This is a genomic window from Roseicyclus marinus (assembly GCF_030163795.1).
Classification (GTDB): domain Bacteria; phylum Pseudomonadota; class Alphaproteobacteria; order Rhodobacterales; family Rhodobacteraceae; genus Roseicyclus; species Roseicyclus marinus.
Map to the genome: position 1 here is coordinate 1 of NZ_JASJOF010000005.1, position 111,882 is coordinate 111,882.

The window sequence follows — 111,882 nt, forward strand, 5'->3', positions numbered from 1 at the left end:
GCCCCCGCAGCCGCCGCCCCCCGCGCGCCCAGCCCGGCCGAGGATGCCGCGCGCGAGGAACGGGTCAAGATGACCCGCCTGCGCCAGACCATCGCCAAGCGCCTCAAGGACGCGCAGAATACGGCGGCGATGCTCACCACCTACAACGAGGTGGACATGACCGGCGTCAGCGAGCTGCGCAACGAATACAAGGACCTTTTCGAGAAGAAGCACGGTGTGCGCTTGGGCTTCATGTCTTTCTTCACCAAGGCCTGCTGCCACGCGCTGCGCGAAGTGCCCGAGGTGAATGCCGAGATTGACGGCACCGACATCGTCTACAAGAACTTCGTCCACATGGGGATCGCGGCGGGCACGCCGCAGGGCCTCGTCGTGCCCGTGATCCGCGATGCCGACCAGAAAAGCTTTGCCGAACTGGAAAAGGAAATCGCCGAGAAAGGCCGCCGCGCGCGGGACGGCAAGCTCTCGATGGCCGAGATGCAGGGCGGTACTTTCACGATCTCCAATGGCGGGGTCTACGGCTCGCTCATGTCCTCCCCCATCCTGAACCCGCCGCAATCGGGTATCCTCGGCATGCACAAGATCCAGGACCGGCCCATGGTCGTCGGCGGCCAGATCGTGATCCGCCCGATGATGTATCTGGCGCTCAGCTACGATCACCGCATCGTCGACGGCAAGGGCGCGGTGACCTTCCTCGTCCGCGTCAAGGAAGCGCTGGAAGATCCGCGGCGGCTCTTGATGGATCTGTGATCGTGGCGTGGCGGGCTCAAGCCCGCCACCCCCCACCCGGAGGCACACCATGACCACCGAACTCTACGTCCTGACGCTCGCCGCGCTCCTGCAGATGGTGCAGATCGTCCTCTATGCCATCGCGGGTAACCTGCAACTCGGCTCCAAGGCCGCGATGGGTCCGCGTGACGAGAAGAAGGAACTCACCGGCACAGCCGGCCGCCTCCAGCGCGCGATGAACAACCACTTCGAGGGGCTGATCCTGTTTGGTATCGCGGTCGTGGTCGTCACGCTTTCGGGCCGCTCCTCGCCGCTCACCGAAATCTGCGCCCACGCCTATCTCGTCGCGCGCATCCTCTACATTCCCGCCTATGCGCAGGGCCTAGTCCCGTGGCGCAGCCTGATCTGGGCCGTGGGCTGGATCGCCACCCTCGTCATGCTGCTCGCAGCCCTCTTCGGGGCGGCTGGATGACGCCTTTTTCCCGGTGTCCGGTGTAACTACGGACGCACTACAGATACACTACGGCTTCACGACAGGATCACGACAGGATCACGACAGCCGTTTCCCGACAGGAGGACCCCATGTCCAGCTATGACGTCATCATCATCGGCTCCGGCCCCGGCGGCTACGTCTGCGCCATCCGCTGCGCGCAACTCGGCCTGAAAACCGCCGTCGTCGAAGGCCGCGAGACGCTCGGCGGCACCTGCCTCAACATCGGCTGCATCCCCTCCAAGGCGCTTCTGCATGCCTCCCACCAACTCCATGAAGCGGAACACAATTTCGCGAAAATGGGGCTCAAGGGCAAGGCGCCCACGGTCGACTGGAAACAGATGCTCGCCTACAAGGACGACGTGATCGGTCAGAACACCAAGGGCATCGAATTCCTGTTCAAGAAGAACAAGATAGACTGGCTCAAGGGCTGGGGCTCCATCCCCGAACCGGGCAAAGTCAAGGTGGGTGATGATGTCCATGAGGCGAAAAACATAATCATCGCAACGGGTTCCACGCCCTCGACCCTTCCGGGCATCGAGGTGGACGAGAAAATCGTCGTCACCTCCGAAGGCGCACTCTCCCTGCCCAAGATCCCCAAGACCATGGTGGTGATCGGCGCGGGCGTCATCGGGCTGGAGCTCGGCTCCGTCTATGCCCGCCTCGGCACCGAGGTTCAGGTGATCGAATTCCTCGACCACATCACCCCCGGCATGGATGCCGAAGTGTCCAAAACCTTCCAGAGATTGCTTGCAAAACAAGGGCTTGGCTTTACCCTCGGCGCCGCCGTCCAGACGGTGGAAACCGCCAAAGGCAAGGCGAAAGTCACCTACAAACTGCGCAAGGACGACAGCACCCATACGGTCGAGGCCGACACCGTGCTGGTCGCCACCGGCCGCAAACCCTACGTCGACGGGCTGGGGCTCGAGGCGCTTGGCGTCAAGATGACCGACCGCGGCCAGATCGCCACGGACGGCCATTATGCCACCAATATCAAGGGCATCTACGCCATCGGCGACGCCATCACCGGCCCGATGCTCGCCCACAAGGCCGAGGATGAGGGCATGGCCGCCGCCGAAGTCGTCGCAGGCAAGCATGGCCATGTGAACTACGGCGTGATCCCCGGCGTGATCTACACCCACCCCGAGGTCGCCAGCGTCGGAGAAACTGAAGAAAGCCTTAAGAAATCGGGCCGTTCCTTTAAGGTCGGTAAATTTTCCTTCATGGGCAACGGTCGGGCCAAGGCCAATTTCGCGGGCGACGGCTTCGTCAAGATCCTCGCCGACAAGGACACCGACCGCATCCTCGGTGCGCATATCATCGGGCCGATGGCAGGCGATCTGATCCACGAGATCTGCGTGGCGATGGAGTTCGGCGCAAGCGCGCAGGATCTCGCCATGACCTGCCACGCGCATCCCACCTATTCCGAAGCGGTGCGCGAGGCGGCACTGGCCTGCGGCGATGGGCCGATCCATTCTTGAACGGGGCTAACCCCCGTCTCTGTTTCAAAAATATCCCGGGGGTCCGGGGGCGTCGTCCATTGTTCTCGAACCAATAGCCCACAATGAACGACCCCCGGTCCTACCCTGCCAAAAGCCGCAACCCTTGCGTCACATCGGCCCGCACGGCCAGCCGCAGCCCCGGCTCGTCCCCCGCCTTAAGTGCTGCCACGATCAACCGGTGATGCTGCGGCAGTTCCGTCCGGTTCAGTCGCCCGTAAAGCGCCCGCATGGTGGGCCCAAGTTGCAGCCAGACCGTTTCGGTCAGCGCCAGCATCGCGGGGGCCTGTGCACGCAGGTAGAGGGTGCGGTGAAATTCAAGGTTACGCTTGATATAGGCCACGGCGTCGCGCCGCGCGATCGCCTGTCCGATGGTGGCGTTGATCGCCTCCATACGTTCGATCAGCGCGGGATGGGCACGGGGCAACGCCCGGGCCGCCAGTTCAGGCTCAAGAAGTGCGCGGATGGCGGCCAGTTCCTCGATCCGTTCATTGGAAAGTTCCGGGGTCGAGGCGCGGCCCGAAGCGGACAGGAACAGCGCGCCCTCGCTCACCAGCCGCCGCACGGCTTCGCGCGCGGGTGTCATCGAGACCCCGAATTCAGCGCCCAAGCCGCGCAATGTCATCGCCTCGCCCGGTCCGACTTCGCCATGCATGATCCGGGTCCGGAGCGCGCGATAGACGCGGTCATGCGCGACGGCGGCTCCGGTCTCGGTCGGGCGCGGGTTCATCAGCATGGATCGGCCTCCGCCAGATCGAATCGGAGCGCCTGCAACTCTGCGCCGTGGCGGCGCAGCCAGTCACGATGTTCGCGGAAATCGGGACGCAGGCGCGCGCAGACCCGCCAGAAGGCGTCGGAATGGTTCATCTCGACCAGATGCGCGACCTCGTGGGCGGCGACGTAATCGAGGACGGCGGGCGGGGCCATGATCAGCCGCCACGAGAACATCAGATCGCCCCTAGAGGAACAGCTGCCCCAGCGGCTTTTGGGATCGCGGAGGGTGATCTGGCCATGGCCGCGGCCAAGGGCTGCGGCATGGGCGGCCACCGACCGCGTCAGGCGTTCGCGCGCAAGCGCGGTCAAAAGCGCCTTGATCCGCGGCCCTTCGCGCGGCCCCGGCGGTACGGATATGACCCCGTCGGCAAAGCGCGCGGCGCGGCCTGCGCCAGCCACGACAGGGCGCGGCACACCGCAGACGGGCACCTCGGCCCCGATGCGGACCTGCGCCGGCACGGGAGCCGTGGCGAGGTGGTGGCGCACCCAATCCTCGCGCGCACGCAAGAATTGCAGCGCTTCCGCCTCGGATGCCCAGAGCGGCAGGGACAGGCTGACCCGGCCATCGGCACGCGACACGCGCAGGCTGTAGCGCGTCGCCCGGGCCGAGCGGCGCAGCGCCACCTCGACCGGCGGATCGCCGGGAAGGACATGGGTGAGACTGCGTGATTTCGACACCGGATCGCCCGTCATGTTCGTCCCGCGACATGGCCCGCGCGGACGGGGTTTGACACCATCCCTGCACTATGGCAGACGACCGCATCCAGCGATACCGCAGAGTTATTTTGAGGGGATGCAATGCCCAAAGAGGAATGGGGCGTCAAGCGCGTCTGTCCCACCACCGGCAAGCGGTTCTATGACCTTGGCCGCACGCCGATCATCAGCCCCTACACCGGGGAGGTCGTGACGCTCGACACCGGCAAGGGTGGGCGCAGCCTCGTGGCCGACAAGGCCGAAAAGAAGGTCGCCAAGGATCTCGTCACGGATGACGAGGATCTGGTTCTCGACGACGACATCGAAATCGATGACGACGATGCAGATGTCGACATCGACGATGATGACGTTCTGGACGATGACGATGACGGCGATACCGTCGCGTTGGACGACCTGGCCGACGTGCCCGGAAACGACGACGACTGACCGCGGCAAAGCCGGGTTACGGGGGAGGGAAACCATGCGTTTTCCGCTTGCACGCCCCCCCGCCCTCGCTTAAACCGCCGACCACTCGACGGGGCGTCCGCGCCCCCTCGACCCAAGAACGGGGCCTTAGCTCAGCTGGGAGAGCGCTTGCATGGCATGCAAGAGGTCAGGGGTTCGATCCCCCTAGGCTCCACCAAATCCCCCTGTAAAATCTAAGTGGCGTGAGCTGCTCTTGGGGCTGGCATCTGCGCCGTCAGGCTGCGCGGGGACCGAGCAGGATGACGAGGCAGCCCGCAAGGCACAGCGCGCCGCCCAGCGCGTCCCAGCGGTCGGGGCGCAGCCCTTCGACCAGCCAGAGCCAGCCCAAAGCGGCAAGGATATAGACGCCGCCATATGCGGCAAAGGCGCGGCCCGCCGCCTCGCTCTGCGCGAAGGTCAGCGCCACCGCGAAGGCGATCAGCGCGGCGAGGCCCGGCACGAGCCACCAAGCCGAATATCCAAGCCGGAGCCACGCCCAGAACGCGAAACAGCCTGCGATCTCGGCAAGGGCGGCGATGACGAAGGCGATGGCGGTCTGCATGTCCTGTCCCAAGGCCCCCTGCCCCTGGTCCGATCCCGTCACTGTCCCGGTCCGCCATGGGGCATGTCGTGGGTCCGGACGCGGGATCGGGCCAGCGTGACGCGGCGCGCCGCGCCGTGCAAGGCGGAGAATGGCGAAAGCCCCGGCGTGGGCCGGGGCTTTCTGTGGTTCGGGTCTCGGGCGAAGTGTCAGCCGATGATCGCGTTCAGCGTGGCCGAGGGGCGCATGATCGCCGCGGTCTTGACCGGATCGGGGTGGTAATAGCCGCCCTGATCCACAGCTTTGCCGCGCGCGGCGTGCAGTTCGGCGAGGATCGCCGCCTCGCCATCGGCCAAGGCCTTGGCCACCGGGGCGAAATGGGCGGCGAGGTCCGCATCCTCGGTCTGGGTGGCCAGCGCCTCGGCCCAGTAGCGGGCGAACCAGTAGTGGCTGTCGCGGTTGTCGGGTTCGCCCGCCTTGCGGCCCGGGCTGCGGTCATGGTCGAGGATGCCTTGCGTGGCGGCATCGACCGCGTCACCCAGCACCTTGGCCTTGGCGTTGCCCTTGGTCTGCGCGAGAAAACGGAAGCTTTCGCCCAGCGCGCAGAATTCGCCCAAGCTGTCCCACCGCAGGTGGTTTTCGCCCTGCAGTTGCTGGACGTGCTTGGGGGCCGAGCCGCCCGCGCCGGTTTCGAACAGGCCACCGCCCTGCATCAGCTTGACGATCGAGAGCATCTTGGCCGAGGTCGCAAGCTCGAGGATCGGGAAGAGGTCGGTCAGGTAGTCGCGCAGCACGTTGCCGGTGATGGCGATGCAATTCTCGCCCTTGGTGATGGTTTCGAGGCTGGCGCGGGTGGCTTCGCGCGGCGCCATGATCTCGAACCGGTCGGCGACGCCCTTGGCTTCGAGGATCGGCTTGACCATGGCGATGAGCTGCGCGTCATGGGCGCGGGTCTCGTCGAGCCAGAAGATCGAGCGATAGCCGGTCAGGGCCTGCCGTTCGATGGCGAGGTTGACCCAATCCTCGATGGGCGCCTTGCGCGCGCTGGCCGAGCGCCAGATGTCGCCCTTGGCCACCTTGTGCTCGTGCAGGATCGTGCCGTCCTCCAGCACCATGCGGACCACGCCGTCGGCGGGGATTTCGAAGGTGGTGGGGTGGGAGCCGTATTCCTCGGCCTTCTGCGCCATCAGCCCGAGGTTCTGGACCGTGCCGGCCGTCGCCGGGTTCAGCTTGCCGTTCTGTTTGAAGAATTCGACCGTCTCGTCGTAGACCGGCGCATAGCAGGTGTCGGGGATGACGCAGACGGCATCGTGTTCCTTGCCATCGGGGCCCCAGCCCTTGCCGCCCGCCCGGATCAGCGCGGGCATGGAGGCGTCGACGATCACGTCCGAGGGGACGTGCAGGTTGGTGATGCCGCGGTCGCTGTCGACCATGTAGAGCGGCGGGCGGTCGGCCATGCAGGCCTCGATCGCGGCCATGATGTCGGCCTCGCCCTTCACGCGGTCCAGGAGATCGCCGAGGCCCGAGTTCGGGTTGACGCCCAAGGCCGCCATGCGGTCGCCGAACGCGTCGAAGACGGGGGCGAGGAAGACGCGCACGGCATGGCCGAAGATGATCGGGTCGGAGACCTTCATCATCGTCGCCTTGAGGTGCAGGGAGAACAGCGTCCCCTCGGCCTTGGTGCGGGCGATTTCCTGCGCGAAGAAGTCGGAGAGCGCGGCGGCGCTCATGTAGGTCGCATCGACCACGGTGCCTGCCGGAAAGCTGACGCCGTCCTTGAGCACATGTTCGCTGCCGTCGGCGGCGGTCAGGACGATCCGCGCCTTGGCGGCGGCGGCGAGCGTGGCGGAGGTTTCATTGGCGCGGAAATCGCCGCCCGCCATGGAGGCGACGCGGGTCTTGCTGTCGCGGGCCCAGTCGCCCATGCGGTGCGGGTTGGCTTGTGCGTATTTCTTGACCGCCGTTGCGGCGCGGCGGTCGGAATTGCCCTCGCGCAGGACGGGGTTCACGGCCGAACCCTTGATCGCGTCATAGCGGGCGCGGGCGGTTTTCTCGGCATCGGTCGCGGGGGTTTCGGGGTAATCGGGGATGGCGTAGCCCTGCCCCTGCAATTCGCGGATCGCGGCGACCAGCTGCGGCACGGAGGCCGAGATGTTGGGCAGCTTGATGACATTGGCCTCGGGCGTCTTGACCAGATCGCCGAGGATGGCGAGGTCGTCGCTGATGCGCTGCTCGGGCGTCAGGTTCTCGGGGAAGGCGGCGAGGATGCGGCCGGCAAGCGAGATGTCGCGGGTGCCGACGCTGACGCCTGCGGCGGAGGCGAAGCTTTGGATGATCGGCAGGAGCGAGGCCGAGGCGAGCTCGGGCGCTTCGTCGACCTTGGTGTAGATGATGTCGGGCGTGTTCTGGTCGGTCATGGGTGTCCCTCGGGAGGCTCAGGAATTTTGGTATGCAATAGTACACCGAAATCGCCGCGTCCAGCGTGGACAGGGTCCGAGGGGGCGAGACCAGATGCCGCGCCACCGGGCAACGCGCGCCGCGGCGGATTTGGCGCGCCTTAGGCGAAGACGTCCTGCGGATAGCCCACGCCGGTGAGATAGAGCCCCTCGGGCGGGGCGACGGGGCCGCAAGCCGCGCGGTCGGCGGCGGCAAGGGCGGTGGCGACATCCGATGGCGTCCAAGATCCCGCACCGACCCGTTCCAGCGTGCCGACGATGGAGCGGACCTGGTTGTGGAGAAAGGAGCGCGCGCGCAGGTGGAAGCGGATTTCCTGTGCATCGGGGCGGGCGACCTGTTCGACCGTCACCTCGTCCAGCGTCTTGACCGGGCTTTGCGCCTGACACTGGACGGCGCGGAAGGTGGTGAAATCATGCAGCCCCACGAGATGGCGGGCCGCCACCTGCATCGCGGCCACGTCGAGCGGATGCTTGACCAGCCACGCCTGCCCCCGGTCATGCACCAAGGGCGCGCGGCGGCAGATCACGCGATAGGTGTAGCGCCGTTCAATGGCCGAAAAGCGCGCGTGCCAGTCGCCGGGCACGGCGGCGCAGGCCAGAACCGCGACGGGGGCGGGTTTCAGGTGCCAGTTCAGCGCCTCGGACAGGCGGAACGGATCCCAGTCGCGGGACATGTCGCATTGCGCCACCTGCCCCGTGGCATGGACCCCGGCATCGGTCCGGCCCGCCGCCGCGATGGAGGGCACGTCCGGTTCGAGCGCGGCAAGCGCCGCCTCGACCGCGCCCTGTACGCTGGGCTGGCCTGTCTGTCGCTGCCACCCGGCAAAGGGCGCGCCATCATATTCGAGTTTCAGAGCATAGCGGGGCATGGCCGGCACATAGGCGCAAAGCGCGCTCCGCGCCAAGGGGGAAGCGCAGGGACAATCGCCCCCTCGCATTGACCCGCCCCGATGCTTACTGTCAGGGAGCACGTGCAGGAAAAGTACAGGACAGGGACCGCAGCCTTGGTCATCGGAACCATCGCCGACGCCGTGGGACGGCAGATCGAGGGCGCGGCACGCGGGGTGTCGGGCCTGTTGTTCGAGCCGGTGATCCGGCTGGGCGTCACCGGCCTGAGCCGGGCCGGCAAGACGGTTTTCATCACCTCGCTGGTGGCCAACCTGTTGGACCGGGGGCGGATGCCCGGGCTGGAAGCCGCGCGGTCGGGACGGATCGAGGCGGCCTATCTGCAACCTCAACCTGACGACACCGTGCCGAGGTTCGACTTCGAAAGCCATCTGGCAGCCCTGACCGGCCCCGCGCCGCATTGGCCCGACAGCACACGGTCGGTGTCGGAATTGCGGCTGTCGCTGAAGGTGCGGCCCAAGGGGATGCTGGGCGGGTTGTCGGGCCTGAGGACCGTGCATCTGGATATCGTCGATTATCCGGGCGAATGGCTGTTGGACCTCGGGCTTCTGGAACAGGATTTCTCGGGCTGGTCGGCCGAGGCGCTGGCGCGGGCGGAAAAGCGACCCGAGGCGGAGGCGTTTCGCGCGCGGCTGGAGACCATTGACCCTGACGCACCCCTGTCCGAACCGGCGGCGGCGGCATTGGCGCGTGACTGGACCGCCTATCTTCTGGCGGCGCGGGACGCGGGCTATGCCGATTGCACGCCGGGTCGGTTCCTGTTGCCCGGCGATCTGGAGGGATCGCCCGTTTTGACCTTCGCGCCGCTGCCGCCGTCGCGGGCCCCGCGCGGATCACTGGCGCGGGAATGCGCGCGCCGGTTCGAGGCCTACAAGGCGCAGGTCGTGAAGCCGTTTTTCCGCGCGCATTTCGCCCGGATCGACCGTCAGGTGGTGCTCGTGGACGTGCTGGGCGCGATCCATGCCGGGCCCGCCGCGCTGGAGGATCTGCGGCAGGCGATGGCGGGCATCCTTGGGGCGTTTCGGCCGGGACGGTCGGCGTTTCTGTCGGCACTTTTGGGGACGCGGCGGGTGGACCGGATCCTGTTCGCCGCGACCAAGGCCGATCATCTGCATCACGAACAGCACGACAGGTTGGCCGCGATCATGGCCGCGCTGGTCGCGGACGCACGTCGCCGCGCGGATTTCGCGGGCGCCCAGACGCAGGCCATGGCGATTGCCGCGCTGCGTGCCACCGTGGAGGAGCGGCGGAGCATCGACGGCACCGAGATGGGCCTTGTGCGCGGCATCCTGATGGACAGCGGACGGCAGGCGGCGCTTCATCCGGGCGATCTGCCCAAGGATCCCGCCGTCCTGTTGCACCCGGCGCGCGAAGGTGCGGACCAGTGGCTGGGCGGCGATTACGGCGTGATGCGGTTCGCTCCCGCGCCCCTGACGCTGCGCCCCGGCGAGGGGCCGCCGCATATCCGCCTTGACCGGGCGGCGCAGTTTTTGTTGGGGGATCGGCTGGGATGAGCGGATGCTATGACAGCGAAGCTTGGGGGGCGCTGCCCCCCGGCGCCTGCGGCGCCTCCCCCCGGAGTATTTCGGAAGCAAAGAGGGCAAGAGGATGATCGACCGCAAGGGCCCCGTGCTGATCGAACTGGAGGAGGTGCAGGCGGGCGGGCCGCAGGATGCGCCCCCGGTGCCCGACGCGGCAGAGCTGCCGCAGGGACAGGCGATGCAGATGGTCGCGACGCTGGGCGCGCGGCGGCCGAACCGGCTGATGCGGCTGTTCTGGAGTGCGGTCCTCGGGCTGGCGGGGCTGGTTTTGTCGCTCTCGGCTTGGGATTTCGTCACCGGGCTTCTGGCGACGCGGCCTGTGCTGGGCTGGGTCGCGGCGGGCCTTGTCGGGCTTGTCCTGATATGCCTCCTCGGGATCGCGCTGCGAGAGGCCGCGGCCTTTGCCCGGCTCGGGCGGCTCGACGGGCTGCGGCGGGAGGCGGAGGCGGCGCTGTCTTCGGGCGATCTGGCGGCAGCACGACGGGTGGTGGGGCGGCTTGAGGCGCTTTACCGCGGACGGGCGCGGCTGGAGCTGGGCCGGGCAGAGCTTGCGCGGCAGGACGGAGAGGTGTTCGAGGCGGAGACGCTGCTCGCGCTGGCCGAGGCGCATTTGTTGGCGCCGCTCGACGCCATGGCGCGGGCCGAGGTGGAGGCGGCGGCGCGGCAGGTCGCGACGGTGACGGCGCTGGTGCCCATCGCCTTGGCCGATGTGGTGGCGGCGCTCACCGCGAATATCCGGATGATCCGGCGCATCGCCGAGATCTACGGCGGGCGGTCCGGGACGCTGGGCTCGGTCCGATTGCTCCGGGCGGTCCTGACGCATCTGGTGGCGACGGGAGCGGTCGCGATCGGCGATGACCTGATCGGGTCAGTGGCGGGCGGCTCGATCCTGTCCAAGGTCAGCCGCCGCTTTGGCGAGGGGGTGGTGAACGGGGCCCTGACGGCGCGCGTGGGTGTGGCCGCGATGGAGGTCTGCCGCCCGCTGCCCTTTGGCGAGGGGCGGCGGCCGGGCGTGGGATCCCTGGTCAAGCGGGCTTTGACCGGGCTTTTCGGGCAGGCAGGGGCATGAGCGATCCGTTTCGGCATCATCCGGGGCTGAAGGGGCGGATCAAACCCTTCGCGGAGTCCTATTTCCGGACCATCACCACCGAACAGGTGCGCGCGACGCTGGCCGAGAGGGGCCTGCCCGACAGTTTTCCCTTTCACCCCGATGCGGTGCGGGAAGGGTTGCGGCGGGAGGCCTTGGCCGGCCATGCGGGCGATCTGTGGGTTTTTGCCTATGGCTCGCTGATCTGGGACCCGGCGCTGGATTTCGCGGAGGTACGCCGCGCCCATGCGCCGGGACATGCGCGGCGGTTCATCTTGGTCGACCGGCATGGCGGGCGCGGCACGGCGGAGGCGCCGGGGCTGATGGCGGCGCTGGACCACGGGGCGGGCTGCGAGGGGGTCGCGTTTCGCATCGCAGCCGACAAGGTGGACCGGGAGACCGAGATCCTGTTCCGGCGCGAGATGATCGGGCCGGGCTATCACGCGCGCTTCATCCCCGTGGAGATCGCGGGGCGGGCGGCGCGCGCGCTGAGTTTCCTGGCCGATCACGACGACCCGTCCATGGAAGGCGATATCGCGCGGGCGGTGCAGGTGCGTTACGCCGCGACGGGGGTGGGGTTTCTCGGCACGAGTTACGATTACCTTGCCAGCACCGTCGCGCATCTGGCCGAAGTGGGGATCGAGGACGAGGACGCCAGCGCGCTTTTGGAGGACGTGCGGACCTATCGCGACGGGCGGGCCGGGGCGTGACAATCGCGCGGGCGCGCGGCAGGAAGGGCGCATGAGCCAGAGCCAGACCGACCGACCGCTTTTGGGCATCGTCTTGATGCTGGGCTTTTGCGTGCTGATCCCGTTTTCGGATGCCTTGGCCAAGCTGTTGGGCGGGATATTCCCGCTGGTGCAGCTGATCGTGATCCGGTTCGCGGCGCAGGCGGGATTGCTGCTGCCCGTGGCGCTGGCGCGGGGGGCGGTGATCTTTCCCTCGGTCCGGGTGGTGCGGCTGGCGGCCTTGCGGGCGCTGTTGCAGATCGGGGGGATCGGGATGATGTTCTCGGCCCTGCGGTTCCTGCCCTTGGCGGATGCGGTGGCCATTGCCTTTGTGATGCCCTTCATCATGCTGGTCCTTGGGCATTACGTCTTGAAGGAAGAGGTGGGGCCACGGCGGATGGCGGCCTGCGCGGTGGGCTTTGTCGGCACGCTGATGGTGGTGCAGCCCAGTTTCGCCGCCGTGGGCTGGCCCGCGCTGTTGCCGCTGGGAGTGGCGGTGATCTTTGCGCTGTTCATGCTGGTGACGCGCCAGATCGCCAAGGACATCGATCCCATCGCCTTGCAGGGATTGGGCGGGATTTTGGGATTGCCGCTGCTCTTGCCGCTGTTGTTCCTGCCCGAGTTCGGGGGAACCCCGCCGCTGATCGGGTGGGTCGCGCCGCCCGATGCGGGGGCGTTGTGGCTGTTGGTGGCCTTGGGGCTGACGGGAACCTTCGGGCATCTGTTGATGACATGGTCGCTCCGCTTTGCGCCGGCGGCGACGCTTGCGCCGATGCAATACCTTGAAATCCCGGTGGCGGCGCTGGTCGGGTTGGCGATTTTCGGGGAATTCCCGAACGGGCTGGCGCTGGCTGGGATCGGGGTCACGATCGCCTCTGGCCTCTATATCGTCTTCCGGGAACGCAACCTGAGCCGGGCCGCGCGGGTCACGACGCCCGCACCCCCCGCCGGGTGATGCGGGTCACCCCCTTGGGGCAGGATCGTCTTTGCGGATTGAGCTTGGTGCGGTGGCGTCCTATACTGCCGTGCATGGAACAGCGTTCGATCATCATCATTCGAATTAGCCGCCCGGCGCTCTGACCCCCTGAGCCGCCGGGACATAGGTGCTTGAGCTATCGCACCGCCCCTTCTATTCCCCGAACCGATCCGACAGATGAGGAGCGCCCGCGATGTGCGCCGATACGACGACAGACGTCGACTACAAGGACACGCTGAACCTGCCCAAGACCGAGTTCCCGATGCGCGCGGGCCTGCCCCAGCGCGAACCGGGCTGGCTGGCCCGCTGGGAGGAGATCGGCGTCTACGACCGCCTCCGCGACAAGGCCAAGGATGGCACGCGCAAGCCCTTTACCCTGCATGACGGCCCTCCCTACGCCAACGGGAACCTGCATATCGGCCACGCGCTGAACAAGATCCTGAAGGACATGGTGGTGCGAAGCCAGCAGATGATGGGCCGCGATGCCCGCTACATCCCCGGCTGGGACTGCCACGGCCTGCCCATCGAATGGAAGATCGAGGAAGCCTACCGCGCCAAGGGGCAGGACAAGGACAAGATCGACGTCGTCGACTTCCGGCAGGAATGCCGCCGCTTTGCCGAGGGCTGGATCGACGTGCAGCGCGAGGAGTTCAAGCGGCTGGGCGTGACCGGGACATGGGACAAGCCCTACCTGACCATGGATTTCCACGCCGAGCGCGTGATCGCCGAGGAATTCCAGAAATTCCTGATGAACGGGTCGCTCTATCAAGGGTCCAAGCCCGTGATGTGGTCGCCCGTGGAAAAGACCGCGCTGGCCGAAGCGGAGGTGGAATACCACGACCGCCAGACGGATGCGGTTTGGGTGCCTTTTGATGTGGTAGGCAGCAGCTACCTCGGGATCGCCGAGACCAACGAAGCGTCCCACGCCGATATGTTGCGGCATCAGGACTTGAAGACATCGAAGGTCGTCATCTGGACAACCACGCCGTGGACGCTCCCCCAGAACCGCGCGATCTGTTTCGGCCCGGATATCTCATATGGCCTTTACGAGATCACCGGCACGCCTGCGGAAAGCTGGGCCAAGACCGGCGACCGTTACCTGATCGCGGACAAGCTTGCGCCCGAGGCGCTGGCGGCCATGCGGCTGGAGCCCACGATGCACCGCCGCCTGCGCGATGTGACGGCCGGGGAACTGGCCGCGCTGACCTGTGCCCATCCCTTGCGCGGGGCGGAAGGTGCGGCCGGCGAATGGGATTACGATGTCCCGCTTTTCCCCGGCGATCACGTGACCGACGATGCGGGCACGGGGTTTGTGCATACCGCGCCCAGCCACGGCGACGACGATTTCGAGATCGGGCGCAAGCATGGCTTGGCCATGACCTACAACATCCTCGACGATTCGTCCTTCCGGCCGGACCTGCCGTTCTTTGCGGGCGAGCAGATCATCAAGCCAAACGGCAAGCCGGGCGATGCCAACAAGGTGGTGATCGACAAGCTGGTGAGCCTTGGCAAGCTGCTCGCGCGCAAGCGGATCACGATCAGCGATGCGCATTCGTGGCGGTCGAAAGCGCCCGTTATCCGTCTGAACCGCCCACAGTGGTTTGCCGCCATCGACAAGCCGCTGGGCGACGGGATGGACCAATACGGCGAGACGATCCGGACGCGCGCCCTGACCTCTATCGACAAGCTGGTGGAATGGACGCCCAAGACGGGGCGCAACCGGCTTTATTCCATGATCGAGGCGCGGCCCGATTGGGTTCTGTCGCGCCAGCGCGCCTGGGGCGTGCCGCTGACCTGTTTCATCAAGAAGGGTGCGCAGCCGACCGACCCCGATTTCCTGCTGCGCGACCCGGCCGTGAATGCCCGCATCCTCGAGGCTTTCGAGGCCGAGGGCGCGGATGCCTGGTACAAGCCCGGCGCGAAAGCCCGCTTCTTGGGGAACGAATACGACCCCGAGGCATGGGATCAGGTCTTCGACATTCTCGACGTGTGGTTCGATTCCGGGTCCACCCATGCTTTCGTGCTGCGCGACCGGGAAGACGGGTCCGAGGACGGGATCGCGGACCTGTATCTGGAGGGCACCGACCAGCACCGGGGGTGGTTCCATTCCTCGATGTTGCAGGCCTGCGGCACGATCGGGCGCGCGCCCTATCGGGGGGTTCTGACCCACGGTTTCACGCTGGACGAGAAGGGCATGAAGATGTCCAAGTCCATCGGCAACACCGTCGCCCCGCAAGAGGTCATCGACCAATACGGCGCCGATATCCTGCGGCTTTGGGTGGCGCAGTCGGACTATACCGTCGATCTGCGGATCGGGCCCGAGATCCTGAAAGGCGTGGCCGACAGCTATCGCCGGTTGCGCAACACGATGCGGTTCCTGCTGGGGTCGCTGGGCGATGTGACGGCGGCGGATCGGGTGGAGCCGGCCGATATGCCGGAACTGGAGCGCTGGGTGCTGCACCGGTTGTCGGAACTGGATGAGACCGTCCGCAAGGGCTATGCCGCCTATGATTTCCAGGGCGTGTTCCAGGCGCTGTTCAACTTTGCCACCACGGATCTGTCGGCTTTCTACTTCGATATCCGCAAGGATGCGCTCTATTGCGACGGGGATACGCCGCGCCGCAGGGCTGCGCGGACGGTGCTGGAAATGCTCTTCGAGCGGCTGACCACGTGGCTGGCCCCGGTTCTGGTCTTTACCATGGAAGAGGTCTGGCTGGACCGGCATCCGGGCGATGCGTCGAGCGTGCATTTGCAGGATTTCCCGGAGACCCCGGCAAGCTGGCGCGACGAGGCGCTGGCGGCGAAATGGGCCGATATCCGGCGGGTACGCCGGGTCGTCACCGCCGCACTGGAGGTACAGCGCCGGGACAAGGTGATCGGTGCATCGCTGGAAGCGGCGCCGCTGGTGCAGATCGCCGATCCGGCGCTGGCCGCGACCATCAAAGGCGTGGGGATGGATGACCTGTGCATCACATCGGCGCTGAGCGTGATGGAGGGCGAGCCGCAAGACGACGCCTTCCGGCTCGACGATCCGGGCATCGGCGTGGTCTTTCACAAGGCGGATGGCGAGAAATGCCAGCGCTGCTGGAAGATCCTGCCCGACGTGGGCAGCCATGCGCATGCGGGCGTCTGTGGACGCTGTGACGAGGCGCTGGGTTAAAGGGACGGCCTAACCCAACCAAACGGGGGGCGCGGCATCCGCGCGCCCCGTCACCGCCGCCTCGGCACAGGCCGTGATACTGCCGAAGCGAACGGCCCGCGCGCTGAGGCCCGGCGCGTAATGGGCGTATTTGCCGGAATTCGTCATAAGCGTTCGGGCGCTTGGCGGGAAGACCGGCTCGGTGATCGAACACCAGCAGAGGTCGGGGATGATTTGCGCGCCTGCGGCCTGCAACCGTTCAAGGAGACCCCCGGCCCGCGCTGCCTCCAGCACGTCGCGGCCCACGGTCAGGATCGCGGCGACACCCTCTGCGCAGGACCGTCCCGCAAGCGCGGCGTCGAAGGCGCGGACCTCGGAAAGCGAGGCATGGGGGCTGCCGATGGCGATGAGTTCCACCGCGTCTGGCCCCTGGTTGAATTCGGCCCATGCGGCGGCGATGTCGGATTTGGTGATGCGCAGGATTGGCGCGCCGGGGCGGGGTGGTAGATCGCCCTCGGGCGTCACGCCCGCGACATGCAAAAGCGCCGAGGCCGAGGTGGTGCCGAAGGCCGCGCAGAGCGCGCGCAGATCATCGGGGGTAGGGGAAAGCCCATCCAGCCCCCGCAAAAGCGGCACGCGGTCAGGCGCGCGCAGACCCGCGAGCCAGCCCAGAAGCGGCCAGAGCGCATCATCCGCGCCTGCGGGCGCGTCTATGTCGATCACCACCTCCGCCACCCGGTTGGCATCCAGATAGACGCCCGTTTCCGGCGCGCGGCCCGTCATGGCGATGAACAGGTCGAGGTAATCGGGATGCTTGGCCGTGCGCGCACCAAGGACGGAATTGGCGTAGATGACGGCATTGGATTCCGACCAGCCGATGACCTCGCCTTTCGCGGGGACGGAAACGCCCTGATAGGGGGCGCAGGTGAAGGTGGGGGCGACGCCCATGGTGACATAGGCCTCGGCCAAGCGGCTGGCCTTGGACCCGAAAACGGGCGGCACGCCTTGATCGCGCCAGCCCTGCCGGTCGACCGAAATGGCGTTGATCGTGGTGGGGATGGCGACCTGTGCGCCCATGTCGGCCATGGCTTCGGCAAAGATCAGGTTCGCGTCATGGGCGAGGATGCAGCCGTCGATATGGCCGCGCGTCACGTCGATGAGGCGCGAGGCCCCTTGGGCGGCGGCCATGGTGCCCAAGATCTCTTGGGCCAGTTGCACGGCCCGGCCCGAGGCCCCGGAGAGGCGGGCTTGGTCGTTTGCATCAAGGGCCAGATCGTCCGGCGTGACCGGAGACAGCGGCAGATCGAGCGCCCCCGCGATCAACCGGTTGCCGGTGATCGTGGCGCGGGGTTCGCGGGCAAGGGCGGCGTAGCTGTTGGGCGTCAGGCGCAGGACGGCCAAGGGCTTGTCGAACATGCGCGCGGCGATGAGCGCGCCGAGCGTCAGAACCTCCTCCGCCTCGCGGAAGACGAAGGCGGCGGGCGCATGGCCCGAGAGTGCCAGTTGCAACAGGACGCCGCTGCCCGAACAGGAGCCACGGCTGGTGGGCATCAGGACGATCCGGCCGGCAAGATCCTGACGATGGGCTTCGTGATGGGCGTCGATCACCCGGCCGGTGCCTGGATCGACACCGCCCCAGAAACTAAGCCCTTCCGAGCAGGCGACGATCGCGCCTTCGGCCTCTGCGGCAAGGATGATCTTGTCGGTTCCCGGCATCTTGGCCCCCGTCGTTTCAGGCCACGCTGACCTGCGCAGGGACGTTGTGCAAGTACGCGTGTTGGGGAATCGCGCCGGCGCGCCTATGTCGTGGGTCGACATGCAGTTCAAGCGACAGGGACCAACACGATGACCGAGACCTATACCCCCCCGAAAGTCTGGACCTGGGACAAGGAAAACGGCGGCAAATGGGCGGGCCTGAACCGCCCCATCGCAGGCCCGACCCATGACAAGGACCTGCCGGTGGGCAAACACCCGTTCCAGCTTTACTCGCTGGCCACGCCCAATGGCGTGAAGGTCACGGTGATGTTCGAGGAATTGCTGGCCGCAGGTCACGCGGCCGAATACGACGCTTGGCTGATCAAGATCGGGGATGGCGACCAGTTCGGGAGCGGCTTTGTCGACGTGAACCCCAATTCCAAGATCCCCGCCCTGATGGACCGCAGTGGCGAGACGCCGGTGCGGGTGTTCGAGTCGGGCGCGATCCTGATGCATCTGGCCGAGAAATTCGGCGATTTCCTGGGTCGGCCCGAGGAACGGCCGGAGCTGTTGTCGTGGCTCATGTGGCAGATGGGTAGCGCGCCTTACCTTGGCGGCGGGTTCGGCCATTTCTACGCCTATGCGCCCTATCCGATGGAATATCCGATCAACCGGTTCGCCATGGAGGCCAAGCGCCAGATGGACGTGTTGAACCGGCATCTCGAAGGGCGGGAATGGATGCTGGGCGACAGCTACACGATCGCGGATATCGCTATTTGCCCGTGGTACGGGCGGCTGGCGCTGGGCGAGGCCTATGACGCGGGCGAATTCCTGTCAGTGCAGGATTATCCCCACGTCATCGCTTGGGCCGAGCGGTTCTTTGCCCGTCCCGCGGTGCAACGCGGGCGGATGGTGAACCGGACCTATGGCCCGCCGGAGACGCAGCTGTGGGAACGCCACGACGCGTCGGATTTCGACACCAAGACGCAAGACAAGGTGAAGGCGGCGGAGTGATCCCGGACGCGGAAATCGCTGCGGCGCTGATGGAACTGGCGCATCGGCGGGGGCCGCGCGCCAGTTTCTGCCCGTCGGAGGCGGCGCGGCTTTTGTCGCCCGATTGGCAGCCCCTGATGGCAGAGGTGCGGCGCGTGGCGGCGGGCCTTCCGCTTGTGGCCACACAGGGCGGCGTGTCAGTGGATTTGCGCAGCGCAAGGGGGCCGATCCGGCTGCGGCTGGCGGAATAGGGCTAAAACCTGAACGTATGCGTGCGGGAAAACGGCAGTTTTCCAATGCGCTTCACCGGGACGCGCAGGGATTTCAGAAACCGGATCGCTGCACAGGCTTGCCCACAGGGTCAGGCCGGGTTCCATGTCACTTTCGCATCGCCCGCCGTCATCGGCTCCCCCGCGCGGTCAAAGCGCAGATAGGCGATGCCCTGCCCGCCCGCCTGCGTGTAGAGGACGCCCGCCTCACGGTCGCCGGCCATGATGGGCGTGCCGACCGGGGCCGCGCCTGTGACCGCGACCGTCACCAGACCTTTGCGCAGTTCGGTCTTGTGTTTCATCCGGGCCGTCACCTCTTGGCCGACATAGCAGCCCTTGCGGTGATCGACGCCCGACAGCCGGTCGAACCCGGCCTCGAGGATATAGGTGTCGTCGGGGACCAGCTCGATCCCGGTTTCGGGGATGCAGGCGGCGACGCGGATCGCGTCCCAGTCGATGGCCGGATCGCCGCCTTCCATCCCGTAGCCGCGCCAGCCGAGGCTGGGGTCGCGCGGATCGGCAAAGGCGCCATCGGGGGCATTCCCGAGACCGCGCACGACGGAAAGCCCGCTGTCCTCGATCGTGGCATCGGCGCGCAGGCGATACATGGCGAGACGCTGCGCGAGCTTGGGGCCGAAATCGGCCTTGACGTCGAGCAAGATGTCATCGCCCCGGTCGAGCAAGAAAAAATCGACCAGATACTTGCCCTGCGGCGTCAGGATCGCGGAATAGGCCAGCCCCGCGCCCGGCGCGGGGACATCGCGCGTTACGAGACCATGCAGGAATTTGACGCGATCCGCGCCGCCGATCCTGAGAACCATCCGGTCCGTCGCCTGTTCGCCCGGCATCATCACCTCCGTTGAATGCGCATCGCACAGCTAATCATGGCGCGCGGCCCTGCCAAGCCGCCGGGGCCGATTGACCCTGACCCGGCCGCGAATTACCCCTGATCCGTCCGTGACCGAGGGAGCCCCGACATGAGCCTTGCCAATGGCCGCCATTACCTAGCGATTCCGGGACCTTCGGTCATGCCCGACCGGGTTCTTCAGGCGATGCACCGGCCCGCGCCGAACATCTACACCGGCGAGATGGTGGAACTGACGCATAGCCTTGTCCCCGATCTGAGGGCGGTGGCACGCACCAAGCATCATGTCGCGATGTATATCGCCAATGGTCACGGGGCGTGGGAGGCGGCACTGGTCAACACGCTGTCGCGGGGCGATCGCATCCTGATCCTTGGCACCGGGCGGTTCTGTCTGGGTTGGGGCGAAATGGCGAGCGCCATGGGCGTCGACGCGCAGGTGATCGATTTCGGCCAACGCTCCGACATCGACATGGCCCGCGTGGCCGAGGTTCTGGCGGCCGACACGAACCATGGGATCAAGGCGGTTCTGGCGGTGCAGGTCGATACCTCGACCAGCGTCAGGAACGACATTCCCGCGCTGCGCCGCACGCTGGACGAGGCGGGGCATCCCGCGCTTTTGTTCTCGGACAATATCGCCTGCCTTGCCTGCGACGAGTTCCACATGGACGATTGGGGCGTCGACGTGATGGTCACGGGCAGTCAGAAGGGCCTGATGACGCCACCCGGCATGGCCTTTGTCTTTTTCAACGACAAGGCGGATGCGGCGCGCGGGCGCGCGAACCTCGTGACCCCCTATTGGGATTGGCGGCCGCGCGTCGAACCCGACGAATACTACAAGTATTTCAACGGCACCGCGCCCACCCATCATCTGTACGGGCTGCGGACCGCGCTCGACATGATCAAGGAAGAGGGGCTTGAGAATGTCTGGGCCCGGCATGCGACGCTGGCGCGCGCCGTTTGGGCCGCGGTCGAGGTCTGGGGACAGGCAGGCCCGGCCCGGCCCAACATCGCCGCCGAGACCAAGCGCAGCCATGCCGTGACCACGGTGAATTTTGGCGCGGGCAACGGCCAGCGCCTGCGCGACTGGATGACGGCGAATGCGGGCGTCACGCTGGGCATACCGCTGGGAGGGGTTGAAGGTGCCGATGGCCGGAAAGAGGATTTCCTGCGCATCGGGCATATGGGCCATGTGAATGCGCATATGGTTCTGGGCCTTTTGGCGGGGCTTCAGGCGGGGATGGCCGCGTTGCAGATCCCGCATGGGCCCACGGGGCTGGAAGCCGCGATCAACGTCATCGCCGAGGGCTAAGGCCCTAGCGCCGGAAGGCGTGCAGCCTGTCGTCTCGCGCCGCTTTGCGGACGGCGGCCAGTTGGCCGTCGCGCTGTCTTTCGGCAACGCGCAGGAGCGAGCGCGTCAGCATGGCGGCGAGGATCACGCCCAAGGGGCCGGTCAGAACCCCCAGAACAAAGAGCGCAAAGACCGTCAGGGCCAGCGCCAAGGTCTAGTGCAGGCGAAAGGCGGTCATGGCGTAGCCCCGAGGGTTCACATCCCCGGGGCGGATAGTGCCATTTGTTGCAGGCTAAGGCCGCTCAGTATCCGTTTCGCGCCAGCCAGTCGCGCATCCACGCGATCTCGGCCTCCTGTGCGGCGATGATCTGTTCTGCCAATTCGCGGGTTTCCGGATCGTCGCCATGCTCCAGCACGATGCGTGCCATGGCAACCGCACCTTCGTGATGAGGGATCATCCCGCGGATGAAATCGGCATCGGCGTCGCCCGTGTAGGTGATGTTCATATCCCCATGCATCGCGTCATTGGCGGCGCGAAATGCATCCTCGGCAGGGCCGGTCGAGGCCGTGGTGTCATGCATACCGTGGCCGCCATGGCCCCCGTGACCGCCGTGGGACATCTGCGCCGCTGCTGGTCCGATGGCCAGCAGGGTTGCGGCAAGGGCTGCAAAAGAAAGACGGCGGGCGCGTTGCGTCATGATGAACCTCTCCTGATCAACAATTGTGCTATCGAGGCTTCCAGTTCCCGGAACGCAACTCACGACAGCGTGACCTGCGCCTCGGCCAATGCACGGGGCAGAGCCTTGGCAATCAGGGCGAGATCGGCCTGGGTTCCGGCGGAAATTCGGATGCAGCGGTCCTGCGGCGGGGTGAAGGGCATGCGCACGAAAATGCCCTGCGCGACCAGCGCCGCCAGAACGGCACGGGCAAAGGCCCCGTCACGGCCACAATCGACGGTGACGAAATTCGTGGCCGAAGGTAGCGGCGTCAGGCCGTTGTCGCGGGCGATGGCGGCAATCCCGTCCCGGGCGGCGGCAATGCGGGCGACGGTCGCGCGCAGGTGATCCTGATCGGCCAGCGCGGCCAGCGCGCCCGCCTGTGCCACCCGGCCCAAACCGAAGTGATTGCGGATGCGGTTGAAGGCGGCGATGAATTCGGATTCGGCCAGCGCATAGCCCACGCGCAACCCGGCCAGGCCATAGGCCTTGGAAAAGGTGCGCAACCGGATGACGCGCGGGTGGGTCATGTCGAGCGGGGGGATGGCGTCGGCGGGGGCGGTATCGGCATAGGCCTCGTCCAGCGCCAGAGCCGCGCCCTCAGGCAGGGCGTCGATCATCGTCTGGATCGTGGCGGCGTCATGCCAGCTGCCCATCGGATTGTCGGGATTGGCGACATAGATCAGTTTTGCGTCAACCTCCCGCGCCTTTGCCAAAAGCGCCTCGGGGTCTTCGAGATCACCGCGATAGGGAACCTTGTGCAGTGCGCCGCCAAAGCCCGCGACATGGTAGTTGAAGGTGGGATAGGCCCCGTCGGAGGTCACGACCGCATCGCCCGGCCCGATCAGGAGCCGGACCAGATAGCCCAAAAGCCCGTCGATCCCTTCGCCCACCACGACATTGGCCGCCGTGACGCCATGATGCGTAGCGATCGCTTCACGCAGCTCGAACACCTCGGGATCGCCATACATCCACGCCTCGGAGGCGGCCTTGGCGATGGCATCGACTGCCTGCGGGCTGGGCCCGAAAACGCTTTCGTTTGCGCCGAGCCGCGCGGCAAATCCCGCGCCGCGCGCGCGTTCCTGGGCTTCCGGACCGACGAAAGGCACCGTCGCGGGCAAGGATCGGACAAGGTCGGTATAGCGGGGCTGTGTCATGGGCGATGTCCTCGGGCGTCATATTCGCGCGTCATCTGCCCAGATCACGCGGCCGGGTGCAACTGACGCATTGCACCATGCCCCCCTGCATTGGTATCAAAATTTGACCAATTTCCGGTCGCCTTGGGGGAGGAATACCGAACATGCCCGTCATCACCGAGATCGAAGACCTCAAGCGGATCTACAAGCGTCGCGTCCCCAAGATGTTCTACGATTATGCCGAGACGGGCAGCTGGACGGAGCAGACCTTCCGCGACAATTGCTCGGACTTCGACGAGATCCGGTTGCGCCAGCGCATCGCGGTGGACATGGCCGGGCGGACGACGGCCGCCAAGATGGTCGGACAGGATTACGCGATGCCGGTGGCGCTGGCCCCGGTCGGCCTGTGCGGGATGCAATCGGCCGATGGCGAGATAAAGGCCGCCCGCGCGGCGGAAAAATTCGGTGTGCCCTTCACGCTGTCCACGATGTCGATCTGTTCCATCGAGGATGTGGCCAGCCACACGACCAAACCGTTCTGGTTTCAGGTCTACACGCTGAAGGACGACGATTTCATGAAGCGGCTTTTCGCCCGCGCGAAGGACGCGAAGTGTTCGGCGCTGGTCATCACCGTGGACCTGCAGATTCTGGGCCAGCGCCACAAGGACCTGAAGAACGGCCTGTCCGCCCCGCCGAAACTGACGCCATCCTCGATCCTGAACCTCGCGACGAAGGTTCCATGGGGGCTCGAGATGTTGCAGACCAAGCGGCGGTTTTTCGGCAATATCGTGGGACACGCCAATGGGGTGACCGACCCCACCTCGCTGGCAAGCTGGACCGCCGAGGCCTTCGACCCCTCGCTCGATTGGGAACGGATCCGCGAATTCCGCAGCTGGTGGGACGGCCCCGTGATCCTCAAGGGCATTCTGGACCCCGAGGATGCGAAACGCGCGCTCGACGTGGGGGCGGATGCCATCATCGTGTCGAACCATGGCGGGCGGCAACTTGACGGCGCACTCTCCTCCATCCGGATGCTGCCGCAGATCATGGATGCGGTGGGCGACAAGATCGAGGTGCATCTCGACAGCGGCATCCGTTCCGGTCAGGACGTCCTCAAGGCGCTGGCGCTCGGGGCCAAGGGCACGATGATCGGCCGCGCCTTCGTCTATGGCCTCGGCGCGATGGGCGAGGCGGGCGTGACCAAGGCGCTGCAAGTGATCCACAAGGAACTGGACACGACCATGGCGCTCTGCGGGGAACGGGATGTGGCGAACCTTGGCCGTCACAACGTGCTGTTGCCCGAGAATTTCGCTACACGGTGGAGCTGAGGTTTAGCAACGGCATTTTTGCGCAGCATTTTAACCTTATGTTTCGCAAGGATTGTTTCCACCCGCCCCTGTTGAGCACAGGGGGCAGCCTTTCTATTCCGTCTTGCATGGAAACCGACGGCGCGAAGCGCCCGACGCGGGAAGAACCCCGGTCTCGCAGTCAGGAATCATGCATGACCTACGACGAAACGACAGAGGCCCTTCTGGAACGGATCCTTGGGGCGCTGACCCGCGCCGACGGGGATGATATCGTCTTTCTCGACAGCCTGTCCGACCTTGATCGTGACACGCGAGCGCTGGCCCTGATCAGGGCGCTTCTGGCTGCTGATGCCTCGATTGCAGAGGTCTTTTCGGGATCGGACAGCGCGCGGGAGCTTGCCCGCACCGCCGCCCTGGCCCTGACGGGCCGGGCAGACCGGATGGAGGCAGAAGCCCCCGATCTTGCCCCGGTGCGCTTGTCGCGGCTTCTTGAGGATATCGGGCGCGGCTGACGCGCACAGGCATCGGCGCACGGCGCGGTTTGCCTCTCGCCCTCCTCCCATACGCGGGCTAGGGTCCGCGCCATGACGACCCCCGTAATCGCCTATTCCGACGATCAGGCTCAGGCCCATGACCGCATCGCCGAAGCGCTGCGCGAGATGGGCGTGGATCTCGAGAACGAGACCCTGACCCCCATGGCCGAGGGGCGCGGCCGCGTGATGGCCGTGGTGGGCAAGGCCGGATCGGGCAAAACGCTGCTGCTGGCGCAGATCGTGCGCGCGCTGCAGGCGGCGGGCGTCGACATCATCTCGGGCGATTGGGAAGGACGGCGGCGCAAGGATCGGCGCACCGCTGCCGTTCTGGCCCCGACGAACAAGGCCGCAAGCGTTTTGCGCGGGCGCGGCGTGCCCGCCACGACGATCCACCGCATCCTCTATACGCCGGTCTACGACCCGCAATTCGAGAAGGTCGCGGAATGGCTCGCCGGGCAGGGTGAACGCCCGGTGATCGAGGCGCTGACCGATGCCGCCCTCGATCGCGCGCGAGAGGTCTACGAGGCGACGAAATCGGTGCCCGCAGCCCTCGCCTCGGCAGGCCTCAGGGGGTCGGATTTCATCACCGGCTGGAAACGGCGCGAAGATCCGCTCGACATCGGGCTGATCGACGAAAGCTCGATGCTCGACGACCGCCAATTCGACGATCTGACCGAGATCTTTCCCACCCTGATCCTTTTTGGCGACCCGGCGCAGCTCGCGCCGGTGAACCAATCGGGCCAAATGGTCTTTGAAAAGATCAAGGGCGCAAACCGGCTCGATCTGGCGCGCATCCACCGGCAGGATGCCGACAACCCGATCCTCGATCTGGCCCATGCGCTGGCCGATCCCGACCTGAGCTTCGAGCGGTTCGAACGCATGGTCGAGGAGGCCGCGCGCCGCGACCCGCGCGTGGAAATCGCGCCTCGCGCCGACAGCGACCTGATGGCGCGGTCCCCCGTGCTGGTCTGGCGCAATGCAACGCGCATCCGGCTGATCACCGCCTTTCGCGGGGCGCATGGCGCGCCCGAAGATCAACTGATCCCCGGTGAGCCGCTGATCTGCGACGGCATCGAATTGCCCCTCAAGCACCGCAAGCGCCGCATCGATCTGGAGGCGCGCGGGCTGATCAAGGGGGCGCCCGTCATCTACCTAGGCTCCGGGTCGAAGCCCGGCTTTTCCCGACTGCATGTGATCGGGGCGGAAGCGCCGCGGTTCTCCGCCGCTTCCATCGTCAAGATCGAGAAACCGGACGAGGAAGAACCCTTCATCCCCTATGCCGCAAGGATGGGTGCGGCGTTTCTCCATGGCGCGGCGGTGACGATCCACAAGGCGCAGGGCTCGCAATGGCCCGCCGTACAGGTCTTTGCCCCCGACCTTTACGCCGCCGCCCGCGCTGGCCGTATCGAGGCGGGACAAGCCCTGTGGAAGCGCCTTGCCTATGTCGCCATCACCCGGGCCGAAGAGAAACTGATCTGGGTGACGCGCTACGCGCTGTCGCGCCCCAGCCGCCCGCTTGGCATCGCCGACCTGCCCGATCCCGCCAGCCCCCTGTCCCTCGAAGCGGAGGAGAGCGCATGACGACCATGCCCCCGAAAACCATGATCGTGACCGGCGCCAGTTCCGGCATCGGTTTGGCCGTGGCCGAACACATGCTCGCGGCGGGATGGACGATCGGCCTTGTCGCACGCCGCGCCGACAGGCTGGAGGCGCTCGCCCGCGCGCATGGTGCGCGTGCCGTCCCCCTGCCCTTGGACGTGCGCGATGCGGCGGCGGTCGAGGCCGGGTTCCGGCACTTCGTGGACCAGACGGACAGGCTGGATGTTCTGTTCAACAATGCCGGCGTTTTCACCTCCATCGCGCCACTTGACGAGATCGCGGTGGAGGATTGGCGCCGCGCGGTCGACGTGAACCTGACGGGCATGTTCCTGTGCGCGCGCGCAGCCTTCGGCCTGATGCGCCACCAGTCGCCACAGGGCGGGCGGATCATCAACAACGGCTCGGTTTCGGCCCATGCGCCCCGCGCGGGCGCCGCACCTTATACGGCGACGAAACACGCGATCACCGGGCTGACCAAGCAGATCGCGCTGGATGGCCGCCCCTATGATATCGCGGGCAGTCAGATCGACATCGGCAATGCCGACACGGAGCTTTTGCGCGATGCGGCGAAGCAAGCGATGGACCGGGGCGACCCGCCCCCCCATGTGATGGATGTTGGCGATGTCGCGCGCGCCGTTCACCTCATGGCCGACCTGCCGCTGACGTCCAACATCTTGTTCCAGACCATCATGGCGACCAAGATGCCCTATGTCGGGCGCGGCTGATCACCCCCTTCATCTTGGCCCGAAAACTCCGGGGGAGGCGCGCAGCGCGCGCGGGGGGCAGAGCCCCCTGCCGCCCCCGGCCTGCTCTCAGCCCCGGATGTAGCGGAAGACTGCAGAGGCCATCCAGCCCGCACCCACCGCGATCAGAAGCGACAGGATCCCGTAAACCAGCGGCCTGTCATGGGCGAGCCCGTAGATCAGCCGCTCGAGTCCGACTTTGCGCACGGGAATCATCTGCTCATAGACATCCACCACCTCGCCCGCCCGCGTCAGAAAGATACGCGCCCGGTAATCCCCTTCGGTCAGGTTGGCGGGCAGCCGCACGGAGGTGTCGAACAGCACCTCTTCCCGGAACCGCACCGCACCCTCGTTGAGCTGGTAGGCGTCATCCTCAAGATTCAACCGGATCAGGGCCTCTGTGAATTGACCCTGATCAATCCGTCCGGTGCCGACCGCCCGGATGGCCATCGGGATCGTGATGCTGTGGCGCAGATCCTCGGTATGGCTGAGCGCTTCGGCCAGCGGAGCCGAACTTTGGACGGCGTAAAAGGTGGGCGCGGCATCGATCTCGGAGGCATCGGTATTGATCCAGATCCCGAAGCGGCGATCCTTTCGCCGGACGGTGACAGATCGGTCGGGCCCCTCCACGGTGATGATCACCTGCATCGGTTCCGTGCCGGGCGGGGGCGCGTCACGCCGCACCGCGCCATAGACCAGAATCTCGGACCCGTCGAAATCCGTGGTGATGGAAATCGCCTCTTGGCTCAGGCCCGCCACGACGGTTTCGGCGCGCAGCGGCCCGGCGATCAGGGCCAGCGCCAAAGCCAGAAGCGTCAGGAAACGCATGGCCATCAGCCCCCCCTCCGATCGGCGAGCGAATACAGCTCCCCCGGCATCAACAGGAGGTCGAGCGCCAGCTTGCCGCAGACCGAGAGCACCAGAAGCGCCAACAGGATACGCAATTGCTCGGCCTTCATCCGGACACCGATCACGGTGCCGACCTGCGCCCCCACCACCCCGCCAAGGATCAGGAGAACGGCAAGGATCATGTCCACGGTGTAATTGGTCGTGGCGTGCAGCAGTGTGGCGAAACCGGTGACGAAGATGATCTGGAACAGCGATGTCCCCACCACCACCTTGGTCGGCATCCCCAGCAGGTAGATCATCGCGGGCACCATGAAAAACCCGCCGCCAACCCCCATGATCGCAGCCAAAAGGCCCACGAAAAGCCCGACCAAGACCGGCGGAATGACCGAGATGTAAAGCCCCGAGGTCCGGAACCGCATCTTGAACGGCAGGGCATGGATCCATGTCCGTTGCTTGCGGACCGGCAGCGCGCCCCCGGCCCTGCGCGCCCGACCGAGCGCGCGCAGGCTTTCGATCAGCATCATCGCGCCGATCGTCCCGAGGAAGACGACGTAGCACAGCTGAACCAGCAGATCGACCTGACCCATCCGGGTCAACCAGGCAAAGACCTGCACGCCGATGGCCGCCCCGATAAGGCCACCCACCAGCAAGACGACGCCCATCTTGATGTCGACGGTCTTGCGCTTGAGATGGGCAAGCAGCGCGGAAAAGGAGGCGGCGACGATCTGGTTCGTGGAGGTCGCGACCGCCACCGCGGGCGGGATGCCGACGAAGAACAGGAGCGGCGTGATCAGGAACCCGCCACCGACGCCGAACATGCCCGACAGCACACCCACCAACCCGCCAAGCCCGAGCAGCATGAAGGCATTCACGCTGACCTCGGCAATGGGCAGGTAGATTTGCATGGCTTTTGCGCGCCACTTCCTAGGGGTTCACCCCACCCTTAGCGCGCGTCAGACCGCATGGCCAGATGCGACAGGGGCCGGCGATGCCGGCCCCTGCTGCTGTCAGACTGTCGGCCTGTCAGATGACGACCACGTCCAGCGGGGGGAAGCCGTTGAAACCCACCGAGGAATAGGACGAGGTATAGGCACCGCAATTGCGGATCATCACGCGATCGCCCGATTTCAGCGACACGGGCAGCGCCACCGGGCGCTTTTCGTAGAGCACATCTGCGCTGTCGCAAGACGGGCCTGCCAGGATGCAGGGCGCGGTGGCCTCGCCGTCATGGGGCGTGACGAACTGGTAGCGTATCGCCTCGTCGATGGTTTCGGCCAAGCCCGAGAACTTGCCGATGTCGAGATACACCCAGCGGTGCAGGTCATCCTCGGACTTCTTGGCGACCAAGAGCACTTCGGCGGCGATCATGCCGGCCTCGGCCACCAGGCCACGGCCCGGCTCCGCCATGATGCGGATGCCGGCGGGGAAGCGGGCGGTCACCTGCTCCATCACGCGGGCGGCATAGACGGTCGGATGCGGGATCGCATCGCCGTAGAAGGCCGGGAAGCCGCCACCGATGTTCAGCAGGTCGAGGGCAAAGCCCGCATCCGTGGCGGCCTTCCAGACTGCGGCGACCTGATCGAGCGTGTCGGCCCACATCGCCGGATCACGCGTCTGGCTGCCGACATGGAAGCTGAGGCCGGCAGGACGCAGACCAAGCTCACGCGCCTGCGCCATCAGCGTCAGCGCGGTGTCGCGGGTGGTCCCGAACTTGCGGGTCAGCGGCCAATCGGCGCCCGAGGCTTCGACCAGCAGGCGGATGTAGACTTCGGCGCCCGGCGCATGCTCCGCGATCTTGGCGATCTCCTCTGCCGCGTCAGCCGCGAACAGCGTGATACCCGCACGATGCGCAAAGGCGATGTCGGAGGCGCGCTTGACCGTGTTGCCGAAGGAAATCGCCTCGGGATGCGCGCCATGCGACAGGCACAGCTCGATCTCACCGCGGGACGCGGCATCGAAATGGCTGCCCAGATCGACGAGACGGTCGATGATGGCATCGGCCGGGTTCGCCTTGACGGCGTAATGGATCGACGCGCCGCCAAGGCCCGCGTTCAGCGCGTGATACTGCGCCTCGACGCGCTCGATATCGAGCACGAGCGTCGGACGATCGAACGTGTGCGCCGCGATGAAATCTTCGATGCGGGACGAGGCAACGGGAAAGGAGGCCGAGAAATCGGCAATCGTAGCGTTCATGGTCATCTCCGACAGACCGGGGGCAAATGCCCCGCGAAATTCCAAGGGAGACGTTACCGTCGCTACGTAACTGCGATGGTTAGGCCGGTGACCCGGATTACCACCCGTGACAGAGGCGCGTGCGTTGGCGTCTTGCGGGGGGCATATGAGGCCGTTCGCCTATTCGCGCAAGACATTATTTTGCACGGACCGATTATTTTTTCCTTGGGGCCTCAAGCTGTCTCCAAAGGATCGCGATCATGGGCGGGACGACGAGTTTGCCACCCGTGGACCATGCAGTTCGGGTGGGATCAAACAGCCTCGCCCGCCACCTTTCCGGAGAAGATGCAGCCGCCCAGAAACGTGCCTTCGAGCGCGTTGTACCCGTGATAGCCACCGCCGCCGAAACCTGCCGCCTCGCCCACGGCAAACAGCCCGTCGAAGGTGGAGCCGTCGGGCCGGAGCACCCGCGCGCGAAGGTCGGTGTGCAGCCCGCCCAGTGATTTGCGCGTCACGATGTTGAGGCGCACCGCGATCAGCGGCCCGTGGGCGGGGTCGAGGGTCCGGTGCGGTTTGGCCGTGCGGATCAGCCTGTCGCCAAGGTAGTGCCGCGCGGCCAGAATGGCGTCGACCTGCGCATCCGGCCTTCCCCCGTCGATCGCTGCATCGCGCGCCGCGATCTGGTCGCGGATCCGGGTCGCCTCCAGCGGCGCGTCCGGCGTGATCCGGTTCATGCCCGCGACCAGCATGTCGAGATCGGGGGCCACGACGAAATCCTCGCCCTTTTCCTTGAAGGCCTCGACGGCCCGCGTCGCCCCCTTGCCCAGCCGCTCACGCAGAACGGCAAGCCAGCCACCGTTCGTCAGATCGGGGTTCTGTTCACTGCCCGAAAGCGCGAATTCCTTTTCGATCACGGATTGCGTCAGGATGAACCAGCTGTGGCTGTGCCCGGTCGACAAGATCCGCCTCAGCGTGCCCAACGTGTCGAAACCCGGAAAGAACGGGGCTTCCATTCGCTGGCCCAGCGCGTCGAGCCAGATCGACGATGGTCCGGGCAGGATGCGGATGCCGTGATTGGTCCAGATCGGATCCCAGTTCCGCAACCCTTCGCAATAATGCCACATGCGGTCGCGGTTGATGATCGCGGCCCCGGCGTCTTCGGCCGCGCCCAGCATCGCGCCTTCGACGTAATCGGGTACGCCCGCCACCATCCGCGCGGGCGCGGGCCCCAACCTGTCCACCGGCCAGACGGCGCGGACAAGGTCATGGTTCGCCCCGATCCCGCCGGTGGCAAGAATGACGGCCTCGGCCCGCATCTCGAACCGGCCGGTGATCGTGCGGGTCGTCGGAACACCGATCGGGGCGGAATCATCGGCCAGAATATCGCCCGCCACCCCTGTGACCCGCCCCGCCGCGACGATCAGGTCGGTCACGCGATGGCGGAAGGCCAGCCTGATGCGTGGATGCGCGATGACGCGGGCGGCATAGGGCTTCACCACCCCCGTGCCGGTCCCCCAAGTGATGTGAAAGCGCGGCACGCTGTTGCCATGTCCCTGCCCCGCCCGGTAGCGCCGTTCGGCCCAGCCGACGACCGGGAACCAACGCATCCCGAGGCCGTGCAGATAGGCGCGCATCGGCCCGGATGCGAAATCGAGATACGCCTCGGCCCAAGCTTTGGGGTTGGCATCCTCGGGTCGGTCGAACGCGGCTGACATCGCCCAATCCGCCCCGGCCAGATCGCGGCTGTCACGGATCCGCAGGCGGCGTTGTTCGGGCGTGTCGATCATGAACAGACCACCAAGGCTCCACCAGGCCTGACCGCCAATGGATTGCGGCCCCTCTTGGTCGATCAACACAACGTTCCGCCCGCGTTGCGCGGCATGCCAAGCCGCCACCAGCCCCGACAGGCCGCTTCCGATGACGATGACATCCGCAGGGTCCATCCGCGACCTCCCCTCTGCCTCGGCTTGCAGCCTAGCAGCGCCGCCGCGCGCCTGTCGCGGCAGACCTCGCGTCACGCCATGCGCGCACAGATTTGGTGCGGCGGCGCGAGAGGACAAAAGCCGCCCGATCTGCGATACCCGCAGGAACGACGGAGACCTACGATGACCCAGACCTACACCGCCCCCGCGGGCACCCGCATCGGACATGTCCACCTGAAAGTATCCGACCTGGAACGATCCATCGCCTTTTACCGCGATGTCATCGGGCTGGAGGTGATGCAGCGGTACGGGCCTCAGGCGGCCTTTCTGTCGGCGGGTGGCTACCACCATCACTTGGGCCTCAACACATGGGAAAGCCTTGGCGGCCCGCGCCCGCCGCGTCACGCCGTGGGGCTGTATCACACGGCCTTTCTGTATCCCGACCGTCCGGCTTTGGCCCGCGCGCTCAAGCGCGTGCTCGACGCAGGCGTGGAACTGGATGGGGCCGCCGATCACGGCGTGTCCGAGGCGGTCTACTTCAGCGATCCGGACGGAAACGGAATCGAACTTTACGTCGATCGACCCGAGGCCGAATGGCCGCGCGATGCCGAGGGCACGCTGCGCATGGTCAACGAAAGGCTTGATCTGCGGGCGCTTCTTGCTCTCGCCGATAGCATTTAGCAAAATTGCACAGAGTTAGCGCCAACATCGCGTTTGACTTGCAATGGCGCATAGGGCTATGGTCCGGTTCGCGACCCGAGATCGCGGATCAAAGGAGCGTCCCATGAAGACCAAACACACCGAACGGGCCATCGGCCCGAACGACCGCGCCACAGCGGCGAAAGCCCCCCGGCCCGAAGGCCGCATCCGTCCCGACCATGCCGCCCAGCACGGGCGGAGCACGCCGCGCGACGCGGCGACACGGCGCGGTGCAGGCCAGACAGCGGGCCAGACTTCGGGCGGTATCTCCATGGACTACCAACAGGGCTTTTTCTCAAGCTCGTCCAGCTGACCGCCGGCGGCGGCACCCCGTCGTGTCGCCCCGGACCCTCCCCCTCCGAACTTGGACAGGCATGGACACGCGCGGGCGCGCGGGGCAGGATGCGGATCTGGAGAAGGTGACCAGATGCGCAAATTCCTTGTCGTGCTTGACGACACCCGCGAATGCCTAAACGCGATGCGCTTTGCCGCAATGCGTGCCGCCCATACGGAAGGCGGGGTCGAGATCCTGTCCGTCATCCCGCCCGATGAGTTCAACCACTGGATCGGCGTGTCCGAGGTGATGCGCGCGGAGGCCCGCGAGCGCATCGAAGCGCATTTCAACGTCTTCGCCAAATGGATGCGGGACCGGCAGGGCGTGGACCCGACCCTCGTGATCCGCGAGGGGGAACCGGTGACCGAGATCCTCGCCCATATCCGGGACGCGCCCGAAATCGGGGTGCTGGTGCTGGGGGCCGGATCGGGCAAATCCGGTCCGGGGCCGCTCGTGACGGCAATGGTGAAACAGGCGGGCAGCCTGCCTGTCCCCATCACCATCGTGCCGGTGGAACTGAGCAAGGAACAGCTCGAACAGATCACCTGAGGCGGAACACGCCGATTTGAATGCCGCTGTTGGCACAGCGCAAGTTTAGAACCATTCCAAAACTTGACACCACCGCTCCTCATGCGCATATCTGAGCGGAGCGATAAGGAATACGCCCCATGTTCATCCAGACCGAATCCACTCCGAACCCGGCCACGCTGAAATTCCTGCCCGGCCAGACCGTGCTGGACATGGGGACGGCCGATTTCCCCAGCGCGGAGGCAGCGCAGAAATCGCCGCTTGCCGCCCGCATCTTTGCGGTCGATGGCGTCACGGGCGTTTTCTTCGGCAGCGATTTCGTCACCGTCACCAAGGCGGAGGCGATGGCGTGGGAACACGTGAAGCCCGCCATTCTCGGCGCGATCATGGAGCATTTCCAGTCGGGCGCCCCGGTGATGGAGGGTGAAGGCGGCGGCACAGGCGGCCATGCCGAGCATTCGGGCGAAGACGCGGAAATCGTGGGCCAGATCAAGACGCTGCTCGACACCCGCGTGCGGCCTGCGGTGGCGCAGGACGGCGGCGACATCACCTTCCACGGTTTCGACCGGGGCGTGGTCTACCTGCACATGCAAGGTGCCTGCGCGGGTTGCCCCTCCTCCACCCTGACGCTGAAGATGGGGATCGAGAACCTGCTGCGCCATTACATCCCCGAAGTGGTCGAGGTGCGTCCTGTCAACGTCTGAGCCGCTGATCCTGGCCTTCGACACATCGGCCGCGCATTGCGCGGCCGCTTTGCTGTCGGGTGACCGGGTTCTGGCCGAGGCGCTGGAACCGATGGGCAAGGGACAGGCCGAACGCCTGATGCCGCTCATCGCGGAGGTCATCGCCGATGGGGGCAGGACGCTCGAAGATCTGGATGCCATCGGGGTGGGCATCGGGCCTGGCAATTTTACCGGCATCCGGATTTCCGTATCCGCCGCGCGCGGTCTGGCCCTCGCCTTGGGCATTCCCGCGGTCGGTGTCTCGATGCTGGAGGCGCGGGCCCTCGATACACCCCATCCCAGCCTTGTCTCCGTGGATGCACGACGCGACCATCTCTACCTGCAGCGGTTCGGACCGGGCGCGGATCTTGGCCCCGATCTGGTCGCTATGAACGCGGTCGCGGCTTGGGCCTGCCCCGGACTGAGCGTGACCGGCGACCGGGCCGAAGAGATTGCCGCCGTCCTCGGCGCAACCCCCATGCCCTGCCCTGACAACCCCACCCCCGCCATCGCGCGCCTTGCCGCTGCGCGCTTTCGCGACCCTGCCCTGCCGCGCCCCGCGCCGCTCTACCTGCGGGCGGCCGACGCCGCGCCTGCGCGCGATGGCGGGCCGATGATTCTCCCCCGATGACACCCGCGCGGATGGCTAGGGTCCATGCTGCGGCCTTTGCCGACCATGGGCAAATCTGGTCCGAGACCGATCTCGCCGCGCTCTGCGCCGCACCCACCACCCATTCCGTGGCGATGGATGACATGGGCTTTGCCCTGATCCGGGTCATTGCACCCGAGGCCGAAGTTCTGACGATTGCCGTGGATCCGACGGCACAGGGCAAAGGTCTTGGAAAGGGCCTGCTCCGCGCCGCCATGGCGCTGGCCGAACAGCACGGGGCCGAGACCCTGTTTCTGGAGGTCGCCGAGGACAATGTCGCGGCCCGCGCGCTTTATGCGGGGGCGGGTTTCACGCAAACCGCGCGGCGTCGCGGATATTACAGCCGCCCCGGCGCACCAGCCGTGGACGCCATCGTGATGACCTGTTCCCTCAGCGCCGAAAAATCCGGCAAACCCTGCAAAAATTGACGTCGCGGCACCCGTCGCACCCATCGCACCCGGCAGAATCCGGTTGACCCTGCCCGCCCGCTTCGCCCTTAATCGGGGCGGAGGATCTTGACCGATCTTTGTCCAAGACGGGACCGCAGCCAACCCAATGCGCCGCGGCCCGATCCAACCGGGAGAATTGCACATGACCATGATGAAGACGCTGATGGGCGCCGCAGCCACGCTGGCCTTGACGGCCACGGGCGCGCTGGCCGAACCGGCGATCATTTTCGACCTCGGCGGCAAGTTCGACCGCTCGTTCAACGAGGCGGCGTTCAACGGGGCGGAGCTTTGGGCGTCGGAAACCGGCGGCACCTACCGCGAGATCGAACTGCAGTCCGATGCCCAGCGTGAACAGGCGATGCGTCGTCTGGCGGAATCGGGTGCGAACCCGATCGTCATGGCGGGCTTCAGCCAGGCGACCGCCCTGTCGGTCGTGGCGCCCGATTACCCCGACACGACCTTCGTGATCATCGACGGCGTGGTCGATGCGCCCAACGTCCGCTCGGTCATTTTCTCCGAGCATGAGGGGTCCTACCTCGTGGGGATGATGGCGGCGATGGCCTCGGAAACCGGAACGGTCGGTTTCGTCGGCGGCATGGACATTCCGCTGATCTCGCGCTTTGCCTGCGGCTACGCGCAAGGCGTCGTCGCGGTGAACCCCGATGCGACCGTGATCGCGAACATGACGGGCACCACGCCTGCGGCCTGGAACGACCCGGTGCGCGGCGGGGAACTGACGCGCGGCCAGATCGCGCAGGGTGCCGATGTGGTCTATGCCGCGGCGGGCGGCACCGGCCTTGGCGTTCTGCAGGTCGCGGCGGACGAGGGCATCTTCTCGATCGGCGTGGACAGCAACCAGAACTACCTGCACCCCGGCTCGGTCCTGACCTCGATGCTCAAGCGCGTCGATGTCGCCGTGCATGACGCTTTCACCACCGGCCCCGAGGTCGAGACCGGCATCCATGTCTTCGGCCTTGCCGAGGAAGGCGTGGGCTACGCGCTCGACGAATTCAACGCCGAGCTGATCAGCGCCGACATGCAGGCCGCCGTCGATTCCGCCCGCGCGCAGATTATCGCAGGCGAGATCATGGTCCACAATTTCACCGAGGACGGCAGCTGCCCCGTGCAGATGCAGTGACCCTTTGAGATCGTGACACCGGCGCGGGCCGCGGTGCGCAAGACGCCGCGGCCCGTTCCGCATCGGCCAGACGACCCGAGGTTGCCATGACCACATCCGCGCCCGCCATCGAGCTCAAAGGCATTTCCAAGTCCTTTGGCCCCGTTCAGGCCAACAAGGACATTTCCATGTCCGTCGCCCGTGGCACGATCCACGGCATCGTGGGCGAAAACGGCGCGGGGAAATCCACGCTGATGTCCATCCTTTACGGCTTCTACAAAGCCGACAGGGGCGAGATCTGGATCAACGGCAAGCTCACCCCCATCCCCGACAGCCAGTCCGCGATCCGCGCGGGCATCGGGATGGTTCACCAGCATTTCAAGCTGGTCGAGAATTTCACCGTGGTGGAAAACGTGATCCTCGGGGCCGAGGACGGGGCGATGCTGCGGCCCTCCATCGCCAAGGCGCGCAAGCTTCTGACCGAATTATCCGAGGAATACGGCCTCAAGGTCGATCCCGACGCGGTGATCGAGGATCTGTCCGTCGGCCATCAGCAGCGCGTCGAGATCCTCAAGCAGCTTTACCGCCACGCCGATATCCTGATCCTCGACGAACCGACCGGTGTTCTGACGCCCGCCGAGGCCGATCAATTGTTCCGCATCCTCGAACGGCTCAAGGCCGAGGGGAAGACGATCATCCTGATCACCCACAAGCTGCGCGAGATCATGGAGATCACCGATACCGTCAGCGTGATGCGCCGGGGCGAGATGACGAATACGGTCAAGACTGCCGAGACTTCGCCGCCTGAACTGGCCGAGATGATGGTGGGCCGCAAGGTCCTGCTACAGGTCGACAAAACGCCCGCGACGCCGAGTGACGTGGTCCTGTCCGTCGAAGATTTGCGCGTCTCGCGTGGCGGGGTGGAACGGGTGAAGGGCATTTCCTTCCAGATCCGGCGGGGCGAGATTCTGGGCATCGCGGGCGTTGCGGGCAACGGGCAGACCGAGCTGCTGGAGGTTCTGGGCGGCATGATCGCAGCCTCCGGCGGGCGGGTGACACTATTCGGGGATCCCATCGACATCACCGGCAAGCACGCGAACGGCCAGACCCGGCGCGCGCGCGGCATCGGCCATGTCCCCGAGGATCGGCAGACCGAAGGTCTGATCATGCCCTTCGAGGCTTGGGAAAACGTCGCCTTCGGCTATCACAAGGACGCACGGTTCAATTCGGGCCCCCTCATGGACCATGCCGCGATGAAGGCTGATTGCGTGGACAAGATGGCCCGCTACGACGTGCGCCCGCCCAACCCGCGCCTGCCCGCGCGCAATTTCTCGGGCGGCAACCAGCAAAAGATCGTGGTCGCGCGCGAGATGGATCGCGCGCCCGAGCTGCTCTTGATCGGCCAGCCCACGCGGGGCGTGGACATCGGGGCCATAGAATTCATCCACAAGCAGATCATCGCGCTCCGCGATCAGGGCAAGGCGATCTTGCTCGTGTCCGTGGAACTGGACGAGATCATGGGCCTGTCGGACCGGATCGCCGTGATGTTCGACGGGCACATCATGGGCGAACGCCTGCCCGATCAAACCGACCAGAACGAACTGGGCCTCATGATGGCCGGCGTCACCGAAACCGAGGGGGCCGCCTGAGATGGACAAGATGCCGAAATGGGCCGATGTCATCCTGATCCCGCTCATCAGCGTTCTTCTGGCGCTGGTCGTGTCGGGGCTTGTGGTGGCCATCATCGGCGAAAGCCCGTGGCAGGCGATGCAGGTCATGGTGCGCGGCGCCTTCGGCTCCGCCTATGGCTGGGGCTACACGCTTTATTACGCCACCAATTTCATCTTCACCGGGCTGGCCGTCGCCGTGGCCTTTCACGCGCGCCTTTTCAACATCGGGGGCGAAGGGCAGGCCGCCATCGGGGGCCTTGGCGTCGCCATCATCCTCTTGAACGTGGCTTGGCCGCATTGGACCGTCGCGCTTGTGGCGGCAATCGTCTTTTCGGCGGCCTTCGGCGCGGCATGGGCGGCGGTGCCCGCCTATCTTCAAGCCAAACGCGGCAGCCACATCGTGATCACCACGATCATGTTCAATTACATCGCCTCTGCGCTGCTGGTGTACCTGCTGGTCAATGTCTTGCGCGTCGAAGGGTCGATGGCCCCTGAAAGCGCCCGGTTCAGCGAGGCGGTGCATCTGCCCGCCGCTGCCGATTTCGCAGGCTTTCTGGGCTTTGGCGGCTCCGCGCCCCTGAACTTCACCTTCTTCATCGCGCTCCTCGCCTGCGTGGGTGTCTGGCTCCTGATCTGGCGCACGCGGCTGGGCTATGAAATCCGGTCCTTCGGCCATTCCGAAACGGCGGCCGTCTATGCCGGGATCAACCCGGTCAAGATCACCATGATCACCATGCTCATCTCGGGCGGGCTTGCCGGGATGATGGCCATCAACGTCGTGATGGGCGAGGCCGAGCGACTGGTCCTCGATTTCGTCGAAGGCGCGGGTTTCGTCGGCATCGCTGTCGCGCTCATGGGCCGGTCGCACCCGGTGGGGGTCGTGCTGGCCGCGCTCCTCTTCGGGGCGCTCTATCAGGGCGGGGCCGAATTGCAGTTCGAAATGCCCGCCATCAGCCGCGAGATGGTCGTGGTGATCCAGGCCCTCGTGATCCTGTTCACAGGCGCGCTCGACAACATGGTGCGGATGCCGATGCAGGCCTTTTTCCTGTCGCTGCGTCGCCGCCGCGAGGCGCAGGCCCAGAACAGCCCGGCGGAGTGAGCGACATGGATTTCCTGACCATCCTCCAGATCCTCGACTCGAGCCTCCGGCTGGCCACCCCGCTGCTTCTGGCCTGCCTTGCCGGGCTCTATTCCGAGCGCGCGGGCGTCTTCGACATCGGGCTCGAAGGCAAGATCCTCGCCGCTGCCTTCTTCTCGGCCGCCGTCGCCTTCACCTCGGGGTCGGTCTGGATCGGCCTTCTGGCGGGCATCGTCGCCTCGATGGCGCTGTCGGGGCTGCATGGGCTGGCCTCGATCACCTTCCGGGGCAACCAGCTCATTTCGGGCGTGGCGATCAATTTCCTTGCCGCGGGGCTGACCGTGGTCATCGCCCAGACATGGTTCCAGCAGGGCGGACGTACCCCGCAACTGGCGGGCGCGGCCCGGTTCGACAACATCGTCCTGCCCGGCGCCGAAAGCCGCATCCGCGACATCGCGCAGCAGGGGCCGCTTGGGCAGATCTATTCCGAGCTGATCTCGGGCCATTCGATCATCGTCTATCTGGCGCTTTTGATCGTGCCGCTGACATGGTGGGTGCTCTACCGCACACGCTTCGGCCTGCGGCTCAGGGCCGTGGGCGAGAACCCCGCCGCCGTCGATACGGCCGGCGTGTCGGTCGTCGGGCTGCGCTTTGCCGCCGTGCTGATCGCGGGCGTCCTGTGTGGTCTGGCGGGGGCCTATCTTGCCACCGCGCTCAACGCGGGCTTCGTCAAGGACATGAGCGCCGGCCGCGGGTTCATCGCGCTGGCCGCCCTCATCTTTGCCAAGTGGCGGCCATGGTACGCGCTGTCGGCCTGCCTTCTGTTCGGCTTCTTCGATGCGGTAGGCAACCGTTATCAAAACATCCAGCTGGGCGATTTCGTCGTACCCGTCCAATTCATGCAGGCCCTGCCCTACATCCTCGTCGTCATCGTACTGGCGGGTCTTGTGGGCAAGGCCATCCCGCCGCGCGCGGGGGGGGAGCCCTATGTCAAGGAACGCTGAAGATCTCGCCACCTTCATCCGCGCGCGTGCGGGCGCGGAACCGCCCGCATATGGCATGGTGCTGGGCTCGGGCCTCGGCCATATCGCCGAGACGGTCGATGGCGTGGCCATCGACTATGCCGACCTGCCGGGATTTCCCCATGCGGGCGTGTCCGGCCACAACCCGAAGCTCGTGATCGGCGATCTGGAAGGGACCCGCGTCGCGATCTTCGGGGGCCGCGCGCATTACTACGAAAGCGGGCGGGGCGATGCGATGCGCCTGCCGCTCGAGGTGCTGAAGGCGCTGGGAGGCGAGCAGCTGATCCTGACCAATGCCGCCGGATCGATGCACCCGGACCTGAACCCCGGCGACCTGATGCTTCTGTCCGACCACATCAATTTCTCCGGGCTGAACCCGCTGATCGGGGAAGCCACCGATGCCCGCTTCGTTCCCATGACCGAAGCGCATGACCCCGCCCTGCGCGCCGCGATCAAGGCCGCGGCAGAGGCCGAGGGCATCCCCCTCATCGAAGGGGTCTACGCGTGGTATTCCGGGCCGTCCTTCGAAACGCCGGCCGAGATCCGCGCGATCCGCACGCTGGGCGCGGATGCGGTGGGCATGTCGACCGTGCCCGAGGTGATCCTTGCGCGGTTCCTTGGCCTCAGGGTGGCCGCGATCTCGACCATCACGAACAAGGCGGCGGGCCTGTCGGACGAGCAGATCAGCCACGAACATACCAAGGCCATGGCACCCTTGGGCGCGGCCAAGCTCGAACGCATCCTGCGCCGGATGCTACGGGGCTGAGAGGGCGGAAAACTGCAGTTTTCCGCATGGGAAATCTCGAGATTTCCCTGCCGAAAAACTCGAGTTTTTCGGTGCCTTCAGGCGAAGGCGGCTTCCAGCGCGATCTCGACCATGTCGCGGAAGCTCGATTGCCGGTCCGAGGCGGGCAGCGCCTCATGCGTCAGCAGGTGATCGGAAATCGTGAGCACCGCCAACGCCCGCACCCCGTAACGGGCCGCAAGGATATAGAGTTCCGCGGCCTCCATCTCGACCGCCAGAACCCCGTGCCGGGTCATCTGTTCGTTCAGGTCAGGGCGTTCGTCGTAAAACACGTCCGACGAATAGATGCCGCCCACATGGGTCGGAATACCCTTGGTCTGTGCCGCCGCATGGGCCGCCGTCAACAGCCCGTAATCGGCGCAAGGCGCAAAATTCAAATCCCGAAATACTCCCCGCGACGGGGTCGACAATGTCGAGGCCGTCATCGCCAGAACGATGTCGCGCAAAGCAACCGAGGCCTGCATCGCCCCCGCCGATCCGATCCGGATCAACGTCTTGGCCCCATAATCGCGGATCAATTCATTGGCGTAGATCGACAGGCTGGGCATTCCCATGCCCGAGCCGTGGATCGTCACACGATGCCCACGCCATGTCCCGGTAAAGCCGAACATCCCCCGCACCTCGTTCACGCAAACGGGGTTTTCAAGGAATGTCTCGGCCGCCCATTTCGCGCGGAGCGGATCGCCCGGCATCAGGACCGTTTCGGCGATTTCCCCCGGCGCGGCCCCGATGTGAACCGTCATTTAGTCAGATGGCCATCGTATCGAGCGATTTGCCCGCGGCCAGCGCCTCTTTCACCCATGCAGGTTGGCGGCCACGGCCGGTCCATGTCTGCGAGGGATCCGCGGGATTGGCATATTTCGCAACGCCTTTCGCGGTGGTTTTCCCGGTCGCCTTGCCGCCGATCAACTCTTCGAGCGTGAAACCATGCGCACGGGCGGTTTCACGGACAGCCGCCAAAGCATCAGCCTTGCGCTTCTTTTCATAGCCCTTGATCGCGGCTTCCACTTCTTTTTGATAAACCTGCAACTCGTCAAGCGTCATGTTTTCGATGGCTTTAGCCATTACACAAGTCCCTTTTTAATGCAAAAAATGCCACCTAGAAATGCACGAGGTCCATTTCAAAGGCAAGAGATTATATCTTGACCGACAAACACGCCAAAAAGCGATTACGATCACGGCCTATTCAGCGGCGATCGCATCGGGATCGGCAAGCGCGACGATATCCATCATGATCCGGTTCAATTCGAAATCCTTGGGCGTATAGACACGCGCGACGCCAAAGGATTTCAATTTGACAGCATCCTCGTCGGGAATGATCCCACCGACCATCACCGGGACGTGGTCCATTCCCGCCTCGCGCAGGCGGCGCATCACATCCTCGATCAGGGGCACATGGCTTCCCGACAGGATCGACAGGCCAATGACATGGGCCTCTTCGGCCTTGGCGGCAGCGACGATTTCCTCGGGCGTCAGGCGAATGCCCTCGTAGGAAATGTCCATCCCGCAATCGCGTGCGCGAAATGCGATCTGTTCGGCCCCATTGGAATGGCCATCAAGCCCCGGCTTTCCGACCAGAAATTTCAGCCGCCGCCCAAGGTTGTCGCTCACGGCATCGACGGCAGCGCGGATATCGTCCAGTCCCTCGGTCTTGTTCGACACCGATTTCGACACGCCCGTCGGCCCCCGGTATTCGCCGTGCACGGCCCGCATCACGCCCGCCCATTCACCGGTCGTGATGCCCGCCTTTGCCGCTGCGATCGAGGCGGGCATGATGTTTTTCCCCGCCTCCGCCGCCGCGCGCAAATCAGCCAAGGCCGCGCGCACCGCGCCGGCGTCCCGTTCCTCGCGCCACGCTTGCAGGCGCGCGATCTGGTCCTGTTCGACCGCCGGATCGACAACCATGATCCCGCCATCCTGGCCCATCAGGGGCGAAGGTTCGCTGGCCGTATACTTGTTCACGCCGACCACAACGGTTTCGCCCCGCTCGATCCGGTTGACCCTGTCGGCATTGCTCTCGACCAATCGCGCCTTCATGTAATCGATGGCGGCAATCGCCCCGCCCATCGAGTCGAGATTGGCCAATTCCGCGCGCGCGCCCGCCTTCAATTCCGCGACTTTGGCATCCACCGCCGGGTTTCCGTCAAAGAGATCGTCGTATTCCAGCAGATCGGTTTCAAAGGCCATGATCTGCTGCATCCGCATCGACCATTGCTGGTCCCAAGGGCGCGGCAGGCCCAAAGCCTCGTTCCACGCGGGCAATTGCACCGCCCGTGCCCGGGCCTTTTTCGACAGGGTCACGGCCAGCATCTCGATCAGGATGCGGTAGACGTTGTTTTCCGGCTGCTGTTCCGTCAGGCCCAGCGAATTGACCTGCACGCCATACCGGAACCGCCGATACTTCGCATCGGTCACGCCATAGCGTTCCTCGCAGATCTCGTCCCAAAGATCGACGAACGCGCGCATCTTGCACATTTCCGTAACGAAACGGATGCCCGCATTCACGAAAAAGGAAATGCGCCCGACCAGAACCGGGAAATCCTCGGCCGGAACGCGCGGGCGCAATTCGTCCAGAACCGCGATCGCGGTCGCCAAGGCAAAAGCAAGTTCCTGTTCCGGCGTCGCGCCTGCCTCTTGCAGGTGATAGGAACACACGTTCATCGGGTTCCATTTCGGCACATTGGTATAGCAGTATTCCGCCACATCCGCGATCATCCGCAGGCTCGGCTTGGGCGGGCTGATATAGGTACCCCGGCTCAGGTATTCCTTGATCAGGTCGTTTTGGACCGTGCCCTGCAATTGCCGTGCATCGGCACCCTGTTCTTCGGCGACCGCGATATAAAGCGCCAAAAGCCACGGCGCCGTCGCGTTGATCGTCATCGACGTGTTCATCTGCTCCAGCGGGATCTGGTCGAACAGCGTCCGCATGTCGCCCAGATGGCAAACCGGCACGCCCACCTTGCCGACCTCGCCCCGCGCCAGAACATGATCGCTGTCATAGCCCGTCTGCGTCGGCAGATCGAAAGCCACCGAAAGCCCCGTCTGCCCCTTGGCCAGATTCCCCCGATAGAGCGCGTTCGACGCCTTGGCCGTCGAATGACCGGCATAGGTACGGATGAGCCAAGGATTGTCGCGCGTCGCGGCGGTCATGGGCAGGCTCCTATCGAGAATGCGGCAATAACATTTCGTCACAGGCTGTATATTGAGAATATTGTGACCCTGTCAATTCGCTGCGTTGCGGCAGAACCAGTCCGCAACTGCCCTCTGGCCCAAGACCGCGCCGCACAGTAGCGTGCCGCCATGGCTCGATACCTCCTCACCCGCGCCCTGTCCCTCGGGCTCAGCCTGATCGTGGCGAGCGTGGTGATCTTTGCCCTGATCGAGGTGATTCCCGGCGACCCCGCCTCCTACATGATGGGCCTGAACGCGACGCCCGAAAACCTCGCCGCGCTGCGCGCCGAACTTGGCCTTACGGGGTCACCCGTCACCCGCTACATCGACTGGGTGGGCGGGATGCTGACGGGGGATTTCGGCACCTCCTACACCTATCGCGTGCCGGTGGCCGATCTGGTGGCGGACCGGATCGGGGTCTCCCTGCCGCTGGCCATCTACGCGCTGACGCTCTCCACGCTTATCGCCTTTCCGGTCGGCATCATCGCCGCCTCCCGGCGCGGAACATGGGCCGATCACGGGATCATGGGGGCCACGCAACTGGGCATAGCCATCCCGAATTTCTGGTTCGCCATGCTGCTTGTCCTTCTTTTCGCGGTCACGCTGCGTTGGTTCTCGGCGGGTGGCTTTCCCGGCTGGTCCGACCCCACCGCCGCGATCAAGGCGCTGACCCTGCCCGCCATCGCGCTCGCGCTGCCGCAGGCTTCGATCCTTGCGCGGGTGATGCGCTCCGCGCTCCTCGATACGCTGGATCACGATTACATCCGCACCGCCCGCGCCAAGGGGCTGACGCGCGGCCAGGCCATCCGCCGCCATGCTCTGCGCAACGCGCTGATCCCGGTCCTGACCATCATCGGGCTGCAATTCTCCTTCCTCATCGCCGGCGCCATCATCATCGAGAACGTGTTCTTCCTGCCCGGCCTCGGGCGGCTGATCTTTCAGGGCATCACCCAGCGCGACCTGATCGTGGTGGAATCGGTCACGATGCTTCTGGTCTTCGCCGTGATCCTCGTGACCTTCCTTGTCGATCTGGCCTATGCGCTGGTCGATCCGCGCCTGCGCCGGGGGTGATCGGATGACCCGTCTGCCCCCTGCCCTGATCCTTGGCGCCGCCCTTTCGGGCCTGTTCCTCGCGGCGGCGCTCGTCTCGCTTCTCTGGGTGCCCCATGCCATCGACGGCGTGGCGATCGCCAACCGGCTGCAACCGCCCTCGGCCACGCACCTGTTGGGCACCGACCAGCTTGGCCGCGATATCCTGTCGATGCTGATGGTCGGCGCGCAAACTTCCATCGCGGTTGCGATCCTTGCCGTGGGGATCGGCGTGGCCCTTGGCGTGCCGCTAGGCCTGGCCGCCGCCGCCAACCGGGGCAGCTGGCTGGACGAGATCATCATGCGCGGCAATGACCTGATCTTCGCCTTTCCCAGCCTCGTCATCGCCATCCTGATCACCGCGCGCTACGGGCCATCTGCCACCAACGCGATCCTTGCCATCGGCATCTTCAACATCCCCGTCTTTGCCCGCGTCGCGCGTGGCGCGGCCCTGCCGATCTGGACCCGCGATTTCATCCGCGCGGCCCAAACGGCGGGCAAGGGGCGCATCCGCATCAGCGCCGAACATGTCTTGCCCAATATCGCGAACCTCCTGATCGTTCAGGCCACGATCCAGTTCTCCCTCGGCATCCTCGCCGAGGCAGCGCTCAGCTACGTCGGCCTTGGCGCGCAGCCGCCCACACCCAGCTGGGGCCGGATGCTGTCGGAAGCGCAGACGATGATCTACACCCATCCGATGCTGGCCGTGCTGCCGGGACTGGCCATCGTGATGACGGTCCTGGGCCTGAACCTGATGGGCGACGGGTTGCGCGACGCGCTCGACCCGCGCCTGCGCCGGGGCCGCGCATGATCGCCATCCGCGACCTCTCGCTCTCTATCCATGGCACGCCGATCCTGCGGGGTGTCTCGCTCGACATCGCGCCGGGCGAAATTCTCGGCCTTGTCGGGGAAAGTGGCTCGGGCAAATCCATGACGGCGCTGGCGCTGATGGGTCTTCTGCCGCAGGGCGCGCGCACGACCGGCACGGCCCTGCTCGATGAGACCGATCTCCTGACCCTGCCCGAAGCCGCGCTGTGCAAGCTGCGTGGCAACGACATCGGCATGATCTTCCAAGAGCCGATGACCGCGCTCAACCCGCTGCAGACCATCGGCGCACAGGTGGCCGAAACGCTGGTGATCCATGGCCGCGCCACCCGGGCCGAGGCGCAACGCATCGCGCGCGACCGGCTCGACCGCGTCGGCCTCTCCGCCATCCCCCTCGACCGCTATCCGCATGAACTGTCCGGCGGCCAGCGGCAACGCGTCTGCATCGCGGCTGCCATCGCGCTCAACCCACGCCTCCTGATCGCGGATGAACCCACCACCGCGCTGGATGTGACGACACAGGCGCAGATCCTCGACCTCCTGAAATCTCTGGTGGCCGAGGATGGGCTATCCCTCCTTCTGATCACCCATGACCTTGCCGTCGTGGCCGACATGGCAGACCGGATTGCCGTGATGCAGACCGGTGCAATCGTGGAGAGCGGTTCCACCGCGCAGGTTCTCGCACAGCGTCGCCACCCCTATACGGCGGCGCTTTTTGCCGCCTCCGCACACACGCCCTCCCGGCGGGTGCACCGCGCAGACGAACCGCTGATGGTCGTCGAAGATCTCCACCGCATCTATCCCGGTGCCCGAACGCTTCTGCGCCGCGGCCCACCCGTCGCCGCAGTCCGGGGTGTCGGCTTTACCCTCCATCGCGGCGAAAGCCTCGGGCTGGTGGGCGAATCGGGCTGCGGAAAATCCACGCTCACCCGCGCGCTTCTGGGCCTCGACCCGGTGCAGGGTGGCGATATCCGCATCTTCGGCCGATCGATCCTGCCCAAGATGCCCGACAGCACGCGCGCAGGCATTCAGGTCGTGTTCCAAGACCCTTACGGCAGCTTCGATCCCCGTTGGCGCGTCGACCAGATCATCTCCGAACCCTTCCATCTCCTGCCCGATGCGCCGCGTGGCGCAGACCGCCGCGCCCGCGTGGCCGAGGCGCTCCGCGCCGTCCATCTCGCGCCCGAGGACATGGACAAGTACCCGCACGAATTTTCCGGTGGCCAGCGTCAGCGCATCGCCATCGCCCGCGCGCTGATCACGCAGCCCCGGATCCTCGTACTGGACGAAGCCGTGTCGGCCCTCGACGTGTCGGTCCGCGCCCGCATCCTGGACCTGCTGGCCGAGCTTCAGGGCGCCTTCGGCCTGTCCTATCTCTTCATCTCGCATGACCTGACGGTGGTGCGCGCCATCACCGACCGCGTTTTGGTGATGCAGGCGGGCGAGATCGTGGAACAGGGGCCCACGGCCGATGTTTTCGACCGGCCCAGCCATCCCTATACACAACACCTGCTGAAAGCCGCCCCACGGCTTCCCGACATGACGGAGCGTCTTGCATGACACCTTGGTTCGATCCTTCCCGCGTTTTCATCGGCGGCCAATGGCAGCCCTGCGCCAGCGGTGAAACCCTGCCCGTCATCGACCCATCGACAGGGGCAGAGGTCGCGCGCATCGCCCGTGGCGGCCCCGCCGATATCGACGCCGCCGTCACGGCGGCCGAGGCCGCGCTGGAAGGCGCATGGGGCGCGACCCCCGCCTTTGAACGCGGCCGTATCCTTGCCCGTCTCGGCCAACTCGTCCTCGACCACATCGACCAATTGGCGCTGATGGAGGCGACGGACGTCGGCAAACCGCTGACCCAAGCCCGCAACGACGTGATCGCGCTGGCCCGCTACTGCGAATTCTACGCCGGTGCCGCCGACAAGCTGATGGGCGAAACGATCCCATTCCAGAATGGCTTTACCGTCTACACGCTCCGCGAACCGCATGGAGTGACCGGCCATATCGTGCCGTGGAACTACCCGATGCAGATCATCGGCCGCTCGGTCGGCGCAGCCCTTGCCGCTGGCAACGCCTGCGTCCTCAAACCGGCCGAGGAGGCGTGTCTGACAGCGCTCGCCTTCGCCGATCTCGCCCATCAGGCGGGCCTGCCCGCCGGCGCGCTGAACGTGGTGCCGGGGCTGGGGGCCGAGGCCGGGGCGGCGCTGACCGCCCATCCGGGCATCCGCCATATCTCCTTCACCGGATCGGTCGCCACCGGCCGCCGCGTGCAGGCGGCAGCGGCCGAAAACGTGGTGCCCGTCACGCTGGAATTGGGTGGCAAATCCCCGCAACTCGTCTTTGCCGATGCCGATCTGGACGCGGCCCTCCCCTATCTGGTGAACGCGGGCATCCAGAACGCGGGCCAGACCTGTTCCGCCTCCTCCCGCATCCTCGTGGAACGGTCCATTTATGCCGAGGTTTGTGACCGCATGGCCGAAGCCTATCGCGCCCTGACGACCGGCCCCGCCACCGCCGATCTGCGCACCGGCCCCCTCATCTCGGCCCGCCAGAAAGGGATCGTGGAACGCTACCTGTCGATGGCGGACCCCGCCCATATCCTCGCCCGCGGCCAACTTGCCCCCGACCTGCCGCCGGGCGGCCATTACATCGCACCCACCCTCATCGCGGGCCCCGGCCCCGATCACCCCTTGGCGCAGGAGGAAATCTTCGGCCCCGTCCAGATCATCCTCCCCTTCGAGGACGACGACGACGCGATCCGCATCGCCAATGGCACGGCCTACGGCCTTGTCGCCTCGGTCTGGTCGCGCGACGGGGGCCGCCAGATGCGGCTCGCCAAGCGGCTCCGCGCGGGGCAGGTCTTTCTCAACAATTACGGCGCGGCGGGCGGCGTGGAACTGCCCTTCGGCGGCACGGGCCTGTCGGGCCATGGCCGCGAAAAGGGCTTCGAGGCGCTTTATGCCATGACCAGCCTCAAGACAGTCGCCGCCCATCATGGCTGAGCCATGGACGCCCCCGAAAGCCCCCGCTAGGCTGGGGGCAAAACAACGCCCGAGACAGCCATGACGCTTGGAAAATTCCCGACCTTCTTCCTGCTCGTGGCACTGGCCGCGCTCTCGGCGGCGATCTTCGGTGCGCTCCACAACCAGCTCAGCTATTCGGTCGGCCCGGCCTATTTCCACGATATCAAGTTCCCGCAGTTCGGCATTCCCGATACCACCGCCCCGCGCTTCGGCGCGGCGCAGGTCGGCGTTCTGGCCAGTTGGTGGATGGGCGCGCTCGTCAGCCTGCCCGCCTTTCTCTATGGGCTTTTCACCGTGCCGAACGCCCGCAGCTACCTTGCCGCCGGGATCGGGGCCATCGGCCTTGTCCTTGTCCTCGCCACCTTCGCAGCCCTTGCGGGGCTTGTCGGCGGCATCGCAGCGGTGAGCACAGGCATCCTCGACGGCGTTCTGACCCTGCCCCAAGGGATCGACCGCGCCGATTTCCTGCGTGCGGGCTTCATGCATGACGCAAGCTACGTCGCCGGGGGGCTTGGCGCGCTTCTGGCCTTCTGGCCGATGCGGCGCGCCCGCGCCATCGACCTTGCTCGGGCCTGACGCGATGCAGACACTCCGCCGCCCCGTGGCCCCCCGCGATTGCGACATCCTCGGCCACATGAACGTGGCGGCCTATGTCGATGCCGTGTCCGACGCGATGTTCACCATACAGGGCCTCGCGGGCCTCGACCGTGCCGCCATCGCGGCCACCCAACGCTCTTTCGTCGCCGCCCGGATCGAATGCGACTATCGGGCCGAGATGCTGGCGGGCGACGTGCTGACCATGGACAGCCGCGTCCTGCACATCGGCACCAAATCCGCCCGCTTCGCCCATGTGATGAAGCGCCTGTCGGATGGCGCGACCGTCTTTACCGCCGAAAACGTCTCGGTCCATTTCGACCTGACCGACCGGCGCGCCCTGCCCATCCCCGACGATCTGCGGCAGGCACTCGAACGCTTGAGGGAGGCATCATGAGACTCATCGGAAAAACAGCCATCGTCACCGGCGCGGGCTCGGGCTTTGGCGCGGGCATCGCGCGCATCTTCGCCCGCGAAGGCGCGACCGTCATGGTCGCCGACATCAACACCGCCGCCGCCGAGGCGATCGCCAGCGAAATCGCCGGCATCGCCTGCACGGTCGACGTGGCGAACGGCCCCTCCGTCGCCGCCATGGCCAAGGCGGCGCGCGACGCATGGGGCAAAATCGACATCCTCGTGAACAACGCAGGCATGACCCATCTGCCCAAACCGATGGAGGATGTGACCGAGGAGGAATTCGACCGCGTCCTCGCCGTCAACGCTAAATCCGTCTATCTGACCGCGCGCGAAATCGTGCCGGGGATGAAGGCGGCGGGCACGGGCGCGATCCTCAACATCGCCTCGACCGCGGGCCTATCGCCCCGGCCGCGCCTCAACTGGTACAATGCCTCCAAGGGCTGGATGATCACCGCGACCAAGACCATGGCGGTCGAGCTTGCCCCTGCGGGCGTGCGCGTCAACGCGCTTTGCCCGGTCGCGGGTGAAACGCCCCTTCTCAGCAGCTTCATGGGCGAGGATACGCCCGAGATGCGGGCGAAATTCCTCTCCACCATCCCGCTCGGGCGCTTCTCCACCCCCGACGACATGGGCGAAGCGGCGGCCTTCCTGTGTTCCGACGCCGCCTCCATGATCACCGGCGCCGCCTTGGAGGTGGACGGGGGCCGCTGCATATGACGGGCTACACCCGCCACGATCTGCCCTGCGATATCGTGGTCCACGCGGGCCAATTCGCGGGCCAGCCGCAGGCCTTTGCCTACCTGCTGACCGCCTGCCCGGATCTGGCGCTGGAGCATGTCGAGGTGATCCGCGAACGCCCCGCCACCCGGCTTCGCGCCCGCTTCGACCCCGACACCGCCGACGAAATCGCAGCGGCGGGAGGCGCATGGAACACGCTCATCCTCATCCTGCCCGCCGCTTATCCCGGCCTCGACTGTCCCCTGCCCGACACGCCCGCGCTGCCGCATCTGGGCATCTGGCGCGGCCATATCCCCCATCTGGTCACTGAGCGGCCCGGACCATGATCCGCCCCGGCCCCCTGAACCTGATCACCGATGTCGCGGGCCTGCGCGTGGGCAATGCGCGGGATGACCGCATCAAGACAGGGGCGACGGTTCTGGTGGGCGACCGCCCCTTCACCGCCGCGGTCCATGTCATGGGCGGGGCACCCGGCACCCGCGAAACCGACCTTCTTGCCCCCGACAAACTTGTGCAGGAGGCCGATGCCCTTGTCCTCGCCGGTGGGTCCGCCTTCGGCCTCGATGCGGCCTCGGGCGTGGCCGATGCACTCCGCGCACAGGGGCGTGGCTTCGTCGTCGGCGACCAGACCGTCCCCATCGTACCGGGCGCGATCCTGTTCGACCTCCTGAACGGCGGCGAGAAGGCGTGGACCGACAACCCCTACAAACCGCTCGGCGCAGCAGCCCTTGCCAATGCCACGAAGACCTTCACCCTCGGCTCCGAAGGGGCAGGCACCGGCGCACTTATCGCCGATCTCAAGGGCGGTCTCGGCTCCGCCTCCGCTATTTGGGAGGGGGTGACGGTCGGCGCCCTTGTCGCCGTCAATGCGCTGGGTCGCGTCACCGTCGGCGATGGGCCCCACTTCTGGGCCGCCCCCTTCGAGATGGGCGACGAATTCGGTGGGCTTGGCATGGCGCAGGGTTTCGACCCCCACGCCATTCCCCCGGTCAAGGGACACGAGACCCGCAACACCACCATCGCCATCGTCGCCACGGACGCCGCCCTGACGCAGGCACAAGCCACGCGCATGGCCATCGCCGCCCATGACGGCATGGCCCGCGCAATCTGGCCCAGCCACACACCGATGGATGGCGATATCGTCTTTGCCGCCGCCACCGGCGCGCGCTCCCTGCCCGATCCGGGGCGCGGCGCACTCATGCTGGGCCATCTGGCCGCCCTGTGCCTGGCCCGCGCCATCGCACGCGGGATCCACGCCGCCACATCCGCGCCGGGCGACACCAAGCCGACATGGCACGATCGCTTCAGCTGAACGAAAAAACCCCGGATCGTCGATCCGGGGTTTTTCTCGTCTCTCGATGCGCGGCGCTCAGTGCAGGCGGCTCTCCACCTGCGCGATGGCATCGTCGATGAACCCGTTGGCCTGCGATGCGCCAAGGCTCTTGGTCAGCGTTTCGGCAGCGGCGGCGATGGCCACCTCGACCGCGCGGTTGCGAACCGAACGCACGGCCTTGTCCTCGGCGCTGGCGATCTGCTCTTCGGCAGCGGCCAAACGGCGCGCGATGGATTTCTCCAGATCGGCCCGCGCCTGTGCCGCAGCGGCCTCCGCATCGGCCTTGGCCTGCGCGACGATCCGGTCGGCTTGGTCGGCCACTTCGCGGCTCTTGCGCTCGTAGGAAGCCAGCAGGCTCTGGGCTTCATCACGCAGCGCGCGCGCCTCGTCCAGATCGGCCTTGATGCCTTCGGCCCGCTTGTCGAGCATGCCACCCAGCATCGCGGGCACGTTGAAGTAGAAGATGATGGCCAGAAACAGCAAAAAGCCGATCAGGACCACGAAATCGGTATTGCCCAGCGAAGGGTCGAACAACCCGTGGGGCTTGTCCTCAGCGGCAAGCGCCACACCGGGAACAAGGAAAAGGCTCACCGCCAGAAGGTTCTTCATCATGGCTTACCCTTTCACACGCGCTGAAACGGCGTTGGCGATGGCATCGGCATCGACCGAGGCGCCCGGCGCGACCGCTGCGGCGATATCGCCCGCGATCGACTTGGCGACCTCCTCGATGCTCTGCACCGCACCGGCCTGAATCTCGGCGATGCGCGCTTCGCTCTCGGCGGCCTTGGCGGCAATCTCGGCATCCGCCTTGGCGATGGCCTCGTTCAGATCGGCCTGGATGCCCGCGCGGGTCTCCTCGGCGATCTTCTGCGCTTCGGTGCGCGCATCGGCCAATGCCTTGTTGTAGGCGGCTTCGGCCTCGACGGCCTTCCGCTTCAGATCCTCGGCCGCGGCCAGATCATTGGTCAGCGTGCCCTGCCGCTCGGCCAGAACCGCAGCGATCCGGGGCAGCGCGACGCGGCTCAGGATGAAATAGATGGCGACCAACGACACCACCAGCCAGAAGATCTGGTTGGGGAACGTGTCGAATGCGAGTTGCGGGATACCCGCCTCACCGCCTGCGGCGGCACCCGTGCTGGCGACCTCGGCCATGAAATTCCTCCTGGAACCGGAAACCCACCGGAGCGTCGCACCAAATGGCAACGCCCCGGCCGTAAGGATGATGGGTCGTCAGGTGCTCAGACGGCGAACATCAGCAGAAGCGCGACGAGGAACGAGAAGATCCCCAGTGCTTCCGCGAAGGCGATGCCGATGAAGAGCGTCGCGGTCTGACCGGCCGCAGCCGACGGATTGCGCAGCGCGCCCGCGAGGAAGTTGCCGGCCACGTTGCCGACACCCAGTGCCGCCAGACCAGCGCCCAGACCTGCAATGCCTGCGCCGACGAACTGGCCGAGTTGTGCGATATCGCCTTCCATGATGGTATCTCCTTACGTTGGAAGTTCGAGAAATCCGTAGGGTGGGCAATGCTGCCCACCGCTGCGTTCAGTGATGCGGGTGCAATGCGTCCTTGAGGTAGACGCAGGTGAGAATGGTGAACACATAGGCCTGGATCGCGGCGACCAGCACCTCGAGGCCGTAGATTGCGATCACGCCAAAGACCGGCGCGATGCCCGCAAGGCCCAGCGCGCCCGCGAAACCCGCGAACACCTTGAGAACCGCGTGGCCCGCCATGACCGCGCCCGCCAGTCGCACCGAATGGCTGACAGGGCGCACGCAGTACGAGATGACTTCGATGATCGCCAGAACCGGGCGCAGCACCAGCGGCGCCGAGCTGACCCAGAACAGGCTCAGGAAACCCGCGCCATTCTTGACGAAGCCGATGACCGTCACGCTGATGAACACCGTCAGCGCCAAGATCACCGTAACCGCGATATGCGAGGTGGGCGAAAAGCTCGTGGGGATCAGCGCAAGGAAGTTGGCGAACAGGATGAACAGGAAGGCCGTGAAGATGTAGGGGAAATACGGCAGCGCGTCCTTGCCCGCCACATCCTCGACCATCTTGCGGATGAAACCATAGGCCAATTCCGCCATCGACTGGCTGCGCGAGGGGATGACCGCGCGGCCCTTGGTGCCCATGACCATCAGCGCCACGATGGCAGCGATCGCCAGACCCATCCACAGCGTCGCATTGGTGGGCGTGTACCAGTGGATCGGGCCGTCACCGAACAGCGGCTTGACCTCGAACTGGTCCATCGGGTGGATCGCAAGGCTGCCGTAGCCGTCGGCATAGGCCAGACCGAACAGAACGGCCGCAACCGCGATCAGGACATAGGCCACCATGCGACCCTTGCCGCCTGCCGAAGCCGAGGTGTTGGTGCTCTCGGTTGCCACGTCGCTACCCCTTTTCCCGTTCCGCCGCAGCCGTCCCGGCCGCGTCACCCTGCTTGCGCTGGACCTCTTCGGCCGAGCGTATCATCGTCTTGATCCCGGCAATCAGGCCAAGGACCACGAAAATCACCATCAGCCACGGTCTGGTGCCCAACAGCACGTCCAACCCAAAGCCGATCCCGAACCCGATCCCCAAACCGGCGACCAGCTCGATCACCATCCGCCACGCCAGATGCGCTTGCGAATAATGCTCCCCCATGTGGTGTTCGGGCGCCTCGGCCTTGCGGGCCGCCGCGATCCGGGCCTCCAGAGCCCTCAACCGCTCCGCTTCGTCTGACCCGGACATAACCTGAAACCCCCACGGGAATTCGGGCGGACGCTATGCCGGGCGCGCCGCAGAGTCAACGCACGCCGCAGCGCAGAGATTTCCAACCAAGATATTGAATTAATTATAATTTCAACGGGTGCGTCAAATCGGTCATCCCGTCCGCCGGGGCCGCGCAGGCGCGTTTTGCCTCGACAGGCATATTCAACCGATCGGTTGACGATTGCGCGGGGCGGGGTCTACTGGCGCGCATGGCCGCCTCGCTCGACACCGTCTTTGCAGCCCTCGCCGACCCGACCCGGCGCGAGATCCTGCGCATGTTGCTCGAGGATGACATGGCCGTGACCGATGTCGCCCATCCCTTCCAGATGTCGTTGGCAGCGATCTCCAAACACCTCGCCATCCTCGCCGCCGCGGGTTTGATCACCCAAGAAAAGAGGGGCCGGGTGAAATGGTGCAAACTCGAACCCGACGCGCTCAAACCTGCCTCGGTCTGGATGCAATCCTTCGGCCAGTTCGAGCCGGTCAACCTCGACGATTTCGAAGCCTTTCTCGAACGCGAACTCGGCACCGAAAGGGATGCAGACTGACGCGCGTCACGCACCGCGATGCCTCATCCCCGGCACCAATCCGAATAGGCCGCACAACGCCCGCCAGCACAGCCAGGGGCGCTCGCGCTCAGACCCGCCTCAGGCGATGCCCGCGAACCGCAGGATGGCCAGTACGATGACGACGAGGCCGACAAGATAAATGATGCTTCTCATGGCGTCTGATTATCGCATCCCTTGCCGAAAGGCCATAACCCTCTAATCCTTCAGCAACAATCCCAGCGCTATCACCGTCAGGCCGATCCCGCCCAACACAAGAACGGGTGGCATCGGCTGGCCCAGCGCCAATTCCCACATCAACACCCAACTCGGCGTGAGATAGGTATAGGCCATCACCTTGGAGGACGGCAGCCGCATGGATGCGAATTGCACGAGGAACACCGTCGTCGACGAGGCCGCGACCGCCGTATAGGCCAGCGTCACCCAGACCAGCGGCCGCAGCGCCGCCCAATCCGTCGCCACGATCGCGCCCCAACCCCAGATCCCGATGATCAAGGCCGTCGCGGCCAGCGTCCAGAAGGTGAAGCTCAGGATCGGCTCACCCCGGTTGAGCACCCGCACCATGGGCGTGTAGGCCGCGTGCGCCATGCAGCCCCAGAAAAATATCGCCTCGCCCCGCCCGATCTCGAAGGCCATCAGCGCCGCAGGATCGGCGCGAAAGATCACCCAAAGCGCCCCAACCGCCCCCAGCATCAGCGCCAGACGGATGCGCGCGCCCATGACCTGACGCAGCAAGATGTAGCCGAATACCCCGCTCATCACCGGCGTCAGCGTGAACACAGCCGCCGCAGACACCGGCGGCGCGGTCTTCAGCCCCACGAACATCGTCACGAAATAAAGCGCGAAGAACCCGCCAAGGATGCCGTAGCGCCATGGCGCGACAAAGGCCGCGCGCGTCGCCGCCACCTGCCCGCGCGCCACGATCACGACCCCCACCACCGTCGCCGCGATGACGAAACGCACGGCATTCAGCGCGGCGGGGTCGATCTCGTTGGCGACCTGACCGCCCAGCGAGAACGATCCCGCCACGAGGGCCGAGAACATCAGCATCGCCAGATGCCCGCGCCGGGCCTCGGCCGACGGCAGCGCCCCGCGCGTCACGGCGTATCGACGCCCCAGGTTTTCACCTTGTCCTTCAGGAACCGCACGAAGGTCTGCACCTTGGCTGTCCGGTGCAGGTCCATGTGCGTGACAAGCCAGATCCGCGCCGACCAATCCTCCAGCGATGGCAGAACCTCCACCAGACCATCCGCGCCCTCGGTCTCCCATGTCGGAACAAATCCGATGCCCATCCCCGAAGTCACGGCCACCTTGGCCGCCATCATCGACGTGGCGCGGAAATAGATCGAACTGGCCGGAACATGCTCGTTCAGCCACCGGAAATAGGGCGCGCGGGGCGTGTCCTCGACCGTGCCGATGAACCGGTGATCCTCGACATTGCCGCGCTCCAGCGTCCCGAACCGGGCGACATAGCTTTTCGCGGCCATTAACCGGATCGTCTGGGTGAAAAACGGCTGCACCACGTTGTCGGGCTGATCGGGCAGCGCGCCCGCCCGGATCGCGACATGCGCCTCGCCATATTCCAGCCGGAACAGCCGGTGATCCGTCATCAACCGCACCCGCAGGTCGGGATGCCGCTCCATGAATTCCCCGATCGCGGGCACGATCAGCGGCGACAACGCATCGAGCGAGGTCACAATCAATTCGCCCGTCACCTCGTCGCCGCGTCCCTTGATGCGGCCCGCAAGCTGCGTGAACTGGTCGTCGGTCTGCGCCGCGACATTCAGCAGGTCCTGCCCTGCTTCCGTCGGCGTGTATCCCCGCGCATGGCGCTGGAACAGCTTGGCCCCAAGCCGTCCTTCCAACGCGTCGATATGGCGGATGACGGTGGCATGATGCACCCCGAGTGCCTCGGCGGCACCCGACACAGTGCCGACCCGCGCAACCTGGTAGGCGGTCCGGATTTCGTCCCAGTGGTCAAAGGACATTTATGTGCGCCCTCTCACATAACTGCCGCAGCTTGGGCAGATTGTGTCTCATTCTGCAAGGGACATCTTTCGCGGGCATACCTCCGACAAGCACAGGAAACCCTACCATGCCCCAGCACATTCTCCGCATCGACGCCTCCGCCCGCCGCGACGGTTCCGTGTCGCGCGACCTCGTGGACCGGATCATCGACCGGGCCGGCCCCCACACCATCGTCACGACCCGCGATCTGGCCACCGGCCTGCCGCTCATCGACGAGGCGTGGATCCGCGCCAACCTGACCCCCGCCGACCGCCGCACCGATACCGACCGCGCCGCGCTCGCCCTGTCGGACAGGCTCATCGCCGAGCTTCAGGCCGCCGATACCCTCGTGATCGGCCTGCCGATCTACAATTTCGGCGTCCCCTCCGCCCTCAAGGCCTGGATCGACCTCGTCGCCCGTGCGGGCGTGACCTTCCGGTACAGCGAGGCCGGTCCGCGCGGCCTTCTCAGCGGCAAACGCGCCATCGTCGCTGTCGCCTCCGGCGGGACCGAGGCCGGGTCCGAGATCGACTTCGCCACGGGCTACCTGCGCCATGTGTTGGGCTTCATCGGCATCACCGATGTCAGCTTCGTCACCGCCGACCGACTGATGATCGACAATACGGGCTCCCTCGCATCGGCCGCCGCCCAGATCGACGCGCTCGACCTTGCGGCCTGAGCCCCCCTTTCCGGAACGGCGCGGCATGTTATCATCCTCTCCATGTTCCGCTCCCTGATCCTGAGCGTCGCGCTCTGCCTACCGGGCGCGGCCAAGGCGCAATCATGCACCCTGGACTTCACGATCACCGTGACCCAGGGCGTCGGCACCACGCGCCCCGGAACATCGCTTTCGGGCGAGGCGGAATTCACCCTCACCGGCCGCACCTTCCCCGGCGAGGGTGGTGCCGCCGTCCACCTCGCCCAAGGCGAGATGCGCCTCGGCCCCGACATCCGGGGCGAGGTCTGGGCGCTCGTCACCACCTCGGGCAACCCGGTGGCCGACCTTCTGGCCGTCCATGCCCGCAACGTGACCGGCATGGATTTCGCAGGCATCGCCTATCGCGGCCCGATGACGATCAGCCTCTATGGCCACCCCGGCAGCCTGCCCGAGGCGCTTGTGCCCACCGATCAGGCCGCATGGGACGCGATGGACCTGCGCCGCAGCTTCGCGCTCCACGCGCAGGGCTATGACCGGCTCGGCGGCGATATCGCCAGCCTGACGCTGGCCTGCGACACCCCCGTCCCGATTGACAGCGCGGTGGAATCCGCCTATCCCGCCCGCCAATAGCCGGAAAGCGCCAGCTTCCCGGTCCCGTGTTCCATCATGGGATCGCCCCCCGTCAGCGAGGTTTCGCCCACGGGGGCAAATGCCGTTTGGGCTTGGCGCATCTCCGGCCGCTCCTTACCTCAAGGGGCAGACCGAGATTGATGAAAGGGGCCAAGGCCCATGTTCGAGAACCTGTCAGAACGCCTTTCCGGCGTCTTCGACCGCCTCACCAAGCAGGGCGCGCTGTCCGAGGATGACGTGCGCACCGCCATGCGCGAGGTGCGCGTGGCCCTGCTCGAGGCCGATGTCTCGCTCCCCGTCGCGCGCGATTTCATCAAGGCGGTCGAGAAAAAGGCGACCGGCGCCGCCGTCACCAAATCCGTCACCCCCGGCCAGCAGGTCATCAAGATCGTCCATGACGAGTTGATCGCCGTCCTGTCCGGCGACGAGGAACCGGGCCGCCTCAAGATCGACAATCCCCCTGCCCCCGTCCTGATGGTCGGCCTTCAGGGCGGCGGCAAAACCACCACCACCGCCAAGATCGCCAAGCGCCTGAAAGAGCGCGAGGGCAAAAAGGTCCTGATGGCCTCCCTCGACGTGAACCGCCCCGCGGCCATGGAACAACTCGCCATTCTAGGGCTCCAGATCGGCGTCGACACGCTGCCCATCGTCAAGGGCGAGGATCCCGTCGCCATCGCCAAGCGCGCGAAAACGCAAGCCTCGCTTGGCGGCTATGACGTCTACCTCCTCGACACCGCCGGTCGCCTGTCGATCGACGAAGAGCTGATGGCGCAGGTCGAAGCGGTCCGCGACGTGGCCAACCCCCGCGAAACGCTGCTCGTTGTCGACGGCCTGACCGGTCAGGACGCCGTGACCACCGCCGAAAACTTCGACAGCCGCATCGGCATCACCGGCGTTGTGCTGACCCGGATGGATGGCGACGGGCGCGGCGGTGCGGCGCTGTCCATGCGCGCGGTCACCGGCAAGCCGATCCGCTTCGTGGGTCTGGGCGAAAAGATGGACGCCCTCGAAACCTTCGAGCCGCAGCGCATCGCGGGCCGCATCCTCGGCATGGGCGACATCGTGGCGCTCGTGGAACGCGCACAAGAAACGCTCGAGGCCGAACAGGCCGAGCGGATGATGAAGCGCTTCCAGAAGGGTCAGTTCAACATGAACGACCTCAAGGGCCAGCTCGAACAGATGATGAAGATGGGCGGCATGAAGGGCATGATGGGAATGATGCCCGGCATGGCCAAGATGCAAAAGCAGCTGGATGACGCGGGCTTCGACGACATGGTGATCAAGCGCCAGATCGCGCTGATCAATTCCATGACCAAAAAGGAACGCGCCAACCCCGATCTCCTGCAGGCCAGCCGCAAGAAACGCGTGGCCGCCGGCGCGGGGCAGGACGTCTCCGACCTCAACAAGCTGCTCAAGATGCACCGCCAGATGGCCGATGCGATGAAGAAGCTCGGCAAGATGGGCAAAAAGGGCCTCCTGCGCGGCGGCCTCGGCGCGCTGATGGGCAAGGGCGCGCCCGACGCGCTCAAGGGGATGGACCCCGCCAGCATGGACCCCAAGGCCATGGAAGAAGCCGCGCGCCGCATGGGCATGGGCGGCCTGCCGGGCATGGGCGGCGGTGCGCTGCCGCCGGGACTGTCGGGCTTCGGGAAAAAGAAGTGATGCCGCACCCCTTCCCCAATTGCGACCGCTCCACAGGCTTGCCCACAGGCAAAGCCCGCGTGGCTTGTCGCTTTGCGATCCCTGGGGATATCCGCGCATGACCGCCCATCTGACCGATACCCCGGTTCTGGAAACCGCGCGCCTGATCCTGCGCGCCCCCAAGGCCTCCGATTTCGAGGTCTTCGCCCCCTTCGTCATGTCCGACCGCGCCCGCTTCATCGGCGGCGGCGCAGACAAGACCTTGGGTCAGGCATGGCGCATCCTCGCCATCATCACCGGTCATTGGCATCTCTGCGGCTGGGGCAGCTTCGTTCTGGAAGACCGCGCCACCGGCCAGCCCATCGGCTGTGCCGGGCCGTGGATGCCCGGCGACTGGCCCGAGCCGGAACTGGGCTGGATGATCTGGACACCCGAGGCCGAGGGCAAGGGTTACGCCCACGAGGCGCTTCTGACGATCCGCCGCCATGCCTATGCCGATCTCGGCTGGCCCACGGCCGTCAGCTACATCGACACCCGCAACGCCCGCTCGATCGCGCTGGCCAAGCGGCTGGGATGCACGCTCGACCTTGCCGCCGACCGCCCCAACCGCGACGAACCGCTCGAAGTCTGGCGCCACCCTGCCCCCGCCGAGGTGCTGGGCGCATGACCGACACGACCCAAAAGGCACAAGAGATGACCGACGCCACCGCCCGCGCCGCTGCCCTGCTCAAGGGGCATCGCGAAAGCATCGACCGGCTTGACGCGATCCTCGTCTACACGCTCGGCGAACGCTTCAAGCACACGCAGGCCGTCGGCAAACTGAAAGCCGAACACGACCTTCCCCCGTCCGATCCGGCCCGCGAAGCGGCCCAGATCGCGCGGCTCGAAGACCTGGCCATCCAGGCCGACCTCGACCCCGACTTCGCCAAGAAGTTCCTGCGCTTCGTCATCGACGAAGTCATCCGTCACCACGAACAACACCAATCGTAGGGTGGGTGCTACCCACCTTTACCTCTGCCAATCGAAGGAGTTACACCAATGGCAATGAAAATCCGACTGGCCCGCGGCGGCACGAAAAAGCGCCCCTTCTACCGCATCGTCGCCACCGACAGCCGCATGCCCCGCGACGGCCGCTTCCTTGAGAAGCTGGGCACCTACAACCCGCTGCTCGCCAAGGACAGCGAGGACCGCATCAAGATGGACCTCGACCGCGTGAAGCATTGGCTGGATCAGGGCGCGCAGCCCACCGATCGCGTCGCCCGCTTCCTCGAAGCTGCTGGCCTTCTGACCAAGAAGACCCGCAACAACCCCAACAAGGCCGAGCCGGGCAAGAAAGCCAAGGAACGCGCCGCCGAAAAGGAAGCCAAGGCCGCGAAAGCCGCCGAAGCCGCCGCCGCTCCGGCCGAGGCTCCGGCCGAAGAAGCGACCGAGTAATCGGCCCGCGCATGTCGCGCCTTGGACATATGCTCCCGATGCGGGCCCGGTCATGAGCGACCGGGTCTGTGTCGGGGCCATCGCGGGCGCCTTCGGCGTCCGTGGCGAGGTGCGGCTGAAAAGCTTTTGCGCCGAGGCGGCGGATATCGCCGCCTATGGCCCCCTCTCGACCGAGGATGGCAGCCGCACCTTCGAGGTGACGCTGACCCGCCCTGTGTCGCAGGGGCTGGCCGCCCGGCTTTCGGGCGTGACCACCAAGGAACAGGCCGATGGCTTGCGCGGCACAAGGCTTTACGCGCCACGCACCGCGCTGCCCGCCCTGCCCGACGATGAATTCTACCACGCCGATCTTCTGGGTCTGACCGCGCTCGACACCGGCGGGGCCGAACTGGGCAAGATCGCCGCCGTCCTGAACCATGGCGCGGGCGATCTCTTGGAATTGCGCGGCCCGGGCCTCAAGGGGTCGGCGCTCGTGCCCTTCACCCGCGCCATCGTGCCGACCGTCGATCTCGCCTCCCGCCGCGTCATCATCGACCCGCCCGAGGGGCTTTTCGACTGATCCTCTTTCCGCGCGATGCGCGCCCCGGCAGCAAGGCCACGCCATGCCCACACCGCCCACCAGATCCCACGGCCGCCTCGCCATCTCGGCCAACGCGCAGCCGCGCGAATTGATGAGCGACACCCCACGCCTCAAGGGCGCGTGGTGCGCCCGTGTCGTGACCCTCTTCCCCGAGCTTTTCCCCGGCGTCCTCGGGGCCTCGCTCACCGGCAAGGCGCTGCAACAGGGGCTCTGGGCGCTCGATCCCATCGACCTGCGCGTCTTCGGCACCGGCAAACACCGGCAGGTCGACGACACGCCCGCAGGCGGCGGCGCGGGGCTCGTGATGAAACCCGATGTGCTGGGGCGCGCGCTGTCCATGGCGGGCAACGGCACGCCCGACGATCCCGCCCGCTGGCCCCGCGTCTACCTTTCGCCGCGCGGGAAACCCTTCACCCAGGCTGACGCCCGCCGCTTTGCCGCCGCCGATGGCATGACGCTCTTGTGCGGCCGCTTCGAAGGCGTGGATCAGCGCGTCATCGACGCCTTCGCGCTCGAGGAAATCAGCCTTGGCGATTTCGTCCTCACGGGGGGCGAAATCGCGGCACAGGCCGTGATCGACGCGACCGTCCGCCTGATCCCCGGCGTGCTCGGCAATGCCGCCTCGACCGAGGAAGAAAGCTTTTCCGACGGGCTTTTGGAACATGCCCAATACACCCAGCCCCGCAGCTGGCAGGGCCGCGACATCCCCGAGGTTCTGCTGTCGGGCAATCACGGTGCCATCGCGAAATGGCGCCGCGCCGAGGCCGAGCGCCTGACCGCCGAACGCCGCCCCGATCTCTGGGCCGCGCACCTTGCCGCCAAGGGCGATTGACCTTCATTTGGGCTTGATCAGGGCCGCAACCGGGCCTATACGCGCCGCAGGCACGCCGGGCTTACCCCCGGCTGCTTTCCGTTTTGCGCGATCTTCCGCGCGAGCCATGACGGACCAAGACGACAAGCAACGGCCAGACGACCTCTGACGGGCGCCCCGCAAAGCGGAAACAGGCGGACCCGATCGAAGATCAGAGCTCTCGGCGATAGGCCACCAGACCTCCGCGGGCAAAACCGTGGGCAGACATGAAGGAGCGGATCAGATGAACCTGATCGCACAGATCGAGGCGGAACAAATCGCCGCCCTCGGGAAAACCATTCCCGATTTCAAGGCCGGCGACACCATCCGCGTCGGCTTCAAGGTGACCGAAGGCACCCGCACCCGCGTCCAGAACTACGAAGGCGTCTGCATCAGCCGCAAGAACGGCTCGGGCATCGCCGGTTCGTTCACCGTGCGCAAGATTTCCTTCGGTGAAGGCGTGGAGCGCGTTTTCCCGCTGCATTCCACCAACATCGAGTCGATCGAGGTTGTCCGCCGCGGCAAGGTCCGTCGCGCCAAGCTCTATTACCTGCGCGCCCGCCGCGGCAAGTCCGCCCGGATTTCCGAGGACACCACCTACAAGCCGCAAGCCGGCGCGAACGCCTAAGGAGCGACGTGATGAAAAAGGACATCCACCCCGACTATCACGTCATCAACGTCAAGATGACCAACGGCGACGTCGTCCAGATGCGCTCCACCTGGGGCAAGGAAGGCGATACCATGTCGCTCGACATCGACCCCTCGGTCCACCCGGCCTGGACCGGTGGCGGCCAGCGCCTGATGGACACCGGCGGCCGCGTGTCGAAGTTCAAGAAGAAATACGAAGGCCTCGGCTTCTGAGCCGACGCCCCGCTGTGTCACAGCCGCGACGCCGCCCCAGCCGGGCGGCGTTCGTGTCTGGGGGCCCGACATCGGGCTGCCGTGCCGCGAAAGCCACGGCAGGGCGGCGGTCACAGCCCGCGATTGGCGCTTAACCTTCGGGCGGCATCCGTGTAGATTTCGCAACAGATCGCGCCCCGCTCAACGAGGGCGTCCATATCTTGGGCCGTAACCGGGGGACGGGCAGTGGCGCATATCATCGTTCTGGGCAATGAAAAGGGCGGATCGGGGAAATCCACGACCGCCATGCATGTCGCAACCGCGCTTGTGCGGCTCGGCCATGTGGTCGGCGGGCTTGACCTCGATCTGCGGCAGCGCAGTTTCGCGCGCTACATGGAAAACCGCCGCGCCACGATCGCGGCCCGCGGCCTCGACTTGGCCGCCCCCGAACTCAAAGACCTGCCCGAGATCGACCCCGCCACCCTCTCCGAGGGCGAGAATATTCTCGACAAACGCCTCTCGGCCGCTGTCGCCGATCTCGAGACGCGCTGCGATTTCATCGTGATCGACTGCCCCGGCAGCCACACCCGCCTGAGCCAGGTCGCCCACAGCCTCGCCGACACGCTGATCACGCCGATGAACGACAGTTTCGTCGATTTCGACCTGCTGGCGCGGATCGACCCCGAAACCTACGAGATCAAGGGCCCCAGCGTCTATTCCGAGATGGTCTGGCACGCCCGCCAATTGCGCGCCCGCGCGGGCCTGACACCAATGGACTGGATCGCGGTCCGCAACCGCCTGCCGACCCAACAGATGCACAACAAACGCAAGGTCGGCCGCGCGCTCGAGGCGCTGTCGACCCGCATCGGCTTCCGCATCGCGCCGGGCTTTTCGGAACGCGTCATCTTTCGCGAGCTGTTCCCCAGCGGCATGACGCTCTTGGACCTGCGCGAGTTGGGCGTGGACCGGCTCAACATCTCGAACCTTGCCGCACGACAGGAATTGCGCGACCTGATGCGCGCGCTCAACCTGCCCGGCGTGACCGTCGAATTCTGACCCTGTTTCGCCGCGCCTTGCGCGTCGACCCGCCGGGGGCTCTGCCCCCGGACCCCCGCCGTATTTCCGGAAAGATGAAGGGGGGCGGATCAGGACCGGCCCCTCAATCGTAGCGCAGTTCCGTCGCCTTGCCGCGGAAGATCGTATAGGCCAGCACCGAATAGCCCGCGATCACCGGCACCACGATGCAAGCCCCCACGAAGATGATGAACAGGCTTTCGGGGGCAGAGGCCGCCTCGTAGATCGTCAGCCTGTCGGGGACGACGTAAGGATAGAAACTGTAGGCCATGCCCACATAGGCCAAGGCGAAAAGCGCCGTCGCCACGGCAAAGGGCAGCCAGGACCGCGCATCCCCCGCATAGGGCATGGCGCGCAGCATCCGCCACAGCCACAAGATCAACAGGCCCGACAAGATCGGCAGGGGCGCAAGATAGATCACTTCGGGAAAGCTCAACCATTTGTCGAAGATCCGGGTGGAGACCAGAGGGGTCGCCAGCGACACCGCCCCGATACCAAGGATCACGCCCCAGAGGCTTTCACGCCCCCAGCGCACCGATTTCGCCTGCAACACGCCTTCGGTCTTGTGGATCAGCCATGTGGAGCCGATGAAACTGTAGCCCACGGCCAGAAACACCGCCGTCAGCGTCGCGAAGGCATAGGTGGCGAGCGTCTGCTCCAGCCCCATGATGTAGAGGCCGAGCATGAACCCTTGGGCCAAGGCGGTCATCAGGGAGCCGACAAAGAACAGCCGGTTCCACAGGCGCTTGTGGTGATCCCGCGCCTTGGCCCGGAATTCGAAGGCGACACCGCGCAGGATCAACCCCACCAGCATCACGAAAACCGGCAGGTAGAGCGCCGTCAGGATCATCCCGTGCGCCGCCGGAAAGGCGACGAGAAGCAGCCCCACCGCCAGCACGAGCCATGTTTCATTGGCATCCCAGAACGGGCCGATGGAGCCGATCATCTTGTCCTGTTCCGCCGGCGTGGCCAGCGGAAACAGGATGCCGACGCCCAGGTCGAACCCGTCGAGCACGACATAGATCAGGATCGACAACCCCATGAGCGAGGCGAAGGCCCAAGGCAGCCAATCGGCGGGGTTCGCGAAATCGGGCAACATCGCACTCACTCCGCCGGGTTCAGGGCCATCACCCCGGCTTTGCCGGAATGGTTCATGTCATTCGCGCGCCCGTCCTCGCCCTTGGCGGCCTTGCGCGCCAGATAGGCGATCACCCCGATATAGGCGACCAGAAGCGCGGCATAGATCGCAAGATAGGTCACCAGCGTGCCCATCACCATCGGCGCGGGCACATCGGCCACCGCCATCTCGGTCGTCATCACACCCTGCACGAGCCAGGGCTGGCGGCCGATTTCCGTCGTGTACCAGCCTGCAAGCGTGGCGACCCAGCCCGAGAAGGCCATCGGCACCAGCGCCCAGAGCAGCGGCTTGGGCAATCCCTCGACCGCGAACCAATGGCCCGCGATGCGCCCCTGGTGCAGCGCGCGGCGGCGCCACATGAACCAGACCGCGGTCCAACTCAGGAGCAGCATGGCCATGCCCGTTCCCACCATCACGCGGAAGGACCAGAAGACCGGGGCGACGGGCGGATGCAGCAGCGTTCCGTCCTCCGCGACAAACTCGTTCAGACCCTTCAACTCGCCATCCCACTCATGCGTGAGGATGAACGAGGCAAGACCGGGGATTTCCACCGCCATGCGGTTGGTGCGTGCCTCCTCGTCCGGGATCCCGAACAGCACGAGCGGCGCACCGTTCTGCGTTTCCCACAGGCCTTCCATCGCCGCGACCTTGGCGGGCTGGTATTCCTTGGTGTTCAGCCCGTGCAGGTCACCCATGAAGATCTGCACCGGGATCAGCAGCGCGCCGATGGCGACGCCGGTTTTCAGCATCGCCCGCACTTCGCGCGAGCGGTCACCAAGGATCCAGCGAAAGGCCGAAACCCCCGCGATCAGGAAGCCGACCGTCAGGAAGCTTGCCAGCATCATATGGGCAAAGCGGTAGGGCATCGACGGGTTGAAGATGATCGCCCACCAATCCGTGGCAAAGGCCTGACCGTCGATCATCTCGAAGCCCTGCGGCGTGTGCATCCACGAATTCAGCACGATGATCCAGAAGGCCGACATCGTAGTCCCGAAGGCGACAAGCCCCGTGGCCAGCATATGCAGCCAGCCCGGCACGCGGGAAAAGCCGAACAGCATGATGCCGATGAACACCGCCTCGAGGAAGAAGGCCGTCAGCACCTCATAGGCCAACAGGGGCCCGGCGATATTGCCCACCGTCTCCATGAAGCCCGGCCAGTTGGTGCCGAACTGGAACGACATGGTGATGCCAGACACCACGCCCATGGCAAAGGACAGGGCAAAGATCTTCACCCAGAACCGGTAGGAGGCCATCCATTTCTCGTCCCCGGTCTGCGCGAAACGCACACGGAAAAAGAACAGGACCCAGCCCAGCGCGATGGTGATCGTCGGGAACAGGATGTGGAACGAAATATTGGCCGCGAATTGAATGCGGCTCAGAAGAAGGGTGTCGAGCGTTTCCATGATCTGCTTTCCCTACTTGCGTTTCACGAGTGCGGGGATCATCCCGCCCGTCTTGTCGATCAGCCCCGCGATGCGCGAGCCCAGCGTCATCAGTTTGACCAGCCGCTCGGTCTCGAGCCGCTCCATCTCCGCGTAAAAGCCGGTCATCATCTCGATCAGCTCGCGCAGTTCCGCGATGCGCGCCTCGGCGTAATCGTCGCCTGCGGGCCCCTGCATCTCCAGCTCGCGCAGCTTGCTCAGCGTGGGGTCGATCTCGCGCTTCTTGCGCTCGGCCACCAGCGTGCGGACGATCTCCCACAGATCGTCAGGCGTGGTGAAGTAATCCCGCCGGTCGCCCGGAACATGCTTGAGCCGGACAAGGTTCCAGCTCTGCAATTCCTTCAGGCCCATCGACGTGTTCGATCGGCTGATCCCGAGGGCCTCGGTGATCGTTTCCGCGTTCAGCGGTTGAGAAGACAGGAACAGCAGGGCGTAGATCTGCCCCACGGTGCGGTTGATGCCCCACCGGCTGCCCATTTCCCCGAAATGCAGGACGAATTCCTGCTGGAGTGGTGTCAGGCGCATGCCTAAAATCCTGTTCGCGCAGAGATTTCAGTAATTTCTGAAATGTAAATAAGTCCCGATCCCCGCAGGGCAACGCAGCAGGGGTGCGACATGTCGGCCCGCCACACGGACAGGCCGGGCCGAACGAAAAAGGCCCCGCCGGTCTGGCGGGGCCTTTCGCATCTTGATCGGGCCGATGGCCCTGCGGGATCATTCGTCGCGCTTGAGCGCTGCGCCCAGAATGTCGCCCAGCGACGCGCCCGAGTCGGACGACCCGAACTGTTCCACGGCTTCCTTCTCTTCGGCGATCTCGCGCGCCTTGATCGACAGGCCCAGGCGGCGAGTCTTGGCGTCGATGTTGGTGACGCGCACGTCGACCTTGTCGCCCACGCCGAAACGCTCGGGGCGCTGCTCGGCACGGTCACGCGACAGGTCGGAACGGCGGATGAAGGATTTCATGCCTTCGTATTCCACCTCGATCCCGCCATCCTCGATCGCGGTGACCGCAACCGTGATGATGGAACCGCGCTTCACGCCGCCGATGACCTCGGCCAGCGGGTCGCCTTCGACCGCCTTGATCGAGAGCGAGATACGCTCCTTCTCGGTGTCGACCTCGGTGACCACGGCCTTGACCATGTCGCCCTTGCGGTAATCACCGATCACATCCTCGCCACGGCCTTCCCAGGTCAGGTCGGACAGGTGGACCATGCCGTCGATGTCGTTCTCGAGACCCACGAACAAACCGAATTCGGTGATGTTCTTGACCTCGCCCTCGACGACGGTGCCCACGGGATGGGTCTCTTCAAAGACTTCCCACGGGTTGCGCATGGTCTGCTTGAGACCCAGCGACACGCGGCGCTTGGCGGTGTCGATCTCCAGAACCATGACCTCGACCTCTTGCGAGGTGGACACGATCTTGCCGGGATGCACGTTCTTCTTGGTCCAGGACATTTCGGACACGTGCACGAGACCCTCAACCCCCGGCTCCAGCTCCACAAAGGCGCCGTAATCGGTGATGTTGGTGACGCGGCCGGTATGGGTCGATTCCAGCGGGTAGCGCGTTTCCACGGCATCCCACGGATCGTCCTGCAGCTGCTTCATACCCAGGCTGATGCGATGGGTGTCCTTGTTGACCTTGATGACCTGCACCTTGATCGTTTCGCCGATCGACAGGACTTCCTTGGGGTCGTTCACACGGCGCCATGCCATGTCGGTGACGTGCAGCAGGCCGTCCACACCGCCCAGGTCCACGAAGGCCCCGTATTCGGTGATGTTCTTGACCACGCCGTCGACCACGTCGCCCTCGGTCAGCTTGCCGATGACCTCGGCGCGCTGCTCGGCGCGGGATTCCTCGAGGATCGCGCGGCGCGACACGACGATATTGCCGCGGCGACGGTCCATCTTCAGAATCTGGAACGGCTGCTTCAGACCCATCAGCGGGCCGGCATCGCGCACGGGGCGCACATCGACCTGAGAGCCGGGCAGGAAGGCCACGGCACCGCCCAGATCGACGGTGAACCCGCCCTTGACCCTGCCAAAGATGGCGCCATCGACGCGCTCTTCGGCGGCATAGGCCTTTTCAAGACGATCCCAAGCGGCTTCGCGGCGCGCCATCTCGCGGCTGAGCACAGCCTCGCCACGGGCGTTTTCCACGTTGCGCAGGTAGACCTCGACCTCGTCGCCAACGGCGATCTCGGGGGCCTCACCGGGATTTGCGAATTCCTTCAGATCGATCCGGCCTTCCATCTTGTAGCCGACATCGATGATGGCCTGGCCCGCCTCGATGGCGATGACCTTGCCCTTGACGACAGAACCCTCGTCGGGGGTGTCGATTTCGAAGCTTTCGTTCAGGAGGGCTTCGAATTCCTCCATGGTTGCTTTAGCGCACATACGGTTCAGTTTTCCTTTTCGGTGCTTTGCTGGCCGTGCGGTTGTCTCCGCCGGTCTTGGGATGATCGTTGGTCTGGCGGTCCGGAAAACAAAGAGGGCCGGTAAACCCGACCCTGCCCGATCTCTCTGCTTCCGACGTGACCCGCCGTGTTGACGCAGGCCTCATACCCCCAAGCCCCGCTCAAGGCAAGAGCCCGTCACAATTGCCCAACCAGCACAGGCCACACACGGCAATCCGCCGCCCTCCCGTCGACCGCCCCGACCTGCCGTTTTCGGTAGCTTGCGCCCCGCCCACCAAAATCTAATCTGTTGTCATTCTGAGAACCGGACACTGTGTAAACGATCAGGTGCGTAAATGGAAAATCTGTCTCGTCTCTCTCAATTGGCAAAACTGCGGCAGGTCGCGCATGACATGGAACGCGACCTCGGCCTCGCCGATCTCGACCGCAAGGATCGTGACATCCTGATAGCCTTCTGCGTCGCGGGCCATCCCGATCCGCGCCATGGCATCGTGGCCCGCACCGAAACCGTGCGGCAACACCCGATGCTGTGCGATATCTCCCAGCCGACCTTCCACCGCGCTCTGCGCCGGCTCGTCACGCGCGGCTGGCTGGCGCGCCTGACCGGCCTGCCGCCGGGCACCTACCGGTTGCGGACCGACTGAACCGCCACGATCGCCGCCGCAACCGCCGCCTCGACGCTCATCTCGCTCGTGTCGAGCAATACCGCATCCTCCGCCGCGCGCATCGGCGCGGCGCTGCGGCCAGCGTCGCGCGCATCGCGGGCGCGCACCTCTTCCAGAACCGTGGCCAGATCGGTCGCGTGACCTGCGGCCTGCAACTCGCGACAGCGTCTTTCCGCGCGCACCTCCGCGCTTGCCGTCACGAACAGCTTCACCTCCGCCTCGGGGCAGATCACCGTCCCGATATCGCGCCCGTCCAGCACCGCGCCCCCCACCCGCCGCGCGAAAGCGCGCTGGAACTGGACAAGGGCCGCGCGCACCTCGGGGATCACCGCGACCTCGCTCGCCGCCCCGGCAATGGCCGCCGTGCGCAGCGCCTCGGGCTCGGCCATGTCCGACGGGTCCAGCGCGCGCGCCGCCGCCACCGCATCCTCGCCCGCCAGCACCCGCCGCCCGACCGCGCGGTAAAGCAGCCCGGTATCCAGATGCGCAAAACCGAAATGCGCCGCCACCGCCCGGCTGATCGTGCCCTTGCCCGCAGCCGCCGGCCCGTCGATGGCGACCGTGAAGCTGTTTTCCGCGCTCTGCGACACCGCGATCACCCTCGTCATCTTCTCTGTTTCACAAATATCCCGGGGGAGTCCCTGAAGGGGACGGGGGCAGAGCCCCCACGCGTCCGACCCTATCCCGCCTGGTTCACCCGGTCGAGCCGCGCCCCAAGGCCCCGCATCAAGGGCTCGAAAACCGGGAAGGATGTCGCAATCGGTCCCGCATCATCCACCGTGACAGGCTGGCGCGACGCCAAGCCCGCACACAGGAAAGACATGGCGATCCGGTGATCGAGATGGGTGGCCACCGTCACACCCCCCTCGACCCCACCGGGTCCCTTGCCATGGACGATCCACCAATCGGGACCATCCTCCACCTCGATCCCCGCCGCGCGCAGACCCACGGCCATGGCGTCGATCCGGTCGCTTTCCTTGACGCGCAATTCCTTGACGCCGCGCATCACCGTCGGCCCCTCGGCATTGGCCGCGACCACCGACAGGATCGGGTATTCGTCGATCATGCTCGCCGCGCGCTCGGGCGGCACCTCGATGCCTTTCATGTCGGGCGAATACCGCGCCCGCAGATCGGCGACAGGCTCGCCGCCTTCCTCGCGCAGGTTCTCGTAGGTCAGATCGGCCCCCATCTCGCGCAATGTCTCGAACAGGCCCGCGCGGGTCGGGTTCAACCCGATATTGGGGACCAGCACGTCCGATCCCTCGACGATCAGCGCCGCACAGACCGGAAAGGCCGCCGAGCTTGGATCGCGCGGCACCACGATGGTCTGGGGCTTCAGCTCCGGCTGGCCGGTCAGCGTGATGACCCGGCCCTCTTGCGTGATCTCGGTCGTGATCTCCGCCCCGAACCCCGCCAGCATCCGCTCGGTGTGATCGCGCGTCGCTTCCGCCTCGATCACAACGGTCTGCCCGGGCGCGTTCAGCCCGGCCAGAAGCACGGCGGATTTCACCTGCGCCGAGGGGACGGGCGTGGTGTAACGCACCGGCAGCGGGGCCGCAGCCCCCGTGATCGTCATCGGCAGTCGCCCGCCCCTGCGTCCGACGGCACTTGCCCCGAACAGCGCCAGCGGATCCGTCACCCGCGCCATCGGCCGCGACCGGAGCGAGGCATCGCCGGTAAAGGTCGCGCTGATCGGCGTGGTCGCCATCGTCCCCATGATCAGGCGCACGCCGGTGCCCGAATTGCCGCAATCGATCACGTCCTCGGGCTCGGCGAAACCGCCCACCCCCACGCCATGCACATGCCAGACGCCCTCCGCATCGCGGCTGACCTCCGCGCCGAAGGCGCGCATCGCCTTGGCGGTATCCAGCACGTCCTGCCCTTCCAGCAGACCGGTGATGACGGTCTCGCCCACCGCCATCGCACCAAGGATCAGAGACCGGTGGCTGATCGACTTGTCGCCCGGCACATCGGCCACGCCGGTCAGGGCCGCGCCCTTGCGGGCGGTCATCGGAACGGGGTCGCCATGGGCGGACATGCTGCACGTCTCCTCGCGTTGCGCCCCGCCTGATAGCCCTCGGCGCGCGGGGCGTAAACACCCCCGCGCAGTGCGGCTGCGACCAAACCGACCCGCCCGCGCGCACCGCCCCGAAAATTTACCTGTTCTTAAGGTTTGACTGCAAAAATTAACCAACGCGTAACCGCTTCGGGCGGATCGAGAGGCAAATTTGACGAATTTCTCGGCCACGCACTGGGTCAATCTCTCCATGGCGACCGCCACCGGAACGACCCGGCTCACATGGTCCGCAGTCCATGACATATCCCAGACCGGAACCGTGACCGACACCGCGCCGTTGGGCGAGTTGAACGCCTCGGACATGTTCCGCAACACATCCTTTACCGGGTTCCACGTCACGGTCGACGGCAAGGCCTATGGTGTGTTCCGAAGCGGACATACATATGCTGTGCCCTACAACAAGGGCATCCACGACATCTGGGGCGCGCCGGTCTTCGCCTCGGGCGAGACCACGCAATACCTGATGCCGCTCTCGGGCGCCGCGAATTGTTTTCTGGACGGAACGCGGCTGGCCACGCCCGGCGGCCCGCGTGGGATCGAGACGCTCGCGCCCGGCGATCTTGTCCAGCAGACCTCCGGGCCACCCGTCCCGGTGATCTGGATCTGGCGCCAAACGGTCCTGAACCTGCCCCAGACCCCGCCGCTGATCCGCCTTCGTGCCCACAGTCTTGGTCCCGGAACGCCCGCGCGCGATCTTGTGGTCACGCCCGATCACGCCATCGGGATCGGCGGCTTTCTGGTCACGGCACAGGCTCTGATGAACGGCCTGACCATCCACGAAGTTGCGCATCGGGACCTGCCGGAACACTATAGCTTGTGGCACGTCGAGGTGGCGGCCCATTGCCTGCTTCTGGCCGAGAACTGCCCGGCCGAAAGCTTTCTCGCCTATGGCGACCGCGACAGGTTCGACGGACACGACGCCTATCTCCGTCACCATGGCCACGACCGCCCCATCCCCGAGATGCCCCTGCCCCGCATCCTGTGCGCACGCCACCTGCCGCCCGCACTCAAGGCGCGCCTCGGCCTTGTGCGCGTGGCCTGATTGCACCTTTACAAACGGGCGATTCCCCCCTATGCGGCGGCCTTCAACCGGGGCCCGACACCCTTGGAGGCAGCCCCTTCGGATATGGAGAATAGCAATGGCTGGTGAGATTCCAGATCTTATCGCCGAGGCACGGACGGGGACAGGCAAGGGGGCCGCCCGTCAAGCACGCCGTGAAGGCAAGGTGCCCGGGGTCGTCTATGGTGGCGGCGCGGATCCGATGGCGATCCAGATCCCCTTCAACGTTCTGTTGAAGCGGCTCAAGCAGGGGCGGTTCATGTCCACCCTGTTCAACCTCAAGGTCGAAGGCCAGGATGACGTGCGCGTGATCTGCCGCGGCGTTCAGCGCGACGTGGTCAAGGACATGCCGACCCACGTCGACCTGATGCGCCTGCGCCGCACCTCGCGCGTGGCCCTGTTCATTCCGGTGGAATTCGTGAACCACGAGCAATCCCCGGGCCTCAAGCGCGGCGGCGTTCTCACCGTGGTGCGCCCCGAAGTCGAACTGGTTGTGACCGCCGGCGATATCCCCGATCACATCACCGTTGACCTTGCTGGCCGTGCCATCGGCGACGTGATCCACATCTCGGACGTGGCCCTGCCCGAAGGCGTGAAGCCGACGATCGACCGCGATTTCGTGATCGCCAACGTCTCGGCACCCTCGGGCCTCGTGAGTGCCGACAACGCCGAAGCGGAAGAAGCCGACGAGGAGTGATCGCCTCGCCGATTTCCGGCAAAAGGACAGAACGCCGCCCCCCGGGGCGGCGTTTTCCGTTTCAATCCTCGACGGCTGGCGTGCCAGCGTCGGTGAGCGGATCGGGATCTTCGGCCGCGCCCCAGACCTTGCGGAACCCGAGGATCTTGCCGCGCGACGTGACGGGATCATAGGTCAGGTCCATCGCTGACATGAAATCCACGATCTTCTTGATCGTGCGGGCGTGGTATTTCCTGGGGTGCAGTTCCATGACGCAATAGCGCAGGGGGCATTTCCAAGGACGGTTGAACATCTCGGCCTCCGCCCCCTCGACATCCATCAAGACGACATGGGGTTTGTGGGCCCGGATCAGGTCATGGATCGAGACCAGCGGCACCTTCACGGCCTCCCCTTTGCCATCGAGGCTGGAGCCCGTGTAGCCCGCCGAAATGGCGAAATCGCCCATCGCGCCTTCTGCAACCGCGCCGGTCACGGCCCCGTGGATCACCGTGACACCGGACAGGCCGTTGCGATCCAGATTATCCGTGATCACCGGCAAAAGCGCGGGGTTCGCTTCGACTGACAGCACGTTCTGCGGCCCCGCCTGCCGGGCGCAAAGCGCGGTGACATAGCCGATGCCCGCGCCCAGTTCGAGCACGCGAAATCCCGGCCGGACACAACGGTCAGCCGATCGCGCCTCGTCGGCCTCATAGGTGCCATCGGCGAGCTTGCCGAGGATTTCGGGTGTGGCAAGACCCATGGGAACCCCGAGGGAAATGCCGTTCAGGTGAAACTCGTGCACGGGGCGCAGTGTCCATGTCTGCGGGTTGTCTGGGCCTATCATGGGCCGCTGGCTGGCCCATGACCATGGCAATTTGAAGGCGGGGGTGTATGGGCCGCCGGGCCTTGCGGCTTGGCAAAGAGCCGGACGGCTGGCATCTACGCCCCGTCAGGATCTGGAACGCCGGCCGGAACGGGGCCAGCAAGGGGGACGCGATGCAGCTATGGGTCGGATTGGGCAATCCCGGCGCGAAATACGCGGGCAACCGGCACAACATAGGCTGGATGGCGCTTGACCGTATCGCGTCGGACCACGGCTTTGGCCCATGGCGCAGCAAGTTTCAGGGCAGCCTGTCCGAAGGTACGCTGGGCGGCGAAAAAATCCTGCTGCTCAAGCCCGAAACCTTCATGAACCTGTCCGGCCAATCGGTGGGCGAGGCGCTGCGCTTTTACAAGCTGACGGCGGGCGATGTGACCGTCTTCCATGACGAACTGGACCTTGCGCCGGGCAAGGCGCGCGTCAAATCGGGCGGCGGCCATGCAGGCCACAACGGCCTGCGGTCCCTGCACCAGCACGTGGGCGAGGCCTATCATCGCGTTCGGCTGGGCATCGGGCACCCGGGCCACAAGGATCGGGTCGCGGCCTATGTCCTGTCGGATTTCGCCAAGGCAGAGCAGGATTGGCTCGACGATCTGCTGCGCGGCATCTCGGATGGCGCGGCGGATCTGGCGCGGGGCGACAGCGCGCGGTTCCTGAATGCCGTGGCGCTGCGCACGGCACCGCCGCGTTCGTCCACCACGCAGGCCAAGACCAAGGCGGAGCCGCAAGAGAAACCCGGCAAGGACATCGGGACGCCGGAGACGGACGAGCCGCCAGAGGCCCGCTCGCCCATGCAGCGGCTGCTGGACAAGTTCCGCTAGGTCACGACAGCCCCGCCTTGCGACCGTGTCGGCCCGCATGCTTTCCTTGCCGAAAAGGGGAATGGAATGCGCCGCTTGCTCAAGGTCGGGATCCGGGGCCTTGCCATACTGCTGGTCCTCGCCTTGGCCGCAGGGATCTGGAAACGCGAGGAAATCGCCCGCCTGATGGCCGTGAATACCTTGTTCGAGGCCGACAGGATCGTTGCCAATTTCAGCAACATGAACCGCGCCTTTCTGAACGCGCCGGTCCCGCGCGGCACCGGACCGGTCAGCCCCCTACCGCAAGGGCAAGTGGCCGTCCTGCCGCCCGACGTGGAGGATTGGATCGTCAGCCGCGCAGTGACGGCGCTGGTGGTTTTGAAGGATGGGCAAATCGTTCATGAAAGCTACCACCTCGGCACTGCGCCCGAGGACCGGCGGATTTCATGGTCGGTGGCGAAAAGCTATCTCTCGGCGCTTTTGGGGACGCTGGTGGCCGATGGCACCATCCCCGATCTCGATGCACCCGTGACGCGCTATGCCCCGACGCTGGTCGGGTCGGCCTATGACGGTGCGACCATCCGCAACGTGCTGCAGATGGCGTCGGGCGTCGACTTCGACGAGGATTACCTGGACTACGATTCCGACATCAACCGCATGGGCCGCGAGATCGCGCTGGGTGGCACGCTTGACGGTTTCACCGCCGGGATCACGGCACGCGCACGCGGCCCGGGCAGCGGCTGGCAATATGTCTCGATGGACACGCATGTGATCGGCATGGTGATCCGGGGCGCCACCGGGCAAGACATCCCCACGCTTCTGTCCGAGCGCATCATCGCACCCCTCGGGCTGGAGGCCGAGCCCTATTACCTGACCGATGGCCAAGGCGTGGCCTTCGTTCTGGGCGGGCTGAACCTGACCACGCGCGACTACGCCCGCTTTGGCCAGATGATCGCGCAAGATGGCGTCTGGCAGGGCAACCGCATCCTTCCCGAAGGGTGGGTCGCGGAATCGACCGCGCCTTCGGCCCCGACCGCGCTGGGGGCCATCGGCTATGGCTACCAATGGTGGGTGCCGGTGGGCGCGGAGCCGGGTCAGTTCATGGCGCGGGGCATTTACGGCCAGTACCTCTACATCGACCAGCAGCGCGGTGTGGTGATCGCCACGAATGGCGCGGACCGGGGATTTCGCGAACCGGGTGTGGACGAGGCCAATGTCGCGATCTTCCGATCGATCGCCGAAAACCTTTAGAGCCCGCCGCCGCCTGCTCCTTGCCCGAAGGCCACGAATGGTTAGCTTGGTCGGTGAGGGACCAACACAGGGAAAGGACCGCCAGATGCCGATCAGGATGGATGCCTCCGTCAACGTGCTGGGCGGAAGCTTGCAAAGCTGCTCCCGCGACCCGATGACGGGGTTCTTTCGTAACGGGGCCTGCGACACCTGCGCCGAGGATCGGGGCAGCCACACGGTCTGCGCCGTGATGACGGCGGAATTCCTGGCCTTTTCGAAATATCTCGGCAACGACCTGTCGACGCCGCGGCCGGAATACGGGTTCGCGGGGCTGAAGCCCGGGGATCACTGGTGCCTTTGCGCGGGCCGGTTCCTGCAAGCCCATGAGGATGGTGCTGCCCCGCGGGTCAATCTTGCCGCGACGCACGCACGCGCGCTGGACATCGTGCCCCTGGACGTGTTGCGCGAACACGCGCTGGACATTGAGGGCTGAACGCTCACGCTGTGGGCGTCATCGCATCGCCCATAAGGTCTTCGACAAACAGGCTCAGGAGCTGTGGGCGCCCGCTTACGCCCGCCTTGCGATAGATCGCATTTGTTTGCGCCTTGACCGTGCCTTCGCTGGTCTGACGCAGGGTCGCGATTTCCGAGATGGACAAGCCCTTGAGCGCGAAAAGCGCGACATCGCGTTCAGCGGGCGTCAGGCCCCATTCCTCGAAGCGTTCCTCCACAAGTTCCATGAAAGCGCCCGAGGCGGCCCTTAGGGCGCGCTCCGCCACGCGTGTCCGGCGCAATGATGCGCGCAACATCAGCGCGGCAAGCGTAACCCCGAGAACGAGCCCCAGCGCTGCGCCAATTTCCATCAACTCGCGGTATCGCCATGGCACCGGGTCAACCGGAACACGCAACAGGGCAAGGAAGATGTCGGACACGAAAAAGACCGCGCAAATGACCTGAAGCACCAGAAGTGCCGCGAAAATTCCAGCGCGATTCAGCATGCTGCGGCCTGTTCAGGCCGCCCGTCAATCATCGTCATCCCCGTCATCGTCCCCATCATCGTCATCGTCACCGTCGTCATCATCATCGTCGTCGTCATCTTCCACGTCGTCGTCCACGTCCTCGTAATCGCCGATATCGGGGATCACCGCGCGCGCGCCGTCTCGGTCGACGAAGTCACGCAGGATCGCGCCATTTCTGGGATCAATGACAAGCTCGCGGCTCAGATCGGACCGGCGGGCGACGATCCTGAGCCGACCAAGCAAGGTTTCGCGCACCTCAAGCACGGTAAAGCCCTGCCGCTCCAGTTGCGCCACGACGCTGCGGGCGACCGGGTCGCCCTGCGCCCATGCCGGGCCCGCCGCAAATGCGGCGACACCGAATAAAAGGAGGCGGCGGCGTGTCAGCATGGCGAAAGGGCACCCTATGGGTATCGCCCGCCGACCAAGGCCGACGGGCGTATTGAAATCAAACCACAGATACTGCGGGGCTACGATCAATCATCGTCGCCATCATCATCACTGTCGTCACTGTTGTCATCGTCGCGGTCATCGGAACCGTGATCATCGGGGCCGTCGTCGTCATCATCGTCGTAATCATCGTCGTAATCATCGTCGCCGTCATCGTCGTCCAAGGTAAAGTCGCTGTCCTCGCGATCGAACTCGACACCCACGCGCCCTCTGTCATCGGCATCCGCAAGTTCGATTTCCGAGTCGAGGATCGCCCCGGACACTGCATCGTAGATCACCTCGATCTTCTGGTCGCCCAGCGTAGCCTCGATCTTGATCTGCGTGGGGGCTTGGTTCACCTCGATATAGGTATAGCCACGCGCCTGATATTCGCTGACGAGCCTGTCGATATCGACAAGGCCCTGCGCCGAGGCGGGTCCAGTCAGGGCAAGCCCCGCGGCGCTGGTGGTCAAAAGAAAGCGTTTCATCATTTCGATCTCCTTTCATGCTGCGCAGCCGGCAAAGGGTGCCGACCGTCTCAGCAAAAGGAGCCGTCAGGCCATCGTTGGCCATGGCATACGGGTTTATCCGGCGGGGCGTAAACCCACCGCCAAGCGGCATAAACCGAAGTGATAGAGGATCAGGTGCCCGGTCAGGCCCCGGTCATGTCCCAACCGAGCGCGCGGGCGACGGTAAAGATATCCTTGTCGCCCCGGCCGCACATGTTCATCACGATGATATGGTCGCGCGGCAGGTCGGGCGCGATCTTTGTGACATGGGCCAGCGCGTGGCTGGGTTCCAGCGCGGGGATGATGCCTTCGGTCTCGCAAGAGAGCTGGAAGGCATCAAGCGCCTCGGTATCGGTGATCGAGACATATTGCGCCCGCCCGATATCGTGCAGCCACGCATGTTCCGGCCCGATGCCCGGATAGTCGAGGCCCGCCGAAATCGAATGCCCTTCGAGAATCTGGCCATCCTCGTCCTGCAACAGGTAGGTGCGATTGCCATGCAGCACGCCCGGCCGACCACCAGTCAGACTGGCGCAATGCTCCATCTTGTCATTGACGCCCTTGCCGCCCGCCTCGACGCCTATGATCGCCACCTCCTTGTCGTCGAGGAAGGGATAGAACAGGCCCATCGCATTCGACCCGCCGCCGATGGCCGCGATGATCGTATCGGGCAGCCGCCCCTCGGCTTCCATCATCTGCTCGCGGGTTTCCTTGCCGATGATCGACTGAAAATCGCGGACCATCGCCGGGTAGGGGTGCGGACCTGCAACCGTACCGATGCAATAAAAGGTGTCGCGCACATTGGTGACCCAATCGCGCAGCGCGTCATTCATCGCATCCTTCAGCGTGCCGCGCCCGGAGGTGACCGGGATCACCTCGGCCCCCAGAAGCTTCATCCGGAACACGTTGGGCGCCTGTCGCTGCACGTCATGCGCGCCCATGTAGACCACGCATTTCAAGCCGAACTTGGCACAGACCGTGGCGGTCGCAACACCGTGCTGGCCCGCGCCGGTTTCCGCGATGATCCGCGTCTTGCCCATGCGGCGGGCAAGGATGATCTGGCCCAGCACGTTGTTGATCTTGTGCGCGCCGGTGTGGTTCAGCTCGTCCCGCTTGAAATAGATCTTGGCCCCGCCCAGACGCTCGGTCAGGCGCTCCGCGTAATAAAGCGGGCTGGGGCGGCCAACGTAATGCTTCCAGAGATAGTCCATCTCGTCCCAGAAACTCTGGTCCGTCTTGGCATGTTCGTATTGGGCCTCAAGCTCGAGGATGAGCGGCATCAGGGTCTCGGAGACGAAGCGCCCGCCGAAATCGCCAAACCGCCCCTTTTCGTCCGGACCGGTCATGAAGCTGTTCAGGATATCTTCGGGCATGGGCCTGACCTCTGCTGGTTCGGGGTGAAGGGGTAGCGCGCGGACCCGGTCGGGGCAAGGGCCGAGACCGGCCGGCGCGTCACGCGGCCCCTGTGTCGAGCGCCCGGGCGAAATCCATCATCCGGCCTGCATCCTTGATCCCCGGCGCGCTTTCGACCCCAGAGGAGACATCGACTTGACGCGCGCCTGTCAGCCGCACGGCCTCGGCCACGTTGTCGGGCGAAAGCCCCCCTGCCAGCATCCACGGCTTCTTCCAGTATTTCCGGCCTGCCAGAAGCCGCCAGTCAAAGGACAGACCATTGCCGCCGGGCAGATCCGCGCCCTTGGGCGGCTTCGCATCGATCAGGAGCTGATCGGCCACCTCGGAAAAGGTGTCGATCTGGGCCAGATCCTCGGCCGTGGCGATCCCCAGCGCCTTCATCACCGGTAGGCCGTAACGGGCGCGCACCTGTGCGACACGCTCGGGGCTTTCGTGGCCATGTAGTTGCAGCATGTCGAGCGGAACGGCCGCGACGAGCGCATCAAGGGCGACATCATCGGCATCGACGGTCAAGGCTACCTTGGCGATGCCCGTCGGCACCTCGAGCGCAAGGTTGCGCGCGGCATCCATCGTGACATTACGGGGAGATTTCGGAAAGAAGACGAAGCCCACGTAGCGCGCCCCGGCCTCGGCTGCAGACTTGATATCCTGCGGCCGGGTCAGGCCGCAGAACTTGATCGCTGTCTGCATCGGATCAGCGGGCCGAACCCGAACGGCCATCGACCAGCGCCAGGATCTCGTCCTCGCTGCCCTGCGCCGGACCCTTGAGCGTGGTCATCTCACGCTCGAGCGCGCGGGCGGTCTGCTTGTGGGTCTTGGCTTCGACCCGGTAGCGGTGTTCGCGCAGCCATTCCCAGACGAAACCGACCAGAACGCCGATGGTCACGGCCCCCAATACCACGAGGAACAAGGGCAGCTCGATCGCGTACTGGATCCCGAACCAACCCGCCAGATCGGGCGGGATCACCTCCAGCGTCACGGTCTCGCGGTTGGCCATCGCCATCAGGACAAGAGCCAGCGCCACGGTGACGAGGAAGAGGTATTTCAGGTATCGCAGAATGATCATGTCGAGCAGTCCTTGGGGTCGGTCACGCGTCGCCGTTCAACCGATCGCGTAGCAGTTTGCCCGCCTTGAAGAAAGGGACGTGCTTTTCCTCGACCGCGACGCTTTCGCCGGTGCGCGGATTGCGGCCGGTGCGGGCGTCGCGCTGCTTGACCGAAAAGGCGCCGAAGCCGCGCAATTCGACCCGGTTGCCGCTCGCCATCGCCTCGATGATCTCTTCGAAGATCGCGTTCACGATCCTTTCGACGTCACGTTGGTAGAGATGCGGGTTCTCGTCCGACAGCTTCTGGATCAGCTCGGAGCGTATCATCGTGGCGTCCCTCCCAAGTGACAGCGCTTGTATTCTTTCGGGGCACTATAGGCGCATTCTTTTTCGATGAATACAGCCAAGCCACGGGAAATGGGGCGGTTTCACGGCCCCGATGGCCGGTGTCGGGCGGAAATCGGGGCCGCGAGTGGCCTTGGGACGCCACCCCGCCACCGCCTGCACAGCCCGAACAGATGCGATTCGCGGACAGGCTCAGCCCTTGTTCGGGACCTGTCCGTAGTCACGCGCGGCGGATACGGCGTCGATCAGGCCCGCCTCCAGATCGGCGGCGAGCGCTTTGGGATCACGCCCCGATGGAGCGCCGTAACCGCCCCCGCCGGGCAGGGACAGGCGCAGGCGCTGCCCCGCCGGAATGGCCTGTCGCCCCTTGGACCGAAGCGGCGTGCCATCGGCCAATTCGACGCGGCCCGGTGCCCCCGGCTGCCCGCCCTCGCGTCCCCGCGCGGGGTGGTCGACCCGATCGAACATGGCGTTGAACCACAGCGCGTAGCCCTCCCGCGCGCCGATCTCGATCACCTGACCCAGCCCGCCGCGCAGGGTCCCGGCCCCACCGGAATTGGGGCGCAAATCCTTGCGCCAGACGATGATAGGGCCGACATGCTCCGTCGCCTCGACACTCATCGTGGACACGCCCGAGGGGAAGGCCGTGGCCGACAGCCCGTCAAGCCGAGGCCGCGCACCCGTTCCGCCCGAATTGAACATCAGGATTTCCGCAGGCGGCAGCCCGCTGTGAGGATCAAGGGGGCGCGCCGAGATCTGGATGTTCCACAGCGCCGAAGCACCTTCGGCAGGAACGGTGCCTGGCATAGACCGATGCAGCGCGCCAAGCACCACATCGGGCACCAGATGCCCAAGGACATGGCGCACCGACACCGGCGCGGGTCGGCGCGCGGCAAGGATCGACCCCTCGGGCGCAGAGATGACAAAGGGCGCAAGGCTTCCCGCGTTGTTCGGCACTTCGGGGGCGATGGCGCATTTCAGCGCGTAGCAGGCATAGGCGCGGGTATAGACCTCGGGCACGTTCACGCCAAAACTGCTCATCCCGCTGGTGCCGGTGAAATCCGCCACGATCCGCGATCCTTCGGCCTGCAGGGTCACGACCATCTCGACCGGCGCCTCGAACCCATCGACGGTCATGGTGTTGCGATAGTGTCCGGGCGGCACGGCGGCGATGGCCGCCTCGGTCGCCCGCCTGCTTGCGGTCAGAATGAACTCGGACAGCGCATCCAGATCGTCGATCCCGAACTCATCCAGCATCGCCTGCAACCGCCGGTCCCCCGCCGCATTGCAGGCCGCCAGCGAATACAGATCGCCGACCGTCTGGTCGGGTGTGCGGACATTGGCGCGGACGATGCGGATCAGCATGTCGTTGACCACGCCCCGTTCCGCGAATTTCGAGATCGGGATCAGCAATCCCTCCTCGTAGACCTCGCGGCCATCGGGGCCGAAACCGCGCCCGCCGATGTCGACGACATGGGCCGTGGCGGCGAAGAAACCGATCAGAAGGCCGCGTCGGAACACCGGGGTCACGACCGTGATGTCATGCAGATGGCCCGTTCCCATCCAAGGATCGTTCGTCAGGTAGACATCGCCTTCATGGATGTTCTGCGCCCCGATGCCCGCGATGAAATGGCCGACGCTTTCGGCCATGGCGTTCACATGGCCCGGCGTGCCGGTGACGGCCTGCGCCATCATCCGCCCCTGCCGGTCGAACAATCCCGCCGACAGATCGCCCGCCTCCCGCACCGAGGTGGAAAAAGCGGTGCGGATCAGCGTCGTCGCCTGTTCCTCGACCACCGCGATCAGGCGGTTCCACATGATCTGGAAATCAATGCTGTCGGGGGTCATGCGATATCCTCCTTGCGGATCAGCAAAAGGCACCCATCCGCCTGCCCGACGGCGCGGAAAGCCGAGGTGACGATGGTCGATGTCTCGTCCTCGGTGATGATCGCGGGGCCATCGACCCAAGCGCCTGCGATCATGTCGGCGCGGGCGATTTCGACGGCCTCGACCTCCTGACGCAGGGCTGCATCGAAAAACCGGCGGATCCGACCCCGCGCGGCCGGGCTGCCCCCGAGGCGACGCTCGACCGGGGCCGGATCGGGCGCGCGGGTGGCCACGGTCAGCGACCAATTGGTGATCTCGGGGACCAACCCTTCGATGATCCGGCCAAAGAGGGTGCGATAGGCGGTCTCGAACGCGGTGATCAGACCCGGCACATCGCTGGCGGAAAACCGGTCCTGCGCCAGCGGAACGGGGATTTCCCACCCCTGCCCCCGGTAGCGCATGAAGGCCGTCAGCCGCGTCACGGTTTCCGCCCCTGCCGCCCCCACCTCGACAAAGGCGCGGGCCTCGGCCTCCATCGCGGCAAGCGTCGCGTTGACCAGATCGGCATCGAACCCGTCGAGCGGCTGGAACAACCCGCGCGTCGCCTCGAAACTCACGGGCGCGCGCAGAAAGCCAATGGCCGATCCGACCCCGGCACCGGGCGGGATCAACAGGGCCCTCAGCCCCAGCTTCTCGCACAAACGACAAGCGTGCAGCGGCGCGCCGCCGCCGAAGGCAACCATGGTGAACGCCTCGATATCGCGGCCGTTTTCCACCGCATGGACACGGGCCGCATTGGCCATGTTCTCGTCCACCATCTCGGTCACGCCGAAGGCTGCGGCTTGAACGTCCAGACCCTGCTGCCCCGCAACGCCGGCCATCGCACCTTCGGCCAGTTCCGCCGACAGCGGGATCGCCCCGCCCGCGAAAGCCTCCGGATCGAGCCGCCCGAGGATCAGGTTGGCATCGGTCACCGTGGGCTCGCTCCCACCGCGCTGGTAGCAGGCCGGGCCGGGTTCGGACCCGGCCGAGCGCGGGCCGACCTGTATCCGCCCCATCCTATCCACGGAGGCGATGGAACCGCCACCTGCCCCGATCTCGACCATCTCGACCACGGGTGTGGAAACGATCATCCCCGAGCCCTTCTTGAACCGGTAGGTGCGGGCGATTTCGAAGGAATTCGCCGTCTTGGGGGTCGCCTGTTCCACAAGGCAGATCTTGGCCGTGGTGCCGCCCATGTCGAAACTCAGCACCCGGTCGATCCCGTGCGCGCGCGCATAGCCCGCCGCAAAGATCGCACCGCCCGCGGGCCCCGATTCCAGCAGGCGCACCGGCTGTTCGGCAGCCGTCTCGACCGAGATCAACCCGCCCCCCGAATGCATCAGGAAGACAGGCGCACCGATCCCCGCGCCGCGCAGCTTGTCGACCAGCCGCCCCAGATAGGCAGAGACCTGCGGCTGGACATAGGCATTGGCGATGACCGTGTTGAAGCGCGGCAATTCCCGCAACTGGGGCGAGATGACCGAGGAGATCGACACCGAAAGCCCCGGCGCGACCTCGGCCAGCGCCTCGGCCATCATCCGTTCATGGGCATCATTGGCATAGGCATGGAGCAGGCCGATGGCGACCGCCTCGTAACCTTCGGCCGCGATCTTCGCGGCCATCGCGCGCGCCTCTGCCATATCAAGGGCCAAGAGCACCTCACCCTTGGGGCCGATACGCTCGGACAGGGTAAAGCGGTCCTTGCGAGGCACCAGCGGCAGGGGCAGCGTCAGGTTCAGGTCGTATTGCTCGAACCGGTTCTCGGACCGCATCTCGATCACGTCGCGGAACCCTTCGGTCGTGATGAAGGCCATGCGCGCCCCGCGCCGTTCGATCAGTGCATTGGTGACGAGCGTGGTGCCATGGATCACCTGCGTGATGTCGCCGGGCTCGATGCCCGCCTGCCGCGTGGCAGACAGGATCGCGGACAGGATCGCGCGCTCGGGCTGGGCGTAATCGGTCAGCACCTTGCCAGTGACGAGACCCCGCCCGGTATCGAGCGCCACATCGGTAAAGGTGCCGCCGATATCGACGCCGACCCGGTTCGGGGGCAAAGCCATGTCAAAAACCCTTGAGGAACTGGTTGGCGACAAAGGACAGGTCATAGACCCGCCGCATCAGCGGTGCGGTCGGCACCGCCGCAGGATCCGTCACCGGCAGCGGCAGATCGGCAATATCCGTCCCCGTCAGCAGATCGGCCATCGCCTGGCCGAAAATCGTGCCGGTGATGATCCCCCGCCCGTTGTAGCCGATGGGGGTATAAAGCCCCTCGTCCAGCACATGGATGCGCGGCAGGTGGTCGGGCGTCATCGCGATCTGGCCATGCCACGCCTCCTCGAATTCCACGCGGCCCAGTCCGGGGTAAAGCCGTTTGAGCGTCCGCTCCGCCCAGCGCCGAGACAAGCCGCCGTCGCGGCTGCCGATGACCCGCCCCATGGACCCGATGATCAGCCGCCCCCGCGCGTCTCGCCGGATCGAGGTCATGACAGGCGCCGTGTCCCAGACCCCTTGCCGACCCGGCAGGATATGTTCGGCCTCGGGCCCCAGCGGTACGGTGGCGAACTGGAAATAATGGATCGGGGTAAAGGTCGATTTCAGCCCCGGCCAAAGCGCATCGGTATAGGCATTCGTCCCCAGCACCACGGCCCGCGCCGTGACCGGCCCATGATCGGTCTCGACCCGCCAGCCGCCGCCTTGGTGCTTGTGCAGGTCGGTGACGCGCACGCCGGTGGATAGGCCCGCGCCCGCCGCCCGCGCCGCACGTGCCAGACCCCTTGCATAGCCCATCGGGTTCACCGTGCCCGCGCGGTGGTCCAGTAGTCCGCCGACGTAGCGATCCGTCCCCAGAGCCTCTTCCGTCTGCGCCGCGTCCAGCATCTCGACCGGCTCGCCCATCGCGGTCCATTCGCGCCAACGCCCTTCCAGATCCCGCAGGCCGGATGCGGCATGGGCGGCATGGATCGTGCCCGCCCGCGTCGCCTCGCACCGGATTTGGTGCCGCTCGATCAGGTCAAAGACCATCGCCGGCCCATCGGCAAAACGGCGCAGGAACCGCGGGCCATAATCCGGGCCAAGGGCCGCGCGCACCTGTGCGGGCGGCATCCAGACACCGGCATTGACCAGCCCGACGTTCCGGCCCGATCCGCCATGCCCGATCTCATGGGCCTCGATCACATGGGCCGATAATCCCGCCTGCGCAGCATGAAGCGCAGTGGAAAGCCCCGTGTAACCACCCCCCACGATAGCCAGGTCGACTCTTTCGGGCAAAGCCACCGGATCTGGCCGCGCCTCTTCGGCCGTGGCATCCCACAGCGAAATCGGTTCTCGCGCCGTCTTGTCCATCCCCGCATCCCCGAAAGTCGCCTTGGCCACCTTGATGGCGAGGCCCGTGGGCAGTGTCAATTTGCCCCCGCGCCCGGCCCCGCCCGTCGTCGGCGGAGCGCGATCAGCCGCGGCAGGAGCAGCGGCGTCAGGTACATCGGCACCTGAAAACACCCGATCATCAGCAACAGATCATCGGTCACCGCCGCAGGCAGAACGCCAAGGAAGAGCGCGACATTGCGATTTCCCGCGATCACCGCAAGCGCGGGCAGGTCGGGACCATCGCGCAGGACCAGCACGGCCAGCGCCTGCAGCCCAAAGCCGATGGCGCAGACCAGCGCCATGGCCAACCAGAAGCTTTCGGGATCCTCGCGGAGCGTTCGGCCCACCGCGCTCATGATGCCGATGACCACGACGGCCAATAGCACCGCGGCCAGCGCATCGATCCGGACAAAGGTTCGGGGTGTCGCCTGCACCATTCCCCGCGACCGGAGCCACAATGCCACGCCACCCGCCAGCGCGATGATGAGGAGCAGCCGAAACACCGCGCCGATCACCTCGGACGCGCCGCCAAAGGCCGGGACGACCGCAAAGATCGGGACCACCGTCAAGGGCAAGAGGGCGGTACCGATCACCGTCTGCCGCAAGGCAGGCGCAGGGTCGCCCCCCGCCATTACCGCGAAATGCGCTGCCCCCGTCAGTGGCGCGGCGCACAAAAACAGGACAGCCCCCAGCGCGAATCCACCCTGCAAAAGCCCCGCCGCCGCCAGTGGCAGGGCCACGGCCAGCGGCAGCGCCAATTGCAGGACCAGCGCGCGCAATCCGGCGTGCATCAGCCCCGAGCGACCGATCCGCAACCCTTCGGGTCCGATCCGCAGCACGGCAAGAAACAACAAGATCACCACGACTGGCCCGATGATCGGGCGCAGCGCCTCGGCCAGCGTGGGCGAGACCAGACCGATCACCAACCCACCGGGCAGCATCCAGCGCCCGCTCCGCGCGAGCCAGCTGATCACAGCGCCGCCGCACCCCGCGCGGCCTGATCATAGGTCCCCGACAAGGCGCGCAGCAACGAGGCCACCCGGCTCATGTCTTGCGGATCATGGCCCAACTGCCGTGCCGCCCGCACCAAAAGCGCCTCGCGCACCTCCTTGTAGCGGGCGCATAGCGTCGCCCCTGCCTCGGTGATCTCGACGGTCTTTTCTTTGCCCTTGCGTCCGGCCTTCAGCAGGTGCGCCTGCGTCAGCTTCTTGATCGCGTAATTGGCCAGATGCGTATCCTCGATGTTGAGGATCAGGCAGACCTCGGCCAGCGTCTTGGGCCGGCCACGGTGATGCACGAGATGCAGGATCAAGACCTCGAGCGGGGACATGGTCGGCCCACCTGCGGCCGTCATGCAGCGGACCATCCAACGCTGGTAGGCATGGTTCGCCATCGTCAGCGCGAATTCCACCTCGGACAGCGGCGGCAGGGCGCTGTCGGCCAGATGCGCCGAGGACACGACAGGCCCGATATCGGGCGGGGTGGGACGGCGGTCGGTCATCGTGCGGACATGGTCGAGGGCAGCCAAAGCGCAATCTCGGGAAACAGCGTGAGGATCACGGTAGCCGCAACAAGCAGGAAGAAGAAGGGCGCGGCGTAGCGCGCGATGGTAAAGATCCCTTTGCCGGTGATGGATTGCAGAACGAACAGGTTGAACCCCACGGGCGGCGTGATCTGGCTCATCTCGACGACCAGCACCAGAAAGACGCCGAACCAGATCGGGTCGATCCCAGCCGCCAGAACCATCGGCAGAATGACCGAGACGGTCAGCACCACGATGGAAATCCCGTCGAGGAAAAAGCCCAAGACGATGAAGAACACCAAAAGGGCGGCAAGCAGCGCATATTGCGAGAAACCCTGCTCCCCGATCCACGCGGCAAGGCTGCGGGGGATGCCGGTATAGCCCATCGCCCCGGTCAGAAAGGCCGCGCCGACAAGGATGAAGGCGATCATGCAGGTGGTGATGCACGCCCCGCGCAGGCTGTCCCACGCGCCCTTCCGGTCCAGACCGCCGGACAGGCCCGAAATGGCCAGCGCGCCCACAACGCCCACAACCGCCGCCTCGGTCGGGGAGGCAAGACCGCCGTAGATCGACCCGATCACGGCCACGATCAAACCGACCGTCGGCAACAACAGCGCGGCCGCCCGGATCTTTTCCCGCCAGGGTGCGGGCGGTTCGGGCGGGGGCATCAGGTGCCGGTTTCGCCACGCCCAGAACATCGTGTAACCGCCGAACATCGCGGCCAGCATCAGCCCCGGCAGGACACCGGCCAGAAACAGCCGCGCGATGGATTGCTCGGTCGCGGCCCCGTAGACGATCAGGATGATCGAGGGCGGGATCAGAAAGCCGAAGGTGCCCGACCCCGCCAGCGTGCCGATGGCCATCTTGTCGTCGTAGCCGCGCGCCTTGAGTTCGGGCAGCGACATCCGGCCCACCGTGGCCGTGGTCGCCGCCGACGACCCCGACACGGCGGCGAACAACGCGCAGCCCATGATGTTGACATGCAACAGCCCCCCCGGCAGCCGCCGGGTAAAGGGCGCAAGCCCCGTGAACAGATCGGATGACAGCCGTGACCGGAACAGGATCTCGCCCATCCAGATGAACATGGGCAGCGCCGTCAGGTCCCAGATATTGAGCGCGGCCCAGGCCTTGGTCCCGAAAACGGCCCCGACCGGCGCGGGCGTGGCCAAGGTCATCGCGACAAGACCGACCGCGATCAGGGAAAAGCCGACCCAAAGTCCCAGCGCCAAGCAGGCGAACAGGACCGCGACAAGGATCAGGGACAGTGTGAAAAGGTCCATCTCAATGCCCTCCGTCGTCGATGCCACGCGCGGCCTCGGCCTTGCGGAAGGCAGGCTGGCCCGTCCGGATCGCCGCGACCAGTTCGTCTGCCAAGGCCAGGGCGAAAAGGCCCAGACCCAGCGTCATCACACCTTGCGGGATCCACAAGGGTATCCGCACCATCCCGAAGGAAACCGAATTGAACGCCCAGCTGTCCTGCGTCTGCACCCCGCTGTGCCAGGCCGCGAACAGGGCAAGGGCAAGACCCGCCGCCAGAACGATCACCGTCACGATCCGCGCCGCCATTTCTGGCAAGGCCTGCGCCAGCATCGTCACGCGCACATGGCCCGCGGCCCGCAGCGTTGCGGGCAAGGCCAGAAAGGCCGCGCCGACAAACAGGAACCCGCCGATCTCGGCCAGCGACGGCACTTGGAAACCGATGGCCTCCCCGCCGGTGGCGATCACCACGCGGTCAAGGATGCGACCGCTGATCTGTGCAAAGACAAGCACCGCGATGGTCACCAGCGATACCGCCGACGCCACCAGCGACCCGGCATAGATGAGGTCGAGCATGCGACGCATATGGGCCGCCTCCCTGTCGGAAATGACTGGAAAAAGGGCCGGGCACTGCGGCCCGGCCCGGTCTGGCGTTTATTGTGCCGCCTCGTAGGCCGCGACGATGGCCGCGCCCTCGTCACCCGCACGCGCAAGCCATTCCTCGGTCATTTGCGCCCCGGCCGCAGCCAGTGCCGCAGACAGAGCCTCGGACGGCTGGACGACGGTCATGCCGTTGCTTTCCAGCGTGGCGATCTGGGTCGCGGTCTCTGCCTCCGACATGGCCCAACCGCGCGTCTCCGCCTCGGCGGCAGCCGCCAGAAGTGCCGTGCGCTGATCTTCGGGCAGGGCATTCAGCGCCTCCGTGTTCACGAAGATCACGTTCTTGGGCAGCCATGCGTTCACGTCGACATAGACGCTGGTGTAGTCCCAAGCCTGCGAGGACACGCCGGTGGAGGGCGATGTCATCATCGCCGCGACCCGGCCGGTTGCAAAGGCGGTCGGGATGTCACCCGCCTCGACCTGCGTCGGCACCATGCCAAGGATATTGGCCAATTGCTCGGTCGCGGTGTTGTAGGCGCGGAAGGTCACGCCCTGAAGCGCCGCGGGATCGGTCACTTCCTCGGTCAGGTACAGCGACTGGCCCGGCCACGGCACAGCGTAAAGCAGCGTCAGACCCTGCTCGGCCAACAGCGCCTCGACCGCCGGGCGCGATGCGGCCCAGAGCGCGCGGGCGTCGGCATAGCTGTCGGCCAGGAAGGGAATCGAATCCGCCTCGAACAGCGGGTTCTCGTTGGCCAGGCGCGACAACAGGATCTCCCCGATCGGCGCGAGCCCCCGGCGCACGGCATCCTTGATCTCGGGATGACCGAACAGCGACCCCGCCGAATGCACGGTGATGTCGAGCTGCCCGCCGGTCGCCTCGCGCACGTCATCGGCGAATTCCATGATGTTCATCGTGTGGAACACCGTGTCGCCATAGGGCGTGGGCATGTCCCAAGCGGTCTGGGCTGCGGCGGGCAGGGTCAGGGCGGTCAGCGCGGTCGCAAGCGCGACGGTGCGGAAGGAATAGGTCATCGGGCATCTCCATGTCGGTTGGTCCGACGCCGATCAGCGCCGGAAACTGTGGTCCAGGGTTCATTGGTGACCCTGCGTAAGGAGAAGGTTGACCACTGATCGACAATTTGTCAACAAAATGTCATCGGAATGTTGGCGGGCCAAATTCAGCCCACCGGGATCGCCCGAAAAACGGGCGACATGAACAGCGGAGAGACGAAGATGGCACATGCGCCCGAGCCCTGGGATTTCTGGATCGACCGTGGCGGCACCTTCACCGACGTGGTGGGCCGCAAGCCGGACGGGACGCTGACGCCGCTCAAACTGCTCTCGGAAAACCCCGAAAGCTACGCCGATGCCGCCATCGAAGGCATCCGGCGTCTCTTGGGCGGCACCATCGAGCCTGCGCGCATCGGCACGGTCAAGATGGGCACGACGGTTGCCACCAACGCCCTGCTGGAACGCAAGGGCGACCGCACCATCCTTCTGATTACCAAAGGATTTCGTGACGCGCTCCGCATCGCCTACCAGGCCCGGCCCGACATCTTCGCCAAGGAGATCCTGCTCCCCGAACAGCTCTACGAACAGGTGATCGAGGTCGAGGAACGGCTGCGCGCCGATGGGTCGGTGGAACTGGCGCTAGACACCACGACCCTCCACGCGCCGCTGGCCGAGGCAAAGGCCAAGGGCATCGACGCGGTCGCCATCGTCTTGATGCATGCGTGGAAAAACCCCGCACATGAAGCGGCGCTTGCGGATCTCGTGCGCGGCATGGGCTTTGCGCAGGTCTCCGTCAGCCACGAGGTCTCGCCGCTGGTCAAGCTGGTGGGCCGTGGTGACACGACCGTGGTCGATGCCTATCTCTCCCCGATTCTCCGCCGCTATGTCGCCCGCGTGGCCGATGCGCTGGGGGCCACGCCCGCAGGCCAACCGGGCCCGACGCTGCAATTCATGATGTCCTCGGGCGGCATGACGGCGGCCGAGAAATTCCAGGGCAAGGATGCGATTCTCTCGGGTCCCGCGGGCGGCGTCGTCGGCATGGTGGAGACGGCGGCCGATGCAGGATTCGACCGGGTGATCGGCTTCGACATGGGCGGCACCTCGACCGACGTGGCGCATTTCGCGGGCGATTACGAACGCGCCTTCGACACCGAGGTGGCGGGCGTGCGCATCCGCGCGCCGATGATGCGCATCCACACGGTCGCGGCGGGCGGCGGCTCGATCCTCCATGCCGAACCGGGCCGCTTCCGCGTCGGGCCCGATTCGGCGGGGGCCAATCCCGGCCCCGCCTGCTACCGGCGCGGCGGTCCCCTGACCGTGACCGATGCGAACGTGATGCTGGGCAAATTGCGCCCCGAGTTCTTTCCCCGCGTCTTCGGCCCCGATCAGGATGCCGCCCTCGACGCCGACGTGGTCCGCGCGCGCTTCGCCGAGATCGCGGAAGCCGAGGGCAAAAGCCCGGAGGAGGTGGCCGAGGGTTTCCTCACCATCGCGATCGAGAACATGGCCAATGCCATCAAGAAGATCAGCGTCCAGCGCGGCTATGACGTGACGAAATACCTGCTCAATGCCTTCGGCGGCGCGGCCGGGCAACATGCCTGCCTTGTCGCCGATGCACTGGGGATGGAATCGGTCCTGATCCACCCGCTTTCGGGCCTTCTGTCGGCCTATGGCATCGGGCGCGCGACCGTGTCCGCCAGCCGACAGCAGGCTTTGGTCGAATCACTCGCCCCCGAAACCCTGCCCGCCATAGACAAACTGGCGCATGATCTTCGGGCTGCCGTTTCGGGCGAATTGTCCGAACAGGGCGTCGATCCCGGTACCGCCACCGCCGTCACCCGGCTGCACTTGCGCTATGCCGGAACCGACACGGCCCTGCCCGTCATCTGGACCGGCGATGCCAAGGCCGCCCGCGCCGAATTCGAAGCGGCCCACAAGGCGCAATTCGGCTTCGTCAGCCCCGACAAACCCGTGACCGTTGAAGCCGTCGAGGTCGAAATGACCGAGGCCGCAGGTCAACAGGCACGCGAAGCAACCGCTGCGACCGCGACGCGGGAGGCAGCCAGCGACCACCGTGTCCCGATCTTCAGCGGCGGCAAGATGGTCGAGGCCATTGTGTTCCCCCGCGAAGCGCTGTCGCCCGGCGACCGCGTTCGTGGTCCCGCGCTCATCATCGAACCGAACCAGACCGTGGTCGTAGAACCCGGCTGGACAGCCGAACTGACCGCCCGCGACGATATCGTGATGCGCCGCCACGAACGCATGGCCCGCACACAGGCCGCAGGCACCACACAGGCCGATCCGATCCTGCTCGAAGTGTTCAACAACCTCTTCATGAATATCGCCGAACAGATGGGCGTGGCGCTTCAGAATACGGCCCATTCGGTGAACATCAAGGAACGGCTCGATTTCTCCTGCGCGGTCTTCGACGCCACCGGCGCGCTTGTCGCCAACGCGCCGCATATGCCCGTCCACCTCGGCTCGATGGACCGCAGCGTCGAAACCGTGATCCGGCTCAATGCGGGCCGCATCCGCCCCGGCGATGTCTTTGCCCTCAACGCCCCCTACAACGGCGGCACCCATCTGCCCGACATCACCGTGGTCTCGCCCGTTTTCGACGACGCGGGGGACACGATCCTCTTCTGGGTCGCCTCCCGGGGCCACCATGCCGATGTCGGCGGCACCGCCCCCGGCTCCATGACGCCACTGGCGAAAACCGTGGACGAGGAAGGCGTGCTGTTCGACAACTTCATCCTTGTAGAAGAAGGTATCTTCCGCGAAGCCGCCCTGCGCCATCTCCTGACCGATCACCCCTACCCGGCCCGCAATCCCGACCAGAACATCGCCGACCTCAAGGCGCAGATAGCGGCCAATGAACGGGGGGCCGCCGAACTTCGCCGCATGGTCGCCGAATTCGGCCTGCCCACCGTGCAGGCCTACATGGGCCACGTGCAGGACAACGCGGCGGAGGAGGTCGCGCGCCTGATCGGCGGGCTTCAGGAGTGTTCCTACGAATACCCCACCGACACGGGTCAGGTGATCCGGGTCAAGATCACCGTCGACCGCGAGGCGCGGCAGACAACGGTCGATTTCACCGGCACCAGCCCCGCGATGGAAAACAACTTCAACGCGCCAGAACCCGTGACGCGCGCCGCCGTCCTTTACTGCTTCCGCGTCATGGTCGAAGCACCGATCCCGATGAATGCGGGCTGCCTGCGCCCCATCCGCATCATCATCCCCGAGGGCTCGATGCTGAAACCCGCCTATCCCCGCGCCGTCGTTGCGGGCAACGTGGAAACGAGCCAACACGTCACCAGCGCCATCTTCGGCGCGCTCGGGGCCATCGCCAATTCTCAGGGCACGATGAACAACCTGACCTTCGGCAATGACACCCACCAGTATTACGAGACGATCTGTTCCGGCTCGCCCGCGGGCGTGATGAATTCCGGTCGCGGCTTTCCCGGCACCTCGGGCGTGCATGTGCATATGACCAATTCGCGCCTGACCGATCCGGAGGTGCTGGAAATGCGCTTTCCCGTCCTGCTCGAACATTTCGCCCTGCGTCCCGGATCAGGCGGCGCGGGCCAATGCCCGGCGGGCGACGGCACCGAACGGCGCATCCGCTTTCTGGAACGGATGGATTGCGCGATCCTGTCCTCCCACCGCTCCCTGCCGCCGCGCGGCATCGCGGGCGGCGGCGACGGACAGCTCGGCCAGACCTTTGTCCGGCGCAATGACGGCACGACCGAAACGCTCGCCGCCTGCGCCCAGACCGTTCTGGAACCGGGCGAAGCGGTCACCGTCATCACACCCACCGCAGGCGGCTGGGGCAAAGCCTGACCCCTTGCGGCAGGACGGGCGCGGCGGCAAGGTCGCGCCCATCGCTGCAAGGGGAGAATGGCGGGATGAAAGCATCGACACGGCTGCGCCAGCTGATGGCGGGCGGCGGGCCGGTGGTGGCGCCGGGCGGCTATGACGGCATCTCGGCCAAGATGATCGAACGTTCGGGCTTTGCGGCCGTCTACGCCAGCGGCGGGGCCATGGCGCGCGCAACCGGCCTGCCCGATCTGGGCCTGCTGAGCATGGCCGAGATCACCGACAGGCTTGCCACCATGGTCGACGCCGTCACCGTCCCCGTCATCGCAGATGCCGACACCGGCTATGGCAATGCACTGAACGCCCAGCACATGGTCCGCGCCTTCGAACGCGCCGGCGTCGCAGGCTTTCATATAGAAGATCAGCACTTTCCGAAACGCTGCGGCCATTACGACGACAAATCCATCGTGCCGATCCGCGAGATGACGCAGAAACTCCGCGCGGTCAGGGATGCGGCCACCGACCCCGATCTCGTCGTGATCGCCCGCACCGACGGTCTGGCCGTCGAAGGGTTCGAGGCCACGATCGACCGCGCCCATGCCTATATGGAGGCGGGCGCCGACGTGATCTTCGTCGAGGCCCCCACAACCGTGGACCAGATCGAACAGATCGCCGAACGCCTCCCCTATCCCAAGCTCATCAACATGTTCGCGGGCGGCAAGACGCCCCTCATCCCCACTGACCGTCTGGGCGCGTTGGGCTATGCCATCGTCATCATCCCCAGCGACCTGCAACGCGCGGCGCTTTGGGCGATGGAACAAACGCTCGACGCGATCCGCCGCGACGGCGACAGCCGCGCGATGCAAGATCGCATGGTCAGTTTCGCCGAGCGCGAGGCGATCATCGGCACAGCCGACTGGCTTGCCCGCGACAAGACTTATGCAGTTTGAGGCAGGGACAGCATGACCAACCAGATCCGTATTCCTGCCGTTTTCATGCGCGGCGGCACCAGCAAGGCGATCATCTTCCACGGCCGCGATCTGCCCTCCGACATCGAAGAACACCACCGGATATTCCTGTCCGCCTTGGGCAGCCCCGATCCCGGCAAACGCCAGCTTGACGGGATGGGCGGCGGCCTCTCGTCCCTGTCCAAGATCTGCGTCATCGACCCACCCAGCAGGCCCGATGCCGATGTCGATTACACCTTCGTCCAGATCCCGGTGACGGATGGCCCGCCCGATTACAGCTCCAATTGCGGTAACATGTCCTCGGCCATCGGCCCTTTCGCCGTGGAGGAGGGGCTGGTCTGCCCCGCCGATGGGGCGGCCGTGGTCCGCATCCACAACACGAACACCGGCAAGATCATCGAAAGCCGGTTCGAGGTCCGGGGTGGCCTGCCCGTAGTCACGGGCGATTTCGTCAATCCCGGCGTCGCGGGCACCGGCGCGCGGATCCGGCTCGATTTCGTCGATCCGGCGGGGGCTGCGACCGGGCGTCTCCTGCCCACGGGCAAAACCACCGACAGCCTTGATGTGCCGGGCCTGCCCGCGCCCGTCGAGGTGTCATTGATCGACGCGACGAACCCTGTCGTTTTCCTGCGCGCCGAAGCCTTGGGCCTGACCGGCTACGAAACCCCCGACCAGATCGAGACGGCGTCCGGCATCATGGAGGCGCTGGAGGCGATCCGCTGCGCAGGCAGCATCGCGATGGGCCTGACCAACACGATGGAGGCCGCCCACGCCCGCGCCGGAAGCCCCAAGATCGGCATGGTCGCCGCCCCCCGCGACTACCGCAGCACGGCGGGAGAGACGCTTCGCGCCACGGATTTCGACCTCGCGATCCGCATGATCTCCATGGGTCAGGCCCACCGCGCCGTCACGCTCACCGGTTCCATGTGCACCGCCGTTGCGGCGTCCCTCACCGGCTCCTGTGTCGCTGCACTGGCCCGCCCGCCCCAAGACGGTATCTTGCGGCTCGGCCATGCCTCGGGCGTGATGCCCGCTATGGCCGATGTCAGGCACACCGGCGATGGATGGCAGGTCGCCCACGCCACCGTCTTTCGCACCGCGCGCCGGTTGATGGAGGGGTCTGTGACCGTGCCGCCACGGCCAAAGGCAGATGATGGCACAGCCTGACCGCACCCGGCCCGCCGGAAAGACCGCAGGCAGGTGATCAAGTGATCGCAACGGGTTGACAGCGCAAGGTCTCTCCTGTCCATCGTCGAACCAGTAACCAGTTTGCGACGTACCCCTCCATGTCTCTCGCCACCCGTGTCGAAACCGCCGTCCTGCACCGCGACGCGCTGTTTCTTTTGCTCGATGCCGATGCCGTCAAGGCAGGGGTTTCGATCACCCATGGCAGCCAGCATCTGCCGCTCGAGCGCCTTTCGGCATTGCCCGCGGATCTGAGCGTCTTTTTCAATCGCAAACCTTTTGACCTGCCTCCAAGTGGCAGCCCGCTTGTCGAAACGCTGCTTGATGGGACAGCAGCGGATACGACAACCGAAGTCATGATCGACAAGCTGCCGGATTGGGCGCTCGAGACCGGAAAGACCCTGCAACTGCGGGTCGATCATTTCCAACAACCCCGCGTGATCGACACCGGGGCCACGGTCACGGTGCCCCCCTCGACCGAGGCGCGGGTCTTTTGCGCGCTGGTGGCCATGCATCGGGCAGAGGCCGAACTCATCATCCGCTTCGACCCAGCCCCCCAAGGCATGTCGCAAACAGTGGCGGCACCGCTCGACCCCAAGTTCACCGGCGGCCGCCGCAAGAACGGCTATCAGGAGATCACCATTCCCTGCCCCGCCGCCGATCATGCGAGGACGGCGCATCTTCTGGTTCGCTATCTGGGCTATCGCGACGACGGGCAGGAGAATTTCCCCTACATCTTCATCGCCAACCCCGAACTTACCGGAACCAAGGCACGCCAAACCCTGGTGGAACCCCGGATCAAATCCATCGGCACACCGCCAAATCCCGTTTGGTACAAGGCCATCGTCCCCTCCTTCCGCCGACCCGACGAGGCCGCGATCACACTCCACCTCGGCGCGGAGAAACTCGACCTCTTCGCGCCCGAGGAAAACGGCGTCACGCTGATCGACGATTACGGCCACACGCTGATGCTCAAGGCGGACCGCCCCTGCGACTTCCTGCTTTTTGCCGATGGCCAACCGGTCGACCGCATCCACCTGCGCGATGCCGAAACAGCCATTCGCCTGCCCGCGCGGTGCCTGCGTGGCGACATCGTCGATATGTCGATCCGGGATCTGTCCGGCAGCCAGATCTTCCTGTCCCTGCCGGTTCTGGCCCCGCGCGCCCTGACCCCGCAGGATGTCATCGCACGCGAAACCCGGGCACCCTTTCCCACGGACCTCACGGTGCGCGCCAACCACCGCTACCGCGGCCTGCGCGCCCATCTCGACCATCCGGTGCCGGGGATGGATGCCGCCTCGCTCGCCACGGCGGCCCGCACGCTCGATTGCTCCTTCGAAACCGTCAAGCTGCACCCGATCGCCTTTCCCACCGTGGAAAAGCCGCAGGTCAGCGTGATCATCCCCGCCCACAACAAGGTCGAAGTCACCTATTACTGCCTCAGCGCCCTGTTGGTCGCCCACAACCGCACCAGTTTCGAGGTGATCCTCGTCGACGATGCCTCGACCGATGCCACCGCCGAGATCGAGAACATCGTCTCGGGCATCCGCGTCATCCGCAACGCCGAGCCGCAACGCTTCATCCGCGCCTGCAACGCGGGCGTCGCCGCCGCGCGGGGCGATTACGTCGTCCTCCTGAACAACGACACCGAACCGACCGTGGGCTGGCTCGACGCGCTCCTCGACGCTTTCGACCGGCTCGACAACGTGGGGCTTGCGGGCGCCAAGCTGCTCTATCCCGATGGCAAGCTTCAGGATGCGGGCGGCATCGTCTGGGGCAGCGGCAACCCCTGGAACTACGGCAACCGCGCCAGCCCGTGGGAGCCGCGCTTTTCCTACGCACGTCAGGCCGATTACCTGTCCGGCGCGGCGCTGATGACCACCAAGCGGATCTGGGACGAGGTCGGCGGCCTCTCCTCCTACCTCGAACCGATGTATTTCGAGGACACCGACCTCGCCTTCAAGATCCGCGACGCGGGCTACAAGACATGGTTCGTCCCCGCCTCCCTCGTCTACCATTTCGAAGGCATGACCAGCGGCACCGATGTCACCCAAGGCTTCAAGAAACACCAGGAACTGAACCGCCCGAAATTCAAACGCCAATGGGCCCGCGCCTATGCCTCCCACGGCAAGGAAGGTCAAAACCCCGACCTCGAAAAGGATCGCGGCATCGTCGGCCGCGTCCTCTTCATCGACTACACCACCCCGCGCGAGGATCGCGATGCCGGCTCCTACGCCGCCCGCCGCGAGATCGAGCTGGTCAAATCGCTGGGCTACAAGGTCACCTTCCTGCCCCAGAACCTCGCCCATTTCGGCAGCTACACCGACGACCTCCAGAACAGCGGGGTCGAGGTCATCACCGCCCCCTTCTACCTGTCCCTCGCCGAATTCCTCGAACAGCGCGCCGGCGAATTCGATGCGATCTACATCACCCGCTACTACGTGGCCCAGGACACGATCCGCCACATCCGCAAACACGCCCCCCGCGCCAAGATCCTGCTCAACAACGCTGATCTGCATTTCCTGCGCGAATTGCGCGCCGCCCTCAGCATGGATGACCCCTCCCGCCTCGCCGCCATGCGCCGCGTCCGCGACGAAGAGCTTGCGATGATGAAGGCCGCCGACCTCGTCCTCAGCTATAACGAGGTCGAACACGCCATCATCGCCTCCCATACCGACGGTCAGGTGCCGGTCATGACCTGCCCGTGGGTCGTCGACATTCCGCCCGAGATCCCGCCACTGAAAGGCCGCAAGGGTCTCTCCTTCCTCGGCAGCTTCAAACACCACCCCAATGCCGAGGGGGTGACGTGGTTCTGCCGCTCCGTCCTGCCGCTCCTCGAGGGCACGGGCGCGCATCTGACGATCTATGGCGCGGGAATGGATGAGACGATCCGCGCGCTCGCCTCCGACACCATCGACCCCGTGGGCTTCGTCGCCGATATGGCCACCGCCTACGACCGCCACCGCATCTTCGTGGCCCCCCTCCTGTCGGGTGCCGGGATCAAGGGCAAGGTGCTGAGCGCGCTGGCCCATGGCATCCCCACCGTGCTCACCCCCGTCGCCGCCGAAGGCATCGGCCTGCGCCACGGCCACGATTGCCTGATCGCCACCACGCCCGAGGATTGGGCCACAGCCATCGCCCGCCTGTCCGAGGATGACGCGCTCTGGACCGCCATCTCCACCGCCGCCCGCAGCTACGCGGCCGAGCGGTTCTCCTTCGCGCAAGGCCGCGCGGCGATGAAGGCCGCCTTCGAGGCGGTGGACCTGTTCGGAGCGGGGTGAGGGGGGGGATGACCGAACGCACCATCATCCTGCACTACCACCTGTTCAAGAACGCGGGCACATCCGTTGACGCGATCCTCAAGCGCAACTTTCCGGGCAAATGGGTAACCCGCGAATTTCCCGCCATGGGCGGCAACAACACGCCGCTGGTCGAGGCATGGATACGCGAAACGCCCGAGGCCATCGCCTATTCCTCCCACACCATGATGGGTCCGATCCCGCAGATCGACGGGGTGCGCGTGATCTCCTTCCTGCTCCTGCGCGACCCCATCGAGCGGATCAAATCCGCCTACCGCTTCGAACGCACCCAGACCGCCGACACATGGGGCGCGCGGCTGGCCAAGGAGCATGATTTCGAAGGCTACGTCCGTGCCCGCCTCGCCCGCCCCGGCGACCGCCAATGCCGGAATTTCCAGACCTACCGGCTGGCCAGCCTGATGCCGGGCGAGGGCACGGAACTCGACCGCGCGAAACGGGCACTCAAGGCGCTGAGCGTCGTGGGACGGGTGGAGGCGTTTGACGTGGCGATGAGGCGGTTGGCGGCGGCCTATCCGGGGTTCAGCCATCAGGCGGTGAAGGCGAATACATCGGCAGGCAAGGATGAGGTGGAGATGACGGAGAAGACGCTCACAACCCTGCAGGAAATGAACAAATTGGACGTAGCGATTATAAGTAGTATTGAGCAAAAGCTATGAAAGTTCTCGTCATAGGAAATTGCCAAGCCCGGCCATTATCAAGCATTCTCGGAAATGTCCCCGATATTGAAGTTTTACCCCCTATAATACTGCACCTCGCTAAAGAAAGTGACCGCCCCGATCATGAAGAAACTTTCAATAAAGCCGATTGGGTTATAGCGCAAGCCACTTCCATCGCCTTCAAGCCCGAACACCTCCAGTCGATAAAAATTAAAGAAAGATTTGGAGATCGGGCCACTATTTGGCCAAATATATTTTTTCTAGGGCAAACGCCAAGAATAAGATATATTACCCACATAAAGCACGGAAGAATCTTTGGGCCATTGGACGCCTATCATGACTTGCAAATACTTAATGATTGGCTATCTCAAAATTCATACTCTTATTTGGACCAAAACTTATTCGATTATGATGAAATTTCCAAACGCTCCCTTGCAGACTTGCAGATGAAGGAAGCGATGTGCGACGTAAAGATTTCAGACTTAATCCTTGAAAACTATAGAAAAGCAGCTTTGTTTTTCACTTTCAACCACCCAACTCAGTGGCTTCTAGAAGCCATGGGGCGCAGAGTCCTCGCAGAAAAAAGAATAGAGCTAACCAAGTCAACCCAACCAAAGGAAGAGCCACTTGGCAAGATAAGGCCACATAGTATTTTTTCAAAAACTGACTCAAACTATGTTCAATACCACGGAATAGCAACAATTGGACAAGAGCAGGGCAAAAAGAAGATGTATTCCTTCAATTCCCTGCGAGACGAGTTTTTTCTGCACTACGATAGAATATCTGATAATATATCAAATCCAAATGAAATAATATTCACACCTCAATACTAGATAACTGAAGACTAGCTGAACAAAAGATTGAGGTAGTCAGAGGGCATCAAGCTAGGTTCTGCGACCCAACGCGGATGAACAACAACTGGTCGGCATTTGAGGCTTGAAATATCCTTCACACTCGCTATGCGCACCACCATTTCTTTAGAAAGAACACCAATCCTAAAATATCTTTGGATAGAGGAATGAGTGCCGCTTCCGATCCAAGAAACACTCTCCATGCTAGAAAGAGAAAATTCTACATTACTTTCCAACAGCATCTGAGCCAAACCTATCTGGTCATCGAGCATAGCCCCCACGTAATCGAGCCAGCATTCAAAGAATTTGTGATTTTCAACGCCTGATCTGGCAAAAAAGAATCCGCATCCACAAGTGACACCAAACTTAATACTCGATATCATTGGCATATTGTCCGCAGTCATGAAAAATAAATTTGTATCACTTGGCAGACCATTAACGAAAGCATCCACATCCCGAAGCCAAAAGGAATCCAAATCAGAATAGATTACATCCAAGTCAGACTTAAGAAGAATCAAGGCCGCCAATATTTTTATATACCAAATAAATGAGAGAGATGAGCCATTCCCCGACTTGGAATAAGGCTTAAGCCTCAAGTCAACTTCCGAAAAAGCGACCCTGCGCACCTCAAAAATTTCTGAAACCTCGGCTGATGGCACATCCAAGTTAAGAATAATAATTTGCGGCAGACTTTGCTGCGATCTTATCGCGCAATCTAGCCACAATTTAAGATTGTCTACATAATTTCTCGTCACCATTAGTAGCACAACTCTCCCACAGCTAGCCTGCCGCGAAGAAAGGGCAACTGATTGAAGTCGCTCTATAAGCTGAATTGGGACTGGCTCTGGTGGAAACTCTTGAAAAGCTCGATGGCACAATTCCGCATGAAATTCATGCGCAATGGATATTAAGGAATCCTGCGCCACCTTTTCGAGCTTTGGCACACGATGAAGGGCAAGTCTTTTTAAGAAGGACCTTGAAAAATAAGAAATACTATCATTATCAGATGAGTCCCTTAGAAGGGAGACTATTTGAAGAATTGACTCCCGCACATCCGCAATATTTCCCGCTTTTATTTTTTGACCTAATTCCACTAAGGGAACGTAATTTTCGAAGCTACTACTGCTTAATTCGAATACCTGATCAGAAAATACAGCGTCTCCAACACGATCACACTCTAACCTAAAATTTCTAGACATTATACTCATGCCTTAACAAAGATCGCAGTTTTTACGCCGCGCATACCAGTCCTATACCCAGCGAAACCGTGGCAAAATGAGATTGACTCCCGAAGCTCAAGAAGCCCCCGCAACTCGTCAGGAAGGACAAGCATATCATCCGAAATAAATCCCATTGCCCACTCAACAAACAACCGCGCTTGAGAGCATTTAGGGCATAAATCCTCAATCGTAGGAGGCTGCCAATGCAGATCCTCGATTATATACACCCCACCACTATTCATGCTTGGAAATATTTTTAAAAAAGCCATTAGTTGATGATACGACGCATGTGACGCGTCGTCGATTACAAAGTCAAATGGAGCGTGCTTTTGCAGCAAATTCTCCAGGTCATTCGGATTAGAAGAGTCGCCACGTATGAATGAAAACCTATTAGATTGATAATTCGAAAAATCCGATATATCGAATCCCACAATTTTTGCCTTTGGCAAAAAATCTAACCACATTTGTATGGAGGGGGGCGCAGTAGTTTCGCGCGAGGCGTCAAAGCCCAGCTCTGGGCCTCCACGCAGAAGACCGATCTCAAGCAAGCGAACATCTTTATCCTTAAATGGACGCAATATGAAATCGTAAAGCGGCGTATAATTATGCTTCGCCCCGATCAAATCACCTTTGTCCGAGCCAAACCTATTAGCCAGCGTTGTTAATGAAGCCCCACTTGTGCGCATCTCAATACCACTCACACCCCTTACCCCTTACCAAACCCACCCCACACAGGGTGGCAACCTCTTCACCCCGCCCCCGCACCTTGGGGGCGCGGCGCGGTGTGACGAATGCACGACGGATACACTACAGATAAACTACACATTCCCTACAGGAAAACGACGCGGTTTTACCCTCTGCCATACCCATCTTCGTACCGGATGATGTCATCCTCACCCAGGTACCCGCCCGTCTGCACCTCGATCAGCACCATGGGCAGTTTTCCGGGATTTTCCAACCGGTGTGTGGCCCCCAGCGGGATGTAGACCGACTGGTTTTCGCTCACCAGCCGCACCTCGGCGTCCACCGTCACCCGCGCCGTGCCCTGCACCACGATCCAATGCTCCGCCCGGTGGTGATGGCTCTGCAAACTCAGGCTCCCGCCCGGGTTCACGTGGATCCGCTTGACCTGGAATCTGTCAGCCAAAACAAGGCTTTCGAACCATCCCCAGGGTCTGTGATCCTTGGGAAATTCCGTCGCCTGACGCGCGCCCGACGCCTTCAGCGCCACCACCGCCAGCCGCAGGTCCTGCGCCCGCTCCATCGGCGCGACCAGCACCGCATCGGGCATCGCCACCGCGATCATGTTCTCCAGCCCCAGCCCGATCAGCACCTGCCCCTCGCCCTCGGCCCGGAGCAGCGTATCGCGGCACTCGATGGCATGAACCGCCCCCGACGTCGCCACGCCTTGCGCATCCGGCCCCATCTCACGCCAGACCGTCTCCCACCCGCCAAGATCCGACCAGCCGCCGTCGAAGGGCACCACGCTCAACCCCTCGGCCCGCTCCATCACCGCGTAATCAATGGATATTTCCTCGGCCTCCTCCCAAGGCTCCGCCGCCAGACGCAAGAACCCGAGGTCCGGCCGCGCCCCCTCCAGCGCCGCGCGCACCGGCCCCACCAGCCCCGGCGCATGCCGGTCGAAAGCCGCGAGCAGCACATCGGCCCGCGCCATGAAAATCCCCGCGTTCCACAGGAACCGCCCCTCGGCCAGCATCGCCTCCGCCCGGTCGCGGTCGGGTTTCTCCACGAACCGGCGCAGCGGCGCAGCCACCCCCGCCTGCCCCGCGCCCTCCAGTTCAAGGTAACCATAGCCGGTCTCGGGCCGGTCGGGCGTGATGCCGAAGGTCACGATGCGCCCCTCCGACGCAGCCTCCGCCGCTACGCCCAGCGCGGCGTGAAACGCTGGAACGTCGCGCACCACGTGATCGGACGGCGCGATCAGCACCAGCGCCTGCGGATCGGCCTCCGCCACCCGCATCACCGCCGCCAGCACCGCAGGCGCGGTGTTGCGCGCCGCGGGTTCGAGGATCACGGCGGCGGGGTCGGCCCCCACTTCGGCCATCTGCTGCGTGACGATGAAACGGAATTCCGCTCCCGTCACCACCACGGGCCGGCCAAACCCCTTGCCCCAAACGCGACGGACCGAAGCCTGGAACAGGCTTTCGTCCCCGACCAATTTGGAAAATTGCTTGGGATAACTGCGCCGCGACAGGGGCCAAAGCCGGGTCCCCGATCCGCCGCACAGCAAGATCGGCGTGATCGCAACCTTACCGGCCATTCTCTTTCTCCCCTGCACGCCTCATGGCCCGCAGGGGGCCATCTCGTCACCATCGCCCGGCGCTCCGGACCTTGTAAAGCCGCGATACCTCTCGCGTCGGGCCAAGGTCAATCCACCCCGCCCGATCTCGTGCCCAAAGGCCAGCACGGATGGAGGACTTGGCGCAACCGGCTCGCCGGATACAGGCACGGATCCGCACCGCCATCGGCCAAAGAGCGCGCCACCACCCGCGTCATCAGGCCAGGCCCGGTCTTGAACCAGCGATGCCCGTTCTCTCCCGACAGGCAGGCCTGCGTCGCAGCCTCCAGCGCGGCGGTGATCACGCTGTGACCGGGCGGGGCGATCATCGCATCAAAGCTGACGCCTCCCGTCCCTTCGAGGAAGAGGGTCGCGCCGCCCCCGTCGGCCAAGTCATCGATCCCGCCCCCCGGCACCTGTTCGGCGGCACACATCATCCCGCCCTCGACCAACAGAACCGCCAGCGCCAGCAGGTCGGCGCGCTGCTCGGCATCCTGCGCCTGACGACAGGCGCGGGCGATGTCGTGGCCCAAGGCCTGCCCGATCCAGTCCATCGCACCAGCAGGTTCCCAGAACCGTACCGCCCGCCTTGTCGCGCTCCGCCAACTATTGGCCATCCGGCCGACCACATCCGGCGGCGGAACGCCCCCGCGCCAGATCAGGTGCAGGGCACCGGGCACCTCGGCCTGCGGACGCGTCCCGTCCTGCATCGGATCAACTGCGACCAGCGCCGCGCGCGCCGCCAGAAAGAACTCCGGTTCCAGCCCCCCAGAACCCTCCGGCCAATCGGCCGCAACCGCGGCAAGGACGCGCGCCTCGTTCAACAGGCTCCCCAGCCGCGTGGCGCGCGGGCGGCAGATCAACGCCTCTGCCTCGGGCCCATCCCCGACCGACAGACGGGCGAGACTCGCCTCCGCCCCCTGCAAATCCCCACTCAAAAGCTGCGCCTCGATCAGATCCATCGGGGGAGGCGCATCCTGCCGCCCGGCACAGGCCGCAACAGCCGCGGCCGGATCGCCCTCGGCCAGCGCGGCGGCAACGCGGCAGGCCAATCGCGCCGCCTCGGGCGCCTGCCGCCAAGGCCCGTCAAGCAGCGCCGCCACCTGCTCGGCCGATCCGCAGGCAATCATCGCTTCGGTCGCCCGGGTCAGGATCGCGCCATCGCCAGGCCAACGGCGCACCGCAGCGCGCAAATACCGCGCGGCCAATCGCGCCTTGCCCGCCGCCAACAAAACCCGGCCCAGCCTTTCGCATGCCTCCGCATCGCGCCGCACCACGCGCCGCGACCGCGCGTGATCGAGCGCGGCGAAAGCTCCGTCCAGCACCAGCAACCGCTCAAGGTCAAAGGCCAACCGGTCCGCCTCGGGCCAGACCTGCGCGGCACAGGCCGCCACCAGCCGTTCCGCCTCGACCCCGCGCCCCGCCTGCCAAAGCCGGTCCAACAGACGCACGGCCACGAACCACGGCAGGTCCGAGTGCCCTTCCACCTGCGCCAGCCAGACCTCAACCGCGCCCTTCCCAGTGGCCAGGGCCACCTCCAGCTCGACAAAGGCATCGCCCGTCTCAAGGACCGCATCCGCCGCCGCCTCTTGTGACGGATCGAGCCGTGACAGCGCCTCTTGCGCGGCGAAAGACACATCGCCCTGACCTATCGCCAAGGCGTCCGACCACAACTCACGCGCGGCCGCCACCTCACCGCGCTCTTCCGCGATCTCGGCCCGTAGCGCCAGAAACCATGACGCAAAGGCTGACCCCTCGGGCGCGCTCAGGCACAAATCCACGGCCCGCGCGCCATCGCCCGCCATTCGAAACGCCTGCGCCGCGCGCAGAATGATCTCGGGATGATCAGGGTGGTGGGCCACTGCCGCCTCGGCTGCGACACGGGCAGCCTCGGCATCGCCTTGCGTAAGCGCGCCCTCGATCAGGGCCAGATGCGCGACGGCCTCGCCGGGGGATCGCGCGATCAGCCGCGCACAAAACTCCCCCGCCTCGGTCACGCGGCCCGCCGATCTGTGCAGCGCGATGGCAAAGACCAGATCCGCCTCGTCCATCCCCGCGACAGGCTGATCGCACAGGATGGCCAGCGCCGCCCCGGGACCCTCCGCCGCCTCGGCGGCCTCGGCGGCCTTGCGGCGCAGCAACCGATCCTCCGGTAAATAACCCAAGGCCTCGCGCCCCAGCGCCAGCGCGCCCACGGCATCGCCCCGCTCCATGGCAATGCCGATCAGGCCGATCCACGCCCAAGGATGTGCCGGGTTCTGCGCCAGAAGCTGGCGGAACAACGGCGCGGCCGCCGCCCCCTCGCCCAGTTCGGCCAGCCCACCCGCCACGCCAAAGCGCAGCGCGGCGATCCAGCCCTCCGGCCTGTCGACATCGCCCAACAGCCCGGCAAGGTCGCGCAAGACACCAGCCAAAGGCCCGGTATCCGACGACCCCGCCACGCGATCAACCCATGCTCACGGGCTCGATCCGGTCAGGCGGCGCGATGCCCCATGCCGGCACCTGCGCCCGTGCCCGCCCCACCGCCCCAAGATCGAGCGTCACGACCCGCAGCGCCGGGGCCGCATCGCCCAGATCGGCCAGCACCGCGCCCCATGGGTCGACGGCCAGCGCATGGCCATAGGTCTGCCGCCCGTCCGCGTGATGCCCGGCCTGCGCGGCGGCCAGCACGAAGGCCCCGGTCTCGATCGCCCGCGCGCGCAAAAGCACCTCCCAATGCGCCCGTCCGGTCGGCACGGTAAAGGCCGAGGGGATGAACATCACCACCGCTCCCGCCTGCGCATAGGCGCGGTAGAGATAGGCAAACCGCAGGTCGTAGCAGATGCTCAACCCCATCGGGCCCCATGGCGTCTGCGCGATCACGGCTTGCGCACCGGGTGCGAACCGCTTGGATTCCCCGATCGGCGCCTGACCTTCCAACGCGACGTCGAACAGGTGGATCTTGTCGTACTCCGCCACGATGGCGCCTGAGGCGTCGATCAGCGTCGAATGGTTCAGGAACCGCCCGTCCGGCCCAAGCACAGGCGTGGACCCGGTGTGGATCCAAAGCCCATGCCGCGGCGCGATCTCGCAGCAGGCCGCGATGAAGGGATCATCACCCGCCGCCACGACCTGTCGCCGCGATGTCTCGGGGTTGCGGTTCATCAGCCCCGCAACCTCGGGCAGCGCCAACATCTCGGCCCCCTCGCCCGCCGCCTCGGCGGCCAGATCGGAGACCGTGGCGATATTGGCCTCATGCGTATCGGACGAACACATCTGCGCCAGCGCCACGCGCAGGCTGCCCCGCTCGCTCATCGGCACGTCCCTCGCCCTACTGATACCACCATGATCGCCTCGCCCGCCGGGACTTGCGCCAGCCTAGCCAAGACCGCCCCACCTTGCCAAGCGCCGCTCACGAGTCCGGAACGCGCGCGATCAGCCGCTCCACCTCCGGGCCCAGCGCCTCAACGATCAGGGCAACGCCCGCCGCATTGGGATGGATCCCATCGGCCTGCATATAGGCCGTGAGTGCGCCTTGCCGGTCCGCCTCCGCCGCTGCGGACAGGGGGGCCAGAAAGCTCTCCACATGCAGCGCGCCATAGGCTTCGGCCAATTCCGGATACATCGCATCGAAAGCCGCCTGATACTCCGGCCCGTAATTGCCCGGCGCGGTCAGCCCGACCAGCAGAACCGGAACCCCCGCCGTCTGTGCCGCCTGCAAGATACCCTCAAGGTTCGCGCGGCTCACCTCGGGCGGAATGGCCCGCAACAGGTCGTTGCCCCCAAGCGCCACGATCATCGCATCCACATCGGGCGTCAGCGTCCAACCCACCCGCGCCAATCCGCCTGCCGTCGTATCCCCCGAAACGCCCGCGTTCAGAATGGCCACGTCATGGCCGCGCGCCATCAGCCAATCCTGCAACTGCGCGGTGAACCCCTCTTCCTGCATCAAGCCGTAGCCTTGCGTCAGGCTGTCGCCCAGCGCCGCGATCGTCACCTCTTCGGCGGCGGCAGGCAGCACCAGAGCCAGCGACAGAACCGCCGCCTTGCCCATGCTGCCCAAGGCCCCATATGCCTGACACAGAAGTAAACCGAGGCGTTCAGTCATGTCCGATCCCGTTCTTTCCCTCACCGACGCCCGCCTGTCGCTCGACGGCAACGCCGGCCGCGTCGACATCTTGCATGGCATCACCATGCAGGTGGACAAGGGGGAAACCGTCGCACTCACGGGGCCATCGGGGTCGGGCAAATCGTCTCTCCTCATGCTCATGGGCGGTCTTGAACGCGCCACGGGGGGCGAGGTCCACGCGCTCGGCCGCGATCTGACCGCGATGACCGAGGATCAACTCGCCCGCTTCCGCAGGGACCATATGGGGGTGGTTTTCCAATCCTTCCACCTGATCCCGACCATGACCGCGCTGGAAAACGTGGCGACGCCGCTGGAATTGGCGGGCCATGCCGATGCCTTCGACCGGGCCGAGGCGGAATTGGCCGCCGTGGGCCTTGCATCTCGGGCGCACCACTATCCCAGCCAGATGTCGGGTGGCGAACAGCAGCGCGTGGCGCTTGCCCGCGCCGCCGCCCCGCGCCCCGCGATCCTTCTGGCCGATGAGCCCACCGGCAATCTGGATGGCGCGAATGGTCAGGCGATCATGGACATGCTCTTCGGCCTGCGCGACCGGCATGGCGCCACGCTCGTCCTCGTGACCCACGCGCCCGAACTTGCCCGCCGCTGCGACCGCGAAATCCGCCTTCGCGACGGACGGCTCGACACCGACACCCTGCGCGAGGCCGCTGAATGAGCGTCGCCCCCCCGATGTTTCTGCGCATCGCACGGCGTGAACTCCGCGGCGGGCTCAAGGGGTTCCGCATCTTCCTCGCCTGCCTTGCCCTTGGCGTCGCGGCCATCGCCGCCGTCGGTTCGGTGCGCGAGGCGATCGAGGCCGGTCTGACCCGCGAGGGCGCGGTGATCCTCGGCGGCGATGCCGAGATGTCCTTTACCTACCGCTTCGCCGATGAGGCCGAACGCGCCTTCATGGGCGGCATCGCCAGCCGCGTCTCCGAAACCGTCGATTTCCGCTCCATGGTCGTCGTCGACCGCGACGGCACGCTTGAACGTGGCCTGACACAGGTCCGCGGCGTCGACAGCGCCTATCCCCTCTATGGCTCTGTAAACCTCGATCCGCCGATCCCGCTCGAACAGGCACTGGCCACCATCGACCACCCCGGCGCGGTCATGGATCCGGTCCTGATCGACCGTCTGGCGCTTGAGGTCGGGGATATCTTCCGCCTCGGAACACAGGATTTCGAACTCCGCGCCGCGATGCTGACGGAACCTGACGGGGCCTCGGGTGGCTTCGGCCTCGGACCGCGCACCATCGTGACGCTCGACGGGCTGGCGGGCTCAAACCTCCTCG

Annotated in this window: 114 protein-coding genes and 1 tRNA gene (1 of these 115 only partly in view); 63 read left to right on the top strand and 52 right to left on the bottom strand. The window is 65.4% G+C overall.

Annotated elements, in window-relative coordinates:
* The 3 genes from odhB to lpdA all read left to right on the top strand — a co-directional run.
* A partial coding sequence (odhB, locus tag QQK63_RS08830; protein ID WP_284283197.1) for a 2-oxoglutarate dehydrogenase complex dihydrolipoyllysine-residue succinyltransferase occupies positions 1-747 on the top strand: 747 nt, incomplete at its 5' end.
* 49 nt (positions 748-796) lie between these two features.
* Entirely contained in the window at positions 797-1,198 is a 402-nt protein-coding gene (locus QQK63_RS08835; RefSeq protein ID WP_277824369.1) for an MAPEG family protein, read from the top strand.
* Positions 1,199-1,308: 110 nt separating this feature from the next.
* Positions 1,309-2,697, top strand: a complete 1,389-nt coding sequence (gene lpdA, locus QQK63_RS08840) for a dihydrolipoyl dehydrogenase (protein WP_277824371.1) — start codon at positions 1,309-1,311, stop codon at positions 2,695-2,697.
* A 100-nt stretch (positions 2,698-2,797) separates the two neighbouring features.
* Here lpdA and QQK63_RS08845 read toward each other — a convergent pair whose 3' ends face one another.
* Together QQK63_RS08845 and QQK63_RS08850 are read right to left on the bottom strand one after the other, a co-directional pair.
* On the bottom strand, positions 2,798-3,451 hold the full coding sequence (locus tag QQK63_RS08845) for a GntR family transcriptional regulator (RefSeq protein WP_277824373.1): 654 nt from the start codon (positions 3,449-3,451) through the stop codon (positions 2,798-2,800).
* Positions 3,445-4,182: a M48 family metallopeptidase gene (locus QQK63_RS08850; RefSeq protein ID WP_277824375.1), complete on the bottom strand. Its 738-nt coding sequence runs from the start codon at positions 4,180-4,182 to the stop codon at positions 3,445-3,447. The genes QQK63_RS08845 and QQK63_RS08850 overlap by 7 nt, the downstream gene beginning before the upstream one ends.
* A gap of 105 nt (positions 4,183-4,287) precedes the next feature.
* On the opposite strand from QQK63_RS08850, the gene QQK63_RS08855 reads away from it, so the two are divergent.
* Positions 4,288-4,629, top strand: a complete 342-nt coding sequence (locus QQK63_RS08855) for a TIGR02300 family protein (protein ID WP_277824377.1) — start codon at positions 4,288-4,290, stop codon at positions 4,627-4,629.
* Between the two features lie 120 nt (positions 4,630-4,749).
* Positions 4,750-4,825 (top strand) — tRNA-Ala (locus QQK63_RS08860).
* Between the two features lie 57 nt (positions 4,826-4,882).
* On the opposite strand, the gene QQK63_RS08865 is transcribed toward QQK63_RS08860, so the two are convergent.
* From QQK63_RS08865 to truA, 3 genes are all read right to left on the bottom strand, one after another.
* Complete coding sequence (locus QQK63_RS08865) at positions 4,883-5,209, bottom strand: YnfA family protein (RefSeq protein ID WP_277825902.1); 327 nt, start codon at positions 5,207-5,209, stop codon at positions 4,883-4,885.
* A 188-nt stretch (positions 5,210-5,397) separates the two neighbouring features.
* Positions 5,398-7,605, bottom strand: coding sequence for an NADP-dependent isocitrate dehydrogenase (locus QQK63_RS08870; protein WP_277824379.1), 2,208 nt, complete (start codon positions 7,603-7,605; stop codon positions 5,398-5,400).
* 140 nt (positions 7,606-7,745) lie between these two features.
* Positions 7,746-8,513, bottom strand: coding sequence for a tRNA pseudouridine(38-40) synthase TruA (gene truA / locus QQK63_RS08875; RefSeq protein WP_277824381.1), 768 nt, complete (start codon positions 8,511-8,513; stop codon positions 7,746-7,748).
* Between the two features lie 135 nt (positions 8,514-8,648).
* Here truA and QQK63_RS08880 point away from each other — a divergent pair, with 135 nt between their 5' ends.
* From QQK63_RS08880 to ileS, 5 genes are all read left to right on the top strand, one after another.
* Positions 8,649-10,064 (top strand): YcjX family GTP-binding protein, encoded by a 1,416-nt coding sequence (locus QQK63_RS08880; protein ID WP_277824383.1) that lies wholly within the window; start codon positions 8,649-8,651, stop codon positions 10,062-10,064.
* Between the two features lie 94 nt (positions 10,065-10,158).
* Positions 10,159-11,160 (top strand): YcjF family protein, encoded by a 1,002-nt coding sequence (locus QQK63_RS08885; RefSeq protein WP_277824385.1) that lies wholly within the window; start codon positions 10,159-10,161, stop codon positions 11,158-11,160.
* A complete protein-coding gene (locus QQK63_RS08890) occupies positions 11,157-11,888 on the top strand; it encodes a gamma-glutamylcyclotransferase (protein ID WP_277824387.1) in 732 nt (243 codons plus the stop codon). Before QQK63_RS08885 ends, QQK63_RS08890 begins: the two co-directional genes overlap by 4 nt.
* Before the next feature lie 31 nt (positions 11,889-11,919).
* On the top strand, positions 11,920-12,861 hold the full coding sequence (locus tag QQK63_RS08895) for a DMT family transporter (RefSeq protein WP_277824389.1): 942 nt from the start codon (positions 11,920-11,922) through the stop codon (positions 12,859-12,861).
* Positions 12,862-13,075: 214 nt separating this feature from the next.
* On the top strand, positions 13,076-16,042 hold the full coding sequence (gene ileS / locus QQK63_RS08900) for an isoleucine--tRNA ligase (RefSeq protein ID WP_277824391.1): 2,967 nt from the start codon (positions 13,076-13,078) through the stop codon (positions 16,040-16,042).
* 9 nt (positions 16,043-16,051) lie between these two features.
* Here the strand turns inward: ileS and lhpI are convergent, their stop codons facing one another.
* Complete coding sequence (gene lhpI, locus QQK63_RS08905; protein WP_277824393.1) at positions 16,052-17,737, bottom strand: cis-3-hydroxy-L-proline dehydratase; 1,686 nt, start codon at positions 17,735-17,737, stop codon at positions 16,052-16,054.
* A gap of 129 nt (positions 17,738-17,866) precedes the next feature.
* On the opposite strand from lhpI, the gene yghU reads away from it, so the two are divergent.
* Together yghU and QQK63_RS08915 are read left to right on the top strand one after the other, a co-directional pair.
* Complete coding sequence (yghU, locus tag QQK63_RS08910) at positions 17,867-18,730, top strand: glutathione-dependent disulfide-bond oxidoreductase (RefSeq protein ID WP_277824395.1); 864 nt, start codon at positions 17,867-17,869, stop codon at positions 18,728-18,730.
* Positions 18,727-18,960 (top strand): DUF3253 domain-containing protein, encoded by a 234-nt coding sequence (locus QQK63_RS08915; RefSeq protein ID WP_277824397.1) that lies wholly within the window; start codon positions 18,727-18,729, stop codon positions 18,958-18,960. The genes yghU and QQK63_RS08915 overlap by 4 nt, the downstream gene beginning before the upstream one ends.
* A gap of 110 nt (positions 18,961-19,070) precedes the next feature.
* On the opposite strand, the gene ygfZ is transcribed toward QQK63_RS08915, so the two are convergent.
* Complete coding sequence (ygfZ, locus tag QQK63_RS08920; protein WP_277824399.1) at positions 19,071-19,826, bottom strand: CAF17-like 4Fe-4S cluster assembly/insertion protein YgfZ; 756 nt, start codon at positions 19,824-19,826, stop codon at positions 19,071-19,073.
* A 129-nt stretch (positions 19,827-19,955) separates the two neighbouring features.
* Here ygfZ and QQK63_RS08925 point away from each other — a divergent pair, with 129 nt between their 5' ends.
* Entirely contained in the window at positions 19,956-21,152 is a 1,197-nt protein-coding gene (locus QQK63_RS08925; RefSeq protein ID WP_277824401.1) for a pyridoxal-phosphate-dependent aminotransferase family protein, read from the top strand.
* A 4-nt stretch (positions 21,153-21,156) separates the two neighbouring features.
* Here the strand turns inward: QQK63_RS08925 and QQK63_RS08930 are convergent, their stop codons facing one another.
* The 3 genes from QQK63_RS08930 to QQK63_RS08940 all read right to left on the bottom strand — a co-directional run bounded on the left by QQK63_RS08930 (position 21,157) and on the right by QQK63_RS08940 (position 23,004).
* Positions 21,157-21,342, bottom strand: coding sequence for a hypothetical protein (locus QQK63_RS08930; protein ID WP_277824403.1), 186 nt, complete (start codon positions 21,340-21,342; stop codon positions 21,157-21,159).
* A 91-nt stretch (positions 21,343-21,433) separates the two neighbouring features.
* A complete protein-coding gene (gene copM, locus QQK63_RS08935) occupies positions 21,434-21,829 on the bottom strand; it encodes a CopM family metallochaperone (RefSeq protein WP_277824405.1) in 396 nt (131 codons plus the stop codon).
* A 59-nt stretch (positions 21,830-21,888) separates the two neighbouring features.
* Entirely contained in the window at positions 21,889-23,004 is a 1,116-nt protein-coding gene (locus QQK63_RS08940) for a pyridoxal phosphate-dependent aminotransferase (RefSeq protein WP_277824407.1), read from the bottom strand.
* A 143-nt stretch (positions 23,005-23,147) separates the two neighbouring features.
* Here QQK63_RS08940 and QQK63_RS08945 point away from each other — a divergent pair, with 143 nt between their 5' ends.
* The 4 genes from QQK63_RS08945 (at position 23,148) to QQK63_RS08960 (ending at position 27,147) form a co-directional block, all read left to right on the top strand.
* Positions 23,148-24,311, top strand: a complete 1,164-nt coding sequence (locus QQK63_RS08945; RefSeq protein ID WP_277824409.1) for an alpha-hydroxy acid oxidase — start codon at positions 23,148-23,150, stop codon at positions 24,309-24,311.
* A 173-nt stretch (positions 24,312-24,484) separates the two neighbouring features.
* Positions 24,485-24,802 carry a hypothetical protein gene (locus QQK63_RS08950; RefSeq protein WP_277824411.1) on the top strand — a complete coding sequence of 106 codons (318 nt, stop codon included), beginning with the start codon at positions 24,485-24,487 and terminating at the stop codon, positions 24,800-24,802.
* 72 nt (positions 24,803-24,874) lie between these two features.
* The gene (locus QQK63_RS08955) at positions 24,875-26,404 is read left to right on the top strand and encodes an ATP-dependent DNA helicase (protein ID WP_277824413.1); all 1,530 of its coding nucleotides are present in this window, start codon (positions 24,875-24,877) and stop codon (positions 26,402-26,404) included.
* Complete coding sequence (locus tag QQK63_RS08960) at positions 26,401-27,147, top strand: SDR family oxidoreductase (RefSeq protein ID WP_277824415.1); 747 nt, start codon at positions 26,401-26,403, stop codon at positions 27,145-27,147. The genes QQK63_RS08955 and QQK63_RS08960 overlap by 4 nt, the downstream gene beginning before the upstream one ends.
* Before the next feature lie 87 nt (positions 27,148-27,234).
* On the opposite strand, the gene QQK63_RS08965 is transcribed toward QQK63_RS08960, so the two are convergent.
* The 4 genes from QQK63_RS08965 to QQK63_RS08980 all read right to left on the bottom strand — a co-directional run bounded on the left by QQK63_RS08965 (position 27,235) and on the right by QQK63_RS08980 (position 32,129).
* Positions 27,235-27,999, bottom strand: a complete 765-nt coding sequence (locus tag QQK63_RS08965; RefSeq protein ID WP_277824417.1) for a TIGR02186 family protein — start codon at positions 27,997-27,999, stop codon at positions 27,235-27,237.
* A complete protein-coding gene (locus tag QQK63_RS08970; RefSeq protein ID WP_277824419.1) occupies positions 27,999-28,919 on the bottom strand; it encodes a sulfite exporter TauE/SafE family protein in 921 nt (306 codons plus the stop codon). The genes QQK63_RS08965 and QQK63_RS08970 overlap by 1 nt, the downstream gene beginning before the upstream one ends.
* Before the next feature lie 118 nt (positions 28,920-29,037).
* Entirely contained in the window at positions 29,038-30,207 is a 1,170-nt protein-coding gene (locus tag QQK63_RS08975; RefSeq protein ID WP_277824421.1) for a type III PLP-dependent enzyme, read from the bottom strand.
* A 290-nt stretch (positions 30,208-30,497) separates the two neighbouring features.
* Entirely contained in the window at positions 30,498-32,129 is a 1,632-nt protein-coding gene (locus QQK63_RS08980; RefSeq protein WP_277824423.1) for an FAD-binding dehydrogenase, read from the bottom strand.
* A gap of 162 nt (positions 32,130-32,291) precedes the next feature.
* Here QQK63_RS08980 and QQK63_RS08985 point away from each other — a divergent pair, with 162 nt between their 5' ends.
* From QQK63_RS08985 to QQK63_RS09035, 11 genes are all read left to right on the top strand, one after another.
* The gene (locus QQK63_RS08985) at positions 32,292-32,789 is read left to right on the top strand and encodes a VOC family protein (RefSeq protein ID WP_277824426.1); all 498 of its coding nucleotides are present in this window, start codon (positions 32,292-32,294) and stop codon (positions 32,787-32,789) included.
* A gap of 103 nt (positions 32,790-32,892) precedes the next feature.
* The gene (locus QQK63_RS08990; RefSeq protein ID WP_277824428.1) at positions 32,893-33,120 is read left to right on the top strand and encodes a hypothetical protein; all 228 of its coding nucleotides are present in this window, start codon (positions 32,893-32,895) and stop codon (positions 33,118-33,120) included.
* A gap of 114 nt (positions 33,121-33,234) precedes the next feature.
* Positions 33,235-33,690 (top strand): universal stress protein, encoded by a 456-nt coding sequence (locus QQK63_RS08995; RefSeq protein WP_277824430.1) that lies wholly within the window; start codon positions 33,235-33,237, stop codon positions 33,688-33,690.
* A 119-nt stretch (positions 33,691-33,809) separates the two neighbouring features.
* Positions 33,810-34,373, top strand: coding sequence for a NifU family protein (locus QQK63_RS09000; protein WP_277824432.1), 564 nt, complete (start codon positions 33,810-33,812; stop codon positions 34,371-34,373).
* Entirely contained in the window at positions 34,360-35,022 is a 663-nt protein-coding gene (gene tsaB / locus QQK63_RS09005) for a tRNA (adenosine(37)-N6)-threonylcarbamoyltransferase complex dimerization subunit type 1 TsaB (protein WP_277825904.1), read from the top strand. Before QQK63_RS09000 ends, tsaB begins: the two co-directional genes overlap by 14 nt.
* Before the next feature lie 11 nt (positions 35,023-35,033).
* Positions 35,034-35,468, top strand: a complete 435-nt coding sequence (rimI, locus tag QQK63_RS09010) for a ribosomal protein S18-alanine N-acetyltransferase (protein ID WP_284283198.1) — start codon at positions 35,034-35,036, stop codon at positions 35,466-35,468.
* A gap of 163 nt (positions 35,469-35,631) precedes the next feature.
* Positions 35,632-36,627, top strand: a complete 996-nt coding sequence (locus QQK63_RS09015) for a BMP family lipoprotein (RefSeq protein WP_277824436.1) — start codon at positions 35,632-35,634, stop codon at positions 36,625-36,627.
* A gap of 86 nt (positions 36,628-36,713) precedes the next feature.
* On the top strand, positions 36,714-38,255 hold the full coding sequence (locus tag QQK63_RS09020) for an ABC transporter ATP-binding protein (RefSeq protein WP_277824438.1): 1,542 nt from the start codon (positions 36,714-36,716) through the stop codon (positions 38,253-38,255).
* Between the two features lies 1 nt (position 38,256).
* Positions 38,257-39,375, top strand: coding sequence for an ABC transporter permease (locus tag QQK63_RS09025; RefSeq protein WP_277824440.1), 1,119 nt, complete (start codon positions 38,257-38,259; stop codon positions 39,373-39,375).
* Positions 39,376-39,380: 5 nt separating this feature from the next.
* Entirely contained in the window at positions 39,381-40,358 is a 978-nt protein-coding gene (locus tag QQK63_RS09030) for an ABC transporter permease (RefSeq protein WP_277824442.1), read from the top strand.
* Positions 40,342-41,142 carry a purine-nucleoside phosphorylase gene (locus QQK63_RS09035; RefSeq protein WP_277824444.1) on the top strand — a complete coding sequence of 267 codons (801 nt, stop codon included), beginning with the start codon at positions 40,342-40,344 and terminating at the stop codon, positions 41,140-41,142. The genes QQK63_RS09030 and QQK63_RS09035 overlap by 17 nt, the downstream gene beginning before the upstream one ends.
* Before the next feature lie 77 nt (positions 41,143-41,219).
* Here the strand turns inward: QQK63_RS09035 and deoD are convergent, their stop codons facing one another.
* The 3 genes from deoD to QQK63_RS09050 all read right to left on the bottom strand — a co-directional run bounded on the left by deoD (position 41,220) and on the right by QQK63_RS09050 (position 44,331).
* A complete protein-coding gene (deoD, locus tag QQK63_RS09040; RefSeq protein WP_277824446.1) occupies positions 41,220-41,924 on the bottom strand; it encodes a purine-nucleoside phosphorylase in 705 nt (234 codons plus the stop codon).
* 4 nt (positions 41,925-41,928) lie between these two features.
* Positions 41,929-42,225 (bottom strand): H-NS histone family protein, encoded by a 297-nt coding sequence (locus tag QQK63_RS09045; protein WP_277824448.1) that lies wholly within the window; start codon positions 42,223-42,225, stop codon positions 41,929-41,931.
* A 138-nt stretch (positions 42,226-42,363) separates the two neighbouring features.
* Positions 42,364-44,331, bottom strand: a complete 1,968-nt coding sequence (locus QQK63_RS09050; protein WP_277824450.1) for a protein meaA — start codon at positions 44,329-44,331, stop codon at positions 42,364-42,366.
* A 150-nt stretch (positions 44,332-44,481) separates the two neighbouring features.
* On the opposite strand from QQK63_RS09050, the gene QQK63_RS09055 reads away from it, so the two are divergent.
* From QQK63_RS09055 to QQK63_RS09095, 9 genes are read left to right on the top strand one after another with little or no spacing between them, the layout of a single operon-like run.
* The gene (locus QQK63_RS09055; protein ID WP_277824452.1) at positions 44,482-45,423 is read left to right on the top strand and encodes an ABC transporter permease; all 942 of its coding nucleotides are present in this window, start codon (positions 44,482-44,484) and stop codon (positions 45,421-45,423) included.
* A gap of 4 nt (positions 45,424-45,427) precedes the next feature.
* Entirely contained in the window at positions 45,428-46,252 is an 825-nt protein-coding gene (locus QQK63_RS09060) for an ABC transporter permease (RefSeq protein WP_277824454.1), read from the top strand.
* The gene (locus QQK63_RS09065; protein WP_277824456.1) at positions 46,249-47,826 is read left to right on the top strand and encodes an ABC transporter ATP-binding protein; all 1,578 of its coding nucleotides are present in this window, start codon (positions 46,249-46,251) and stop codon (positions 47,824-47,826) included. Before QQK63_RS09060 ends, QQK63_RS09065 begins: the two co-directional genes overlap by 4 nt.
* Positions 47,823-49,268 (top strand): aldehyde dehydrogenase family protein, encoded by a 1,446-nt coding sequence (locus QQK63_RS09070; protein WP_277824458.1) that lies wholly within the window; start codon positions 47,823-47,825, stop codon positions 49,266-49,268. The genes QQK63_RS09065 and QQK63_RS09070 overlap by 4 nt, the downstream gene beginning before the upstream one ends.
* A 60-nt stretch (positions 49,269-49,328) precedes the next feature.
* The gene (locus QQK63_RS09075; protein ID WP_277824461.1) at positions 49,329-49,865 is read left to right on the top strand and encodes a hypothetical protein; all 537 of its coding nucleotides are present in this window, start codon (positions 49,329-49,331) and stop codon (positions 49,863-49,865) included.
* Between the two features lie 4 nt (positions 49,866-49,869).
* On the top strand, positions 49,870-50,280 hold the full coding sequence (locus QQK63_RS09080; protein ID WP_277824463.1) for an acyl-CoA thioesterase: 411 nt from the start codon (positions 49,870-49,872) through the stop codon (positions 50,278-50,280).
* Complete coding sequence (locus tag QQK63_RS09085; RefSeq protein WP_277824464.1) at positions 50,277-51,017, top strand: glucose 1-dehydrogenase; 741 nt, start codon at positions 50,277-50,279, stop codon at positions 51,015-51,017. The genes QQK63_RS09080 and QQK63_RS09085 overlap by 4 nt, the downstream gene beginning before the upstream one ends.
* Entirely contained in the window at positions 51,014-51,364 is a 351-nt protein-coding gene (locus tag QQK63_RS09090) for a hypothetical protein (protein WP_277824466.1), read from the top strand. The genes QQK63_RS09085 and QQK63_RS09090 overlap by 4 nt, the downstream gene beginning before the upstream one ends.
* A complete protein-coding gene (locus tag QQK63_RS09095) occupies positions 51,361-52,350 on the top strand; it encodes a P1 family peptidase (protein ID WP_277824468.1) in 990 nt (329 codons plus the stop codon). Before QQK63_RS09090 ends, QQK63_RS09095 begins: the two co-directional genes overlap by 4 nt.
* Before the next feature lie 57 nt (positions 52,351-52,407).
* Here QQK63_RS09095 and QQK63_RS09100 read toward each other — a convergent pair whose 3' ends face one another.
* The 5 genes from QQK63_RS09100 to QQK63_RS09120 form a co-directional block, all read right to left on the bottom strand.
* Complete coding sequence (locus QQK63_RS09100; protein WP_277825906.1) at positions 52,408-52,980, bottom strand: F0F1 ATP synthase subunit B; 573 nt, start codon at positions 52,978-52,980, stop codon at positions 52,408-52,410.
* Between the two features lie 6 nt (positions 52,981-52,986).
* Positions 52,987-53,523: a F0F1 ATP synthase subunit B' gene (locus QQK63_RS09105; protein ID WP_277824470.1), complete on the bottom strand. Its 537-nt coding sequence runs from the start codon at positions 53,521-53,523 to the stop codon at positions 52,987-52,989.
* 86 nt (positions 53,524-53,609) lie between these two features.
* Entirely contained in the window at positions 53,610-53,846 is a 237-nt protein-coding gene (locus tag QQK63_RS09110; protein WP_277824472.1) for a F0F1 ATP synthase subunit C, read from the bottom strand.
* Between the two features lie 67 nt (positions 53,847-53,913).
* Positions 53,914-54,711 carry a F0F1 ATP synthase subunit A gene (locus tag QQK63_RS09115; protein ID WP_277825908.1) on the bottom strand — a complete coding sequence of 266 codons (798 nt, stop codon included), beginning with the start codon at positions 54,709-54,711 and terminating at the stop codon, positions 53,914-53,916.
* A gap of 55 nt (positions 54,712-54,766) precedes the next feature.
* Positions 54,767-55,105, bottom strand: coding sequence for an AtpZ/AtpI family protein (locus tag QQK63_RS09120; RefSeq protein ID WP_277824474.1), 339 nt, complete (start codon positions 55,103-55,105; stop codon positions 54,767-54,769).
* A gap of 230 nt (positions 55,106-55,335) precedes the next feature.
* Between QQK63_RS09120 and QQK63_RS09125 the strand changes: the two genes are divergently transcribed.
* The gene (locus QQK63_RS09125) at positions 55,336-55,674 is read left to right on the top strand and encodes an ArsR/SmtB family transcription factor (protein WP_277824476.1); all 339 of its coding nucleotides are present in this window, start codon (positions 55,336-55,338) and stop codon (positions 55,672-55,674) included.
* 216 nt (positions 55,675-55,890) lie between these two features.
* On the opposite strand, the gene QQK63_RS09130 is transcribed toward QQK63_RS09125, so the two are convergent.
* Positions 55,891-56,742 (bottom strand): DMT family transporter, encoded by an 852-nt coding sequence (locus QQK63_RS09130; RefSeq protein ID WP_452596412.1) that lies wholly within the window; start codon positions 56,740-56,742, stop codon positions 55,891-55,893.
* A gap of 47 nt (positions 56,743-56,789) precedes the next feature.
* Positions 56,790-57,680: a LysR family transcriptional regulator gene (locus tag QQK63_RS09135; RefSeq protein ID WP_277824481.1), complete on the bottom strand. Its 891-nt coding sequence runs from the start codon at positions 57,678-57,680 to the stop codon at positions 56,790-56,792.
* A gap of 107 nt (positions 57,681-57,787) precedes the next feature.
* Here QQK63_RS09135 and QQK63_RS09140 point away from each other — a divergent pair, with 107 nt between their 5' ends.
* The 11 genes from QQK63_RS09140 to QQK63_RS09190 all read left to right on the top strand — a co-directional run bounded on the left by QQK63_RS09140 (position 57,788) and on the right by QQK63_RS09190 (position 65,388).
* A complete protein-coding gene (locus tag QQK63_RS09140) occupies positions 57,788-58,378 on the top strand; it encodes an FMN-dependent NADH-azoreductase (protein ID WP_277824483.1) in 591 nt (196 codons plus the stop codon).
* 42 nt (positions 58,379-58,420) lie between these two features.
* Complete coding sequence (locus tag QQK63_RS09145) at positions 58,421-58,987, top strand: hypothetical protein (RefSeq protein WP_277824485.1); 567 nt, start codon at positions 58,421-58,423, stop codon at positions 58,985-58,987.
* Between the two features lie 159 nt (positions 58,988-59,146).
* Entirely contained in the window at positions 59,147-60,649 is a 1,503-nt protein-coding gene (gene ffh / locus QQK63_RS09150) for a signal recognition particle protein (protein WP_277824487.1), read from the top strand.
* Between the two features lie 97 nt (positions 60,650-60,746).
* The gene (locus QQK63_RS09155) at positions 60,747-61,295 is read left to right on the top strand and encodes a GNAT family N-acetyltransferase (RefSeq protein WP_277824489.1); all 549 of its coding nucleotides are present in this window, start codon (positions 60,747-60,749) and stop codon (positions 61,293-61,295) included.
* 26 nt (positions 61,296-61,321) lie between these two features.
* On the top strand, positions 61,322-61,618 hold the full coding sequence (locus QQK63_RS09160; RefSeq protein ID WP_277825911.1) for a chorismate mutase: 297 nt from the start codon (positions 61,322-61,324) through the stop codon (positions 61,616-61,618).
* Positions 61,619-61,666: 48 nt separating this feature from the next.
* Positions 61,667-62,062, top strand: coding sequence for a 30S ribosomal protein S16 (rpsP, locus tag QQK63_RS09165; protein ID WP_277824491.1), 396 nt, complete (start codon positions 61,667-61,669; stop codon positions 62,060-62,062).
* A 52-nt stretch (positions 62,063-62,114) separates the two neighbouring features.
* Entirely contained in the window at positions 62,115-62,621 is a 507-nt protein-coding gene (gene rimM / locus QQK63_RS09170; protein WP_277824493.1) for a ribosome maturation factor RimM, read from the top strand.
* 43 nt (positions 62,622-62,664) lie between these two features.
* Positions 62,665-63,474 carry a tRNA (guanosine(37)-N1)-methyltransferase TrmD gene (gene trmD, locus QQK63_RS09175; RefSeq protein ID WP_277824495.1) on the top strand — a complete coding sequence of 270 codons (810 nt, stop codon included), beginning with the start codon at positions 62,665-62,667 and terminating at the stop codon, positions 63,472-63,474.
* Positions 63,475-63,736: 262 nt separating this feature from the next.
* Positions 63,737-64,120 (top strand): 50S ribosomal protein L19, encoded by a 384-nt coding sequence (gene rplS, locus QQK63_RS09180; RefSeq protein ID WP_277824497.1) that lies wholly within the window; start codon positions 63,737-63,739, stop codon positions 64,118-64,120.
* An 11-nt stretch (positions 64,121-64,131) separates the two neighbouring features.
* On the top strand, positions 64,132-64,353 hold the full coding sequence (rpmE, locus tag QQK63_RS09185) for a 50S ribosomal protein L31 (RefSeq protein WP_277824499.1): 222 nt from the start codon (positions 64,132-64,134) through the stop codon (positions 64,351-64,353).
* Positions 64,354-64,578: 225 nt separating this feature from the next.
* Positions 64,579-65,388: a division plane positioning ATPase MipZ gene (locus tag QQK63_RS09190; protein ID WP_277824501.1), complete on the top strand. Its 810-nt coding sequence runs from the start codon at positions 64,579-64,581 to the stop codon at positions 65,386-65,388.
* Positions 65,389-65,491: 103 nt separating this feature from the next.
* On the opposite strand, the gene QQK63_RS09195 is transcribed toward QQK63_RS09190, so the two are convergent.
* The 4 genes from QQK63_RS09195 to rpsA all read right to left on the bottom strand — a co-directional run bounded on the left by QQK63_RS09195 (position 65,492) and on the right by rpsA (position 70,380).
* On the bottom strand, positions 65,492-66,505 hold the full coding sequence (locus tag QQK63_RS09195; protein ID WP_277824503.1) for a cytochrome d ubiquinol oxidase subunit II: 1,014 nt from the start codon (positions 66,503-66,505) through the stop codon (positions 65,492-65,494).
* A gap of 5 nt (positions 66,506-66,510) precedes the next feature.
* Positions 66,511-67,947: a cytochrome ubiquinol oxidase subunit I gene (locus QQK63_RS09200; protein ID WP_277824505.1), complete on the bottom strand. Its 1,437-nt coding sequence runs from the start codon at positions 67,945-67,947 to the stop codon at positions 66,511-66,513.
* Positions 67,948-67,959: 12 nt separating this feature from the next.
* Positions 67,960-68,511, bottom strand: coding sequence for a GbsR/MarR family transcriptional regulator (locus tag QQK63_RS09205; RefSeq protein ID WP_277824507.1), 552 nt, complete (start codon positions 68,509-68,511; stop codon positions 67,960-67,962).
* A 189-nt stretch (positions 68,512-68,700) separates the two neighbouring features.
* Positions 68,701-70,380: a 30S ribosomal protein S1 gene (gene rpsA, locus QQK63_RS09210; RefSeq protein ID WP_277824509.1), complete on the bottom strand. Its 1,680-nt coding sequence runs from the start codon at positions 70,378-70,380 to the stop codon at positions 68,701-68,703.
* A 355-nt stretch (positions 70,381-70,735) separates the two neighbouring features.
* Between rpsA and QQK63_RS09215 the strand changes: the two genes are divergently transcribed.
* A complete protein-coding gene (locus QQK63_RS09215) occupies positions 70,736-71,044 on the top strand; it encodes a hypothetical protein (RefSeq protein WP_277824511.1) in 309 nt (102 codons plus the stop codon).
* Here QQK63_RS09215 and QQK63_RS09220 read toward each other — a convergent pair.
* Complete coding sequence (locus tag QQK63_RS09220; RefSeq protein ID WP_277824513.1) at positions 71,023-71,673, bottom strand: (d)CMP kinase; 651 nt, start codon at positions 71,671-71,673, stop codon at positions 71,023-71,025. The genes QQK63_RS09215 and QQK63_RS09220 overlap by 22 nt on opposite strands.
* Before the next feature lie 71 nt (positions 71,674-71,744).
* Positions 71,745-73,103 carry a 3-phosphoshikimate 1-carboxyvinyltransferase gene (aroA, locus tag QQK63_RS09225; protein ID WP_277824515.1) on the bottom strand — a complete coding sequence of 453 codons (1,359 nt, stop codon included), beginning with the start codon at positions 73,101-73,103 and terminating at the stop codon, positions 71,745-71,747.
* 190 nt (positions 73,104-73,293) lie between these two features.
* On the opposite strand from aroA, the gene QQK63_RS09230 reads away from it, so the two are divergent.
* Complete coding sequence (locus tag QQK63_RS09230) at positions 73,294-74,184, top strand: Hint domain-containing protein (RefSeq protein ID WP_277824517.1); 891 nt, start codon at positions 73,294-73,296, stop codon at positions 74,182-74,184.
* A 97-nt stretch (positions 74,185-74,281) separates the two neighbouring features.
* Entirely contained in the window at positions 74,282-74,899 is a 618-nt protein-coding gene (locus QQK63_RS09235) for a 50S ribosomal protein L25/general stress protein Ctc (RefSeq protein WP_277824519.1), read from the top strand.
* Between the two features lie 61 nt (positions 74,900-74,960).
* On the opposite strand, the gene QQK63_RS09240 is transcribed toward QQK63_RS09235, so the two are convergent.
* Positions 74,961-75,680 carry an FkbM family methyltransferase gene (locus QQK63_RS09240; protein ID WP_277824521.1) on the bottom strand — a complete coding sequence of 240 codons (720 nt, stop codon included), beginning with the start codon at positions 75,678-75,680 and terminating at the stop codon, positions 74,961-74,963.
* 194 nt (positions 75,681-75,874) lie between these two features.
* Between QQK63_RS09240 and pth the strand changes: the two genes are divergently transcribed.
* The 3 genes from pth (at position 75,875) to QQK63_RS09255 (ending at position 78,281) form a co-directional block, all read left to right on the top strand.
* Positions 75,875-76,579 carry an aminoacyl-tRNA hydrolase gene (pth, locus tag QQK63_RS09245; protein ID WP_277824523.1) on the top strand — a complete coding sequence of 235 codons (705 nt, stop codon included), beginning with the start codon at positions 75,875-75,877 and terminating at the stop codon, positions 76,577-76,579.
* A 66-nt stretch (positions 76,580-76,645) separates the two neighbouring features.
* A complete protein-coding gene (locus QQK63_RS09250; RefSeq protein ID WP_277824525.1) occupies positions 76,646-77,809 on the top strand; it encodes a serine hydrolase domain-containing protein in 1,164 nt (387 codons plus the stop codon).
* 85 nt (positions 77,810-77,894) lie between these two features.
* Entirely contained in the window at positions 77,895-78,281 is a 387-nt protein-coding gene (locus tag QQK63_RS09255; RefSeq protein WP_277824527.1) for a DUF2237 family protein, read from the top strand.
* 4 nt (positions 78,282-78,285) lie between these two features.
* On the opposite strand, the gene QQK63_RS09260 is transcribed toward QQK63_RS09255, so the two are convergent.
* The 15 genes from QQK63_RS09260 to QQK63_RS09330 all read right to left on the bottom strand — a co-directional run bounded on the left by QQK63_RS09260 (position 78,286) and on the right by QQK63_RS09330 (position 92,192).
* Complete coding sequence (locus tag QQK63_RS09260) at positions 78,286-78,786, bottom strand: helix-turn-helix transcriptional regulator (RefSeq protein WP_277824529.1); 501 nt, start codon at positions 78,784-78,786, stop codon at positions 78,286-78,288.
* A 24-nt stretch (positions 78,787-78,810) separates the two neighbouring features.
* A complete protein-coding gene (locus QQK63_RS09265; RefSeq protein WP_277824531.1) occupies positions 78,811-79,194 on the bottom strand; it encodes a hypothetical protein in 384 nt (127 codons plus the stop codon).
* A gap of 86 nt (positions 79,195-79,280) precedes the next feature.
* The gene (locus QQK63_RS09270) at positions 79,281-79,724 is read right to left on the bottom strand and encodes a PepSY domain-containing protein (protein WP_277824533.1); all 444 of its coding nucleotides are present in this window, start codon (positions 79,722-79,724) and stop codon (positions 79,281-79,283) included.
* Between the two features lie 161 nt (positions 79,725-79,885).
* Positions 79,886-81,115 carry a tryptophan synthase subunit beta gene (gene trpB / locus QQK63_RS09275; RefSeq protein ID WP_277824535.1) on the bottom strand — a complete coding sequence of 410 codons (1,230 nt, stop codon included), beginning with the start codon at positions 81,113-81,115 and terminating at the stop codon, positions 79,886-79,888.
* Between the two features lie 79 nt (positions 81,116-81,194).
* Positions 81,195-81,845, bottom strand: a complete 651-nt coding sequence (locus tag QQK63_RS09280; RefSeq protein WP_277824537.1) for a phosphoribosylanthranilate isomerase — start codon at positions 81,843-81,845, stop codon at positions 81,195-81,197.
* Positions 81,846-81,849: 4 nt separating this feature from the next.
* On the bottom strand, positions 81,850-82,221 hold the full coding sequence (locus QQK63_RS09285; RefSeq protein WP_277824539.1) for a LapA family protein: 372 nt from the start codon (positions 82,219-82,221) through the stop codon (positions 81,850-81,852).
* 22 nt (positions 82,222-82,243) lie between these two features.
* Complete coding sequence (gene ihfB, locus QQK63_RS09290; RefSeq protein WP_277824541.1) at positions 82,244-82,528, bottom strand: integration host factor subunit beta; 285 nt, start codon at positions 82,526-82,528, stop codon at positions 82,244-82,246.
* Positions 82,529-82,738: 210 nt separating this feature from the next.
* The gene (locus QQK63_RS09295; protein ID WP_277824543.1) at positions 82,739-84,394 is read right to left on the bottom strand and encodes a hydantoinase B/oxoprolinase family protein; all 1,656 of its coding nucleotides are present in this window, start codon (positions 84,392-84,394) and stop codon (positions 82,739-82,741) included.
* The gene (locus QQK63_RS09300; protein ID WP_277824545.1) at positions 84,391-86,475 is read right to left on the bottom strand and encodes a hydantoinase/oxoprolinase family protein; all 2,085 of its coding nucleotides are present in this window, start codon (positions 86,473-86,475) and stop codon (positions 84,391-84,393) included. Before QQK63_RS09300 ends, QQK63_RS09295 begins: the two co-directional genes overlap by 4 nt.
* Before the next feature lies 1 nt (position 86,476).
* Entirely contained in the window at positions 86,477-87,817 is a 1,341-nt protein-coding gene (locus tag QQK63_RS09305) for an NAD(P)/FAD-dependent oxidoreductase (protein WP_277824546.1), read from the bottom strand.
* Complete coding sequence (locus QQK63_RS09310; protein WP_277824548.1) at positions 87,814-88,752, bottom strand: hypothetical protein; 939 nt, start codon at positions 88,750-88,752, stop codon at positions 87,814-87,816. The genes QQK63_RS09305 and QQK63_RS09310 overlap by 4 nt, the downstream gene beginning before the upstream one ends.
* Positions 88,749-89,279, bottom strand: a complete 531-nt coding sequence (locus QQK63_RS09315) for a winged helix DNA-binding protein (RefSeq protein WP_277824551.1) — start codon at positions 89,277-89,279, stop codon at positions 88,749-88,751. Before QQK63_RS09315 ends, QQK63_RS09310 begins: the two co-directional genes overlap by 4 nt.
* Complete coding sequence (locus QQK63_RS09320) at positions 89,276-90,580, bottom strand: TRAP transporter large permease (protein ID WP_277824553.1); 1,305 nt, start codon at positions 90,578-90,580, stop codon at positions 89,276-89,278. Before QQK63_RS09320 ends, QQK63_RS09315 begins: the two co-directional genes overlap by 4 nt.
* 1 nt (position 90,581) lies before the next feature.
* Complete coding sequence (locus QQK63_RS09325) at positions 90,582-91,142, bottom strand: TRAP transporter small permease (protein ID WP_277824555.1); 561 nt, start codon at positions 91,140-91,142, stop codon at positions 90,582-90,584.
* A 69-nt stretch (positions 91,143-91,211) separates the two neighbouring features.
* Positions 91,212-92,192: a TRAP transporter substrate-binding protein gene (locus QQK63_RS09330; protein WP_277824557.1), complete on the bottom strand. Its 981-nt coding sequence runs from the start codon at positions 92,190-92,192 to the stop codon at positions 91,212-91,214.
* Positions 92,193-92,393: 201 nt separating this feature from the next.
* Between QQK63_RS09330 and QQK63_RS09335 the strand changes: the two genes are divergently transcribed.
* From QQK63_RS09335 to QQK63_RS09360, 6 genes are all read left to right on the top strand, one after another.
* On the top strand, positions 92,394-96,011 hold the full coding sequence (locus QQK63_RS09335) for a hydantoinase B/oxoprolinase family protein (protein WP_277824559.1): 3,618 nt from the start codon (positions 92,394-92,396) through the stop codon (positions 96,009-96,011).
* A 65-nt stretch (positions 96,012-96,076) separates the two neighbouring features.
* Positions 96,077-96,937, top strand: a complete 861-nt coding sequence (locus tag QQK63_RS09340) for an isocitrate lyase/PEP mutase family protein (RefSeq protein WP_277824561.1) — start codon at positions 96,077-96,079, stop codon at positions 96,935-96,937.
* Between the two features lie 12 nt (positions 96,938-96,949).
* Entirely contained in the window at positions 96,950-98,122 is a 1,173-nt protein-coding gene (locus QQK63_RS09345; protein ID WP_277824563.1) for a 2-methylaconitate cis-trans isomerase PrpF family protein, read from the top strand.
* 119 nt (positions 98,123-98,241) lie between these two features.
* Positions 98,242-101,421: a glycosyltransferase gene (locus QQK63_RS09350; RefSeq protein WP_277824565.1), complete on the top strand. Its 3,180-nt coding sequence runs from the start codon at positions 98,242-98,244 to the stop codon at positions 101,419-101,421.
* An 8-nt stretch (positions 101,422-101,429) separates the two neighbouring features.
* Positions 101,430-102,116, top strand: a complete 687-nt coding sequence (locus QQK63_RS09355) for a sulfotransferase family protein (RefSeq protein ID WP_277824567.1) — start codon at positions 101,430-101,432, stop codon at positions 102,114-102,116.
* On the top strand, positions 102,113-102,949 hold the full coding sequence (locus QQK63_RS09360; RefSeq protein ID WP_277824569.1) for a WcbI family polysaccharide biosynthesis putative acetyltransferase: 837 nt from the start codon (positions 102,113-102,115) through the stop codon (positions 102,947-102,949). Before QQK63_RS09355 ends, QQK63_RS09360 begins: the two co-directional genes overlap by 4 nt.
* Positions 102,950-102,960: 11 nt before the next feature.
* Here QQK63_RS09360 and QQK63_RS09365 read toward each other — a convergent pair whose 3' ends face one another.
* The 6 genes from QQK63_RS09365 to QQK63_RS09390 all read right to left on the bottom strand — a co-directional run bounded on the left by QQK63_RS09365 (position 102,961) and on the right by QQK63_RS09390 (position 110,573).
* A complete protein-coding gene (locus QQK63_RS09365) occupies positions 102,961-104,166 on the bottom strand; it encodes a putative nucleotide-diphospho-sugar transferase (RefSeq protein ID WP_277824572.1) in 1,206 nt (401 codons plus the stop codon).
* Between the two features lie 5 nt (positions 104,167-104,171).
* Positions 104,172-104,888: a class I SAM-dependent methyltransferase gene (locus tag QQK63_RS09370; protein ID WP_277824574.1), complete on the bottom strand. Its 717-nt coding sequence runs from the start codon at positions 104,886-104,888 to the stop codon at positions 104,172-104,174.
* A gap of 149 nt (positions 104,889-105,037) precedes the next feature.
* Entirely contained in the window at positions 105,038-106,468 is a 1,431-nt protein-coding gene (locus QQK63_RS09375) for a mannose-1-phosphate guanylyltransferase/mannose-6-phosphate isomerase (protein ID WP_277824576.1), read from the bottom strand.
* Between the two features lie 107 nt (positions 106,469-106,575).
* A complete protein-coding gene (locus tag QQK63_RS09380; protein ID WP_277824578.1) occupies positions 106,576-108,927 on the bottom strand; it encodes a tetratricopeptide repeat protein in 2,352 nt (783 codons plus the stop codon).
* Positions 108,928-108,931: 4 nt separating this feature from the next.
* The gene (locus QQK63_RS09385; RefSeq protein ID WP_277824580.1) at positions 108,932-109,780 is read right to left on the bottom strand and encodes a carbon-nitrogen hydrolase family protein; all 849 of its coding nucleotides are present in this window, start codon (positions 109,778-109,780) and stop codon (positions 108,932-108,934) included.
* Positions 109,781-109,877: 97 nt separating this feature from the next.
* Positions 109,878-110,573, bottom strand: coding sequence for an arylesterase (locus QQK63_RS09390; protein WP_377133628.1), 696 nt, complete (start codon positions 110,571-110,573; stop codon positions 109,878-109,880).
* Here QQK63_RS09390 and QQK63_RS09395 point away from each other — a divergent pair.
* Together QQK63_RS09395 and QQK63_RS09400 are read left to right on the top strand one after the other, a co-directional pair.
* Positions 110,572-111,267, top strand: coding sequence for an ABC transporter ATP-binding protein (locus QQK63_RS09395; protein ID WP_277824582.1), 696 nt, complete (start codon positions 110,572-110,574; stop codon positions 111,265-111,267). The two genes, QQK63_RS09390 and QQK63_RS09395, sit on opposite strands and share 2 nt — an antisense overlap.
* Positions 111,264-111,882 carry the beginning of an ABC transporter permease gene (locus tag QQK63_RS09400; protein WP_277824584.1) on the top strand. The gene runs 1,919 nt beyond the window's last position, so 619 of the gene's 2,538 nt are visible here — the first part of the coding sequence; its start codon is at positions 111,264-111,266; the stop codon falls past the right edge of the window. Before QQK63_RS09395 ends, QQK63_RS09400 begins: the two co-directional genes overlap by 4 nt.

Bases quoted from the DNA above. Each gene is read 5' to 3' on its own strand.
- QQK63_RS08835 (WP_277824369.1), top strand. From the start codon at position 797: ATGACCACCGAACTCTACGTCCTGACGCTCGCCGCGCTCCTGCAGATG.
- lpdA (WP_277824371.1), top strand. From the start codon at position 1,309: ATGTCCAGCTATGACGTCATCATCATCGGCTCCGGCCCCGGCGGCTAC.
- QQK63_RS08845 (WP_277824373.1), bottom strand. From the start codon at position 3,451: ATGCTGATGAACCCGCGCCCGACCGAGACCGGAGCCGCCGTCGCGCAT.
- QQK63_RS08850 (WP_277824375.1), bottom strand. From the start codon at position 4,182: ATGACGGGCGATCCGGTGTCGAAATCACGCAGTCTCACCCATGTCCTT.
- QQK63_RS08855 (WP_277824377.1), top strand. From the start codon at position 4,288: ATGCCCAAAGAGGAATGGGGCGTCAAGCGCGTCTGTCCCACCACCGGC.
- QQK63_RS08865 (WP_277825902.1), bottom strand. From the start codon at position 5,209: ATGCAGACCGCCATCGCCTTCGTCATCGCCGCCCTTGCCGAGATCGCA.
- QQK63_RS08870 (WP_277824379.1), bottom strand. From the start codon at position 7,605: ATGACCGACCAGAACACGCCCGACATCATCTACACCAAGGTCGACGAA.
- truA (WP_277824381.1), bottom strand. From the start codon at position 8,513: ATGCCCCGCTATGCTCTGAAACTCGAATATGATGGCGCGCCCTTTGCC.
- QQK63_RS08885 (WP_277824385.1), top strand. From the start codon at position 10,159: ATGATCGACCGCAAGGGCCCCGTGCTGATCGAACTGGAGGAGGTGCAG.
- QQK63_RS08890 (WP_277824387.1), top strand. From the start codon at position 11,157: ATGAGCGATCCGTTTCGGCATCATCCGGGGCTGAAGGGGCGGATCAAA.
- QQK63_RS08895 (WP_277824389.1), top strand. From the start codon at position 11,920: ATGAGCCAGAGCCAGACCGACCGACCGCTTTTGGGCATCGTCTTGATG.
- ileS (WP_277824391.1), top strand. From the start codon at position 13,076: ATGTGCGCCGATACGACGACAGACGTCGACTACAAGGACACGCTGAAC.
- lhpI (WP_277824393.1), bottom strand. From the start codon at position 17,737: ATGCCGGGAACCGACAAGATCATCCTTGCCGCAGAGGCCGAAGGCGCG.
- yghU (WP_277824395.1), top strand. From the start codon at position 17,867: ATGACCGAGACCTATACCCCCCCGAAAGTCTGGACCTGGGACAAGGAA.
- ygfZ (WP_277824399.1), bottom strand. From the start codon at position 19,826: ATGCCGGGCGAACAGGCGACGGACCGGATGGTTCTCAGGATCGGCGGC.
- QQK63_RS08925 (WP_277824401.1), top strand. From the start codon at position 19,956: ATGAGCCTTGCCAATGGCCGCCATTACCTAGCGATTCCGGGACCTTCG.
- copM (WP_277824405.1), bottom strand. From the start codon at position 21,829: ATGACGCAACGCGCCCGCCGTCTTTCTTTTGCAGCCCTTGCCGCAACC.
- QQK63_RS08940 (WP_277824407.1), bottom strand. From the start codon at position 23,004: ATGACACAGCCCCGCTATACCGACCTTGTCCGATCCTTGCCCGCGACG.
- QQK63_RS08945 (WP_277824409.1), top strand. From the start codon at position 23,148: ATGCCCGTCATCACCGAGATCGAAGACCTCAAGCGGATCTACAAGCGT.
- QQK63_RS08950 (WP_277824411.1), top strand. From the start codon at position 24,485: ATGACCTACGACGAAACGACAGAGGCCCTTCTGGAACGGATCCTTGGG.
- QQK63_RS08955 (WP_277824413.1), top strand. From the start codon at position 24,875: ATGACGACCCCCGTAATCGCCTATTCCGACGATCAGGCTCAGGCCCAT.
- QQK63_RS08960 (WP_277824415.1), top strand. From the start codon at position 26,401: ATGACGACCATGCCCCCGAAAACCATGATCGTGACCGGCGCCAGTTCC.
- QQK63_RS08965 (WP_277824417.1), bottom strand. From the start codon at position 27,999: ATGGCCATGCGTTTCCTGACGCTTCTGGCTTTGGCGCTGGCCCTGATC.
- QQK63_RS08970 (WP_277824419.1), bottom strand. From the start codon at position 28,919: ATGCAAATCTACCTGCCCATTGCCGAGGTCAGCGTGAATGCCTTCATG.
- QQK63_RS08975 (WP_277824421.1), bottom strand. From the start codon at position 30,207: ATGAACGCTACGATTGCCGATTTCTCGGCCTCCTTTCCCGTTGCCTCG.
- QQK63_RS08980 (WP_277824423.1), bottom strand. From the start codon at position 32,129: ATGGACCCTGCGGATGTCATCGTCATCGGAAGCGGCCTGTCGGGGCTG.
- QQK63_RS08985 (WP_277824426.1), top strand. From the start codon at position 32,292: ATGACCCAGACCTACACCGCCCCCGCGGGCACCCGCATCGGACATGTC.
- QQK63_RS08990 (WP_277824428.1), top strand. From the start codon at position 32,893: ATGAAGACCAAACACACCGAACGGGCCATCGGCCCGAACGACCGCGCC.
- QQK63_RS08995 (WP_277824430.1), top strand. From the start codon at position 33,235: ATGCGCAAATTCCTTGTCGTGCTTGACGACACCCGCGAATGCCTAAAC.
- QQK63_RS09000 (WP_277824432.1), top strand. From the start codon at position 33,810: ATGTTCATCCAGACCGAATCCACTCCGAACCCGGCCACGCTGAAATTC.
- rimI (WP_284283198.1), top strand. From the start codon at position 35,034: ATGGCTAGGGTCCATGCTGCGGCCTTTGCCGACCATGGGCAAATCTGG.
- QQK63_RS09015 (WP_277824436.1), top strand. From the start codon at position 35,632: ATGACCATGATGAAGACGCTGATGGGCGCCGCAGCCACGCTGGCCTTG.
- QQK63_RS09020 (WP_277824438.1), top strand. From the start codon at position 36,714: ATGACCACATCCGCGCCCGCCATCGAGCTCAAAGGCATTTCCAAGTCC.
- QQK63_RS09025 (WP_277824440.1), top strand. From the start codon at position 38,257: ATGGACAAGATGCCGAAATGGGCCGATGTCATCCTGATCCCGCTCATC.
- QQK63_RS09030 (WP_277824442.1), top strand. From the start codon at position 39,381: ATGGATTTCCTGACCATCCTCCAGATCCTCGACTCGAGCCTCCGGCTG.
- QQK63_RS09035 (WP_277824444.1), top strand. From the start codon at position 40,342: ATGTCAAGGAACGCTGAAGATCTCGCCACCTTCATCCGCGCGCGTGCG.
- deoD (WP_277824446.1), bottom strand. From the start codon at position 41,924: ATGACGGTTCACATCGGGGCCGCGCCGGGGGAAATCGCCGAAACGGTC.
- QQK63_RS09045 (WP_277824448.1), bottom strand. From the start codon at position 42,225: ATGACGCTTGACGAGTTGCAGGTTTATCAAAAAGAAGTGGAAGCCGCG.
- QQK63_RS09050 (WP_277824450.1), bottom strand. From the start codon at position 44,331: ATGACCGCCGCGACGCGCGACAATCCTTGGCTCATCCGTACCTATGCC.
- QQK63_RS09055 (WP_277824452.1), top strand. From the start codon at position 44,482: ATGGCTCGATACCTCCTCACCCGCGCCCTGTCCCTCGGGCTCAGCCTG.
- QQK63_RS09060 (WP_277824454.1), top strand. From the start codon at position 45,428: ATGACCCGTCTGCCCCCTGCCCTGATCCTTGGCGCCGCCCTTTCGGGC.
- QQK63_RS09065 (WP_277824456.1), top strand. From the start codon at position 46,249: ATGATCGCCATCCGCGACCTCTCGCTCTCTATCCATGGCACGCCGATC.
- QQK63_RS09070 (WP_277824458.1), top strand. From the start codon at position 47,823: ATGACACCTTGGTTCGATCCTTCCCGCGTTTTCATCGGCGGCCAATGG.
- QQK63_RS09075 (WP_277824461.1), top strand. From the start codon at position 49,329: ATGACGCTTGGAAAATTCCCGACCTTCTTCCTGCTCGTGGCACTGGCC.
- QQK63_RS09080 (WP_277824463.1), top strand. From the start codon at position 49,870: ATGCAGACACTCCGCCGCCCCGTGGCCCCCCGCGATTGCGACATCCTC.
- QQK63_RS09085 (WP_277824464.1), top strand. From the start codon at position 50,277: ATGAGACTCATCGGAAAAACAGCCATCGTCACCGGCGCGGGCTCGGGC.
- QQK63_RS09090 (WP_277824466.1), top strand. From the start codon at position 51,014: ATGACGGGCTACACCCGCCACGATCTGCCCTGCGATATCGTGGTCCAC.
- QQK63_RS09095 (WP_277824468.1), top strand. From the start codon at position 51,361: ATGATCCGCCCCGGCCCCCTGAACCTGATCACCGATGTCGCGGGCCTG.
- QQK63_RS09100 (WP_277825906.1), bottom strand. From the start codon at position 52,980: ATGAAGAACCTTCTGGCGGTGAGCCTTTTCCTTGTTCCCGGTGTGGCG.
- QQK63_RS09105 (WP_277824470.1), bottom strand. From the start codon at position 53,523: ATGGCCGAGGTCGCCAGCACGGGTGCCGCCGCAGGCGGTGAGGCGGGT.
- QQK63_RS09110 (WP_277824472.1), bottom strand. From the start codon at position 53,846: ATGGAAGGCGATATCGCACAACTCGGCCAGTTCGTCGGCGCAGGCATT.
- QQK63_RS09115 (WP_277825908.1), bottom strand. From the start codon at position 54,711: ATGGTGGCCTATGTCCTGATCGCGGTTGCGGCCGTTCTGTTCGGTCTG.
- QQK63_RS09120 (WP_277824474.1), bottom strand. From the start codon at position 55,105: ATGTCCGGGTCAGACGAAGCGGAGCGGTTGAGGGCTCTGGAGGCCCGG.
- QQK63_RS09125 (WP_277824476.1), top strand. From the start codon at position 55,336: ATGGCCGCCTCGCTCGACACCGTCTTTGCAGCCCTCGCCGACCCGACC.
- QQK63_RS09130 (WP_452596412.1), bottom strand. From the start codon at position 56,742: ATGCTGATGTTCTCGGCCCTCGTGGCGGGATCGTTCTCGCTGGGCGGT.
- QQK63_RS09135 (WP_277824481.1), bottom strand. From the start codon at position 57,680: ATGTCCTTTGACCACTGGGACGAAATCCGGACCGCCTACCAGGTTGCG.
- QQK63_RS09140 (WP_277824483.1), top strand. From the start codon at position 57,788: ATGCCCCAGCACATTCTCCGCATCGACGCCTCCGCCCGCCGCGACGGT.
- QQK63_RS09145 (WP_277824485.1), top strand. From the start codon at position 58,421: ATGTTCCGCTCCCTGATCCTGAGCGTCGCGCTCTGCCTACCGGGCGCG.
- ffh (WP_277824487.1), top strand. From the start codon at position 59,147: ATGTTCGAGAACCTGTCAGAACGCCTTTCCGGCGTCTTCGACCGCCTC.
- QQK63_RS09155 (WP_277824489.1), top strand. From the start codon at position 60,747: ATGACCGCCCATCTGACCGATACCCCGGTTCTGGAAACCGCGCGCCTG.
- QQK63_RS09160 (WP_277825911.1), top strand. From the start codon at position 61,322: ATGACCGACGCCACCGCCCGCGCCGCTGCCCTGCTCAAGGGGCATCGC.
- rpsP (WP_277824491.1), top strand. From the start codon at position 61,667: ATGGCAATGAAAATCCGACTGGCCCGCGGCGGCACGAAAAAGCGCCCC.
- rimM (WP_277824493.1), top strand. From the start codon at position 62,115: ATGAGCGACCGGGTCTGTGTCGGGGCCATCGCGGGCGCCTTCGGCGTC.
- trmD (WP_277824495.1), top strand. From the start codon at position 62,665: ATGCCCACACCGCCCACCAGATCCCACGGCCGCCTCGCCATCTCGGCC.
- rplS (WP_277824497.1), top strand. From the start codon at position 63,737: ATGAACCTGATCGCACAGATCGAGGCGGAACAAATCGCCGCCCTCGGG.
- rpmE (WP_277824499.1), top strand. From the start codon at position 64,132: ATGAAAAAGGACATCCACCCCGACTATCACGTCATCAACGTCAAGATG.
- QQK63_RS09195 (WP_277824503.1), bottom strand. From the start codon at position 66,505: ATGTTGCCCGATTTCGCGAACCCCGCCGATTGGCTGCCTTGGGCCTTC.
- QQK63_RS09200 (WP_277824505.1), bottom strand. From the start codon at position 67,947: ATGGAAACGCTCGACACCCTTCTTCTGAGCCGCATTCAATTCGCGGCC.
- QQK63_RS09205 (WP_277824507.1), bottom strand. From the start codon at position 68,511: ATGCGCCTGACACCACTCCAGCAGGAATTCGTCCTGCATTTCGGGGAA.
- rpsA (WP_277824509.1), bottom strand. From the start codon at position 70,380: ATGTGCGCTAAAGCAACCATGGAGGAATTCGAAGCCCTCCTGAACGAA.
- QQK63_RS09215 (WP_277824511.1), top strand. From the start codon at position 70,736: ATGGAAAATCTGTCTCGTCTCTCTCAATTGGCAAAACTGCGGCAGGTC.
- QQK63_RS09220 (WP_277824513.1), bottom strand. From the start codon at position 71,673: ATGACGAGGGTGATCGCGGTGTCGCAGAGCGCGGAAAACAGCTTCACG.
- aroA (WP_277824515.1), bottom strand. From the start codon at position 73,103: ATGTCCGCCCATGGCGACCCCGTTCCGATGACCGCCCGCAAGGGCGCG.
- QQK63_RS09235 (WP_277824519.1), top strand. From the start codon at position 74,282: ATGGCTGGTGAGATTCCAGATCTTATCGCCGAGGCACGGACGGGGACA.
- pth (WP_277824523.1), top strand. From the start codon at position 75,875: ATGCAGCTATGGGTCGGATTGGGCAATCCCGGCGCGAAATACGCGGGC.
- QQK63_RS09250 (WP_277824525.1), top strand. From the start codon at position 76,646: ATGCGCCGCTTGCTCAAGGTCGGGATCCGGGGCCTTGCCATACTGCTG.
- QQK63_RS09255 (WP_277824527.1), top strand. From the start codon at position 77,895: ATGCCGATCAGGATGGATGCCTCCGTCAACGTGCTGGGCGGAAGCTTG.
- QQK63_RS09260 (WP_277824529.1), bottom strand. From the start codon at position 78,786: ATGCTGAATCGCGCTGGAATTTTCGCGGCACTTCTGGTGCTTCAGGTC.
- QQK63_RS09265 (WP_277824531.1), bottom strand. From the start codon at position 79,194: ATGCTGACACGCCGCCGCCTCCTTTTATTCGGTGTCGCCGCATTTGCG.
- QQK63_RS09270 (WP_277824533.1), bottom strand. From the start codon at position 79,724: ATGATGAAACGCTTTCTTTTGACCACCAGCGCCGCGGGGCTTGCCCTG.
- trpB (WP_277824535.1), bottom strand. From the start codon at position 81,115: ATGCCCGAAGATATCCTGAACAGCTTCATGACCGGTCCGGACGAAAAG.
- QQK63_RS09280 (WP_277824537.1), bottom strand. From the start codon at position 81,845: ATGCAGACAGCGATCAAGTTCTGCGGCCTGACCCGGCCGCAGGATATC.
- QQK63_RS09285 (WP_277824539.1), bottom strand. From the start codon at position 82,221: ATGATCATTCTGCGATACCTGAAATACCTCTTCCTCGTCACCGTGGCG.
- ihfB (WP_277824541.1), bottom strand. From the start codon at position 82,528: ATGATACGCTCCGAGCTGATCCAGAAGCTGTCGGACGAGAACCCGCAT.
- QQK63_RS09295 (WP_277824543.1), bottom strand. From the start codon at position 84,394: ATGACCCCCGACAGCATTGATTTCCAGATCATGTGGAACCGCCTGATC.
- QQK63_RS09300 (WP_277824545.1), bottom strand. From the start codon at position 86,475: ATGGCTTTGCCCCCGAACCGGGTCGGCGTCGATATCGGCGGCACCTTT.
- QQK63_RS09315 (WP_277824551.1), bottom strand. From the start codon at position 89,279: ATGACCGACCGCCGTCCCACCCCGCCCGATATCGGGCCTGTCGTGTCC.
- QQK63_RS09320 (WP_277824553.1), bottom strand. From the start codon at position 90,580: ATGGACCTTTTCACACTGTCCCTGATCCTTGTCGCGGTCCTGTTCGCC.
- QQK63_RS09325 (WP_277824555.1), bottom strand. From the start codon at position 91,142: ATGCGTCGCATGCTCGACCTCATCTATGCCGGGTCGCTGGTGGCGTCG.
- QQK63_RS09330 (WP_277824557.1), bottom strand. From the start codon at position 92,192: ATGACCTATTCCTTCCGCACCGTCGCGCTTGCGACCGCGCTGACCGCC.
- QQK63_RS09335 (WP_277824559.1), top strand. From the start codon at position 92,394: ATGGCACATGCGCCCGAGCCCTGGGATTTCTGGATCGACCGTGGCGGC.
- QQK63_RS09340 (WP_277824561.1), top strand. From the start codon at position 96,077: ATGAAAGCATCGACACGGCTGCGCCAGCTGATGGCGGGCGGCGGGCCG.
- QQK63_RS09345 (WP_277824563.1), top strand. From the start codon at position 96,950: ATGACCAACCAGATCCGTATTCCTGCCGTTTTCATGCGCGGCGGCACC.
- QQK63_RS09350 (WP_277824565.1), top strand. From the start codon at position 98,242: ATGTCTCTCGCCACCCGTGTCGAAACCGCCGTCCTGCACCGCGACGCG.
- QQK63_RS09355 (WP_277824567.1), top strand. From the start codon at position 101,430: ATGACCGAACGCACCATCATCCTGCACTACCACCTGTTCAAGAACGCG.
- QQK63_RS09360 (WP_277824569.1), top strand. From the start codon at position 102,113: ATGAAAGTTCTCGTCATAGGAAATTGCCAAGCCCGGCCATTATCAAGC.
- QQK63_RS09365 (WP_277824572.1), bottom strand. From the start codon at position 104,166: ATGTCTAGAAATTTTAGGTTAGAGTGTGATCGTGTTGGAGACGCTGTA.
- QQK63_RS09375 (WP_277824576.1), bottom strand. From the start codon at position 106,468: ATGGCCGGTAAGGTTGCGATCACGCCGATCTTGCTGTGCGGCGGATCG.
- QQK63_RS09385 (WP_277824580.1), bottom strand. From the start codon at position 109,780: ATGAGCGAGCGGGGCAGCCTGCGCGTGGCGCTGGCGCAGATGTGTTCG.
- QQK63_RS09395 (WP_277824582.1), top strand. From the start codon at position 110,572: ATGTCCGATCCCGTTCTTTCCCTCACCGACGCCCGCCTGTCGCTCGAC.
- QQK63_RS09390 (WP_377133628.1), bottom strand. From the start codon at position 110,573: ATGACTGAACGCCTCGGTTTACTTCTGTGTCAGGCATATGGGGCCTTG.